Annotated in this window: 128 protein-coding genes, 1 tRNA gene and 2 pseudogenes (2 of these 131 running past the window's edge); 81 read left to right on the forward strand and 50 right to left on the reverse strand. The window is 67.7% G+C overall.

Annotation, left to right across the window (positions count from 1 at the left end):
• Positions 1-557, forward strand: partial view of a molecular chaperone DnaJ gene (gene dnaJ / locus LPA44_RS04655; protein ID WP_230888429.1) — the 3' end only. Its footprint begins 592 nt before the window's first position; only the last 557 of its 1,149 coding nucleotides appear in the window; its start codon lies off the left edge, out of view; it ends in the stop codon at positions 555-557.
• 354 nt (positions 558-911) lie between these two features.
• Here dnaJ and LPA44_RS04660 read toward each other — a convergent pair whose 3' ends face one another.
• A complete protein-coding gene (locus LPA44_RS04660) occupies positions 912-1,781 on the reverse strand; it encodes a 3-hydroxyacyl-CoA dehydrogenase family protein (protein WP_230888430.1) in 870 nt (289 codons plus the stop codon).
• A gap of 84 nt (positions 1,782-1,865) precedes the next feature.
• Between LPA44_RS04660 and LPA44_RS04665 the strand changes: the two genes are divergently transcribed.
• From LPA44_RS04665 to LPA44_RS04700, 8 genes are all read left to right on the forward strand, one after another.
• Positions 1,866-2,546: a DUF7409 domain-containing protein gene (locus LPA44_RS04665; protein WP_230888431.1), complete on the forward strand. Its 681-nt coding sequence runs from the start codon at positions 1,866-1,868 to the stop codon at positions 2,544-2,546.
• Between the two features lie 94 nt (positions 2,547-2,640).
• On the forward strand, positions 2,641-3,432 hold the full coding sequence (locus LPA44_RS04670) for a class I fructose-bisphosphate aldolase (RefSeq protein WP_230888432.1): 792 nt from the start codon (positions 2,641-2,643) through the stop codon (positions 3,430-3,432).
• On the forward strand, positions 3,432-4,277 hold the full coding sequence (locus LPA44_RS04675) for a class 1 fructose-bisphosphatase (RefSeq protein WP_230888433.1): 846 nt from the start codon (positions 3,432-3,434) through the stop codon (positions 4,275-4,277). The genes LPA44_RS04670 and LPA44_RS04675 overlap by 1 nt, the downstream gene beginning before the upstream one ends.
• A 29-nt stretch (positions 4,278-4,306) precedes the next feature.
• Positions 4,307-4,996, forward strand: a complete 690-nt coding sequence (locus LPA44_RS04680) for an SOS response-associated peptidase (RefSeq protein ID WP_230888434.1) — start codon at positions 4,307-4,309, stop codon at positions 4,994-4,996.
• 258 nt (positions 4,997-5,254) lie between these two features.
• A complete protein-coding gene (locus LPA44_RS04685; RefSeq protein WP_230888435.1) occupies positions 5,255-6,022 on the forward strand; it encodes a helix-turn-helix transcriptional regulator in 768 nt (255 codons plus the stop codon).
• A gap of 121 nt (positions 6,023-6,143) precedes the next feature.
• A complete protein-coding gene (locus LPA44_RS04690; RefSeq protein WP_230888436.1) occupies positions 6,144-6,560 on the forward strand; it encodes a DoxX family protein in 417 nt (138 codons plus the stop codon).
• Between the two features lie 62 nt (positions 6,561-6,622).
• Positions 6,623-7,600 (forward strand): aldo/keto reductase, encoded by a 978-nt coding sequence (locus tag LPA44_RS04695; protein ID WP_230888437.1) that lies wholly within the window; start codon positions 6,623-6,625, stop codon positions 7,598-7,600.
• A gap of 2 nt (positions 7,601-7,602) precedes the next feature.
• Complete coding sequence (locus tag LPA44_RS04700) at positions 7,603-8,019, forward strand: GIY-YIG nuclease family protein (protein WP_230888438.1); 417 nt, start codon at positions 7,603-7,605, stop codon at positions 8,017-8,019.
• Positions 8,020-8,023: 4 nt separating this feature from the next.
• On the opposite strand, the gene LPA44_RS04705 is transcribed toward LPA44_RS04700, so the two are convergent.
• Together LPA44_RS04705 and LPA44_RS04710 are read right to left on the reverse strand one after the other, a co-directional pair.
• The gene (locus LPA44_RS04705; RefSeq protein ID WP_230888439.1) at positions 8,024-8,680 is read right to left on the reverse strand and encodes an RAD55 family ATPase; all 657 of its coding nucleotides are present in this window, start codon (positions 8,678-8,680) and stop codon (positions 8,024-8,026) included.
• Positions 8,681-8,877: 197 nt separating this feature from the next.
• The gene (locus LPA44_RS04710; RefSeq protein ID WP_230888440.1) at positions 8,878-10,521 is read right to left on the reverse strand and encodes a potassium channel family protein; all 1,644 of its coding nucleotides are present in this window, start codon (positions 10,519-10,521) and stop codon (positions 8,878-8,880) included.
• Between the two features lie 70 nt (positions 10,522-10,591).
• Between LPA44_RS04710 and LPA44_RS04715 the strand changes: the two genes are divergently transcribed.
• The 5 genes from LPA44_RS04715 (at position 10,592) to LPA44_RS04735 (ending at position 14,782) form a co-directional block, all read left to right on the forward strand.
• Entirely contained in the window at positions 10,592-11,008 is a 417-nt protein-coding gene (locus LPA44_RS04715; protein WP_230888441.1) for a DUF4149 domain-containing protein, read from the forward strand.
• A 109-nt stretch (positions 11,009-11,117) separates the two neighbouring features.
• Positions 11,118-13,709, forward strand: coding sequence for a heavy metal translocating P-type ATPase (locus tag LPA44_RS04720; protein ID WP_230888442.1), 2,592 nt, complete (start codon positions 11,118-11,120; stop codon positions 13,707-13,709).
• 80 nt (positions 13,710-13,789) lie between these two features.
• Positions 13,790-13,993 (forward strand): heavy-metal-associated domain-containing protein, encoded by a 204-nt coding sequence (locus LPA44_RS04725; protein WP_230888443.1) that lies wholly within the window; start codon positions 13,790-13,792, stop codon positions 13,991-13,993.
• Between the two features lie 55 nt (positions 13,994-14,048).
• Positions 14,049-14,351, forward strand: coding sequence for a PadR family transcriptional regulator (locus LPA44_RS04730; protein WP_230888444.1), 303 nt, complete (start codon positions 14,049-14,051; stop codon positions 14,349-14,351).
• 149 nt (positions 14,352-14,500) lie between these two features.
• Positions 14,501-14,782, forward strand: coding sequence for a MarR family transcriptional regulator (locus tag LPA44_RS04735; protein ID WP_230888445.1), 282 nt, complete (start codon positions 14,501-14,503; stop codon positions 14,780-14,782).
• 66 nt (positions 14,783-14,848) lie between these two features.
• Here the strand turns inward: LPA44_RS04735 and LPA44_RS04740 are convergent, their stop codons facing one another.
• The 3 genes from LPA44_RS04740 to LPA44_RS04750 form a co-directional block, all read right to left on the reverse strand.
• Positions 14,849-15,220: a winged helix-turn-helix transcriptional regulator gene (locus LPA44_RS04740; protein WP_230888446.1), complete on the reverse strand. Its 372-nt coding sequence runs from the start codon at positions 15,218-15,220 to the stop codon at positions 14,849-14,851.
• Between the two features lie 90 nt (positions 15,221-15,310).
• Positions 15,311-15,580: a hypothetical protein gene (locus LPA44_RS04745; protein ID WP_230888447.1), complete on the reverse strand. Its 270-nt coding sequence runs from the start codon at positions 15,578-15,580 to the stop codon at positions 15,311-15,313.
• Between the two features lie 55 nt (positions 15,581-15,635).
• Positions 15,636-17,150 carry a cryptochrome/photolyase family protein gene (locus LPA44_RS04750; RefSeq protein WP_230888448.1) on the reverse strand — a complete coding sequence of 505 codons (1,515 nt, stop codon included), beginning with the start codon at positions 17,148-17,150 and terminating at the stop codon, positions 15,636-15,638.
• Positions 17,151-17,251: 101 nt separating this feature from the next.
• On the opposite strand from LPA44_RS04750, the gene LPA44_RS04755 reads away from it, so the two are divergent.
• From LPA44_RS04755 to LPA44_RS04780, 6 genes are read left to right on the forward strand one after another with little or no spacing between them, the layout of a single operon-like run.
• The gene (locus LPA44_RS04755; RefSeq protein ID WP_230888449.1) at positions 17,252-18,073 is read left to right on the forward strand and encodes a hypothetical protein; all 822 of its coding nucleotides are present in this window, start codon (positions 17,252-17,254) and stop codon (positions 18,071-18,073) included.
• Positions 18,074-18,098: 25 nt separating this feature from the next.
• Complete coding sequence (locus LPA44_RS04760) at positions 18,099-18,716, forward strand: uracil-DNA glycosylase family protein (RefSeq protein WP_230888450.1); 618 nt, start codon at positions 18,099-18,101, stop codon at positions 18,714-18,716.
• Positions 18,717-18,758: 42 nt separating this feature from the next.
• Positions 18,759-19,706, forward strand: coding sequence for an MBL fold metallo-hydrolase (locus LPA44_RS04765; RefSeq protein WP_230888451.1), 948 nt, complete (start codon positions 18,759-18,761; stop codon positions 19,704-19,706).
• Between the two features lie 50 nt (positions 19,707-19,756).
• Entirely contained in the window at positions 19,757-20,326 is a 570-nt protein-coding gene (locus tag LPA44_RS04770) for a thioredoxin family protein (protein WP_230888452.1), read from the forward strand.
• Positions 20,327-20,366: 40 nt separating this feature from the next.
• Positions 20,367-21,314 carry a mechanosensitive ion channel family protein gene (locus tag LPA44_RS04775; protein ID WP_230888453.1) on the forward strand — a complete coding sequence of 316 codons (948 nt, stop codon included), beginning with the start codon at positions 20,367-20,369 and terminating at the stop codon, positions 21,312-21,314.
• Between the two features lie 40 nt (positions 21,315-21,354).
• A complete protein-coding gene (locus tag LPA44_RS04780; RefSeq protein WP_230888454.1) occupies positions 21,355-22,008 on the forward strand; it encodes an O-methyltransferase in 654 nt (217 codons plus the stop codon).
• Positions 22,009-22,013: 5 nt separating this feature from the next.
• Here the strand turns inward: LPA44_RS04780 and LPA44_RS04785 are convergent, their stop codons facing one another.
• Positions 22,014-22,715 carry a hypothetical protein gene (locus LPA44_RS04785; protein WP_230888455.1) on the reverse strand — a complete coding sequence of 234 codons (702 nt, stop codon included), beginning with the start codon at positions 22,713-22,715 and terminating at the stop codon, positions 22,014-22,016.
• A 90-nt stretch (positions 22,716-22,805) separates the two neighbouring features.
• Between LPA44_RS04785 and LPA44_RS04790 the strand changes: the two genes are divergently transcribed.
• The gene (locus LPA44_RS04790; protein ID WP_230888456.1) at positions 22,806-23,168 is read left to right on the forward strand and encodes a tautomerase family protein; all 363 of its coding nucleotides are present in this window, start codon (positions 22,806-22,808) and stop codon (positions 23,166-23,168) included.
• Here the strand turns inward: LPA44_RS04790 and bcp are convergent.
• The 4 genes from bcp to LPA44_RS04810 form a co-directional block, all read right to left on the reverse strand.
• Entirely contained in the window at positions 23,165-23,620 is a 456-nt protein-coding gene (bcp, locus tag LPA44_RS04795; RefSeq protein WP_230888457.1) for a thioredoxin-dependent thiol peroxidase, read from the reverse strand. The genes LPA44_RS04790 and bcp overlap by 4 nt on opposite strands.
• A gap of 31 nt (positions 23,621-23,651) precedes the next feature.
• A complete protein-coding gene (locus LPA44_RS04800; RefSeq protein WP_230888458.1) occupies positions 23,652-23,969 on the reverse strand; it encodes an AzlD domain-containing protein in 318 nt (105 codons plus the stop codon).
• Positions 23,966-24,652 carry an AzlC family ABC transporter permease gene (locus LPA44_RS04805; RefSeq protein WP_230888459.1) on the reverse strand — a complete coding sequence of 229 codons (687 nt, stop codon included), beginning with the start codon at positions 24,650-24,652 and terminating at the stop codon, positions 23,966-23,968. The genes LPA44_RS04800 and LPA44_RS04805 overlap by 4 nt, the downstream gene beginning before the upstream one ends.
• A gap of 66 nt (positions 24,653-24,718) precedes the next feature.
• On the reverse strand, positions 24,719-26,092 hold the full coding sequence (locus tag LPA44_RS04810) for an NAD(P)/FAD-dependent oxidoreductase (RefSeq protein WP_230888460.1): 1,374 nt from the start codon (positions 26,090-26,092) through the stop codon (positions 24,719-24,721).
• A gap of 139 nt (positions 26,093-26,231) precedes the next feature.
• Between LPA44_RS04810 and LPA44_RS04815 the strand changes: the two genes are divergently transcribed.
• Positions 26,232-26,435 carry a hypothetical protein gene (locus LPA44_RS04815; RefSeq protein ID WP_230888461.1) on the forward strand — a complete coding sequence of 68 codons (204 nt, stop codon included), beginning with the start codon at positions 26,232-26,234 and terminating at the stop codon, positions 26,433-26,435.
• Between the two features lie 11 nt (positions 26,436-26,446).
• On the opposite strand, the gene LPA44_RS04820 is transcribed toward LPA44_RS04815, so the two are convergent.
• From LPA44_RS04820 to LPA44_RS04845, 7 genes are all read right to left on the reverse strand, one after another.
• Positions 26,447-27,064, reverse strand: coding sequence for a response regulator transcription factor (locus LPA44_RS04820; RefSeq protein ID WP_230888462.1), 618 nt, complete (start codon positions 27,062-27,064; stop codon positions 26,447-26,449).
• Between the two features lie 145 nt (positions 27,065-27,209).
• Positions 27,210-27,884: a helix-turn-helix domain-containing protein gene (locus LPA44_RS04825; RefSeq protein ID WP_230888463.1), complete on the reverse strand. Its 675-nt coding sequence runs from the start codon at positions 27,882-27,884 to the stop codon at positions 27,210-27,212.
• Between the two features lie 109 nt (positions 27,885-27,993).
• Positions 27,994-29,244, reverse strand: a complete 1,251-nt coding sequence (locus LPA44_RS04830; protein ID WP_230888464.1) for a Glu/Leu/Phe/Val family dehydrogenase — start codon at positions 29,242-29,244, stop codon at positions 27,994-27,996.
• A gap of 114 nt (positions 29,245-29,358) precedes the next feature.
• A complete protein-coding gene (locus LPA44_RS04835; protein WP_230888465.1) occupies positions 29,359-30,513 on the reverse strand; it encodes a helix-turn-helix transcriptional regulator in 1,155 nt (384 codons plus the stop codon).
• A gap of 137 nt (positions 30,514-30,650) precedes the next feature.
• A complete protein-coding gene (locus LPA44_RS18045) occupies positions 30,651-30,779 on the reverse strand; it encodes a hypothetical protein (RefSeq protein ID WP_269069708.1) in 129 nt (42 codons plus the stop codon).
• 47 nt (positions 30,780-30,826) lie between these two features.
• A complete protein-coding gene (locus LPA44_RS04840) occupies positions 30,827-31,240 on the reverse strand; it encodes a hypothetical protein (protein ID WP_230888466.1) in 414 nt (137 codons plus the stop codon).
• A 53-nt stretch (positions 31,241-31,293) separates the two neighbouring features.
• On the reverse strand, positions 31,294-32,589 hold the full coding sequence (locus LPA44_RS04845) for a 5'-deoxyadenosine deaminase (protein ID WP_230888467.1): 1,296 nt from the start codon (positions 32,587-32,589) through the stop codon (positions 31,294-31,296).
• 105 nt (positions 32,590-32,694) lie between these two features.
• Between LPA44_RS04845 and LPA44_RS04850 the strand changes: the two genes are divergently transcribed.
• Positions 32,695-33,066 (forward strand): hypothetical protein, encoded by a 372-nt coding sequence (locus LPA44_RS04850; RefSeq protein ID WP_230888468.1) that lies wholly within the window; start codon positions 32,695-32,697, stop codon positions 33,064-33,066.
• A 2-nt stretch (positions 33,067-33,068) separates the two neighbouring features.
• Here the strand turns inward: LPA44_RS04850 and LPA44_RS04855 are convergent, their stop codons facing one another.
• Positions 33,069-33,494: a hypothetical protein gene (locus LPA44_RS04855; RefSeq protein WP_230888469.1), complete on the reverse strand. Its 426-nt coding sequence runs from the start codon at positions 33,492-33,494 to the stop codon at positions 33,069-33,071.
• 707 nt (positions 33,495-34,201) lie between these two features.
• Here LPA44_RS04855 and LPA44_RS04860 point away from each other — a divergent pair.
• The 4 genes from LPA44_RS04860 to thiC all read left to right on the forward strand — a co-directional run bounded on the left by LPA44_RS04860 (position 34,202) and on the right by thiC (position 38,054).
• The gene (locus tag LPA44_RS04860) at positions 34,202-34,843 is read left to right on the forward strand and encodes a helix-turn-helix domain-containing protein (RefSeq protein ID WP_230888470.1); all 642 of its coding nucleotides are present in this window, start codon (positions 34,202-34,204) and stop codon (positions 34,841-34,843) included.
• Between the two features lie 432 nt (positions 34,844-35,275).
• Entirely contained in the window at positions 35,276-35,716 is a 441-nt protein-coding gene (locus tag LPA44_RS04865) for a hypothetical protein (RefSeq protein WP_230888471.1), read from the forward strand.
• A 63-nt stretch (positions 35,717-35,779) separates the two neighbouring features.
• Positions 35,780-36,526: a ribonuclease H-like domain-containing protein gene (locus LPA44_RS04870; protein WP_230888472.1), complete on the forward strand. Its 747-nt coding sequence runs from the start codon at positions 35,780-35,782 to the stop codon at positions 36,524-36,526.
• 85 nt (positions 36,527-36,611) lie between these two features.
• Complete coding sequence (gene thiC / locus LPA44_RS04875; protein ID WP_230888473.1) at positions 36,612-38,054, forward strand: phosphomethylpyrimidine synthase ThiC; 1,443 nt, start codon at positions 36,612-36,614, stop codon at positions 38,052-38,054.
• On the opposite strand, the gene LPA44_RS04880 is transcribed toward thiC, so the two are convergent.
• Genes LPA44_RS04880 through LPA44_RS04895 form a run of 4 tightly spaced genes read right to left on the reverse strand, consistent with a single transcriptional unit; the run spans position 38,051 to position 40,829 of the window.
• On the reverse strand, positions 38,051-38,551 hold the full coding sequence (locus tag LPA44_RS04880; protein ID WP_230888474.1) for a DUF7504 family protein: 501 nt from the start codon (positions 38,549-38,551) through the stop codon (positions 38,051-38,053). The two genes, thiC and LPA44_RS04880, sit on opposite strands and share 4 nt — an antisense overlap.
• 26 nt (positions 38,552-38,577) lie before the next feature.
• Positions 38,578-39,600 carry a carbohydrate kinase family protein gene (locus LPA44_RS04885; RefSeq protein WP_230888475.1) on the reverse strand — a complete coding sequence of 341 codons (1,023 nt, stop codon included), beginning with the start codon at positions 39,598-39,600 and terminating at the stop codon, positions 38,578-38,580.
• A 43-nt stretch (positions 39,601-39,643) separates the two neighbouring features.
• The gene (locus tag LPA44_RS04890) at positions 39,644-40,315 is read right to left on the reverse strand and encodes a phosphoglycolate phosphatase (protein ID WP_230888476.1); all 672 of its coding nucleotides are present in this window, start codon (positions 40,313-40,315) and stop codon (positions 39,644-39,646) included.
• Positions 40,316-40,370: 55 nt separating this feature from the next.
• Entirely contained in the window at positions 40,371-40,829 is a 459-nt protein-coding gene (locus LPA44_RS04895) for a YbhB/YbcL family Raf kinase inhibitor-like protein (RefSeq protein WP_230888477.1), read from the reverse strand.
• A gap of 165 nt (positions 40,830-40,994) precedes the next feature.
• Here LPA44_RS04895 and LPA44_RS04900 point away from each other — a divergent pair.
• A tRNA-Thr gene (locus LPA44_RS04900) sits at positions 40,995-41,067 on the forward strand.
• A gap of 7 nt (positions 41,068-41,074) precedes the next feature.
• Here LPA44_RS04900 and LPA44_RS04905 read toward each other — a convergent pair.
• Together LPA44_RS04905 and LPA44_RS04910 are read right to left on the reverse strand one after the other, a co-directional pair.
• Positions 41,075-42,511 (reverse strand): MATE family efflux transporter, encoded by a 1,437-nt coding sequence (locus LPA44_RS04905; protein ID WP_230888478.1) that lies wholly within the window; start codon positions 42,509-42,511, stop codon positions 41,075-41,077.
• Between the two features lie 92 nt (positions 42,512-42,603).
• Positions 42,604-43,710: a M24 family metallopeptidase gene (locus LPA44_RS04910; RefSeq protein WP_230888479.1), complete on the reverse strand. Its 1,107-nt coding sequence runs from the start codon at positions 43,708-43,710 to the stop codon at positions 42,604-42,606.
• A 143-nt stretch (positions 43,711-43,853) separates the two neighbouring features.
• On the opposite strand from LPA44_RS04910, the gene LPA44_RS04915 reads away from it, so the two are divergent.
• The 6 genes from LPA44_RS04915 (at position 43,854) to LPA44_RS04940 (ending at position 48,202) form a co-directional block, all read left to right on the forward strand.
• Positions 43,854-44,060 (forward strand): cold-shock protein, encoded by a 207-nt coding sequence (locus LPA44_RS04915; protein ID WP_230888480.1) that lies wholly within the window; start codon positions 43,854-43,856, stop codon positions 44,058-44,060.
• Between the two features lie 157 nt (positions 44,061-44,217).
• Positions 44,218-44,469 (forward strand): hypothetical protein, encoded by a 252-nt coding sequence (locus tag LPA44_RS04920; RefSeq protein WP_230888481.1) that lies wholly within the window; start codon positions 44,218-44,220, stop codon positions 44,467-44,469.
• A gap of 44 nt (positions 44,470-44,513) precedes the next feature.
• Positions 44,514-45,017, forward strand: coding sequence for a metal-dependent hydrolase (locus tag LPA44_RS04925; protein WP_230888482.1), 504 nt, complete (start codon positions 44,514-44,516; stop codon positions 45,015-45,017).
• A 56-nt stretch (positions 45,018-45,073) separates the two neighbouring features.
• On the forward strand, positions 45,074-46,015 hold the full coding sequence (locus LPA44_RS04930) for a winged helix-turn-helix domain-containing protein (RefSeq protein WP_230888483.1): 942 nt from the start codon (positions 45,074-45,076) through the stop codon (positions 46,013-46,015).
• A gap of 161 nt (positions 46,016-46,176) precedes the next feature.
• Complete coding sequence (locus LPA44_RS04935; RefSeq protein WP_230888484.1) at positions 46,177-46,779, forward strand: DUF6663 family protein; 603 nt, start codon at positions 46,177-46,179, stop codon at positions 46,777-46,779.
• Between the two features lie 166 nt (positions 46,780-46,945).
• Positions 46,946-48,202 (forward strand): hypothetical protein, encoded by a 1,257-nt coding sequence (locus LPA44_RS04940; protein ID WP_230888485.1) that lies wholly within the window; start codon positions 46,946-46,948, stop codon positions 48,200-48,202.
• 9 nt (positions 48,203-48,211) lie between these two features.
• Here the strand turns inward: LPA44_RS04940 and LPA44_RS04945 are convergent, their stop codons facing one another.
• Positions 48,212-49,120 carry a ketopantoate reductase family protein gene (locus LPA44_RS04945; protein ID WP_230888486.1) on the reverse strand — a complete coding sequence of 303 codons (909 nt, stop codon included), beginning with the start codon at positions 49,118-49,120 and terminating at the stop codon, positions 48,212-48,214.
• Between the two features lie 77 nt (positions 49,121-49,197).
• Between LPA44_RS04945 and LPA44_RS04950 the strand changes: the two genes are divergently transcribed.
• From LPA44_RS04950 to LPA44_RS04975, 6 genes are all read left to right on the forward strand, one after another.
• A complete protein-coding gene (locus LPA44_RS04950) occupies positions 49,198-50,076 on the forward strand; it encodes a DMT family transporter (RefSeq protein WP_230888487.1) in 879 nt (292 codons plus the stop codon).
• 44 nt (positions 50,077-50,120) lie between these two features.
• Positions 50,121-51,062 carry a DUF7261 family protein gene (locus LPA44_RS04955; RefSeq protein ID WP_230888488.1) on the forward strand — a complete coding sequence of 314 codons (942 nt, stop codon included), beginning with the start codon at positions 50,121-50,123 and terminating at the stop codon, positions 51,060-51,062.
• 81 nt (positions 51,063-51,143) lie between these two features.
• Entirely contained in the window at positions 51,144-53,825 is a 2,682-nt protein-coding gene (gene ppc / locus LPA44_RS04960) for a phosphoenolpyruvate carboxylase (RefSeq protein ID WP_230888489.1), read from the forward strand.
• 60 nt (positions 53,826-53,885) lie between these two features.
• The gene (locus tag LPA44_RS04965) at positions 53,886-54,866 is read left to right on the forward strand and encodes an ABC transporter ATP-binding protein (protein ID WP_230888490.1); all 981 of its coding nucleotides are present in this window, start codon (positions 53,886-53,888) and stop codon (positions 54,864-54,866) included.
• On the forward strand, positions 54,863-55,630 hold the full coding sequence (locus LPA44_RS04970) for an ABC transporter permease (protein WP_230888491.1): 768 nt from the start codon (positions 54,863-54,865) through the stop codon (positions 55,628-55,630). The genes LPA44_RS04965 and LPA44_RS04970 overlap by 4 nt, the downstream gene beginning before the upstream one ends.
• Positions 55,631-55,660: 30 nt before the next feature.
• Positions 55,661-56,131 carry a carotenoid biosynthesis protein gene (locus LPA44_RS04975; RefSeq protein ID WP_230888492.1) on the forward strand — a complete coding sequence of 157 codons (471 nt, stop codon included), beginning with the start codon at positions 55,661-55,663 and terminating at the stop codon, positions 56,129-56,131.
• 15 nt (positions 56,132-56,146) lie between these two features.
• On the opposite strand, the gene rtcA is transcribed toward LPA44_RS04975, so the two are convergent.
• Positions 56,147-57,166, reverse strand: a complete 1,020-nt coding sequence (rtcA, locus tag LPA44_RS04980; RefSeq protein ID WP_230888493.1) for an RNA 3'-terminal phosphate cyclase — start codon at positions 57,164-57,166, stop codon at positions 56,147-56,149.
• Between the two features lie 87 nt (positions 57,167-57,253).
• On the opposite strand from rtcA, the gene LPA44_RS04985 reads away from it, so the two are divergent.
• Positions 57,254-57,811, forward strand: a complete 558-nt coding sequence (locus LPA44_RS04985) for a DUF1684 domain-containing protein (RefSeq protein WP_230888494.1) — start codon at positions 57,254-57,256, stop codon at positions 57,809-57,811.
• 80 nt (positions 57,812-57,891) lie between these two features.
• On the opposite strand, the gene LPA44_RS04990 is transcribed toward LPA44_RS04985, so the two are convergent.
• The gene (locus tag LPA44_RS04990) at positions 57,892-58,878 is read right to left on the reverse strand and encodes a transcription initiation factor IIB (RefSeq protein WP_230888495.1); all 987 of its coding nucleotides are present in this window, start codon (positions 58,876-58,878) and stop codon (positions 57,892-57,894) included.
• Positions 58,879-59,211: 333 nt separating this feature from the next.
• Here LPA44_RS04990 and LPA44_RS04995 point away from each other — a divergent pair, with 333 nt between their 5' ends.
• From LPA44_RS04995 to LPA44_RS05010, 4 genes and pseudogenes are all read left to right on the forward strand, one after another.
• Positions 59,212-59,796, forward strand: a complete 585-nt coding sequence (locus tag LPA44_RS04995; protein WP_230888496.1) for a HalX domain-containing protein — start codon at positions 59,212-59,214, stop codon at positions 59,794-59,796.
• Between the two features lie 570 nt (positions 59,797-60,366).
• Positions 60,367-60,603: pseudogene (locus LPA44_RS05000) on the forward strand (histidine kinase dimerization/phospho-acceptor domain-containing protein); the annotation flags it as partial.
• A 227-nt stretch (positions 60,604-60,830) separates the two neighbouring features.
• Positions 60,831-61,151 (forward strand): sensor histidine kinase, encoded by a 321-nt coding sequence (locus LPA44_RS05005; protein WP_230888570.1) that lies wholly within the window; start codon positions 60,831-60,833, stop codon positions 61,149-61,151.
• Between the two features lie 45 nt (positions 61,152-61,196).
• Positions 61,197-61,724 carry a response regulator gene (locus LPA44_RS05010; protein ID WP_230888497.1) on the forward strand — a complete coding sequence of 176 codons (528 nt, stop codon included), beginning with the start codon at positions 61,197-61,199 and terminating at the stop codon, positions 61,722-61,724.
• Here the strand turns inward: LPA44_RS05010 and LPA44_RS05015 are convergent, their stop codons facing one another.
• Complete coding sequence (locus LPA44_RS05015; protein WP_230888498.1) at positions 61,725-62,156, reverse strand: DUF7112 family protein; 432 nt, start codon at positions 62,154-62,156, stop codon at positions 61,725-61,727.
• Positions 62,157-62,194: 38 nt separating this feature from the next.
• On the reverse strand, positions 62,195-62,491 hold the full coding sequence (locus LPA44_RS05020; protein WP_230888499.1) for a hypothetical protein: 297 nt from the start codon (positions 62,489-62,491) through the stop codon (positions 62,195-62,197).
• Between the two features lie 229 nt (positions 62,492-62,720).
• Here LPA44_RS05020 and LPA44_RS05025 point away from each other — a divergent pair, with 229 nt between their 5' ends.
• A complete protein-coding gene (locus LPA44_RS05025; protein WP_230888500.1) occupies positions 62,721-62,960 on the forward strand; it encodes a hypothetical protein in 240 nt (79 codons plus the stop codon).
• Here LPA44_RS05025 and LPA44_RS05030 read toward each other — a convergent pair.
• Positions 62,957-63,583, reverse strand: coding sequence for a cyclase family protein (locus LPA44_RS05030; protein ID WP_230888501.1), 627 nt, complete (start codon positions 63,581-63,583; stop codon positions 62,957-62,959). The two genes, LPA44_RS05025 and LPA44_RS05030, sit on opposite strands and share 4 nt — an antisense overlap.
• A gap of 94 nt (positions 63,584-63,677) precedes the next feature.
• Here LPA44_RS05030 and LPA44_RS05035 point away from each other — a divergent pair, with 94 nt between their 5' ends.
• Complete coding sequence (locus LPA44_RS05035; RefSeq protein WP_230888502.1) at positions 63,678-63,980, forward strand: hypothetical protein; 303 nt, start codon at positions 63,678-63,680, stop codon at positions 63,978-63,980.
• Between the two features lies 1 nt (position 63,981).
• Here the strand turns inward: LPA44_RS05035 and LPA44_RS05040 are convergent, their stop codons facing one another.
• Positions 63,982-65,202 carry a metal-dependent hydrolase family protein gene (locus LPA44_RS05040; RefSeq protein WP_230888503.1) on the reverse strand — a complete coding sequence of 407 codons (1,221 nt, stop codon included), beginning with the start codon at positions 65,200-65,202 and terminating at the stop codon, positions 63,982-63,984.
• 42 nt (positions 65,203-65,244) lie between these two features.
• Positions 65,245-65,949: a DICT sensory domain-containing protein gene (locus LPA44_RS05045; protein WP_230888504.1), complete on the reverse strand. Its 705-nt coding sequence runs from the start codon at positions 65,947-65,949 to the stop codon at positions 65,245-65,247.
• Positions 65,950-66,024: 75 nt separating this feature from the next.
• Here LPA44_RS05045 and LPA44_RS18200 point away from each other — a divergent pair, with 75 nt between their 5' ends.
• From LPA44_RS18200 to LPA44_RS05075, 7 genes and pseudogenes are all read left to right on the forward strand, one after another.
• Positions 66,025-66,306 (forward strand): universal stress protein, encoded by a 282-nt coding sequence (locus tag LPA44_RS18200; protein ID WP_330166478.1) that lies wholly within the window; start codon positions 66,025-66,027, stop codon positions 66,304-66,306.
• Between the two features lie 37 nt (positions 66,307-66,343).
• Positions 66,344-66,499: pseudogene (locus tag LPA44_RS18205) on the forward strand (universal stress protein); the annotation flags it as partial.
• Positions 66,500-66,552: 53 nt separating this feature from the next.
• Positions 66,553-66,807, forward strand: a complete 255-nt coding sequence (locus tag LPA44_RS05055) for a hypothetical protein (protein ID WP_230888505.1) — start codon at positions 66,553-66,555, stop codon at positions 66,805-66,807.
• 35 nt (positions 66,808-66,842) lie between these two features.
• Positions 66,843-67,559 carry a GAF domain-containing protein gene (locus tag LPA44_RS05060; RefSeq protein ID WP_230888506.1) on the forward strand — a complete coding sequence of 239 codons (717 nt, stop codon included), beginning with the start codon at positions 66,843-66,845 and terminating at the stop codon, positions 67,557-67,559.
• Positions 67,560-67,639: 80 nt separating this feature from the next.
• Positions 67,640-67,957 (forward strand): PadR family transcriptional regulator, encoded by a 318-nt coding sequence (locus LPA44_RS05065; RefSeq protein ID WP_230888507.1) that lies wholly within the window; start codon positions 67,640-67,642, stop codon positions 67,955-67,957.
• Positions 67,958-68,677 (forward strand): selenium cofactor biosynthesis protein YqeC, encoded by a 720-nt coding sequence (gene yqeC / locus LPA44_RS05070; RefSeq protein WP_230888508.1) that lies wholly within the window; start codon positions 67,958-67,960, stop codon positions 68,675-68,677.
• 104 nt (positions 68,678-68,781) lie between these two features.
• On the forward strand, positions 68,782-69,828 hold the full coding sequence (locus LPA44_RS05075; protein ID WP_230888509.1) for a PAS domain-containing sensor histidine kinase: 1,047 nt from the start codon (positions 68,782-68,784) through the stop codon (positions 69,826-69,828).
• 16 nt (positions 69,829-69,844) lie between these two features.
• Here LPA44_RS05075 and mobA read toward each other — a convergent pair whose 3' ends face one another.
• Positions 69,845-70,462, reverse strand: a complete 618-nt coding sequence (gene mobA / locus LPA44_RS05080; protein ID WP_230888510.1) for a molybdenum cofactor guanylyltransferase — start codon at positions 70,460-70,462, stop codon at positions 69,845-69,847.
• Positions 70,463-70,540: 78 nt separating this feature from the next.
• Between mobA and LPA44_RS05085 the strand changes: the two genes are divergently transcribed.
• The 6 genes from LPA44_RS05085 to LPA44_RS18050 all read left to right on the forward strand — a co-directional run bounded on the left by LPA44_RS05085 (position 70,541) and on the right by LPA44_RS18050 (position 73,949).
• Positions 70,541-72,271 carry an aldehyde ferredoxin oxidoreductase family protein gene (locus LPA44_RS05085; protein WP_230888511.1) on the forward strand — a complete coding sequence of 577 codons (1,731 nt, stop codon included), beginning with the start codon at positions 70,541-70,543 and terminating at the stop codon, positions 72,269-72,271.
• The gene (locus tag LPA44_RS05090; RefSeq protein WP_230888512.1) at positions 72,268-72,969 is read left to right on the forward strand and encodes a DUF7124 domain-containing protein; all 702 of its coding nucleotides are present in this window, start codon (positions 72,268-72,270) and stop codon (positions 72,967-72,969) included. Before LPA44_RS05085 ends, LPA44_RS05090 begins: the two co-directional genes overlap by 4 nt.
• 67 nt (positions 72,970-73,036) lie before the next feature.
• A complete protein-coding gene (locus LPA44_RS05095; protein WP_230888513.1) occupies positions 73,037-73,300 on the forward strand; it encodes a hypothetical protein in 264 nt (87 codons plus the stop codon).
• A complete protein-coding gene (locus LPA44_RS05100) occupies positions 73,297-73,437 on the forward strand; it encodes a hypothetical protein (protein ID WP_230888514.1) in 141 nt (46 codons plus the stop codon). The genes LPA44_RS05095 and LPA44_RS05100 overlap by 4 nt, the downstream gene beginning before the upstream one ends.
• Entirely contained in the window at positions 73,437-73,778 is a 342-nt protein-coding gene (locus tag LPA44_RS05105) for a hypothetical protein (RefSeq protein ID WP_230888515.1), read from the forward strand. The genes LPA44_RS05100 and LPA44_RS05105 overlap by 1 nt, the downstream gene beginning before the upstream one ends.
• A gap of 42 nt (positions 73,779-73,820) precedes the next feature.
• Positions 73,821-73,949: a hypothetical protein gene (locus tag LPA44_RS18050; protein WP_269069717.1), complete on the forward strand. Its 129-nt coding sequence runs from the start codon at positions 73,821-73,823 to the stop codon at positions 73,947-73,949.
• Positions 73,950-73,956: 7 nt separating this feature from the next.
• Here the strand turns inward: LPA44_RS18050 and LPA44_RS05110 are convergent, their stop codons facing one another.
• Together LPA44_RS05110 and LPA44_RS05115 are read right to left on the reverse strand one after the other, a co-directional pair.
• Positions 73,957-74,580, reverse strand: coding sequence for a TorD/DmsD family molecular chaperone (locus tag LPA44_RS05110; protein WP_230888516.1), 624 nt, complete (start codon positions 74,578-74,580; stop codon positions 73,957-73,959).
• 2 nt (positions 74,581-74,582) lie between these two features.
• A complete protein-coding gene (locus tag LPA44_RS05115; RefSeq protein WP_230888517.1) occupies positions 74,583-76,676 on the reverse strand; it encodes a hydrogenase iron-sulfur subunit in 2,094 nt (697 codons plus the stop codon).
• Between the two features lie 171 nt (positions 76,677-76,847).
• Here LPA44_RS05115 and LPA44_RS05120 point away from each other — a divergent pair, with 171 nt between their 5' ends.
• The 5 genes from LPA44_RS05120 (at position 76,848) to LPA44_RS05140 (ending at position 82,361) form a co-directional block, all read left to right on the forward strand.
• Positions 76,848-80,030: a molybdopterin oxidoreductase family protein gene (locus LPA44_RS05120; protein WP_230888518.1), complete on the forward strand. Its 3,183-nt coding sequence runs from the start codon at positions 76,848-76,850 to the stop codon at positions 80,028-80,030.
• Positions 80,031-80,033: 3 nt separating this feature from the next.
• Positions 80,034-80,708: a 4Fe-4S dicluster domain-containing protein gene (locus LPA44_RS05125; RefSeq protein ID WP_330166479.1), complete on the forward strand. Its 675-nt coding sequence runs from the start codon at positions 80,034-80,036 to the stop codon at positions 80,706-80,708.
• Entirely contained in the window at positions 80,708-81,100 is a 393-nt protein-coding gene (locus tag LPA44_RS05130) for a hypothetical protein (protein ID WP_230888520.1), read from the forward strand. Before LPA44_RS05125 ends, LPA44_RS05130 begins: the two co-directional genes overlap by 1 nt.
• A complete protein-coding gene (locus tag LPA44_RS05135) occupies positions 81,097-82,110 on the forward strand; it encodes a cytochrome b/b6 domain-containing protein (RefSeq protein WP_230888521.1) in 1,014 nt (337 codons plus the stop codon). Before LPA44_RS05130 ends, LPA44_RS05135 begins: the two co-directional genes overlap by 4 nt.
• A gap of 68 nt (positions 82,111-82,178) precedes the next feature.
• A complete protein-coding gene (locus tag LPA44_RS05140) occupies positions 82,179-82,361 on the forward strand; it encodes a hypothetical protein (RefSeq protein ID WP_230888522.1) in 183 nt (60 codons plus the stop codon).
• Positions 82,362-82,391: 30 nt separating this feature from the next.
• Here LPA44_RS05140 and LPA44_RS05145 read toward each other — a convergent pair whose 3' ends face one another.
• Positions 82,392-82,793, reverse strand: a complete 402-nt coding sequence (locus LPA44_RS05145; protein ID WP_230888523.1) for a hypothetical protein — start codon at positions 82,791-82,793, stop codon at positions 82,392-82,394.
• Positions 82,794-82,897: 104 nt separating this feature from the next.
• Here LPA44_RS05145 and LPA44_RS05150 point away from each other — a divergent pair, with 104 nt between their 5' ends.
• Positions 82,898-83,326 carry a DUF7522 family protein gene (locus LPA44_RS05150; RefSeq protein ID WP_230888524.1) on the forward strand — a complete coding sequence of 143 codons (429 nt, stop codon included), beginning with the start codon at positions 82,898-82,900 and terminating at the stop codon, positions 83,324-83,326.
• Here the strand turns inward: LPA44_RS05150 and LPA44_RS05155 are convergent.
• The 3 genes from LPA44_RS05155 to LPA44_RS05165 all read right to left on the reverse strand — a co-directional run bounded on the left by LPA44_RS05155 (position 83,323) and on the right by LPA44_RS05165 (position 85,834).
• Positions 83,323-83,961 carry an RAD55 family ATPase gene (locus LPA44_RS05155; RefSeq protein ID WP_230888525.1) on the reverse strand — a complete coding sequence of 213 codons (639 nt, stop codon included), beginning with the start codon at positions 83,959-83,961 and terminating at the stop codon, positions 83,323-83,325. The genes LPA44_RS05150 and LPA44_RS05155 overlap by 4 nt on opposite strands.
• Before the next feature lie 70 nt (positions 83,962-84,031).
• A complete protein-coding gene (locus LPA44_RS05160; protein WP_230888526.1) occupies positions 84,032-84,973 on the reverse strand; it encodes an NAD-dependent epimerase/dehydratase family protein in 942 nt (313 codons plus the stop codon).
• Between the two features lie 54 nt (positions 84,974-85,027).
• On the reverse strand, positions 85,028-85,834 hold the full coding sequence (locus tag LPA44_RS05165; protein ID WP_230888527.1) for an N-acyl homoserine lactonase family protein: 807 nt from the start codon (positions 85,832-85,834) through the stop codon (positions 85,028-85,030).
• 102 nt (positions 85,835-85,936) lie between these two features.
• On the opposite strand from LPA44_RS05165, the gene fer reads away from it, so the two are divergent.
• The 7 genes from fer to LPA44_RS05200 all read left to right on the forward strand — a co-directional run bounded on the left by fer (position 85,937) and on the right by LPA44_RS05200 (position 90,949).
• Positions 85,937-86,623, forward strand: coding sequence for a ferredoxin Fer (gene fer / locus LPA44_RS05170; RefSeq protein ID WP_230888528.1), 687 nt, complete (start codon positions 85,937-85,939; stop codon positions 86,621-86,623).
• Positions 86,624-86,670: 47 nt separating this feature from the next.
• Positions 86,671-87,219, forward strand: coding sequence for a tRNA (cytidine(56)-2'-O)-methyltransferase (locus LPA44_RS05175; protein ID WP_230888529.1), 549 nt, complete (start codon positions 86,671-86,673; stop codon positions 87,217-87,219).
• A 57-nt stretch (positions 87,220-87,276) separates the two neighbouring features.
• Positions 87,277-88,257, forward strand: a complete 981-nt coding sequence (locus LPA44_RS05180) for a bile acid:sodium symporter family protein (RefSeq protein WP_230888530.1) — start codon at positions 87,277-87,279, stop codon at positions 88,255-88,257.
• 66 nt (positions 88,258-88,323) lie between these two features.
• On the forward strand, positions 88,324-88,842 hold the full coding sequence (locus tag LPA44_RS05185; RefSeq protein ID WP_230888531.1) for a transcription factor: 519 nt from the start codon (positions 88,324-88,326) through the stop codon (positions 88,840-88,842).
• On the forward strand, positions 88,842-89,507 hold the full coding sequence (locus tag LPA44_RS05190) for a DUF2110 family protein (RefSeq protein ID WP_230888532.1): 666 nt from the start codon (positions 88,842-88,844) through the stop codon (positions 89,505-89,507). The genes LPA44_RS05185 and LPA44_RS05190 overlap by 1 nt, the downstream gene beginning before the upstream one ends.
• A complete protein-coding gene (locus tag LPA44_RS05195) occupies positions 89,504-90,226 on the forward strand; it encodes a DUF5803 family protein (RefSeq protein WP_230888533.1) in 723 nt (240 codons plus the stop codon). Before LPA44_RS05190 ends, LPA44_RS05195 begins: the two co-directional genes overlap by 4 nt.
• A 45-nt stretch (positions 90,227-90,271) precedes the next feature.
• Positions 90,272-90,949 (forward strand): competence/damage-inducible protein A, encoded by a 678-nt coding sequence (locus tag LPA44_RS05200; RefSeq protein WP_230888534.1) that lies wholly within the window; start codon positions 90,272-90,274, stop codon positions 90,947-90,949.
• Between the two features lie 153 nt (positions 90,950-91,102).
• Here the strand turns inward: LPA44_RS05200 and LPA44_RS05205 are convergent, their stop codons facing one another.
• Entirely contained in the window at positions 91,103-91,471 is a 369-nt protein-coding gene (locus LPA44_RS05205) for a DUF7522 family protein (RefSeq protein WP_230888535.1), read from the reverse strand.
• Between the two features lie 85 nt (positions 91,472-91,556).
• On the opposite strand from LPA44_RS05205, the gene LPA44_RS05210 reads away from it, so the two are divergent.
• Positions 91,557-92,624 (forward strand): ATP-NAD kinase family protein, encoded by a 1,068-nt coding sequence (locus LPA44_RS05210; RefSeq protein ID WP_230888536.1) that lies wholly within the window; start codon positions 91,557-91,559, stop codon positions 92,622-92,624.
• A 38-nt stretch (positions 92,625-92,662) separates the two neighbouring features.
• Here the strand turns inward: LPA44_RS05210 and LPA44_RS05215 are convergent, their stop codons facing one another.
• Positions 92,663-92,836 (reverse strand): DUF5786 family protein, encoded by a 174-nt coding sequence (locus LPA44_RS05215; RefSeq protein ID WP_230888537.1) that lies wholly within the window; start codon positions 92,834-92,836, stop codon positions 92,663-92,665.
• A gap of 134 nt (positions 92,837-92,970) precedes the next feature.
• On the opposite strand from LPA44_RS05215, the gene LPA44_RS05220 reads away from it, so the two are divergent.
• A complete protein-coding gene (locus LPA44_RS05220; protein WP_230888538.1) occupies positions 92,971-93,999 on the forward strand; it encodes a phosphate signaling complex PhoU family protein in 1,029 nt (342 codons plus the stop codon).
• Here LPA44_RS05220 and LPA44_RS05225 read toward each other — a convergent pair.
• Positions 93,992-94,399, reverse strand: coding sequence for a DUF7528 family protein (locus LPA44_RS05225; RefSeq protein ID WP_442903365.1), 408 nt, complete (start codon positions 94,397-94,399; stop codon positions 93,992-93,994). The two genes, LPA44_RS05220 and LPA44_RS05225, sit on opposite strands and share 8 nt — an antisense overlap.
• Before the next feature lie 118 nt (positions 94,400-94,517).
• Entirely contained in the window at positions 94,518-95,675 is a 1,158-nt protein-coding gene (locus LPA44_RS05230; RefSeq protein ID WP_230888540.1) for an LEA type 2 family protein, read from the reverse strand.
• A 95-nt stretch (positions 95,676-95,770) separates the two neighbouring features.
• Here LPA44_RS05230 and LPA44_RS05235 point away from each other — a divergent pair, with 95 nt between their 5' ends.
• Genes LPA44_RS05235 through LPA44_RS05250 form a run of 4 tightly spaced genes read left to right on the forward strand, consistent with a single transcriptional unit; the run spans position 95,771 to position 97,473 of the window.
• Positions 95,771-95,956 (forward strand): DUF7525 family protein, encoded by a 186-nt coding sequence (locus LPA44_RS05235; RefSeq protein WP_058982012.1) that lies wholly within the window; start codon positions 95,771-95,773, stop codon positions 95,954-95,956.
• A gap of 39 nt (positions 95,957-95,995) precedes the next feature.
• Entirely contained in the window at positions 95,996-96,223 is a 228-nt protein-coding gene (locus LPA44_RS05240) for a DUF7123 family protein (protein ID WP_058982011.1), read from the forward strand.
• A gap of 37 nt (positions 96,224-96,260) precedes the next feature.
• Positions 96,261-96,674, forward strand: a complete 414-nt coding sequence (locus LPA44_RS05245) for a CoxG family protein (protein ID WP_230888541.1) — start codon at positions 96,261-96,263, stop codon at positions 96,672-96,674.
• 1 nt (position 96,675) lies between these two features.
• Positions 96,676-97,473, forward strand: coding sequence for a carbon-nitrogen family hydrolase (locus LPA44_RS05250; RefSeq protein ID WP_230888542.1), 798 nt, complete (start codon positions 96,676-96,678; stop codon positions 97,471-97,473).
• A 253-nt stretch (positions 97,474-97,726) separates the two neighbouring features.
• On the opposite strand, the gene LPA44_RS05255 is transcribed toward LPA44_RS05250, so the two are convergent.
• Both LPA44_RS05255 and LPA44_RS05260 read right to left on the reverse strand, forming a co-directional pair.
• A complete protein-coding gene (locus LPA44_RS05255) occupies positions 97,727-99,241 on the reverse strand; it encodes an aldehyde dehydrogenase family protein (protein ID WP_230888543.1) in 1,515 nt (504 codons plus the stop codon).
• Between the two features lie 57 nt (positions 99,242-99,298).
• Entirely contained in the window at positions 99,299-100,150 is an 852-nt protein-coding gene (locus tag LPA44_RS05260; protein ID WP_230888544.1) for an RIO1 family regulatory kinase/ATPase domain-containing protein, read from the reverse strand.
• A gap of 223 nt (positions 100,151-100,373) precedes the next feature.
• On the opposite strand from LPA44_RS05260, the gene LPA44_RS05265 reads away from it, so the two are divergent.
• Positions 100,374-101,516: an acyl-CoA dehydrogenase family protein gene (locus tag LPA44_RS05265; RefSeq protein WP_230888545.1), complete on the forward strand. Its 1,143-nt coding sequence runs from the start codon at positions 100,374-100,376 to the stop codon at positions 101,514-101,516.
• 199 nt (positions 101,517-101,715) lie between these two features.
• On the opposite strand, the gene LPA44_RS05270 is transcribed toward LPA44_RS05265, so the two are convergent.
• The gene (locus LPA44_RS05270; protein ID WP_230888546.1) at positions 101,716-102,144 is read right to left on the reverse strand and encodes an adenylyltransferase/cytidyltransferase family protein; all 429 of its coding nucleotides are present in this window, start codon (positions 102,142-102,144) and stop codon (positions 101,716-101,718) included.
• Positions 102,141-102,623, reverse strand: a complete 483-nt coding sequence (locus LPA44_RS05275) for a Mov34/MPN/PAD-1 family protein (protein ID WP_230888547.1) — start codon at positions 102,621-102,623, stop codon at positions 102,141-102,143. The genes LPA44_RS05270 and LPA44_RS05275 overlap by 4 nt, the downstream gene beginning before the upstream one ends.
• 133 nt (positions 102,624-102,756) lie before the next feature.
• On the opposite strand from LPA44_RS05275, the gene LPA44_RS05280 reads away from it, so the two are divergent.
• Positions 102,757-104,649, forward strand: a complete 1,893-nt coding sequence (locus LPA44_RS05280) for a DHH family phosphoesterase (protein WP_230888548.1) — start codon at positions 102,757-102,759, stop codon at positions 104,647-104,649.
• Between the two features lie 222 nt (positions 104,650-104,871).
• On the opposite strand, the gene LPA44_RS05285 is transcribed toward LPA44_RS05280, so the two are convergent.
• On the reverse strand, positions 104,872-106,161 hold the full coding sequence (locus LPA44_RS05285) for a HEAT repeat domain-containing protein (RefSeq protein WP_230888549.1): 1,290 nt from the start codon (positions 106,159-106,161) through the stop codon (positions 104,872-104,874).
• A 23-nt stretch (positions 106,162-106,184) separates the two neighbouring features.
• Positions 106,185-106,630, reverse strand: the 3' portion of a protein-coding gene (locus tag LPA44_RS05290) for a protein sorting system archaetidylserine synthase (protein WP_230888550.1). 244 nt of this gene lie beyond the right edge of the window; only the last 446 of its 690 coding nucleotides appear in the window; the start codon falls outside the window, past its right edge; its stop codon occupies positions 106,185-106,187.

Below are 106,630 nucleotides of genomic sequence, written 5' to 3' on the forward strand. Positions count from 1 at the left end.
AGTGTTCGCGCTGCGGCGGCGACGGCGAACTCGCCTCCGAGACGTGTTCGACCTGCAGCGGGCAAGGACAGGTCCGTGAACAGGCGACGCTCACTGTGGACGTGCCCGCCGGCATCCGTTCCGGGCAGACGCTCCGCATGGACGGCGAAGGCGCGCCGGGCGACCGCGGCGCCCGCAACGGGGACCTGCTCGTCGAAGTCGACGTCGAAGACCACCCGGACTTCGAGCGCGACGGCAACGACCTCCACCACCGACACGCCGTCTCGTTCCCCCAGGCCGTCTTCGGCGACGAAATCGAAGTCCCCACGCTCGACGGCGGCGCGACCTTCGACCTCGACGCCGGCACCCAGAGCGGCGAAACCTTCCGCCTCAAAGGCAAGGGGATGCCCCGGCTGCGCGGCCGCGGCAGCGGCGACCTCTACGTCACTGTGCAGGTCGTCACGCCGGAGTCCCTCAACGACGAACAGCGCGAAGCCCTCGAGCAGTTCGCGGAAGCCGGCGGCGAAGAAATCGACGTCGACCAGGGCTTCTTCGAGAAACTGAAGAGTAGCTTCTAAGGCACGTTTTGCGCTGAGGGCGCGCTCCGCGCGCCCTCAACAAAACCTTCACTAAAAGCACTCCTCCTTCGGTTCGTTCGCTACGCTCACCCCCTCAGTCGTCGGCCCGAGCGCTCACTGCGTTCGCGCTCGGTGAACCGCTCGCCTCGTCCTCTTCGAGGCGCTCGGCTCGCAGATGCTTGGCTACCAGTTTCTCGGCTGGCAACGGTACCACCTCTCGCGTAGGTTCAAGTAAGAAGCCGGGACCAACCCGTGACCTAACAGCCGCCCGGTGTGCTCAGATGTGGAACGGCGGCAGCGCACACCGGAATCCGTTCGCCGTCTGCAAGCTCTTCGTGGACGATTCGGGTCCGCTTACAGCTTCTCGTCGTAGTCGTAGAACCCCTTCCCGGTCTTCTTCCCAAGGTCGCCGGCGTCGACCTTGCGCTTGAGGAGGTACGCGGGCTTGTAGCGGTCACCGAGCTCCTCGTGGAGCGTCTCGCTGGCGTCGTAACAGATATCGAGGCCGATGTGGTCGGCCAGTTCGAGGGGCCCCATCGGGACGTTCGTGCCGAGTTTCATTCCCTTGTCGATGTCCTCCTTCGTGGCGACGCCCTCGTCGAACGCGCGGATGCCCTCGTTGATCCACGGCATCAAGATTCGGTTCGTCACGAACCCGGGCTTGTCGTCGGACTCCCACGTCTCCTTGCCGAGAGCTTCGGCGAAGCCGTGGGCGAGGTCGACGACCTCCTCGCTGGTCTTCTCGCCGACAACAACCTCCACGCCGGTCATGATGGGGACTGGGTTCATGAAGTGGAGGCCGACGATGTGGTCCTCGCGTTGTGTCGCGGCTGCGATGGTCGTAATCGAGAGCGTCGACGTGTTCGTCGCCAGCGGCACGTCGTCGGGGACTTCGTCGTCCAACTCCGCGAAGATGTCCCGCTTGATGTCCATATTCTCGACGGCCGCCTCTACGACGAGGTCCGACTCCGAGAAGTCCTCAAGGTCGGTCGTCCCCACGATGCGGTCGCGGATGTCGCCGCGCTCGTCGGCGTCGACCTCGCCCCTCTCCACGAGGCGGTCCAGAGATTCCTCGATGCGGTCGAAGCCCTGCTCGACGAACTCCGTCTCGATGTCCCGCATCACGACGTCGTAGCCGGCGGTCGCGGCGACCTGCGCGATGCCGGCACCCATCGTGCCAGCGCCGACGACGCCGACCGTCTCGATGTCTTGGAGGTCTCGCATAGCCGCGACTGCGACTGGCTGACACCTAAGGATGCCGGAACGTGGAAACACTCAAGCACCTCCGGGGGCTTCGTCCCAGCAACTGTGGCAGACGAGGACACGCGGGACGCGTTGCTGTCGCTGAGCTGCGTCGGGCCAGCGACCGCGGATGTCCTCGTCGACACCGGCGTGGACGCCCGAGACCTCGAATCGAAGGCGGTCTCGCATGCCGAACTCGTCGAACTTGGCGTCAACCCCGGGGTCGCCGCACGCATCCGCCGTGAGCACTCCCTCCAGTGGTCGTTCGAGGGCGGCCAGGACCTCGACCGACGCGCCGAGCAAGTGCGAGGCCTCCACGACGAGGAGCGTGAGTGGGTCGCTGCGAGCTACGGTGAGGACGAGGCGTCCGCCGACGGCAGCGGGGACGCGACCGCCGAGGAGTCGGCGTGGCGCAAGCAGCCCGTCACTCCGAGCGGCGGTGCAGAGACCGGCGTCGACGAAACCGAGGACGAGGCTGCGTGGCGCGAGCGATCGTGGCCAAACGGCGACGACGGTGAGGCGTCGCCCGAGCGCGACGAGCGCGAGTGGCGCGAGCAGTCGACGCCGACGCCCGTGACCGCCGTCGACGGCGTCGACGGCCGCGACGCGGAGCTGTTGGCTCGCGCGGGTGTGACCTCGGTCAGGAGCCTCGCGACTGCGCACGTCGAGCACGTCGCGGACTCGCTGGGCATCTCCGAGGGCGAGGTCGCGGCGTGGAAGCGCGCCGCCGCCGATCTCGAACAGTAGTTACTCGGAGTGCAGTAAATATGCATATAACCGGCGTCTCGGCGCGGCTCGCGGACAGTTAGACACTTATACGTCCTCGCCACACGTGCAGTTGATGCGTCCCTTCGAGGACTCTCCGATTTCGCGCGACGGGAAGGTACTGATTCTCGCGTACGACCACGGGCTCGAACACGGCCCGGTGGACTTCGAGGAAGTGCCCGAGACGATGGACCCCGGCAACGTCTGGGACATCGCCACCCACGACGCGGTGTCGGCGATGGCCGTGCAGAAGGGCATCGCCGAGGCGTACTACCCCTCCTACGAGGACGACGTGAACCTGCTCGCGAAGCTCAACGGCACGTCGAACCTCTGGATGGGCGAGCCCGATTCGGCGGTGAATTGGTCGGTCGACTACGCCGCCGAACTCGGCGCGGAAGCCATCGGCTTCACGCTGTACGGCGGCTCGAACAACGAAATCGAGATGGCCGAGGAGTTCCGGCGCGCCCAGGAGGCCGCCCGGGATTACGACCTCCCGGTCGTGATGTGGTCGTATCCGCGCGGGCAGGGCCTCAAGAACGACACGTCGCCGGACACCATCGCGTACGCGGCGCGGCAGGCGCTGGAACTCGGCGCGGACGTCGCGAAGGTAAAGTACCCGGGGAGCACGGACGCGATGTCGCACGCCGTCGACATGGCGGGGCCGACGGACGTCGTGATGTCCGGCGGGTCGAAGACTAGCGACCGCGACTTCCTCGAGAGCGTCAAGGGTGCCGTCGACGCCGGCGCGAAGGGGCTGGCGGTCGGCCGGAACGTCTGGCAGCGCGAGGAACCCGAACCGTTCCTCGACGCGCTCGAAGCAGTCATCTACGAGGAGACGAGCGTCGACGAAGCACTCGGCCGAATCTGATGGTCGTCGAGGCAGTCTTCGACGTCGTCGCCGACGCCGCCCCCGAGATTCGTGACGGCCTTCCCAAGCGCCGCACGAAAGCGGCGACCGAGAACGTCTCCGGGGACGTGCAACTGGAGGCGGACCTGTGGGCCGACGACCTGCTGTTCGAGCGGTTCGCCGACATCGACGGCGTGAATTGGTACGCCAGCGAGGAGCGCGACACCCTCGAAGTCGTCGGGGACGCCGACGACGGCTACGCGGTCGCCGTCGACCCACTGGACGGCTCCTCGAACGTGAAGTCGAACAACCCCTGTGGGACCGTCGTCGGCGTCTACGACGAGCGACTGCCCGCCTCCGGCCGGAGCCTCGTCGCCGCAGGGTTCGTGCTGTACGGTCCGATTACGACGATGACGGTCGCTCGTGACGGCGAGGTCACCGAGTACCTCGTCGAGGACGACGGGCGCACGGACCTTGGCCCCGTCGAGCTTCCCGACGACCCGGTCGTCTACGGGTTCGGCGGGCGCGTGCCGGACTGGACCGCCGACTTCGAGTCGTTCGTCCGCGACGTCGAGGACGAGCTGAAACTCCGCTACGGCGGCGCGATGATTGCGGACGTGAACCAGGTGTTGACGTACGGCGGCGTCTTCGGGTATCCGGGGCTGCAGTCCCGTCCGGAAGGCAAACTCCGGGCACACTTCGAGTCGATGCCCATCGCGTTCGTCGTCGAGCAGGCCGGCGGCGCGTCCAGCGACGGCTCGCAGTCGCTGCTCGACGTCGAGCCTGAGACGCTCCACGAGCGCGTGCCGACGTTCGTCGGGAACCAGTCGGTCGTCGACGACCTCGAAGCCGCGCTACCGGACTGACTTTTACCGTCCAGTCCTTCTTCGCGGGTATGTGTGGCCGGTACGCGCTGTTCAGCGACCCGGAGGACCTCGCCGCGGAGTTCGGCTTGGACGACGCCAGCTACGAGGCGACGTACAACGCCGCGCCCTCGGAGGAGTTGTCCGTCCTCTTGGACGACGACCCGGCGGCGTTCTCGACGGCGCGCTGGGGGCTGGTGCCGTCGTGGTCCGAGGGCCCGAAGGCCGGTCCCGACCCGATCAACGCTCGCGCGGAGACGCTGACCGAGCGCCGGCTGTTTGCGGAGGCGTACCGGGAACGGCGGTGCCTGGTACCCGCGGACGGGTTCTACGAGTGGGCCGAGACCGGCGACAGCAAGCAGCCGTACTTCGTCACGCGGGCCGACGGCCGGCCGCTCCTGCTGGCGGGGCTGTGGGAGACGTGGACGCCCGAGCAGAAACAGACCGGGCTCGGCGAGTTCGGGAGTGGCGGCCCGAGTCGAGACGCCGAACCGATGCGGTCGTTCACCGTCGTCACGACTGAACCCAACGACTTCCTCGCGGATTACCACCATCGGATGGCGGTCGTGCTCGACCCCGAGGCGGGCGAGCGGTGGCTGTCCGCGGACGACCCCAGCGACCTCCTCGAACCGAGCGACGTCGAGTTACAGGCGTGGCCGGTGTCGCAGGCGGTCAACAATCCGGCGAACGACCGGCCGGAACTCGTGGAGTCGGTTGCGTAGCTGGACGGAATCGGGAGTACTAGACGGAACCGTGGCTACGAGATGTTCTGTCGGCGCTCCGGTAGCCGCCGACAAATTGCCGGCGGCGTGGAGCATGTCAGAGGCACAGCCGGTGTTCGTACACCAGCACCCAACTGTCGATACGCGGAGGCCTTCACGTTACCGCTTGCACACCCACTCGGAAACCGAAGAAGAGTGATAACCCTGCCGGTCATTTATATACTCGTAGTCAGTAGTTGACACTCGTCCGGTGACACGATGACCGAAGCCGACAACGCCGTCGCGTTGCTCGCCCAGCGCGCGGAGCTGCTGCGCCCGCTCCGGGACGGCCCACGCGCGAAGCAGGATCTCGCGGCGGCACAGTCGGTCTCGCGGTCGACCGTCGACCGCGCGGTGCGCACGCTCGAAGCACACGGGTTCGTCGCCCGCGACGACGCCGTCTCGCTCACGCTCCGCGGGCGCCTCGCGCTCGACGCCTACGACGACTTCGTGGACCTTCTCGACGCGCTCGACACCGCGGGCGACCTGCTGGACGTGCTGCCAGCGGACGCGACAATCGACGGCGCGCTGCTGCGCGGCGCGGACGTCGTGCAGTCGAACCCCGTCGCGCCACAGCGCCCGTACGTCGCGTACCAGTCGGTCGTCGAGGAGGCGACCGCGATACGGGGCTTCGCGCCGGCCGTCCTCGACGAGAACGTCTCCCAATTCCGCGACCGCATCGTGGACGGAGCGGCACCGGTCGACCTCACCGTCGCGCCCGCGGCGCTGGACGAACTCGTCTCGTCGCACGCCGACGCCGTCGAGGAGGCGCTCGGAACCGGTCGGTTGACGCTCCGAGAGGCGACCACGGTGCTCGACTACGGACTCGTGCTCGCCGAGCAGCCCGAGCGCACGGTCGTCTGCGCGCTCGTCTTCGACGACCATGGGCTCGCTGGCGTCGTCGAGAACGACGAGCGCCACGCCATTGAGTGGGCCCATAGCATCTACGAGCGGATTCGGGAAGACGCCGAGCTACTTCACGGCTAGGAGGGGTTTCGTCTCGTTTCCGGATTGCAGACCGAAAGCGGGTGACACGCGCGGCTACAACTGGTTTCAGTCGGACGGCTCTGCTCCCGGATATGTCGCACAACACAGGGGGTGAGCGTTTGTGGCGATAACCGGAAGTGCTGGGGCGTTCCTGCTGGTGGGCCGCGTGCTGTTCGGCGGCCTCATCGCGTTCCAGGGTGTCAACCACTTCATGAACGTCGACCAGCTCACGGGCTACGCGGACGCGAAGGGCGTGCCCGCGCCGCGCGTCGGCGTCGTCGCGTCGGGCGTAATGTTGATACTCGGCGGCCTCTCCATCCTCGCCGGCGCGTACGCGACCATCGGCGCGGGCATGGTCGCGGTGTTCCTCCTCGTCACGTCGCCCGCGATTCACGACTTCTGGGCGGCGTCCGAGGAGCAAGCCCAGAGCGAGATGACCGACTTCATCAAGAACGGCGAGCTGCTCGGTGCGGCGCTGACGTTCCTCGCGATTAGCGGCATGGAGTGGGGGTATGCGGTCGGCGTCGGCCTCTTCTGAGGCTCCCACTCGCGACTTCCGCCGGGCGAACGCCTTTGAGCGACGCGGCCGACACCTCGCGTATGGAGTACACGACACTCGGCGATACTGGGTTGGAGGTCTCCCGAATCTGTCTCGGTTGCATGAGTTTCGGCTCCTCGGACTGGCGGCCATGGGTGCTAGACGAGGAAGAGGCGCGCCCCGTCATCGAGCGCGCCATCGAGTTGGGCGTGAATTTCTTCGACACCGCGAACATGTACTCGATGGGAGAGAGCGAGCGCGTGCTCGGGAACGTGCTCGCGGACTACGACCGCGACGCGCAGGTCGTCGCCACGAAGGGGTACTTCCAGATGGACCCGGACGACCCGAACTCCGGCGGGCTCTCCCGGAAGGCCATCGAGCAGGAGTTAGACAACTCGCTCGACCGCCTCGGGATGGAGACGGTGGACCTCTACCAGACCCACCGCTGGGACTATGACACGCCCATCGACGAGACGCTGGCGGCGCTCACGGACGCCGTGCGGCGCGGGAAGACGCGCTACATCGGGACGTCCTCGCAGTGGGCCCACCAGTTCGCGGACGCGTTGCACACCAGCGAGCGCGAGGGCTACGAGCGGTTCGCGACGATGCAGAACCACTACAACCTCGTCTACCGGGAGGAAGAACGCGAGATGCTGCCGCTCTGCGAGAAGGAGGGCATCGGCGTGATGCCGTGGTCGCCGATGGCGCGCGGCTACCTCACGCGACCCCACGAGGACGTCAAAGCCACCCAGCGCGGCGCCAGCGAGAAGCGCCTCTACGAGCACCCCTACCGGCAGGGCGGCGGCCCGGAAGTCAACGAGCGCGTGCAGGAGCTCGCCGACGAGAAGGACGTGAAGATGGCCCAAATCGCGCTTGCGTGGCTGTTCCACAAGGACCGCGTGGACGCGCCCATCGTCGGCACGTCCAGCGTCGAACACCTAGAGGATGCCGTCGAAGCCCTCGACATCGACCTCCCGGACTCGGACATCGACTATCTTGAGGAGCCCTACGAGCCCGTGCCCGCCTCGGGCCACGAGTGAGGATGCAACCGGGCACGTACACGCTGCTCGTGGAACTCGCGGCACCGGCGACCGTCGAATTCGGCGCGCGCGGCGAGTACGACCTCGACGCGGGCTGGTACGCGTACACCGGCCGCGCGTTCGGCGCTGGCGGACTGACGCGCGTCGAACGCCACCAGCGGCTCGCACGCGGTAAGTCCGACGCCCGCCACTGGCACGTCGACTACCTGCTCGGGCACCCGGAGTCACGCATCAGGGAAGTCTACGTCACCGAGAACGAGGAAATCGAATGCGAGACCGCACGCGCGCTGAACGAGGCTGGAACGCCGCTTGCGGGCTTGGGTGCGACGGATTGCAAGTGCGCTACGCACCTCGCATACAGTCCGGAGAGGGAATTAGTCGTTGAGGTCGCTGCCGCGCGTCACGAACGCCAGTTCTAGGCCGTCACTCCACGACGGTCCACTCAGTCGGCACGTCCGTGACGCCGCGGACACGGACTTCGCGGTCGCCGTCGTCGTTCAGCCGGACGTCGACGACGCCGTCGAACAACTGACTGATGGTGTTGATGGTCTGGTCGTCGTGGCTCTCCGGGTCGACGGAGAACACGCCCAGCCAGCCCTGTGACTGTATCTGGCTCGTGAACACGTGGAGGAACCGGAAGAGCCGCTGGAGGTCGACGTACATCAACAGGGGGGACAGCGAGTCGAAGCCCACGCGGAGCCGGTCGACGCCCGCGTCGGCGGCGCTGCGCGCGACTTCCGAGAACTCGATGCCCATCCCGGTCAGGTCGCCCGGCGAGGAGACGTAGTGGGTGTTGTCGCCGTTCGTAGCGCTGCCGCTCTGCGTGCTGACGCAGTCGATGATGCGGAGGAACCGGGGCTCCGCGCCGACCGCGTCAGCGTACTCGTTGGCCACCTCCTCCGCCGGGTCGCGGGCAGTCACGATGACAGAGCCGTCGCCGTCGGCCTCGCCGCGCTCCAGCAGCGACAGGAGGAGTTCGCGCTTACCAGACATCGCCGGGCCGCTCAACAGGAGGTTCGTGCCGTCGTCGAACCCCGAAACGAGCCCGGTGGGGAGCACCCCGTCGACGTTGTACGTCATTTGTACGGGCGAAACCGACGTCACCTCGGCCTGTTCCGCTTGCTGATAGTTGCACGGAGACACATAAGTATGTGCGGGATAGCGGGCCCCACGCCGGTTTCAACGGTGGATAACGTCCTACTGCGGCAGTACGCCCACGTCCGGCGTGCGCGCTCGCTGGCGAGCTATCACTTCCGGGACGTTTCTCGAGGGCGCGGTCACGGCGGACCCGCGTGCACGCCCGCAACCTCGTTGAACCGTGCGACGTCCGCGTCCGCGCCCACCACGACGAGCGCGTCCTCCTCTCGAATCCGGAAGTCGGCGTCGGGCTGGGAGACGACGTCGCCGTTGCGCTGGACCGCGACCACCGTACAGCCGGTGCGAGCGCGGACGTCCGCCTCCGCGAGCGTCTGGCCGACGAGCGCCGGTGCCTCGGTGCGCACGACGTCGATTTGCTTGTCGAGGGCCATCACGTCCTCGTCGAGGATGGTCTGGGCGAGCATCCGGCCGGCGACGGTCGCCAGCGACAGCACGTAGTCCGCGCCCGCCGCGTACAGTTTGCGGGCGCTCTCGGTGTCGTTCGCCCGGCAGAGAATCTCTACGCGCTCGCTCTCCTCGCGGGCGACGAGCGTGGCGAACACAGTCGAGGTGTCGTCGCCGAGCGCGAGTACGAGCGCGGTTGCGTCCTCGATGCCCGCGCTGCGTAGCGTCCCGCCCTCTGTGGCGTCCCCGACGACGTCCACGCCGGGGCGGTCCTCAATGTCCACGACCGTCGTGTCGATGTCTTCCTCGTCGAGCACCTCGCGGACGGTCGACCCGACCTCGCCGTACCCCGCGACGACGACGTGCTTGTCGCCCTGTTCGTCGGTGGGCGCGAGCGTGCGCTCCTCGAAGGCTTCGAGGTCGTCCTCGCGTCCGGCGACCAGTAACACGGTGTTGCGCGTGAGTTCGCGGTCGGGGTCCGGGGAGCCGACGAACTCGCCGGCGAACCACGCGCCGACCGCGTTCACCCCGCCGGGTTCGAGCAGGTCAGTGTCGCCGAGCGTGGCGCCGTCGAGGTCACTGCCGTACTGGACGGGCATCTCCACGACCTCGAAGTCCTCGCCGATTTCGACCGCGTCCCCGAGCTGCGACGTGATGGTCGTCGTGACGTTGCGCGCGAGACTGCGCCCGAGAATCTCCCGCGGCCCGAGCACGCGGTCCGCGCCCGCGTATCGGAGGTACTCCGCCAGCGAAGGGTCCTCCACGAAACACACCGTCTGGACGTCGGGCGCGAGGTCGCCGACGGTCAACGCGATGGTGGCGTTGCGCTCATCGCTCTCGTCAAGGACGACCGTGCGGGCGTCCGCGACGTTCACGCGTTCGAGACCGCGCTCGGTCTCCGGGTCGCCGTGGACTGCCTGCCAGCCGTCCTCGTACAGCGAGAGTGCGGTGTCGCGGTCGTCGGTGAGGACGACGTACTCGACGCCCTGTGCGTCCAGTTCCGCCGCGAGCGTCTCGTCGCGCGCCCCGAACCCGCAGATGACGACGTGGTTTTCGAGGTCGACGCTGCGCGGCGGCTCGACCTCCAGGCGGTCCTCCATCCATGGCACGACGAACAGCGGCAGCGTCAGGAAAATGAGGAAGACGCCGCTGAGCTGCATCACGACGACCGTAATCAGCATCACGTTCGACGTCCACGGCGCGTACTCGCCGTACCCAGTGGTGGTGAACGTCTGCCCGACGAATTGGAGGGACTCGACGTAGGTGAGCTCGCGGCCCTCGAAGAACGCCATCCCGTGCTTGAACGCGACGGTGTACGTCGCCGCGACGGCCACGAGGAGGCCGGCGTACGCGAGCACGCGGCGCTCCTGTCTCGACATCGCTGTGAGGTACCCGTGCACTGGACTTAAAACCCGAACGTTGAGAGGGGTGGCCGCCGAGGTGGTGGACATGAGTCTCGTCTCGCTCGTCGTGCACGCCGCGCTCGGCATATGGCTCGGCAGCATCGTCTTCTTCTCGTTCGTCGCCGCGCCCGCGCTGTTCGACGAACTCGGCGAGGAGCGCGCCGGCGACGCGGTCAACGTCGTCTTCCCGCGCTACTACTCGTTCGGCATCTGGATGGGCACAGTCGTGCTTGTCGTGTGGGCGCTCGGCCCGACCGTCGCCAACGTCGCCGAGCCGCCGCTGATTGCGGACGTCGGCGTCGTGGCGGCGTTCCTCGCGAACCTCTACGCGCGCTACCAGCTGATTCCGAAGATGGAGGCCGCCGGCGCCGACGCGTTCGCGCGCTACCACAAGCAGTCCGTCGGCCTGAACCTCGTCGCGCTCGTGGGGCTCGCCGCCGCGTTCGCCGTGCTCCACCTGTAAGTCGCGCACCAGATCCGACCAGTCGCTTTGGATTCGAAGGTTCGGGCGATTTCTTAGTTTGCTTCCGAAGGGACAACTCGCTTGAACGATTAGACCGTACTAGTTCCCAATGACAGAGCGACGAGTCCACATCGACGTCTCGGGGATGACGTGCGCGAACTGCGCGTCCACCGTGTCGGACGCGGTTACGTCCCTCGACGGCGTCCACGACGCCGACGTGAATTTCGCGACGGACGGCGGCGCTGTCGAGTACGACGCCGACGAGGTGTCGCTGGCCGAAATCTACGCGGCCATCGAGAACGCCGGCTACGACCCCGTCGACGATGACCGGACGATTTCGGTGACGGACATGTCGTGCGCGAACTGCGCGACGACCATCGAGGACGCCGTCGGCGACGTACCGGGAGTAATCTCGGTGGACGCGAACTACGCCACCGACGAGGTCAGCGTCCGCTACAACCCCGCGGAGGTGGACTTCGACGACATCTACGCCGCTATCGAAGAGGCGGGCTACACGCCCGTCCGCGAGGAGAGCGGGGAGGACGGCGAGAGCACCGACGACAGACGGAGTGCCGCCGACGCAGCGCGCGAGGCCGAGACCCGCCGCCAGCGCAACCTCACGCTGTTTGGCGCGCTGCTGTCCGTGCCGCTGTTGTTCTTCGTCGTGGAGACCCACCTCCTCGGCGGCGGTATTCTCCCGGAGACCGTCTTCGGCGCGCGCTTCGGCTGGGTGGAGTTCCTGCTCGCGACGCCGGTCTACGCCGTGCTCGGCCGCGAGTTCCTGGAGAACTCCTACAAGGCGCTCGTGAAGAACCGGACCGCGAACATGGACGTGCTCATCGCGCTTGGCTCGACGACCGCATACGGCTACTCGGTCGTCGCACTGCTCGGTATCCTCCCGGAGGCGGGCCTGTACTTCGACACGGCCGCGCTCATCCTCGTGTTCATCACGCTCGGGAACTATCTCGAAGCGCGCTCGAAGAGCCAGGCCAGCGACGCCCTCCGGAAGCTGCTGGAGATGGAGGCCGACACCGCGACCGTCGTTCGCGAGGACGGCAGCGAAGAAGAGATTCCGCTCTCCGAGGTCGAGGTCGGCGACCGGATGAAGGTGCGGCCCGGCGAGAAGATTCCCACTGACGGCGTGGTTGTCAAGGGGGAGTCCGCGGTCGACGAGTCGATGGTCACTGGCGAGTCGGTGCCGGTCTCGAAGGAGCCCGGCGACGAGGTGGTCGGCTCCACGGTCAACGAGAACGGCGTGCTCGTCGTGGAGGCGACGAAGGTCGGCGAGGACACGGCCATCCAGCAAATCGTCCAGACGGTCAAGGAGGCCCAGTCGCGCCAGCCCGAGATTCAGAACGTCGCCGACCGCATCTCCGCGTACTTCGTGCCCGCGGTCATCGCCAACGCCGTCTTCTGGGCAGTCGTCTGGTACGCGTTCCCCGACGCGCTGGCAGGCGTCGTCGGCGCGCTCCCGTTGTGGGGCGTCGTGGTCGGCGGACCAGCGGCAGTGGGTGTCTTCGAGTTCAGCGTCGTCGTGTTCGCGTCAGCGGTGCTCATCGCGTGCCCCTGCGCGCTCGGGCTCGCGACGCCCGCGGCGACGATGGTCGGCACGAGCATCGGCGCACAGAACGGCGTCCTGTTCAAGGGTGGCGACGTCTTGGAGCGCGTCCGCGACGTCGACACGGTCGTCTTCGACAAGACGGGCACGCTCACCACCGGCGAGATGGAACTGACCGACGTCGTCGCCATCTCGGACGAGGAGCACGCGGCCCCGGACGGCGGCGAGCTCGCGGCGCCCGAATCCGGAGCGGCGGGCGACGAGTCGTTCATCCTCCGGTTGGCAGCAGCCGCCGAATCCGGCAGCGAGCACCCGCTCGGTCAGGCAATCGTCGATGGCGCACGCGAGCGCGGCGTCGACGTCGGCGACGCCGAGGACTTCGAGAACGTCCCCGGACAGGGCGTGAAGGCGACCGTTGACGGACGCGAAGTGCTCGTCGGCAACCGGAAACTCCTCGAGGACGCGGGCGTCGACGTCGCGCCTGCGGAAGCCGAGATGGAGCGCCTCGAACGCGAGGGGAAGACCGCGATGCTGGTCGCCGTCGATGGCCGCGTCGCGGGCGTCGTCGCGGACGCCGACACCGTCAAGGAGAGTTCCGCACGCGCTGTCTCCGAACTCCGCGAGCGCGGCGTCGACGTCCACGTCATCACGGGCGACAACGAGCGCACCGCGCGTGCCGTCGCCGAGCAGGTCGGGGTCGATCCCGATAACGTTCGCGCGGGCGTACTCCCCGACGAGAAGGCCGACGCCGTCGACGACATTCAGGCGGACGGCACGCAGGCGATGATGGTCGGGGACGGCGTCAACGACGCGCCCGCGCTCGCGACGGCGTACGTCGGGGTCGCCATCGGCTCCGGGACGGACGTCGCCATCGAGGCCGCGGACGTCACGCTGATGCGCGACGACCCCTACGACGTCGTGAAGGCCATCCGCGTCAGCGAGGGGACGCTCTCGAAAATCAAGCAGAACCTCTTCTGGGCGCTGGGCTACAACACCGCGATGATTCCGCTGGCGTCGCTGGGGCTGCTCCAACCGGTCCTGGCGGCGGTCGCGATGGCCATCTCAAGCGTCAGCGTGCTCACGAACAGTCTGCTGTTCAGGCGATACACGCCAGACGAGGACTATCGGCTGTTCGGCCGGTAGCAGACGCCGCCAAGGTTCTTCCGCCGCTCTCGCGGGAAGCCGAAAAACCCTAGCCGGCGGGTCGTGTACGTGCTGTCGACATGACGACGACACTTACCGTCGAAGGCATGGGATGTGAGGGCTGCGAGGACATCGTCGAGAACGCGCTGTCCGGCGTGGCCGGCGTCGAGGAGGCAACCGCGGACCACGAGGAAGGCGTCGCGACCGTCGAGGGCGACGCCGACGTCGAGGACCTCGTGGAGTCGGTAGAGTTCGCGGGCTACGAAGCGGCGCTCGCCGACTGACTGTAGTTAACTTCCCGGCGAAATAGTTATAATTTTACGAAGAGTGAGACCGTCTATGGGACAGCGTGACGAGACGACGGGCTTCCAGCGGGACATCCTCTGCGTGCTCTGCGGGCTCGACGACCCGAAGGGCATGGAGATTCAATCGGAACTCGAATCGTATTACGGCTCGGAGGTGTTGCACGCCCGCGTCTACCAGAACCTCGACTCGCTGGCCGAGCGCGGCCTCGTCGAGAAGGGCGAACGCGACTCCCGGACGAACTACTACCGCATCACGGACGCGGGCCGCGACGCCGTCCAGGACGTCCTCGCGTGGAAGCGCACGTACACCGAAGACGTCCACGCGGACACCGTGTAGCGGCCCGGCCATCCTCGCGCCGTACCGCATACTCGCCCGGAATAGCGTCGCGTTTCCCCGCCACGAATACGGGGCGGTTACCCAACGGTAACTGGCTCACACCTCCGTTACCGAGCGCTAAAGGGGGTGGCGTCCCCACTGTATAGTAGATGACGACGACCGACGAACTCGTTCAGGACCTACCCCCGAGTGCGAAGCTCGTGCTGAAAGTACTGGAGTACAACGGCGGACTCACACAGAAGCAAATCGTCGAGAACTCCCGGCTCTCCCAGCGCACGGTCCGGGACGCCCTCGACCGCCTCCAAGACGCGGACGTCGTAGAGAAGGACATCTACATCCCGGACGCCCGGCAGAACCTCTACCGACTCTCCATCGACGAGAGCGAGGAGGATGTCGAACAGGAAGCGGAAGCCGAAGCCGTTCTCGACTAGCGGTTCCTCCGGTCGTCGCGTTTCGATACGTTCGGAGCAACAGGTTTTTTCGCCCGTTCGCGACGCTCAGACGAGCGACGCCGCTTCTTCGTCGACCGGTTCGAGGTGTTCGTTCCCCCAGTTTTCGAGCGCGGTCACGACCGGTTCCAGCGACTCGCCGAGTTCAGTGAGCGCGTACTCGACGCGGACGGGTTTCTCGCTGACGATGGTCCGGGAGACGACCTGCTTCTCCTCGAGGTCGTCGAGGCTCTCGGAGAGCACCTTGCTGGAGATGCCGTCGACTTCCTCCTGGAGGGCGTTGAAGCCGAGCGGGCCGCGCGTGAGCAGCCGGTGGATGATGACCGGGTGCCACTTCTTCCCGACGAGGGAGGCCGTCGCGGTAATCGAACACCAGCCGTCCCCGGGACACCACGCGGGCAACTGCTCGGTATCGCTCATGTCTCCCAGTAGGGGTGACCGCCAGTTAAGGCTACCTAACGATAGCCCCTTACGTAATCGTAATCGGCTCCGCGGGGCCACGTGGCCCACTCACTCCTCGCCGCGCCCGAATGGCGAGAGCCCCTTCCATCCCGTGAGTGTGCCGATATCGTCGACGACGTCCGCGAGCGCGCCACGAGTTCGCTCCTCGCCGACAACCCACTCGCCGTCGCGCTCGATGGCCTCGAAGGCCCGCTCGTTCGTCTCGTCGAAGTAGATGGGGACGCCCGTCGCGTCGACGCCGACGAGCCGCGCGCCCTCGACGTGTTCGGGGACGTCGGTGAGCGGGTCCGTCGGCGCGTCCGGGTTGATGCCTGCCATGGTCGACGTGAGCGCCGCCCCGCCTATGAACGCGGTGGCCGAATCAGCCGAGGGCTCAGAGGTCCTCGGACTCCGCGAGCGAACGAACTTCGTCGGCACGCTCGCGAATCGCCGCGAGGTCGCCGGCGTCGCGCTTGTCGTCGATATGGCCGTACACCAGTCCCATGCGGTGGTTCGCGCGGAGGTCGTCCTCGTGCTCGGCGAGGAAGTCCCAGTAGAGGCTGTTGAATGGGCAGGCGTCGGGCCCGGTCGTGCTGTCGGGGTCGTACCGGCAGCCCGCGCAGAAGTCGCTCATGCGGTCGACGTAGTTCGCGGACGCCGCGTACGGCTTCGTCGTGAACGCCGCGGTGCCGAACGACCCCATGCCGACGACGTTCGGCGTGACGACCCAGTGGAAGGCGTCCACGAACCCGCCGTAGAACCACTCGTTGAGCGCCTGTGGGCTGGTGCCGTACAGCAGCGCGAAGTTCGACAACACCATCAGCCGCTCGATGTGGTGGGTGTAGCCGCGGTCGTGGACGCGCCCGACGGCGGACCCGACGCAGACCATTTCGGTCGCGTCCGGGTCCCAGTACAGCGGCGGCAGGTCGCGGGACTGGTCGAGTTGGTTCGCGTCCGCCAGCGCGGGCATCTCCCGGCGGTAAACGTGGCGCACGAACTCCCGCCAGCCGACAATCTGGCGGACGAACCCCTCGACGGAGTTCAGCGGGACGTCGTCGCGCTCGCGGTACTCCGAGATTGCCGCCTCCACGACTTCCTGCGGCCCGAGCAGACCGACGTTCAGCGCCGACGACAGCAGGCTGTGGTCGAGGTGCCAGTCGTCGACGAGCATCGCGTCCTCGTAGGGGCCGAACGCCGCGAGCCGACTCTCGAGGAAGTCGTCGAGCGCGCGCTCGGCCTGCTCGCGGGTCACCGGCCAGCCGAACCCCTCGGGGTCGCCCCACGTGTCGACCTCCGCGCTGACCCATTCCCGGACTTCGGGGACGTGCTCGCCGTACTCGAAGTCGGGGAGTGACGGGCTCTCGTAGTCGTCTGGCGGCGTCTCGCGGTTCTGGTCGTCGTAGTTCCACTCGCCGCCCTCGGGGTCGCCGTCGGTAATCAGGTATCCCGTCTCGCGGCGCATCGAGCGGTAGAACGCCTCGTGGCTGTAGGCGTCGCCGTCGCGGTTGTCGGCCCACTCGTCGAACGCCGCGGGCGAGCAAAGGAACTGCTCATTCTGGACGACGCGCAGGCTGCCGCCACGTGCGTCGACGAGTTGCCGAAGGCGGTCGGCGGCACCGTGGGTCACGGGCCGCTGGACGACCAACTCGTCGCCGGGGTGGGCGTCGAAGTACGCGTCGAGGCCGTCGCCGAAGGAGTCCGCGCGCTCGTAGACGACGTCCACGCCGTCCGCGCGCAGGTCGTCGGCGAGGTTGCGCATCGCGGCGAACACGAGCGTGAGCTTCTGGGGGTGGTAGCGATGCCGGCGCGCGAAGTCGCTGGCTTCCACGAAGAGGACGCGGTCGGGGTCGTCAGCGAGCGGGCCGCGCTCCCGGGAGAGTTGGTCGCCGAGCACCCAGGCGGCAGTCATGGCGGGAGCGTCGGACGGAGCCGGCAAATGTCTGTGGGCGTCTTGCTGGGGCTACCCGGAGACAGGAAAATTGTTTGTCGGGGCCGGCCGATGCCGTCGGTATGCCCGAGTCCCTCCTCGACAGTGCGGCCCGCGTCGCGGGTCGCGTGGCGCCCTACGCGGTCGTTCCCGCACTGCTGACGCTGCTCGCGTTCGACAACGTCACCACAACTGCCGCCAGCGGTGGCGGGCTCAGTTTCTCCATGAAGTTCTCACTCCCGACTGCCGTCCCGACGCTGTGGACGGTCTTCGACCCGCCGACGACCGGCGTCTCGTTCGTCACGCCAACCTCGCTGAGCGTCCTCCCCGTCTACCTGGTCGTCGACGCGGTGCTCACGGCGGGCTACCTCGGCGGCATCTACGACGCCGCCCACGACGTTGAGCCGGACTTCGCGGAGAACGTTTCGTCGTACGCGCTGCCTGTGCTCGGCGTCCGCGTCGTCGAGTTCCTGACCGTCGGCGCGTTCGGGTTCCTGCTCGTCACGGGCGGGAACATCCTGCTGGCGTTCCTGGGCTTCCCGCTTGTGCTGCTCGCGGGCTACCTGCTCTGGGGCGCGCCGTTCCTCGTGGTCGCCCGCGACCGCGGCGTCGTCGACGCGCTCGCTGAGAGCGTCTCGCTGGCGCTGGACGGCGGCCACTACCTCTACTTCTCCGTGGTGTTCGCGGTCGGCGTCGCCGTCGTCTCGCTGTTCGTCTCGGCCGTGCTCGCCGCAGGCGGCTTCGTGACCATCGTCATGATGGCCGTCGTCGTCGCGTACCCCGCGCTAATCGGGTCGGCGGCTGCGATGCTCGTCGTGGACGAGGTGGCAGACCAGCCAGCACGCGACCAGCGAGGCCGCAACGAGCCAGCGCACGGCAACGACGGCCAGTCTCGCGACGCTTAAGTCAGACAGTCGCCTACGCCGCATCGTGCAGAACGTCACGGACCGCACGAGCAACCCGTTCGGCATGCAGCCGCCCTGCGATTCGTTCGTCCCGGGCTATGGCGACGCGAACGCCGACTTCCACGTCGTCGGCGACCACCCGGGCGTCCACGGCGGCGGCGACACCGGCGTGCCGTTCACGGGGACGCCAGGTGCCGAGCGCCTCCGTCACGCGCTGACGGCCGCAGGGCTGCTCGACGACGACGGCGAGCCGGTCGAACTCTTCCTCTCGTACCTCCACTCCTGCGTCCCTGACGACGAACCAACGGAGCGCGACTACACGGAGATGGAGCCGTTCTTCGACGCGGAGCTGCGCGCCATCACCGCCCACGTGCTGTTGCCGGTCGGGGAGCGCGCGACCCGCCACGTCCTCGAAACGTACACCGCCATCGTCGCCGACGAGGTCGACCTCGCGGACGTCCACGGCGAGGAACTCCACGGCAGCGGCTGGCTGGTCGTGCCCGCGCTTGACCCCGGCGAGTGGACCGACGACGACGAGGCCGCGTACGTCGGCGCGCTCCGCAGCCTCCGGGCGACGGACTATCACCGCGAGGCGGACCTCGGGCGGTTCCTCGTCGGTCCCGAGTCCTACCGCGTCCGGTAGCCAGCAGGTACGCATTTGTCGGGGTGCCGCGTACGGGGTGGTGTGCACCACATCCAGTTGTCGAACACCGCCTTCGAGGGCCATAACAGCGTCTACCTCCTCGGGGACGGCGACGCGGACGCGCCGACGACGCTCGTCGACACGGGCGTCGCGACACCGGCGGTGGAATCCGAACTGCGGGCCGCGCTCGACGCGCGCGGCGTCGCGTTCGCCGACGTGGACCGCGTGTTGCTCACGCACTGGCACCACGACCACGCGGGGCTCGCGGGCGCGATTCAGAACGAGAGCGGCGCGACCGTCTTCGTCCACGAGGCCGACGCGGACCTCGTCTCACAACGCGGGCACGCCCGCGAGGACCTTCAAGAGGCGCAGGAAGCCGCGCTCTACGACTGGGGGCTCCCCGACGACGAACGCGAGGGGCTGCTCGCGTTCAACGCCGAGCACCGCGGCCTGCGTGGCGAGCCGGTGAACGTGACGGAAGTCGCGGACGGCAATGCTGTCGCGCTCGGCCCGTTGGAGGCCGAAGTCGTCCACCTCCCCGGGCATGCCGCCGGCCTCGTCGCGTACGTCGTCGAACGCGAAGGCCGCCGCGAGGCGTTCGTCGGGGACGCCGTGCTCCCGAAGTACACGCCGAACGTCGGCGGCGCGGACGTCCGCGTCGACCGACCGCTCGCGAAGTACCTCGACAGCCTGGAGCGCGTCGAAGCGCTCGAACTGGACCGCGCGTGGCCCGGGCACCGCGGCCCGATAATCGCGCCCAGCGAGCGCGCCCGCGACATCGCGGGCCACCACGAAGAACGCACCGCTCGCGTCGAGAAGGCCGTCGCCGACCTCGCGCCCGCGACGGCGTGGGAGGTCAGCGCCGAACTGTTCGGCTCGCTGGCCGGCATCCACGTCCTCCACGGCCCCGGCGAGGCGTACGCCCATCTCGACCACCTCGTCCGCGAGAGACTGCTCGAAGCGACTGCGGACGGCTACGTGCCGGCCTGAGCGCGTGCCGCAACCCCGGCTACTTTGCCGCTCGCGGCCGTAATTTGGGTATGGTCGAGATGGAATCCGAGACGGAACTGGATGCGGGCGACCCCGCGCCCGACTTCCAGTTGGAGGGAACGGACGGCGAAACGTACGGCCTCGACGACTTCGCCGACTACGACGCGGTCCTGCTGGTGTTCACGTGCAACCACTGTCCGTACGCGAAGGCAAAGTTCGATGTGCTCAACGACATCGCGGCGGACTATGACGACGCCGCGGTCGTCGGCGTCAACCCTAACAACGCCGAGGAGTACCCCGACGACTCCTTCGAGCGCATGCAGGAGTTAGTGGACGAGGGCACCATCCAGTACGACGCCTACCTCCGCGACGAATCCCAGGAGGTCGCTCGCGCGTACGGCGCGGTCTGCACCCCGGACCCGTTCCTCCTGCGGAACACCGACGACGGCTTCGAAGTGGCCTACCACGGCCGCCTCGACGACGCGCTCAACCCCAGCGACGAGCCCACGCGGCCCGGCGGCGACGTCCGCGACGCCATCGACAGCATCCTCGCCGGCGAGCAGATCGAAAAGGAGTGGCAGCCGTCCCGCGGTTGCTCCATCAAGTGGACCGACGAGTAGTGGACGGTAGTTCTTTGAGCGGGCGGGCCGTCCGTCCGGCGTGACTCGACGCGCGACAGTCCTCGTTCTCGCAGCGCTGGCCTGCGGCGTGCTCTCAGCAGCGACGCCCGAACTCGTCGGCTCCGCGACCGTGGCTGGCTACCCCATCGCGGTCGTCGTCTCGCGCGTGTTCGCCGTGTTCGGGACGGCGTTCGCCGTCGCCGCCGCCTACCACGCCGCGGTGTCGCTGGCGCTGTCCTCGACGATGGACAAACGTCGCCGGCACCGCGCGCAGTCCGTGCTCCGACTCGCGTTCCTCGTCGTCGCCGCCATCGCGGTGCTCGGCGTCGCGACGGACCGCTGGGTGCCCGCGCTCGTCTCGCTGGGCGTCGCTGGCGTCGCGGTGTCGCTGGCGCTCCAGCAGCCGCTGTTGAGCCTGCTCGGATGGGTGTACGTGATGACCAAGCAGCCCTACCAGGTGGGGGACCGCGTGCGCATCGACGACTCGAAGGGTGACGTCATCGACGTCGACTACCTCGTGACGACGCTGTGGGAGGTCAACGGCGAACTCGTCACGACGAACCAGCCCTCCGGCCGACACATCACGGTCCCCAACAGCGTCGTGCTGACCAGCCACATCGTGAATTTCAGCCGCGAGGAGTTCCCGTACGTCTGGAACGAACTCCCCGTGCAGGTCGCCTACGAGACCGACCTCGAGTTCGCGAAGACACTCCTCCGAGAGACCACCGAGGAGTACCTCGGCGAGACGATGGCTCGCGAGGTCGAGCGCTTCCGGCGCCAGCTCGCGGAGACGCCGGTCGAACTGGAAGTCCAGGACCGCCCGAGCGTGAACGTCAAACAAGGAGAATCCTGGGTCGAACTCCGCGTGCGCTACCTCGTCAGCCCGAAGCGCGCACAGCGCGTCCGCAATGACCTCTACGGGCGCGTGCTGAAGGCGTTCAACGAGCATCCCGAGCGCGTGAAGTTCCCCGTCAGTCGGAACCGTTGACTCCGGTACCGCTATGGGCCGCGCTCCCGACGGCGCACCCATGAACCGCGTGTTGAGCGACACCATCGACGCCTTCCTCGACGCCGCGAACCCCGAACCGGCCGAACTGCTCCAGGAGATGACCGCGTACGGCCGCGAGCAGAACTTCCCCATTGTGGGGCCGGACGTCGGCCAGTTCTTCCGCGTGGCGGCGACGCTCGCGGACGCCGAGCGCGTCTTCGAGTTCGGCTCGGGCTTCGGCTACTCGGCGGCGTGGTTCCGCACGGCGCTCCCCGAGAACGGCAAAATCGTGCTCACGGACTACGACGAGTCGAACCTCGCGACCGCCCGGGAGTTCCTCGACCGACAGGATGGCGCGACCGCCCACTACGAGGCCGGCGACGCGATGGCGACGTTTGAGCGCTACGACGGCCCCTTCGACGTCGTGCTGCTCGACCACGACAAACCACAGTACGTCGACGCATTCGAGGACGCGCGCGAGAAACTCTCCGATGGCGGCGTCGTCGTCGCGGACAACGTGATGGCGGGGCCGGTCGAACCCGAGAACGTCACGGCCGCGCTCGACGGCGCGGAGCCCGTCGACGACCACACGGCGGCAATCGCGGCGTACGTCGAACACGTCCGCGACGACCCCGGCTTCGAGACGGCGTTCGTGCCGCTCGGAGAGGGTATCTCGGTCAGCGTGAAGAGATAGGTGCGTCAGTCGCGGTACGCGAGCAGGGCGGCTCCGGCAATCGCGAGCGCGGCGACGGCGATCCCGAAGCCGGGCAAGTTGGCGTTCGAGTCGTCGGTCGTGTCGACGGCCGTCGTGCCGTCGCTGTCACCGGTCGTGGACGCTGGCGTCTGCTCGTCGCCCTCGGTGGTCGGCGTGTCGTCGCTGGTGCCGGAGCCGACGGTCAGCGTCGCGGTCGTCTCGCCGCCGCTGGACTGCGGGTTGATGTCGAGTGGCGTCACGTAGCTGCCGGCTTCCTCGGGGTGCTGGACGTCCTCGTAGACGACGACAACTTCGTCGCCCTCGTCGACGTCGTAACTGCCGCCGAGGCCGATGGTGAGGACTTCGCCGTTGCTGGATGCGCCGACGCTGTCGACGTCGTCGGAGACGTTCACGTCGATGGTGTCGCCCGAGGCGTCGTCGCCGCGGTCGATGCCGATCTTCGCGACGTCGTTCTGGTCGACGTTACTGGCGTCCGCGCCGGACTCGGAGTAGTCAACTTCGAAGCCGTTCCACGAGCCGGCGGTGTCGGCGCCGGCGGTCGCGGTCACGAGGTGCGTGGAGGTTTCACCGGGACCTTTCGGGTCGGGGACGAGCGAGCCGTCGGTCGCGGCGCTTGCGACACCGGCGGTGGCGCCGGTGACGACTGCGAGCGTGACCAGGGCGACCGCAAGGCGGTTAGCATTCATTGTTGCGTTCGGCGGATACGCAGGGGAATAAAAGTGTCTTGTGGCGCGACGAGCGACAGGAACTCGTAGCCGGCGGCCGTCGGTGGGAACGTGCCACTGCTCCAATTCGACACCGACTTCCCGGTCGCCGACGCCGAGGCCGACGCATTCGCCGACGCCGTCACCGACCTGTACGTCGAGACGATGGACGCCGACCGGTCGTACGTCGCAGTCGTCGTGCGCGACGACGGCCACCTCTCGCTCGGTCGCGCGGTCGCTGGCCGGCGGGTGTTCTGTTCGGCGGACGTGCGCGAGGGACGCGACGAGGAGACGAAGCGCGCGTTCGCGACGGCCGTGATGGCCGAGACCGCCAAGCGCTTCGGCGTCCCCGAGGAGAATCTCAAAGTCGTGTTCACGGAGCACGCCGGCGCACAGATGCACGGCGTCGACCGCGTCGGCGGCGACTGGGGTTAGTCGATTACTTCGAGGACTTCGTCGGCGTGCTCCTCGGGGTCGACGCCCTCGAACGCCGCGACGATGTCGCCGTCCGGCCCGACGACGTACGTGTTCCGGAAGACGCCCTCGACCTCGTTGCCGAAGACATTCTTCTCACCGTAGGAGTCGTAGGCACTGGAGACCGAGCCGTCCTCGTCGCTCAACAGGTCGAAGGGGAGGTCGTACTTCTCCGCGAAGTCCTTGAGGTCCTCGACGGGGTCGTCGCTGATGCCGAGCACGGGGACGTCGCGCTGCTCGTACTCGTCCCAGTTGTCGCGGAAACTGCACGCTTCCGTGGTGCAACCCGGGGTGTCGGCGCGCGGGTAGAAGTACACCACGACGTACTGGTCGTCGTAGTCGGACAGCGCGACGGGTTCGCCGTCCTGATTCGGCAACTCGAAGTCGGGTGCGGGTTCGCCTTCCGAGAGCATACCTGCGATTCGTCCTCATCCGGTGAAGCAGTTACGGTACCAGCGAGAGCGCGTACAGGACCCCCATCCCGACGGCGACAGTCGCGAGCATATCCTCGGTCCGCCACGCGACCACGGCCGCTATCGCACCCGCGAGGAGGCGGTCATTCCCGAGAGAGACGGCGAGCACGGCGTCGCTGAGCACGAGTTCCGGAAGGACGAGTGCCGCGAGCACGGCCGGCGGCACGTACGAGAGCACGCGCTCGACGCGCGGCGGCACGTCATCAAGCCGACCTAACAACGCGATGAACGACACCCGCAGAGCGTACGTGCCGGCCGCGGCCGCGAGGACGACCAACCAGAGGCTCACTGTCCCACCCCCATCTCGCTCACGAGCACGGCGGCAGTCACACCCGAGAGGCCGGCGACAATGATGCCGAGGTTCATCGGCGCGCCGACCGCCACGACGGCGACAAAACCGCCGACCGTGGCCGCGACGGCCGTCGGTTCGTCGCTAATCGACGGGACGAGCAACGCGAGGAACAGCAGCGGCACCGCGAAATCCAACTGGAGGCCGCCGGGCATGCGGTCGCCGAACACCACGCCCGCGACCGTCCCGGCGAGGTACGTCACGTAGACGGCTGCGGCAGTGCCGAGGTAGTACGCCAGCCGGTCGGTGTCCTCGTTGCGCTCGAACTCCGTGACGGAAATTGCGAACGTCGTGTCCAAGAGGAACTGCGCGCAGACGAGTCGCCAGCGCTCGGACAGACGGCGGAAGTGCGGCGCGATGGCCGCGCTGTACATCGTGTACCGGAGGTTCACGACGACCGCCGTAAGCGCGACGACGGCGAGCGGTGCGTTGCTGGCCAGAAGGTCGATGGCCGCGAGCTGCGACGCGCCGCCGAACACCGTCGCGGACATCGCGACAATCTGCACGCCGGAGAAGCCCGCCTGCACGGCCGCCGCGCCGACAACGAACCCGAACGGAATGTTGGCCGGAAGCGTCGGAAAGGTGTCCCACACGCCAGCCACGAAGTCCTCGCGTTGGCTCACTAACTCGGAGTAGGCGGCGACGCCCGCTTGAACGTTCCGACGCTGTGGCGGCCCGCAGCTACAGGGTCACAGCGAGTAGTCGCCTTCACGAATCTGGGCGTACTTGCGCTTCCGGTAGCGGAACTTCGCGCGCTTGTAGCGTGTGTACAGGCGAATGCCGCCCGCGGCCGAGCGCGCGTTCGACTTCGAGATGATCTTTCCGCTGTCGCTGGACTCGAGCATCTGCCGGGTGATGCGGATGGTCTTGTCCCAGTCGGCGGGCCCGAACTCCCCGACGACGTCGGCCATCGCGACGTTCCGCCGGATCTCGTCGCCGATGGCGTCGTGCCACGCGGCGTTGTACTCGTCGAGGTTGCCCTCGGCGGCGAGGCGGCCCGCTAGTTTCCCGGTTCGGTGGGCGACGTGGTCGCCGCCCTCGTGGAACGACGACGTCGCGCCCATCGCGCCGCCGACGACCGCGATGCCGGCGTCGGTCGGGGACTCGATGGGGCGCGTCGAGGAGATGGCGTACGTCTCCGTGCTGTTGGACTTCCCGTGGCCGTCCACGAGCGGGAAGTCCTCGTCGACGTCGTACTCGTCGCCGTACAGTTCGTCGAGGAGACGCTGGAGGTACACCTTCCCTGAGGGGATGCGCTCGTCGTCCTCCCGGAGGAGTCGCCACTCACTGGCGTCGAAGTCGTCGACGTCCAGGCCGATGGGCATCGTGAGGCCGACGCGCGCGACGCCGTCCCGGTTCGGGAACACCCACGGGTAGGCAGTCTCGCCGGGCATCCAGCCCCACCAAAACTTCAGCGTGTCCTCGTCGAACAGTTCCTCGGGGAACTGGCGGTACTCCTGGTAGGCGATGTGGTTGGCGGAGGGCGGGCTGAGCAGTTCGCTGGCACGCTTGCCGTCGGGGAGCAGCGGGTCGAGCACGCGCATCGTCACCTGGCGTTGCGGGCCGTCCGCGAGCACGAGGTACTCCGCTGTGACCTCCTCGCCATCCCCGAGCGTCAGCGTGTGCTCGTGGCCGCCCGAGAGATCCGAGTCGACGCCCTTGACGCTGGTGCCAGCGACGTAGTCGGCACCGGCGACTTCGGCGCGGTCGCGCAGCCAGTCGTCGAACTTCGCGCGGTGGAACGTGAACCCGAAGTTGTCGTAGTCAGCGTCGATACCCGTGCGATCTACGACGACCTTCTCGTCGGGGCCAATGAACGCCGCGTCTGCGAGTTCCTGCTCGACGACGTCGTCGGGAATGTCCGCGAAGTCGAGGTCCGCGATCTCCAGCCAGTAGTCCAGAAAGCCCGCAGCGTCCGTCGAGTCCGGGCCGAGGCGGTTGCGGTCGGCCCGCGGAACGCCCTTCTCGTAGACGACGGCGTCCGCGCCCCGGTCGGCGGCCGCATACGCGGCTGCCGACCCCGCCGGCCCGCCGCCCACGATGGCCACGTCTACGTCGGTCATAGTACTCTCGTCACCGCGCTGGCGTTAAAGTGCTTCGAGTTTTCATGCCGAGATTGACGGAGTCCCCGACGGAGTCGCGCGTTCCCGGCGACGCCAGTCCAATCCGAACATATAAGTCCTTCAACAGTAGTGTCGGCGTATGGACCGCGTGCGCGTCGCCTACGACGTCGTGCGAGCGTACGTGTACACGCTCCTTCTCGTGTCCGGTGCCACGGTCGTCTGGCTGCTCGCACCCCAGATTGCAGAAGCGCCGCAGGTCACGGGCCTGTGGTTCGCCGTCGGCGGGTTCGGCGTGCTCGTGCTCGTCACGTTCCTGCTCGCACAGTACGCGCGCCACGTCTGAGCACGGCCACGTCAGTCGTCCGCGACGCCGTTCGGCGATGAGAACGAGTAGAACTGCGCGTCGAAGTCCGCCGGCTCGAACTCGTCGACGAGGCCGTCTAGGTTCACCTCGACGGCCTCGATTTCCGTGCGGAGTTCGTCGTACTCCGGGTGCTCGGCGAGATCGCCGACTTCGTGCTCCAGAGCGGCGCGCTTCGAGAGCAACCGGAAGTACCGCTGCACGTAGGCGTCGTACTGCTTGCGGTCGACGAGCGACGCCACCACGCTCCGTATGTCCTCCCGGGAGGCGGGCTTCGTAACGTAGTCGTCGAACCCCATTTCGAGAACGTCGAGGCCCGGCTCGACGGCGGTTACCATCGCGACCTGGCAGTCGTCGTACTGCTCGCGAATCGCGGTCAGCACTTCCCGGCCGGAGAGGCCCGGGAGCCGCCGGTCGAGCAACACGACGTCAACCGTCACGTCCAGCAGGTCGAGGGCGTCTCGGCCCGTGTGCGCGATGCGGACGTCGTAGTCGTCACCCAGCCACGCGTCGTAGAGGCTGGCGAGCGCTCGCTCATCCTCGACGACGAGGACCGTAATCGCGTCGCTTCGTGAGTCGTCCGCGGAGCCGCCTGCATCCCGCTCAGGCATCGTCGACTCGTATCCCAGACATACGCTACCTCGGAGTGCCGATAGGAAAGGCGGTCTACCTCGATAGAGTGATATGAACCATGCCACCGACAGGCGTGGTACGTACAGCCGTGATAGCCACTGTCAGCAGTAATTTCGACGGAATCTAGCCCTCGAAGACGACGTCGAAGACCTTCCAGATGGCGGCGTGGAGGTGCTGGCTGAACGTCTTCTGGGAGATATCCATCGCGGCCGCGAGTTCCGCTTGTGAGCAGCGCCGGGGCTCGTCGAAGTAGCCCCGTTCGTAGGCGAGGTACGCCGCCTCCCACTGTCGGTCGGTGAGCGCGTCGGCAACCAGCGACCGCACGCCGCTCTCCGTGACGAACGGCGCGACGATATCGCAACTACGCTTGCCCACGAACGCGGCAGACGGGTGGGCGTCCTGCACGCGCTCAACGATACGCTGGAGATCCGCGTCTGCGGGCACGACGGCCGTGATGCGAGCCGCGTTGTCGGTGGTAGTCGCCGTCTGCGTCAGCACGCCGAGGCGCGCCAACGTCCCAACCACGGATTCAGTTGGGGAGAACTCCGCGATTACCTCGTCGCCGACGGTCTGGAGCGCGTCGATTTCTCCGTCGAGGGTGGCGGCAGTGGCTCGCTCGGCCAGTTCGCCCCCAGCGCTGTCGGCTAGACGCACGAACATAACGAGGCCGTCGTCGGTCCACAGCGAGTCCAGCAACTCCAGCTGGCAGTCCAGCGTCCGCGACACCCGGACGGCTGGGTAGGCCGTGTCCTCGACTTCGAATTCGAGTTCCGCGAACGCGGCTGGTTCGTCGGCCATCCCGTGTCCGGTAGGAAATATTGCTGGGGGTCACTTCACTTCTGGGCGAAAGTTAGGGAAAAGAACACGTCCGTTCCGCGTGGCCGCCGACTGCGTCAGGTCGCGCCGGTCACGGGAACAGGCCGCGGTACTCGTGGGCGTCCGCGGTGCGTTCGAGCGCGAGGGTGTACGCGGCGGTCCGCAGGTCCGGGATGTCCTTCTGCTCGTAGGCCGCGAGCATCTCGTCGAATGCCGTCGTCAGGCGCGCTTCGAGGTCGCGGTTGACCTCCTCGAGTTCCCAGGAGTACTGCTGGCTGTTCTGCACCCACTCCAGGTACGAGACGATGACGCCGCCCGCGTTCGCCAGGATGTCCGGCACAACGGGGACGTCGCGCTCCTTGAGGACGTTCGCGGCGTCGAACGTCGTCGGCCCGTTCGCGGCCTCCACGACGACGTCGGCCTGCAGGCGTTCGGCAACATCGACCGTGATGACGTCCTCGATGGCCGCGGGGATAAGTGCGTCCACGTTCATCGTTAGGAGGTCGTCGTTGCTGATGTGCTCGTGGGCGTCGTAGTCTTCGAGTCGGCCGTCGTTGGCGACGTGCGCGCCGACGGCCTCGACGTCGAGGCCGTCTGGGTCGTAGATGGCCCCCGTGACGTCAGACACCGCGACGACGTTCGCGTCGCGCTCGGCGAGCAGTTGGGCGGTCACGCTGCCGACGTTCCCGAACCCCTGGATGGCGATGTCGGCGTCCGCGATGTCCGTGCCGAGGTACTCGAAAGTCTCCTCGGTGACGATGGTGACGCCGCGGCCGGTCGCCTCCACGCGCCCCGCGGTCCCGCCGACCTCGGGGGGTTTCCCCGTGACGACCTCGGGGACGGCGTAGCCTTGGTAGACGGAGTACGTGTCCATAATCCACGCCATCGTGCGCGGATTCGTGTTCACGTCCGGCGCCGGGATGTCCGTGTCCGGGCCGATGATGCGCCGGATGCCCTCAGTGTAGCGGCGGGTGAGCTGCTCGATTTCGGACTGCGAGAGCTCTTTCGGGTTGCAGATGATGCCACCCTTCGCGCCACCGAACGGCAGGTCCACGAGCGCGGTCTTCCACGTCATCCACCCCGCGAGCGCGGAGACCTCCTCCTCGGAGACGTTAGGGTGGTATCGGATGCCGCCCTTGAACGGGCCGCGCGCGCCGTCGAACTGGCAGCGGTAGGCCTCGAACACTTCCACGGAGCCGTCGTCCATCTCCACGGGGAGACTCACGGACAGCGTCCGCTCGGGGTACTTCAGCCGCTCGAAGATGCCGTCGTCGATGTCCACGTACTCTCGCGCCTGCTCCATCTGCGCGAGCATGTTGTCCAGCGGACCAGTCTCTGTCATGTCTCGGCAGTATTTGCGCACTACATAAGGAGATGCCGCATCGCGGCCGCCGTGAGACACGTTCGCGGTGGACAGTGTCCGTGAACCGTGCCCTCGCCTCACTCGGGCACGCGCCTACTCCTCGCTGATGTCCGCGTCCGGGAGCTTCAGGACGTTCTCGCGGCCGATGCGGAACGACTCCAATTCGTCGCTCTCGCGCATGTCCTTGACGACCTGGCTGGTCTTGGCTTCCGTCCATCCCATCGCCTCCACGACGTCCTGCTGTTTCGCGCGGCCGCCCTGCTCGCGGAGGAACCGCTTGACGCGCTCCTCGTTGCTCAACAGCTCCTCGGGTGGCTCCGTCCCCGCCGCTGCACTCGCGGCCGCGCCCGCGCCTGCTTCCTCCGCAGACTCCTCGACGCCCGTCGCTGCTTCACCCGCACCGCCGCCCCCGCCACCTCCGCCAGCGGTTTCGGTCGGTTCGGTAGCGCCACCTGTGCCGCCGCCTTCACGACGGAAGTAGAGCCAGCCTGCGCCCGCGACAACGAGCACTGCCACGAGCGCGCCGACGAGCGCGGGAAGCACGACGTTGCTCTCGCCGCTGGACGCGGCAGTCGTCTCCGTCGGCTCGGTCGTCCCGGTCGCGTCGCTCGGCTCGATGACGAGGTGCGGCTGGTCGGTGCCGAAGTCCGCCGGGCCGCTCCACCGCACGGACGTCGCCGTCTCCTTGGCGGGCACCGGGTCGACGTCCGTGGCCGCATAGCCGTCCGGCCACGAGAACTGCAGCGACGTCTCGTTGTTCAGGTAGAACCCCTCCAGGGAGTCCCCAGCGACGATTTGTTCGCCGTCAGTCGCGGCGAAGCCGCCCCACTCGAAGGTGTAAACGACGAACCCGTAGGAGTCGGCGAACTCCGCGCTCGTCTGCTGGAACGCCCGCACGGAGACGTTCTCGACACTCATGTTGCGACCCGTGACGTTCTCCGCGGACGCCACCGTCGACTCGATGCGGGTGCGGAACCGGTCGACGTACCGCGACCGGTTCGCCTCGATGTCCGCCTGCAACTCCTCGAACGCCTGCGTCTCGTTCTCAGTCGTCAGTTCCATCCGGTACTTGAACGACCACGCGGCGCTGCCGTCCTCCTCGAGCGCCGCGGACAACGTCACGTCGTCCGGGTCGAACTCCTGTGCGACGCCGAACGGGCCGTCCGGCGCACCGGTACCCGCCGCTGGCGCGGCGACCGCCGCCACGACGAGCAACCCGACCACCCAACACGCCAGACCGCGGTCCATACGCTCACTCCGGTCGGTGCGCTTGAAAACGTTGTTATCGCTCGCCCGCGGTCGTGTCACTCTGTTTTGAGGTCCGCGTGACGAAGCCACAGTCCACGCCGAGCGACGCGAAAATGAGAGAAAATCGCGGCTGGCCGTCAGGCCGACGCCGCGCTGACGGGCTCGCCACAGGTCGGGCACGCCGACCCCGACGGCGTCTCGTCGAGGTCGCTTGCGTGCCCCGTCCAGCCGCAAATCGGACACTGAACCGGCTCGCTCCGGGACATACTTCGTCTAGGTGTGTGTGCGCCCGCCCGAAAAGCGTGGTGCCGGGTCAGCCGTCCGCGGACTGCTCGGGCGCCGCCAGCGCCGTGAATTCGACGTCGTGGTCGAGCATGTACTCGCGGAACTCCCCGACCATCGCTGGCAGCACACCGAGAATCCCGCGCTCGAAGGAGACGACGACCACCTCATTCTCGATGAATCCCGTGAACAGCACCATGTCGTCGGCGACCTTCACGAGTTGGGTGACGTTCTCGGCGCCCATCTGAGCCTCGTAGGCGGTCTTCGCGACGAGCTCCTGGAGCTCGGAGTCGGCGGCGTCGGCGTCCGCGTCGGTCCAATCGAGGTCCTCGCGCTCGTGGAGCACGTCCTGCTCGCGGGTGTCCGGATCGATGCGAACGAAAAAGCGCACCTTCTGGCCGGCGTGTGAGACGACGATGTCGCACATGTCCTCAGCGTAGCCCATACCCCGGTGTGCGAGTGGGTGCCAAATAGAACTGTGGGCGAACCGCCGAGTAATCAGTAGGCGTCGGCGAACTCGCGGGCGCACTCCCGGATGCCCGCGTCGTCCAGCCGGACGTGCTCGCCGCCCCGGTAAAGGACTTCGCCATCAACCATCGTGAACGTCACGTCGTCGCCGTGCGCCGCGAACGCTAGATGCGAGTAGGGGTCGTGAATCGGCGTCGAGCGCGCGTTGTCCGTCGTGAGCCCAACGACATCCGCCGTCCACCCCTCGCGGAGTTTGCCGACCTTCTCGAAGCCCGCGGCCTTCGCGCCGTTCCGGGTCGCCATCTCGAAGACGGTGCGCGCGGGAATCGCCGTCGGGTCCAGTTCCTCGACTTTCCCGAGGAGGCTGGCCTGGCGCATCTCCGTGAACGCGTCCAGCGTGTTGTTGCAGGGCGGGCCGTCGTTGCCCAGCGCGACGTTGATGCCGCGGTCGAGGTAGTCCCGAATCGGCGCGACGCCGGAGGCGAGTTTCATGTTCGAGGACGGGCAGTGCGTGACGTGCGTGCCCGTCTCGGCGAGCACCTCGCGCTCGGTCTCGTCGGTCCACACGCAGTGCGCCAGCACCACGTCCTCGCCCGTCAGCCCGACTTCATCAAGCCAGTGGACGTTGCGCATCCCCGTCTCGTCCTCGACGGTCTCGATTTCGCCGCGGTTCTCGCTGGCGTGCGTGTGGATGCGCACGTCGTACTCGTCGGCGAGGCTGCGACAGCCACGGAGACACGCCTCGGTGCAGGAGACGGCGAATCTGGGCGTGACGGCGTACCGGATGCGGTCGTTCCGGATGCCGTCGTACTGCTGGATGAGGTCCTCTGTCTCAGCGAGCGCGGCGTCGGTGTCCTCCAGCAGGTCGTCCGGGGAGTCCTTGTCCATTAGGACCTTCCCCATCAGCGCGCGGACGCCGGCGTCGGCCGCGGCGTCGAACGCCTCGTCGGCGTGCGCGACCGAGAGGTGGTCGATTGCCGTGGTCGTCCCCGACTCGATTAGTTCGAGGTAGCCGAGGTCCGCGGCCGCGCGCATCTCGTCGGGCCCCATCGACGCCTCCATCGGGAGCACGTGGTCGAACAGCCAATCCAGCAGCTCCTCGTCGTCGGCGATGCCGCGGCCGAGGCTCTGCACGGAGTGGATGTGCGCGCCGACGAGCCCGGGGGCGAGCAGGTCGCAGTCGACGCGCTCGTGGTCCGGGTACGCGTCCGCGAGGTCCGCGCGGTCGCCGACCGCCTCGATGCGGTCGCCAGCGACGACGACCGCGCCGTCGTCGATGCTCCGGTCGGCGTCACAGACGACAGTGTCGGCGCACAGTAGCGTCATGCCGTCACCACGTACGCCGCCTCCGCCCCTAACGCGTTGCGGTCTCGCCCCTCACCGCGCACGACTCGCCGCTACGTTGAAGCCGCCAGCACGAAATCAGGCAGTATGAGCGCTCTCTCGCGGTTCCGGTCATGGCTCGGCAGCGTCGACTTCGCGGTGACGGCCACCTCCGTCGTCGTCGCGCTCGCCGGTGTCTCATTGGTCTTCTCGCACGTGCCGGGCGAGCGGGACGCGTTCGCCCTCGTGATTCCCGCTGGCGTCGCGGTTCCGAACATCTACGCGGACTCATGGACCGAGCGCCTCGACAGCCGGCTCGCTGGCGTCGCGTGGGCGCTGGCGGCCTGTGGTGCTGTCGGCGCGTGCTACCTGCTCGTGTCGACTGGCGTGCGCGCGGTCGCCGGGGAGACGGCCGCGACCGTCACGGGGTTCGTGGTCACGTGGCTGCTCGGACTGGTGGCGTCGCGCGCCACGACGTAGACTCAGGGTCGGTGATTCGCGGCATACCCGCCGACGAGCCCGCCAGCGGCGAACGCGACGGCGACGACGAGCGCTCCGCCAGCGACGACGAGGCGCGGCACGACCGTGAGAAGGTCAACGAGCGCGGTCGTCGTCACGAGCGCGTAGTGGAAGTGGTGGAAAATGCCCACCGTGTCGCCGTAGAAGACGAGCCACCAGAACCCCGCGCCGACGCCGACACCCGCGAGGCTACCGGTCGCAGCGCCCGCGCGGAACGGCGCGTGGTCGGCAGCGACCGCCGCGACGAACCCGCCGACGGCGCCGACCGAGAGCACGCGGAACGCAATCGTCCCGACGCTCGGATGGTGGTGTGGCAACCCGGAGACGGCCGCGAGAAGCGCAGCCTGGACAAGTGAGCCGGCGACGACGGCGAGCGCGATTCGACGCACGAGGAGGCGTACGGGCCGGACGGACTGAAGCCTTCCGACGATCGTTCGCGGGACGGGCCGGCTATCTGTCTTCGAGGAGGGAATCCCGCCGTTTACGGCGTTGACGACACGCGTTGGGTCTCGTTCGCACACCAAAACGCTCCGCGTTTTGGGGACGGGCGTGAATCCGACAATTCCTCCACGAATCACGTGCTGACGCCGATACGGCTATTTACGTAGCATCAACTCGTCGCATGACGTACACCGAGGCGGTTCGCCGCCACCTAAATGCACAATATCGGGACTCCGAGGCCCAGAACGTTCGAGACACCCTCTCGAAGGGCTGTGGTGTCTCACCCAAGATAACTCCGAGTCCCCTTTCGGGAATAGGAGTAACGGCGGTGTGACCCCGCCAGTAGCCTAGTCATGCCGACTGGGCTACAAACCAGCAAATATCCCAAACCAGCGTTGCGGTGCGGACGTGGGGAGCCTCGCCGTTCGCGGCGAGGAGGAGGTCACCGAATACACTACTCGCGACCGACCGGTTTTAAATCCATTACTGGGCAGGACAGAGGTTCATCTGAGTCGCAGTGCGACGGGGTGCTGTTCGCAGTCGTCCACGCGTCTCGCTCATGGATGCGCCGCTGGAACTTCTATTCTACTGCCGACGCTCGCCATCGGAAATAACAACCGTTTGATGTATCTGTCATCGGGTTCTGAGTGAATACGTGGGGGTCATCGCTGAATTCACGTTCCGGCACCCGGGACTGCCGCTGATGCCGACGCTCGAAGAGAGCGGCGTGCAACTCGACGTCGAGCAAGCCGTCGCTGCCGACCCCGACGAGCCCGTCCTGTTCGTGTGGGCGTCCGACGGCGACCTCGACGACTTCGAAACCGCCGCCGAGCACGACCCGACGGTCGCGGACTTCACGCTCGTCGAGGACGCCGGCGACCGCCGGCTCTATCGGGTGGCCATCAACGGCGAGACGCCCGTGTCGCTGTACCCGATCGACGACCGCATGGAGGCATCGCGCCTCGATGTCTCCTCGACGGCGGACGGTGTGGAGGCGCGGCTCCGGTTCCCGGACCGGGAGAGTCTCTCGGAGTTCCAGCCGCGCGTCGAAGTGCGCGGCGTCGACGTCACCCTGCGCGGCGTCTACAGCGACACCGAGACCGCGCTCGGCGACGAGTACGGACTCTCCGCGAAACAGCGCGAGGCCCTCGTGACGGCTGCGGAACTGGGATACTACGACATCCCCCGGCAAGCGTCGCTATCCGACGTCGCCGACGAGATCGGCATCTCCTCGCAAGCGGTCAGTGAGCGCCTCCGGCGCGGCATCAAGACGTTCGTGCGGGAAGAACTGGACTGAAGTAATCCTGACCTCCTCCCACTCTTTCAGGGGTGGGATTCCTCACGCGGTGGGCAATCCCGCTTGATTGCCGCACTCGGAGGCAAATTTCCCCTCTTTTCGGGGTACTCCGGTCTGCGGGTTCCGCTTCGGCCCCTGAACGGGGGTCGTGGTGTGCCTTTCCCCTTGCCGGGGTATCCGCTCGCGGCAGAGCGCCTCGTGTTGCCACGAGAGCGTCTCTCCCCGTCGTGTTCTCTCGGGGAGCCGGCGGGCCGGGCCATCGGCCCAACCACCGCTATGGTGGTGAACAAGTGCGGGGTGGGCTTCCGCTCGCAACGTGTCATATTGCTGGTGCGCGACGCGCAGCTGTGACCCCTCGCACAATCGGACTGGTGCTCGCCGTCGTCGTCCTACTGAGCGGCTGCACCGCGCCGCCCGTGGACCGAACACCCAGTGCACGGGAGCGACGTTCGCGTGCACGTCGTCGACGATCACGCAGATGCATCGGTCGTTACAGTCAGCGCCGCGCCCGCCGGCCACAAAGGGCTCGCCGTCGAACTCGTGAACAGCACGGTACTGGAGTACCCGGACGCCCGCGACATCGAGGACATCCCGGAGACAGTCGTTCCACGAACGGTTTCCCTCCGACCAATCGGTGACGGCGTGGAGTCGCGGACGTACCGTTGGAACGGCACGCAGAACACGACCGCGCTGTTCGAGAATGTCCCGCGGAACACCATGGTCTTCTACTCGGTCGGGAAGCCGACCGGCAACGAGCCGATGCAGATGCTCGGCCGGCTCACCTGCGGGCCCGAAACCACGCTCACCGAAGTCACCATCCGCATCAACGTGGACGGCAGCATCGCCGCGGGCAACAACTGCCAGATCGACTGACGCGAACACGACCGTGACCGCGGGACCGCGACGCCTTTGTACCGCAGGCACCCACCGAGTAGTATGCGCGTCGAGAACTCCTTCATCCCCGCACCCGGCGTCGGCGAGACCACCGAGCGACGCCTCTGGCAGCACGGCGTCACGCACTGGGACGACTTCGACGCGAGCGCGCCCGGCGTCGGCGAGACCACCGCCGCGAACGTCCACGCGTTCATCGACGACGCCCGGGCGGCGCTCGACACGGGCAACACCCAGTTCTTCGCCGATGCGTTCCCGAACAACGCCCTCTGGCGGCTCTACGAGAACGTCGCCGACGACGTCGCGTTCTTCGACATCGAGACCACCGGCCTGGACAAGCGCGGCAGCGACGTGACGACGGTGAGCGTCCACCACGGAGGGAGCACGGAGACGCTCGTGCGCGGCGACGACCTCACTAGCGAGAATCTCACGGAACTGCTGGACGCCTCGCTCGTGGTGTCGTTCAACGGGAAGCGCTTCGACCAGCCGTTCGTCGAGCACAACTACGACGTCAACGTGGACGCTCCCCACCTCGACTTAATGTACCTCTGCCGGCGACTCGAATTGACCGGGGGGCTCAAGCAGGTCGAGCAGGATCTCGGCATCGACCGCGGCGGGATGGACGTCGACGGCCGCGAGGCGGTCCGGCTCTGGCACCGCTACGAGGACGGCGACGAGGCCGCCCTCGACAAGCTCGTAGAGTACAACCGCTACGACACCCAGAACCTCGAGACACTTCTCGATACGGTTACCGGCCGGCTTCACGAGGAAGTCTTCGAGCCGCACGCCTGAGGCGACGCAGTTCTCCCGACGTTTTCCTGCCTCGAGCCTCGGCCACCACCACGTTTTATTACCTAGTTTTACAACCTAGTTATTCATGCCGACGCAGCTCGAACACGCCCGCGACGGGACGGTCACGCCCGCCATGGAACGAGTCGCCGAACGGGAAAACCGCGACCCCGAGTTCGTCCGCCAGCAGGTCGCCGAAGGGCAGGCAGTCGTCCCGAACAATCACGGACACGCCTCGCTTGACCCGATGGTCGTCGGCCGCGAGTTCGCCACGAAAGTCAACGCCAACATCGGGAACAGCGAGACCACTAGCAGCCGCGAGGAGGAACTCCAGAAGCTCCACACTGCAGTCCACTACGGCGCGGACACCGTGATGGACCTATCGACGGGCGCAAACCTCGACGAAATCCGCGAGATGCAGGTTGAGCACTCGCCGGTACCTGTCGGCACGGTTCCAATCTACGAGGCCGTCACGCGCGTTGACGACGTCCCCGACATCACGCCCAGTCTCCTGCTGGACGTCATCGAGAAGCAGGCCGAGCAGGGCGTCGACTACATGACGATACACGCGGGCGTGCTCGCCGAACACCTCCCTCTGACCGACGGCCGCACTACCGGCATCGTCTCGCGCGGCGGGTCGATTCTTGCGCAGTGGATGGAGGAGAACGGCGCGCAGAATCCGCTGTTCACGCACTTCGAGGACATCTGCGAGATATTCCGCGAGCACGACGTGACGTTCTCGCTGGGCGACGGCCTCCGCCCAGGGTCGCTGGCGGACGCCAGTGACGACGCCCAGTTCGCGGAACTGGAGACGCTCGGGAACCTCACGCAGGTCGCGTGGGACCACGGCGTCCAAGTGATGGTCGAAGGGCCGGGTCACATCCCGATGGACGAGATTCAGGAGAACGTCGGGCGCCAGCAGGAGGTCTGCGACGGCGCGCCGTTCTACGTGCTCGGGCCGCTGGTGACGGACGTCGCGCCCGGCTATGACCACGTTACGAGCGCCATCGGCGCGACCGAAGCGGCGCGGGCGGGCGCTGCGATGCTGTGTTACGTCACGCCGAAAGAACATCTCGGCCTTCCGGACACTGAGGACGTCCGCGAGGGGATGGCCGCCTACCGCATCGCCGCGCACGCCGGCGACGTCGCCGCCGGCCTCCCGGGTGCTCGTGACTGGGACGACGCGCTCTCGGAGGCGCGGTACGAGTTCGACTGGTCGCGGCAGTTCGACCTCGCGCTCGACCCCGAGCGCGCCCGCGACTACCACGATCAGACGCTCCCCGGCGACAACTACGAGGACGCGCGGTTCTGCTCGATGTGTGGCGTGGAGTTCTGTTCGATGCGCATCGACCAGGACGCCCGCGACGCCGACGGCGAGATGGAGGGCATCGACAGCGAGACCGATCTCGGAGCGTCGCCCGCTGCCGACGTGAACCTCCCGCCGGTCGGCGTCCACGACACCAGTGACGTGCCCGAGAGTGCGGAGTTCAAGGAGCACGACCACGCCGACGATCTCGCGGCGGACGACTAGGAACTGGCGTCGACGACCGTCTCGAACAGTGGTTCGACGACTTCGGCGAGGTCGTCGTCGGCGTCAACGGCGAGGTGGGCGTGACAGCGGCCGTTCGCGGTGCCGACGCGGTGCGTGACGGCGAGGAGGAACTGGACGAGCTGCTGGCGGCCGGTCTCGTCCGTCGGCCGCGGCAGCCCGTCCACGCAGACGATAAGCCGGTTCGACTCCGGAACGTCGGCGTCGAGGTTCGCAATCGTGTCCGAGACGACGATGCCAGCCTCCGAGAGCGCGAGGTCGTCGTAGACGCCCGTGTTGTACAGGTGGTCCACACTCGTGCAGCACTGCCCCGACTCTGCGTCGGCGGTCGCGCGGACGCGATGCGCGTCGTCGGCACTCTGGTCGGCGAGCCGGCGACAGGCGTCGTCGTGACTAGTTTCGCCGAGAATGAGCGTCGTCCCAGCCCGGGCCTCGCCAGTGTCTGGGTCGCTAGCGGAGCGCCCTGCGTCGCCGCTCATCGATAATCCTATCTATAGGTTGACGGTTAATCGTTGTGGCTCTTGTCGCCCGCGAGCATCGCCGCCTCGTTAGTGTACTCCGCGATGGCGGCGCGGTCACCGGTCAGTCCCGTGCCGACGTAGTACGACGCACACGCGTTCGCGAGCCACAGCGACGGCTCCCACCCCCACTCGCAAGCCCGCGCGAAGCCGAGCGCCGCCGAAAAACGGTCGCCACCGCCCGTGAACCGGGAGACGTCCGCCGTCTCGAAGTTCGGCACGTCGACGACGTCCTCACGCGTGGCGGCGACCGCGCGCTCTTCGCCGTGCATCACGACCCCCGTGATGCCCGCGAATTCACGGAGATCGCGGGCTTCCTCGACGACGCTTCCCTTGACGCCGACTGCCGACGCCAGCGACTCGAGTTCCTCGTCGTTCGAGCTCACGATTACGTCGTAGCGGTCCGCGAGCGCGCCCAGCGCGTCCACGAATCCCGCGCGCTCGGCTGGCGTCCGCACCGCGACGCCGCCCGGGTCAAGCACGAGCACGCCGCCCTCGCCAGGGCGGTCGGCTGCGCGGTGGAGCGCGTCCGTTGAGTTCGCCAGCGACGACCAGTTCGTCCAGACAACCGCGTCCGCGTCCAGCGCTGCGTCCCCGCCCGCGGCGACGAGGTCGTCGTACGTCCACGTGCGGATGTCCGTCGACTCCGTGGTCAACATCATCGCGGAGTCCTCGAACTCGTAGACGTTCACGGACGCGGGCGCGCCCATCGAGTGGGCGTCCGCGTCGAGCACCCCGAACACCTCGTGGTCGAGGTGGCCGTACAGTTCGACGTCCGCGCCCAATTCGCGGCCCTGTATCGCCGCGTTCACAGCCTGTCCGCCGGGTTCGACGCCGCGGTGCTCGGTGACGAACGAGCGCTGTCCGCCCGACAACTGCTCGACGAACACGCTGCGGCTCTCGGTGGCGTGCCCGCGGTCGAGCACGCCGAACCGCCGGTCGACGCTCCCGTCCGGCAGCATCGTCATCGTCGGAGAGGGGGCGTCCGCGAGCCGCGCGGCCAAGTCCATGTCACGTGGTTCGTGTGGCGCCACTAAACGGTTCCCCGATTCGCTACTCGGCACGGATGCGTCGCGTCGCCGCGAGGAACCCGTCGGCGTACGACTCGTCGAGCACCGCATCTGCGGCGTCGCGCGCGGCGTCGTCGGCGTTCGCCACGGCGTAGGACTCACCGGCCACGTCGAACAGTTCCACGTCGTTCGCGGAGTCCCCGACAGCGGCGAAGTCCTCGGGCTCGTAGCCGAGTTCCGTGGCGACGACCTCCAGCGCCGCGCCCTTGCTCGGCTCGGTGGCCTTCACGTGGTACGCGAACCCCGTGTCCACGACGCTCAGGCCGTGCTCGTCGGCGAGGTCCGTGAGCACGTCAAGCGGGCGCTCGCGGTTCACCGCCAATTCGGTCTCCCGCCAGCGGTTCACGAGGTCTGACTCCCCCCAACCGAGGTCGAAGCCCGCATCCGCGAACGCCTCGCGGACGTCCGCGGCGGCGTCCCTGTCGCCGAAGTAGAACAGTTCGTCGTTCACGTACGCGACGCCACCATTCTCCGCAATGACGCGTTCTTCGACGCCGACGAACTGAGAGAGAGCGACCGGGTACGGCAGCGCCTTCCCCGTCGCAATCACGACCGGCGCCTCCCACTCCCGGAGCACGTCCAGCACACGGCTGTCGATGGACCGGTCCGGGCGACTCAACGTCCCGTCGATGTCGACGGCGAGCGGCGCGTCCATACCCGGAAAAAGTAGTGCTGGCGTAAATGCCGTACTCTTCGCGGGCGCTCACGCGTCAGGGAGCGTACGTACCTTCGAGGAGCGCGTCGTCGAGGACGTGACCCTCGACTGCGGCTTCGACCTCCTCCCGGCCCGCCGACTCGGGCAGGTCGAGTTCGGTGTCGAGCGCGTACAGTTTGAATTGGTATGTGTGCTCGCGGTCCGGCGGGGCCGGCCCGCCGTAGCCGCGCTCGTCGAAGTCATTCGTCCCCTCGGTCGTGCCGTCGGCGCTTGCGTCCCAGTTCTCGGGAATCTCCTCAACACTCGGCGGGACATTCCACACCGTCCAGTGGTCCCAGATTTTTCCGGCGGGCTTCCGGGCGTCCGGGTCGTCCATGACGAGTGCCAGCGATACCGCGTCGTCGGGCACCCCCGAAATCGACAGCGGCGGGTTGACGTTCGCGGCGTCGTGGCCGTACTGCTCGGGAATCCGGTCGCCGTCGTCGAACACGGGGCTGGACACGGACAGACTCACGCGCGACCACTCCGGTGCATTATCGGCTGCTCGCTCGGCACACACAAAAAGCTCGTCGCCGGCCCCGGGAGGCCACGTGTGGCCCGTCCCGAAGTCGGGCGGCGAAGCCGGCGGGTATCAAAGGGGTTATTTCGTCGTTGGCTGTACGTTGAGGTGGCGACGCGCGCCGTGGTAGCTCAGTGGCCAGAGCAGTCGATTTGTAATCGACCGGTCGGGGGTTCAACTCCCCCCCACGGCTTCCCTTCTCAGTCGTCGGTCGCGGCTTCCGGCCGATAGCCCCGGCTGATGGCCTTCCACTTCCCCGTGGCGAAGCGGTAGTAGTTGATGACCGCGGGCGCGACCGTCTCCGCGAAGAACGCGAGGTAGACGCCGAGAAGCCCCAGCGAGGTCGTCGCGCCGAGGTAGACCAGCGGAATCGCGAGCCCAAACATGCCGAAGACGCGGCTGTAGAACGGCCAGCGAGTGTCGCCCGTGGCGTCAAGCGCCCCCGCGACGGCGCTCGTGACGCCCTGTGGAACGATGGCGAGCGCGGCTGCGTACACCATCCCGACTGCGATGGGGACGCTCGCGGACGTCGGGTCCTCGACGAACAGCACGACGATGTCCCGGGCAAAGATGGCGACGAGCGCGGCGAACAGCGCGTACGTGGCGACGGAAAACACGACGATTTCACGGCCGTAGGCTTCCGCGGTGGACTCGTCGCCGCGGCCGAGTTCCTGACCGACAAGGCTGGACGCGGCGAGGCCGAACCCCCAGCCGGGCGCGTTCATGATACCCCAGATGCGCCGCGTGACGACGTACGCGGCGACAACCTCGGATCCGAGCAGGCCGACGAACGCCAGCAGGGGGAAGCGCGCGCCCGTCCAGACGGAGTTCCGGCCCACGACCGGCAGGCCAATAGTGACGACGTCGCGGCACGTTTCGCGGTCCCAGTAGCCGCCGAACGGGGAGACGGTGACGGGGAACGCGCCGACGAGCGGGAGGCGGCCGCGCGTGATGCCGACGACGAACGCCGCGACGATGACGACGTTGCTGACGACGGTGCCGAGCGCCGCGCCCTCGACGCCCCAGCCGAGCGCGAAGATGAACACGGCGTTGAGGCCGATGTTGACGACGGCGCCGCCTGCGCGCAACACCATCGCGGTCCACGCGTCGTCGGCACCGATGAGCGAGCGGCTCCCGACGAGGTTGAGGCCGGCGAACGGGACGCCGAACGCGAGCACGCGGAGGTAATCTGCGCCGTACGTGACGGCCGCGGGGTCGTCGGTCAGCAGGTCGATGAGTTCGACGGGGAAGAGGTAGAACAGCGCGGCGACCGGGAGCGTCGTCGCGAACACGAGCAGCGTGCTCGAGCGGATGGCTTGCCCGAGTTCGTCGTAGGCTTCGGCGCTGAAGCGCTGGGAGACGAGCGCGATGGTCCCCGCCGCGAGCCCGCCGCCGAGGCTGAACGCGGCGCCCCAGAACGGGCCGGCGAACCCGACGCCGGCGATGGCGGAGCTGCCGAGGACGACGCCCACCATAGCGACGTCCGCGGCGCTCTTGGACATGCGCGCGACGCCGGTGACGATGCGCGGCCACGCGAGGTCCGAGGTCCGGCGCGCGCGCTCCTCGGAGATGAGCCCGAGGCGCGCCAGTGCCAGCCCGATTTCGCGGAGGAGCCGACTGAACGGGTTCGGGACCACGACTACCTCGTGCTCGGCGTGGGCCGGACAAAAACGCAACTATTTCGGAACGAAATACAGACCGGGCCGAACGTCGTGGGTCGCTCGCCGCGCTACGCCTGCCAGCCGCGCGGCGTGTCGTTGAGGCGCTCGCAGCCGTCCGCGGTGACGACCACGAGGTCCTCGACGCGCACGCCGAACTCGCCGTCGAGGTAGACGCCGGGCTCTATCGAGAACACCATACCCTCTGCCAGCGGCCGGTCGTTGCCGCCGACGATGTACGGCTCCTCGTGGACGTCGAGTCCCACACCGTGGCCCGTGCGGTGGACGAACGCCTCGCCGTAGCCCGCCTCTTCGATGACCTCGCGCGCGGCGGCGTCCACGTCCTCCGCGGGGACGCCCGGTTCGACCGCTTCGACCGCAGCCTGCTGTGCTTCGCGGACGACGTCGTGGACGCGCTCGAATTCGGCCGGCGGGTCGCCCATGAACACGACTGTGCGCGTCTGGTCGCTGGGGTAGCCGTCGACGCGCGTCCCGAAGTCCAACACGACGGGGTCGCCGCGTTCGACTTCGCGCTCGGAGCGGTGGTGGTGTGGTTTCGCGCCGTTCGGCCCGCTCCCGACGATGGTCTTAAAGGAGGTGCCGTCGCCACCGTGCGCGACGAGACGGTCCTCAACGAACGTCGCGAGTTCCCGCTCCGTTATTCCAATCGCGTCCGTGCCGAGGTCGCGGACATCTTCCATCGCGGCGTCGGCGGCGTCCGCGGCGCGCCAGAGCGCGTCCAACTCGGCGTCGTCCTTCTGCACGCGCAGCGGCCCGAGCACCTCGTCCGCCAGCCCCCACGTCGCGTCCGGGAGCGTCGCGCGGAGGTTCTGCGTGAAGCGCGCCCACATTGTCGGATCCACGAGCAGTTCGCCGTCGGTCATCCCGAGGTCGCTAGCGGTCTCGGCGACCAACTCGGTCGGATCCTCGACGTCAGTCCACAGCCGGACATCCTCGACCCACGTCGCCTCCCGGAGCTGTTCGCCGTACAGTTCGGGTGCGACGAACGCCGGGTCGCCCGCCGCGGGCACGAACAGGAAGAGGTGGCGCTCGCCGGGCTCCTCGCGGAACCCACCGAGATAGTAGAGATTCGGGCTCGGGAACAGGACGACGCCGCTAGCGCCGCGCTCCCGGAGTCGCTGCTGGCACTCGCGGGTGCGCGCTTGGAACGCTGACATGCCGGGAACTCGCTCGTGGACGCCCTTAACAGTAGTCGAGTGGGACGCTGGCCGGCTGGAATCGGCGACGAACACCCCCGAAGGTCCGTGGTAACTCGACTCTCGGAAGCGTTATCCCCGAAGCGGCCCTACGATTGTTTGTAATGGCAGAAGGCAAGGTTGACTTCTTCAACGACACTGGCGGCTACGGTTTCATTTCGACTGACAGCGACGACGTGGACGACGACGAGGACGTGTTCTTCCACATGGAGGACATCGGCGGTCCCGACCTCGAAGAGGGTCAGGAAGTCGAGTTCGACATCGAGTCCTCCCCGAAGGGCCCGCGCGCGACGAACCTCGTCCGCAACTAAGTCCTATCCGCCGTCGCTTTCAGTGACGGCCGACGTTCCAATTTTTTGAGACGCTACACGACGTAGCGACCGCTGTGTGTACGCACGCATCCGAAGTCCGAATAGCGAGTCGCTCGACTACGGACGGTTTTTCTAGTGGCGGCGCCTCCACTCGCGTATGGGAATTACGGAGGCTCTCGGGAACGCTCTGGCGGACCGAGCGTACCAGTTAGTCGGTGTGGTGTTCGGCGTGGCAGCGATAGCGCACTTCGCGCTGTGGGCGCAGGCACCCGGCCAGACGCTGGACACCGCGGTCGCGACGGGTGACGTGAGCGCGGCGCTGCCGGAGGCGATAGCGTACGCGCAGGGCCACCCCGCGTACCTGCTGGCGTTCGTCGTCGGCGCGGTGTTGCTCGTGCGCCAGCCCTGAGTCGCTCTCGGAACCCTCTACTTGCTCGAAGCCGACGATAGGCTGTGTACCGGAGTGGCCACTACGGCGTCGCGTTGCTCGCGTACGCACCCGTCCTGTACGTACTGGGCTCGCTGGGCCGCGTCGTCGCGGCCGGGGCGGGGCTGGCGCTCGTGCTCGCGCTGACGCCGCTGCCCGACGCCGACCACGACGTCCCGCTGATTTCGCACCGCGGCGTCACGCACACGCTGCTGTTCGCTGGCGTCGTCGGCGCCCTCGTCGGTGGCGCAGCGTGGCTCCTCACTGGTCCGGCCGGGCTCGCGCTCGCACCCGACCAGGCAGTCGAGGTTACTGTGGGTGCGGGTGGGTTCGCGGCATTCGCAATTCTCGCGCACCTGCTGGCGGACGCGCTCACGCCGATGGGCGTCGCCGCGCTCTGGCCGGTGTCGAGCAAGCGCTACTCGCTGGGGCTGACCCCCGCCGACAGCACCGTCTGGAACGTCGGACTGTTCGCCCTCGGCGTGTTCGCGACGGCGGCCGCTGTTGTGTCGTCGACTCCTCTCGCGTAAGTTACATAATCGAATTTTTGCGAGGGCTTATGCCTCGTGTCCGTGTATGTCCGCGCATGAGCGGCTCCGACACGCCTCTCGACGGCGCGCCCCTCGACCCAGACGGCAGCCTCGACGACAGCCTGCCGCCCGCCGAGGCGTTCGCGTTGCTCGGGAACGAGACCCGAATCACCATCCTGCAGGAGCTGTGGCTCGCGCCCGACCACCCCGTCGCGTTCTCGGACCTCCGCAAGCGCGTCGGGATGAAAGACAGCGCGCAGTTCAACTACCACCTCTCGAAGCTCACCGACCACTTCGTGCGGCAGGTTGAGGGCGGCTACGAGTTCCAGTACGCCGGCGAGAAGGTCGTCCGCGCCATCCTCGCAGGGACGTTCACCGAGCGCGTCGAACTGGAGTTCCCGGTAACCGGCGACTGCTTCGACTGCGGTGGCTCGCTCGAAGCCGCGTACGCCGACGAGCGCCTCACCGTCCGGTGTACGGACTGCGGGAGTGTCTACGGCCGGTACGCGTTCCCGCCGGGCGGGCTCCGCGACCGCTCGACGACCGAAATCGAGGCGGCGTTTGACCAGCGCGTGCGCCACCTCCACTGCCTCGCCGCCGACGGCGTCTGCCCGGAGTGTGGCGGGCGCGTGGACACCGCCGTCGTCCCCGACGACGACGACCTGCTCGGGCTGGACGTGCGCGTCGACCACACGTGCGTGCAGTGCCAGCACACCATCTCCTCGCCGGTCGGACTGTCGCTTTTGGACAACTCCAACGTGGTGGCGTTCCACGCCGACCACGGCGTCGAACTCGACACGCGCAAGCACTGGACGCTCCCGTGGTGCGTGACCGACGCGTCGACGACGTACGACGCCGACCCGACGCGCGTGACGGTGACGATAGTGCTGGACGGCGAGGCAATGGACGTCACGCTCGACGGCGACCTCCGCGTCGTGGACACGGAGCGCCGCTGTGCGGACGCCGCCGACGACGCGGGCCGCGTCTCCGCGGACTGAGTGAATCGTTCGGCCACGAACAACAGGAAACGTATTCCGGTTCGTCGATTCTTATCTCTTCTCGACACAACGAGCCGGTGCCGGCGGTCAGGGGCACAGCCACGACGTTACTGTGCGCGGAGACGGACGGCCTTATCCCTTCTCGCGCGCAATCTCGGCGCATGGAGACTACGACGGAGAGCACGTTCCGCGTGCTCGGCGCCGCCCCCGAGCACGCCGACGACCTCCTGCTGCTCGACCGGGCCGACCACGAGCCAGTCCGCGTCGCCGCCGACGGCTACGATGACCTCGCAGTCGACGCGCTCCGACCCGGCTACCTCGTCGACGCGACGCTCTCGTGGGACGACGGCGACGCGCGCTTCGCCGAACTCGACGTCCGCAAGCGCACGCTGTTCACGTACGCCGACGCCGTCTCGGGCCTGTTCGAGGCCGCCCTCGACACGATGGAGCAAGCCCACCAGGAGGGCGCGGGCGTACAGGGCCGGCCGACGTTCAGCGCGGACGGTGAACCCAACGGCGCGGTGTACGCGTTCGCCGAACAGCCCGGCGAGCGCGACGTCTTCGAGGAGATACAGACCGGGGCGCTCCCACTTGAGCCGCTCATCGACCGCCTGAACGAGGAGGAGGACTGCGAGCACGAGGTGTTCGTCTTCCGGCCGCTCGAACACGACTTCGTCGTCGTCTACCTCGTCCTGCACAAGGACTCAATTCTCGCCGACACCGTCCGCGACACCTACGACTGTCCGCGCCCCTCGGAAGCCTAACGTCGGACGGCCGTCGCACCCACAAGAGTCTGTCGGCGGTTCTATCGGCGTTTGACCTAACCGAACTACTAATAGTCGACCATCCGACAGTCCCGACGCTGGTCCCCGCGAGCCCCTGATTGGTACCGCGACATAGCGACAGCGCTGCCGGGACTGGCAGGTACACATGAACGCGCGAACGATTACCGCCGTCGCCATCGCTGCCGCCCTCGTCGTCTCGGCAGCGGGCGCCACGGCACTCGCTCAGCCGAATAGCCCCGCCGCCGACTCGCCCGCGACCGCCGACACTGACGCGGACGCAGTCCAGCAGTCGGACGGCGAGACGAACTACACGCGACTGTACGTCGACGAACAGTATCGCAACCTCCGCCTCAAACCCGGCGAGAGCAAGACCGTCACGATAACCGTCGAGAACGGCGAAGACGAGGGTGTGACACTCTCTCCGCACCTGTTCGTGCCGCCGCGCGGCGAGCGCCCCGTCGAGGAGTCGTGGGTCTCCATCGGCACCTCCGACCTCCAGCTCGACGCCGGTGAGGAGCGCGAGTTCAACGTCACCGTCTCCGTCTCCGAGGACGCCGAACTCAACCGGTACGCCGGGGCAATCGCGCTCACGAACGAGACGATTTCCTACCCCGGTCGCCCCGCGCAGCCCGCCAACGGCATCTCCCTGAACGTCGAAGTCTGGCAGGAGCCCACCGTGCGCGTCGTCTCGGACACGTACATGCACTCGCAGGTGCAGGCCGGCGACTCGTTCACCCGCGAATTCGTCGTGGAGAACACCGGCGACCAGGCCGTCCCGGTGAGCCCCGAACTCGTCACCGAGGACCGCTACCGGCCCCACGCCGCCCGCGACACGCTCGAACGCTCGTGGGTGGAAATCGACGCGCCCAACGAGATTTCCCCGGGAGAGACGGCGACCATCGAAGTCACCGTCACGCCGCCGAGTGACGCCGACCGCGGCGACTACCGCGCCGAACTCGACCTCGGGCTGAAAGACCCGGCGCGCCCCGATCGTTCGTCGTACTGGCAGCGCGTCAGCCTCCGCTTCCAGGTGTGGACGCAGCCCGACCAGCCCTTCCAGACGTCGTTCGAAGTGAGCGACGCCACCGAGAACGTGACCCTCGACCTGTCCGCGAGCCGCTACCGGAGCGCGGACAGTGAGCCGGCGAGCTTCGACGTGACGTTCGTCTCGCCGAACGGCACGGAGGTCGCAGCCGAGCGCGTCAGCGTGACGAACCGCGGCACCGTCGACCTCGGATCGTCCCGCCGGCAGGCGACAACTGATGGAACGTACGCCGACAGCGGCGAACACCAGACATTCCGGTACCGACTCGACGACCCCGACGCGGGAGCGTGGTCGGTGAAGATCATGCCGGAGAACGCGATGCAGTTCTCCTACGAAGTCACGCGCAACGAGGAGTAGTCCGCGACCCTACTTTTCTTCGGCGAGCCGCACTAGGTCCGCCAGCGTCTCGTTGACCGACGTCTCCACGCCGTGGGTCGCGCCGCGCCGGACGAGCGCACCGTTCAGCGCCTCGATTTCGGTGCGCCGACCGCGTTCGACGTCCTGCCGCATCGAGGACGGGTTCGTCGCCGTGCGTTCGGCAACCTCGCGCGTGCGCTCGACGGCGTCCCGCGGCACCGCGATTCCCTCGGCGCGCGCGACTGCGACGCCCTCCTCAACCGCGCGCCTGAGCACGCGCTCGCCGCTCTCGGACTCGACGAGCGCGCCGTTCGGCACGCGCGCAAGCGCCGTCGCCGCGTTGATGCCCGCGTTCACGATCACCTTCGTCCACACCGCGGCCTCGGGGTCGTCGGTCACACTCGTCTCGATACCCGCCGCAGTCAAGCAGTCGGCGACGGCCTCGACGCGGGCGTCGTTCTCCACGAAGTAGCGGCCGATAGTGGTGTTGCCGCGGCCCGCGTGTCGTACGTGACCGGGCGCTTCGAGGACCGCGCCGTGCGTCGTCGTCCCCGCGAGCACGCGTTTTCGGGGGACGTGGTCAACGATTACTTCGGCGTTTCCGAGGCCGTTCTGGAGCGTGAGCACGTCCGCGTCGTCGAGGCGGGGCGCGACGTCGGCGAGCGCGTCGCCGGTGTCGTAGCTCTTCACGCAGACGACGAGCAGGTCGGCGTCCGTGGCGGCCGCGTGTTCCGTGGACACGTCCAGCGAAATCTGCTCTTCGCGGCCGTCCGGATGCGTGAATCGGAGGCCGTGCTCCCGGACGCGACGGACGTGGTCGCCGTCGCGACCGAGCAGTGTCACGTCCACGTCCGCCGTGGCGAGCGCTCCCGCGAGCAGCGACCCGAGCGACCCCGCGCCGAGGACGACCACGCGCATGGGCGGCGGTACGGGGAGTGTCGGTAAAGCCTCCCGGGGTTCGATGGGACTTAGGGGGCGGGCGTCCGCGAGCGACTATGGGACTCCGAGACGCCGCCGCGCCGCTGGCCGCCGCCGGCCTCTGGGGCGGGATGTACGTCGTCAGCAAGTGGGGGTTCGCCTCCGTGCCGCCCGTGACGCTGGCGTTCCTCCGAATCGTGGTCGGCGGCGTCGCGCTCTACGTGGCGCTGCGCGCGCTCGGAACGGAGGCGTCGTTCTCGTCGCGGGACCGCCGCGGCTTCCTCCGACTGGGCGCGTGGGTGGCGCTCACGCTGGCGACGCAGTTCGTCGGCACCGACCGCACCACCGCCAGTCAGGGGTCGCTGTTGACGATGCTGACGCCCGTGTTCACGCTGTTGCTCGGCGTCACGATGTTGAACGAACGATTGACGTGGCGCTCCACCGGCGGGATGGCGCTCGCCGGCGTCGGCACCGCGCTCGTGGTCGCGGGCCAGTACGGGCTCTCCATCGGCGGCGGGAGCGCGGTCGGCGTCGCGGTGCTGTTCGTGGCGAGCGCAGCGTGGGCCGCTTACACCGTGGACGGCGCGCGCCTCGTCCGAAAGCACGGCGCGCTCGTCGCGGCAACGTACAGTTCGCTCGCCGCGGTGCCCGTGCTCGGCGTGCTCGCCGCCGTCGAACTCGCGATGACCGGCGCGACCGTCCCCCTCACGCCGGGCGTCGTCGGTGCGGTCGCGTACCTCGGACTCGCGAGCACGGCGGCCGCGTGGTTCCTCTGGTACCGCGGCGTCGAACGCACCACTGCGACCGTAGTCGCAGCGTGCTTCTTCGCGCAGCCGCTGGTCGGGGGCGTGCTAGGCGCGCTCCTGCTCGGCGAGACGCTGGGCCCGGGATTCGCCGTCGGCGGCGTCGTGATGGGCGTCGGCGTCGCGCTCGTCAGCACCGCGCGCACCAGGTAGCCGCGCGACAATCCTTTTGTACGCCGCCCACTTCTCCCGGAGATATGAACCGGGACCGCGGCCAGCTGTTGCTCGTCGCGGGGCTCGGACTCGCGCTCGCGTTCGTGGTGCTCGCGCTGGTGTTGAACGCGGTCGTGTTCACGGAGAACCTCGCCACCCGGAACCACGGCGAGACCGACGACGTGGTCGGCTACGAGCGCGCGACCGAGGCCGGCGTCGGCGGGTTGCTCGTCCAGACGAACACGTACGACGACGCCGACTACGCGACCCTCCGAAGCGCGCTGGAGTCGGATGTCGGAACGTGGGACGCGAACGCGTCACTACTGTCCGCGAGCAGCGGCACTATCACGGCTGCGTCCGTCCGGAGCGTCGAGAACGGGACGCGCATCGTGCAGGCCGACGAGCGGAACTTCTCGGACGACAGTGGCGCGGACAATTGGACGGCGGCCGTGGACGTAAGCGAAACGCGGCGCTTCGAGGCGGTCGTCACGCCGACGAGCAGCAGCCCCGTGGCATTCACGTTCTCGGACGGAACGGCGTCGTGGCGCGTGGAAGTCTCGGAGAACACCTCGAACTCCGGCTACACCGACGTCGATGTGTGGAACGAGACCGGCGACGTGCTCGCAGAGACCTACGTCGAGTCCGACACCGCTTCCATCGACATCACCAAGGGCAGGTTGAACGGGACGCGGGTCCCGGGCTGGACGTTCGCCGAGAACGTCAGCACACCCTACAACGTCAGCGTCGTGAACGGCGGGAACGCGAACGGCAAGTACGGGTTCGTCGTGGACGTGCCGAACGCCGAGGACGACGTTCCCAGCGACACGTACACGGACCGAAGCAACGGGTCGCCGACGGCAGTCCCGGCGCTCTACAGCGCGACCGTGGCCGTCTACGTGCAGGACGCGCGCGTGACCTACGAGACGAACGTCACCGTCGCGCCCGAGTCGTCGCCGGCGGCACCGTGGAAGAGCCCGGCGGAGTAGTCTAATTCTTCACTCGTAATCGAGTGGCAATATGTCGGGTCGACCCGTGTTTTGAAAACCCCACACGACCACCTGTGTGGTATGGATTTGCACAGTAGGAGCGTCCGCGAGGACGTCCGTGAACTCGGCGCCACGCTCGGCGACGCGATGCGCGCCCACGAGTCCCCGGCGGCCTACGACGCCGTCGAGGCCGCGCGCACGGCCGCCATCGACTACCGACGCGGCGACAGCGACGACCGCGACGCGCTCCGCGAGGTCGTCGCCGAAGCCGACGTGGACGGCTACGAGGACCTCGCGCGGGCGTTCGCTGGCTACTTCGAACTCGTGAACCTCGCAGAGGAGCGCGAGCGCGTCCGCGAACTCCGCCGCAGCGAGGCCGAGGGCACGCTCGCGGACAGCGTTCGCGGAGCAGTCGACGTGCTCGCCGACGCGGGCGCCAGCGCCGACGACGTCGCCGAGATTCTCGACGACGTCCACGTCGTCCCGACGTTCACCGCGCACCCGACCGAAGCGCGGCGGAAGACCGTCAAGGCGCACCTCAAGCGCATCCGCGAACTGCTCGAAGAACTCGACGAGCGCCGGCTCACGCCCCGCGAGCGCGAGCGGACGTGGCGCCGCATCGAGGCGAACGTCGAGTCGCTGTGGACGACGCGGCGCGTGCGCGAGCGCCAGCCGACGCCGTTCGACGAGGCGCGCGACGTCCAGTTCTACCTCGCGAACGCCGTCTACGACGTCGTGCCGGAGGTGTACGCGGACCTCGACGACGCGCTCGCCGAGCGCTACGACGACCCACCCGAAATTCCGGAGGTGCTGGCGTTCCGGTCGTGGGCTGGCTCGGACCGCGACGGCAACCCCTACGTCACCACCGAGACCACCGAGCGCGTGCTCGACCGGCAGCGCCGGCTCGTCACGGAGCGCTACCTCGACGACCTCGATGACCTGCTCGGCGCGCTCTCGATGGACGGCACGCGCGTGGACAGCGAGGCGGCCGCGGACCTCCTTGACGAGGCCAGCGAGGACGTGCCCCGAGTCGTCGAGCAGGTCGCCGAGCGTTATCCGGACGAACTGTTCCGGCAGGTCGTCGCCGTCGTGCGGGAGCGCGTCGACCGCGTGACCGACGTCCAGCCGGGCGGCTACGCGGACGCCGAGAGCCTGCTCGAGGACGTTCGCGCGCTCGAAACCGGCCTGCGGGAGGGCGGGCTCGGGAAGGTCGCCGACGAGCACGTCGCGCCGTTCGTGCGGCGCGTGGAGACGTTCGGCTTCCACCTCGCAGCCCTGGACCTCCGCGACCACCGCGAGAAGCACACGCACGCGGTCGGCGAGGCGCTCGACCGCGAGGGCATCGACTACGCGGGGATGAGCGAGGACGAGCGCGTGGAGTTCCTCACGGAAGCAGTTCTGCAGGACGACCCCGTGGTGGACCTCGAAGACACGGAGAGCGTCGACGACGAGACGGCGCGCGTGCTCGGGCGCTTCGACGCGCTCGCGGACTGGCACCGCGAGTACGGCCCGGACGCAATCGACGCGTACTGCATCAGCATGACCGAGGAACCTAGTCACGTGCTGGAGGTCGTCTTCCTCGCGGACCAGGCAGGCGTGATCTCGCTGCCCGACCACGCCGGCCTCGACGTTGTCCCCCTCCTGGAGACGCGGTCTGCGCTGTCGAACGCCCGCGACATCCTGGGGACGCTGTTCGAGAACGAGGCGTACGGCGCGCTCGTGGACGCTCGCGACAGCACCCAGGAGATTATGCTGGGGTACTCCGACTCCAACAAGGAGAACGGCTTCCTCGCGGCGAACTGGCAACTCGACCGCGCGCAGCGCCGGCTCGCCGCCATCTGCGACGACCACGACGTCGACGTGCGCTTCTTCCACGGCCGGGGCGGCTCCATCTCGCGGGGCGGCGGCCCGATGAACGAGGCGCTGCTCGCGCTCCCCAAGGAGACGGTGACGGGCGACGTGAAGTTCACCCAGCAGGGCGAGTCCATCGCGGAGACGTACGGCAACCCCCGCATCGCGGAGCGCGAAGTCGAACAGATGCTGAACGCCCAAGTGCGCGCGCGCCACGCCGCCATCGCCGAGGACGACCCGGACGTCCCCGACGAGTGGGTCGACGCGATGGAGGAGATGGCCGAGACGGCCCGTGAGGCGTACCGCGACCTCCTCGACTCGGAAGGGTTCGTCTCGTACTTCGAGGCGATAACGCCCATCGACGTCGTCGAAGACCTCAACCTTGGGTCGCGGCCCGCCTCCCGGACGGGCGAGCGCGCGGTCGAGGACCTGCGGGCGATTCCGTGGGTGTTCTCGTGGACGCAGACGCGGTGTGTCATCCCCGGCTGGTACGGCCTCGGCACGGGGCTGGCGGCCTGCGAGGACGACGACCTCCTCGAAGAAATGTACGAGGAGTGGCCGTTCTTCCGAACGACGCTCGACAACGCGGCGCTCGCGATCGCGCGCAGCGAACCCGAAATCACTCACGAGTACGCCGCGCTCGCGCCCGACGACCTCCGCGAGCGCTTCCAGCCGCGCATCGACGACGAGTACGAACAGGCCCGCGACGAGGTGCTAGCGGTGACGGGCCGCGACGACCTCGTGGACCGCGCGTGGCTCCGCGAGAGCCTCGACCGCCGCAACCCCTACGTCGACCCCCTGAACTTCCTGCAAGTGGAACTCTTGGACCGCAAACACCGGAGTCCCAGCGCCGAGCGCGCGCTCCGACTCTCCGTAATGGGCGTCGCCGCGGGCATGCAGAACACGGGCTGACCCAGAACCGGCCGCCGACTTCCGTGGCCTTAACCGCGTCACGCGACTTCCGTATTTTAAATGCCGCCAGCGATACGCACCGACGACCTCGTCAAGGAGTACGGGGACGTCCGCGCGCTCAACGGCCTCTCGCTGTCCGTCCCCGAGGGTTCGTTCTTCGGGTTGCTCGGACCGAACGGCGCGGGGAAGACGACGTTCATCAACACGCTCGTCGGGCTCGCCCGCAAGACCAGTGGCACCGCCGAAGTGTTCGGCCACGACGTCGAGGACGACTACCGGGAAGCCCGGGACGCCATCGGGCTCGCGCCCCAGGAGTACAACGTCGACCGCTTCTTCCCGATTCGAGAGGTGCTGATGCACAAGGCCGGCTACCACGGCGTCTCTGACGAGGAAGCCGCCGAGCGCGCCGCCGAAGCCCTCGAAACCGTCGGATTGGGTGGGAAGGCCGAGACGCGCTTCGACTGGCTCTCCGGCGGGATGAAGCGCCGGTTCATGCTCGCGCGAGCGATGGTCACCGACCCCGACCTCCTCATCCTCGACGAACCCACCGCGGGGGTGGACGTCGAATTGCGCCACGACCTCTGGGAGGTGATCCGCGGGCTCAACGACGACGGCACCACCATCCTCCTCACCACTCACTACATCGAGGAAGCCGAGCGCCTCTGCGACGAGGTCGCCATCATCGACTCCGGGCAGAAAGTGACCGTCGCGACGCCCGACGACCTCACCGAGCGCGGCACCGACGAGGTGACGCTCACGCTCGACGCCGCGCCCGCGGCGACACCGACCATCGACGACGACCGCGTCGATAGGGTGACCGTCGACGGGAGCACGCTGACGCTGCGCGCGAGCAGCGGGAGCGAGGTCGTCCCGGTCGCCGTCCGCCAACTCGAGGCCGCAGGCCACCGCGTCCTCGACGTCGACGTCGCGCGCACCAGCCTCGAAGACGTCTTCGTGGACATCACCCGCACCGGCGGCGACGCCACGGACGGCAGCAGCGGCGACCACGAGGACAGCGAGACACAAGAGGTGGCGCCGTGAATCTCTCGACGGGACTGAAGGCGCTGACGCGCCGCGAGATTCTGCGATTCGTCCGCCGGCCGTACAACACGTTCCTGCCGCCGCTCATCACGAACGTGCTCTACTTCAGCGTGTTCGGCGTCATCCTCGGCGCGCGCATCAGCGACATCGGCGGCGTCCCCTACATCCAATTCATCCTCCCCGGGCTGGCCGTGCTGGGCGCGGTCTCGAACGCCTTCGAGAACGCTTCGTTCTCCATCTTCCACGGGCGCTGGAACGAGTACATTCACGAAGCGCTCACTAGCCCGATGGCGTACTGGGAGATGGTCGTCGCGTATGTCGTCTCCTCGGCGCTCCGTGGCGTGCTCATCGGCATCCTCATCGCCGTCATCGGCGCGCTGTTCACGCCCGTACGAACGCTCGCCCACCCGTTCTACGCGGTGGCGTTCCTCGGGGTCATCACCACGCTGTTCGCGGCGTTCGGCGTCATCGGCGGGCTCGTCGCGGAGGACTTCGACCACCTCACGGTGCTCAACCAGTTCATCCTCCGGCCGCTGGTGTTCTTCGGCGGCGTCTTCTACAGCCTCGACGCCCTCGACGGGCTCGCGCGCACCGCGAGCTACCTGAACCCGATGGTGTACATGGTCAACGGCGTGCGCTACGGCATCATCGGCGTCTCTGACATCGAACCCGACACCGCGCTCGTCGTGCTGTCGGCGCTCACCGTGGTCGTGCTCGCTATCGACGTCTGGCTGTTCCAGCGCGGCTACGGCCTCACCGACTAACTTTTTCCGACCCGCGTTCTCGCTTGCTGCATGCCGAGCAATCGCGCGTTCGCCGCCAGCGTCGCTGCCGTCGGCCTCGTCGCACTCGCGCACGCCGTGCTGACGTGGCCGCCGGTCGCCGTGCTCGCGTTCTTCGGCGGCGGCGCTGCCGTCTCGTTCGTCGCGGAAGCAGTCGTCATCAATCTGGGCTGGCTCGAACACCACGTCGGCCCGAAAGTCCTCGGCGTCCCGGTCTACGTGCTGTTCGGGTGGACGGGCGCGGTCTACGTCGCGTTCCGCGCGGCGCTCCTCGTCACCGAGGGCTGGCTGGCGGTCGCGCTCGCGGCCGTACTCGCAACTGGTTACGACGTGCTCGTCGACCACCGCGGCGTCGTGGACGGCCGCTGGACGTACACCGACGACCTCCCCGGGCCGCGCGTCCGCGGGGTGCCGTGGTGGAACTTCGCCGGCTGGCTCGCCATCAGCGCCGTGACTGCCGGTCTCGCGATACTCGTCCTGTAGAAAAGCGAATCGCGGTTACGCCGACAGCAGGACCGTGTCGCCGTCTTCCTCGACGTCGACCTCGTAGCCGAACTCCGCGAGGAGGTCGATGCAGGTCTCGACGTGCGTCGTCACTTCGGGCGCGCGGACCTCGCCGCCCGCGAGCGCGATGAACGGGAGCAGCTGGTCGGCGAGATACTCGTCGACGGCAGCGTCGCCGTCCTCGAACGCCTCGAAGCGCTCAACGGCCTTCTCGCCGACTGTCTCGGGTTCGACGCCCATCTCGCCGAGCTCCGCGAAGCCAGCGCGGGAGTGCTCGTACTCCGCCGCGAGCACGAACGCCGACCCCGAGCAGTCCGCCTCGACGTACTCGGTCTCGACGTCGGCCGCATCGGGTGCAGGTTCGGCCTGGCGCTCCGCGACGTCGTCCTCGGCCTCGGACTCCTCGGCGACGGAGTACGCGGTCAGCGACTCGCGCTCGCCGCGTTCGGTGACGTCGAGCGCGTCAAGCGTGGACGGCTCGATGGTCAGCGTCGCCTTCCCGCCGCCGCGCGGGTAGAAGCCACGGCGGTTCAGGGTGACGTCAGCGTCGAGGCCGTGCTCCTGCAGGACGGGGAGTTTGACGTGCTGGAAGTAGTCGAACGGCGGCGCCCACTTCGCGTCGGTGCCGCCCTCCAGTCGCGCGGTGAAGGATTCGTCGAGCGCGATGGCGACCGGGAGCAGCGCGTCGAACACCAGCGGGACGCTGCCCGCGGTGCCGACCTCGACAGAGACGCTGCCGCCGAGAATCCCCTGGTCCGCCGGGTCGGCGTCCTCGTCGATGTCCTCGTTCGGCTCGAACGTGAACGACTCCGACCCCACTTCGACGCCCCCCGTCTCGGCGTTGCAGACGGCCGCGACTGCTTCGATTGCCGCGCAGTGCTGGGCCTGCAAGCCCGGGTTCGCGCGAGCGCGCCGGACGTGTCGCATCCGGAACGGTTCGCCTGTGACCGCGGACAGCGCGAGCGCGGTGCGGACCAACTGGCCGCCGCCCTCGCCCCCGTCGAGAATGTTCATACCGGTACGAGACGTTCGGAGGTGAAAAGGGATTCGTCACCTCGCGGAGTCGCCACAGTTACCACGCTCCCAGCCACACCACCAGCCATGACCGACGAGCCCGCGTTCGACGAGGCGGCGTGGCGCGAGCGTGTCCGCGAGCACCGCGCCGAGAAAGACGAGTTCTTCGCGGAGCACCCACAGTCCCCGATTCCAGTCGGCGACCGCGAGGACTTCGACGGGCTGTCGTACTTCGAGCCCGACCCCGACTACCGCGTCGTCGCACGCTTCGGACGCGCGCAGACCCCCGAGCCGGTCTCGCTGGAGACCACGCAGGGCCCGCCCGCGGAGTACGACCGCGTCGGCGTGCTCGGGTTCACGCTCGACGGCGAGCACCGCACCCTCGAAGCGTTCCGCGTGGAGGGCGAGGACTCGCTGTTCGTCCCGTTCGCCGATGAGACGAACGGCGACGAGACGTACCACCGCGGCCGCTACCTCGACGTGGACGCCGCGGACGCCGAACAGGGCGACGACGTCGTCGTGGACTTCAACCTCGCGTACAACCCCTTCTGCGCGTACGCCGACCAGTTCTCGTGTGCGCTCCCGCCCGCCGAGAACCGTCTCGACGTGGCGGTTCGAGCCGGCGAGAGAGCCTACGACGCGTAATCGGCGAGCCGCCGGCTACGCGGCGTGAAGAACAGAAAAACCGTCAGCAGTGACGCCACCAGTGACCGCAGTCGGCCGCGTTAGGCCGCGACTTCCGTCGCTTCCAGGAGCTCCTGGTAGCGGTTCCGGATGGTGACCTCGCTGACGTCCGTGACCTCGCTGACCTCGCTCTGGGTCACCTTGTGGTTGGTGAGCAGGCTCGAGGCATAGATCGCGGCGGCCGCGAGGCCGACCGGCGACTTCCCGCTCGTGACGCCGTCCTCTTTGGCGTTGTCGAGCAGTTCGCGGGCGCGGCGCTCGACCTCGTCCGGAAGGTCGAGTTCGGAGGCGAACCGCGGGACGTAGCTGGCGGGGTCGGCGGGCGCGACTTCGAGGCCGAGTTCGCGGACGATGTAGCGGTACGTTCGTTTGAACTCCATCGCGTCGATGCGGCTGACGTTGGCCACTTCGTCGATGGAGCGCGGTGTCTGCATCTGCCGGGCTGCAGCGTACAGCGCGCTCGTCGCGACGCCTTCGATGGAGCGGCCGGGGAGCAGGTCTTCGCTGAGGGCGCGGCGATAGATGACCGAGGCGGTCTCTCGGACCTCCTTCGGGAGGCCGAGCGCGGAGGCCATCCGTTCGATTTCGCCGAGCGCCTGCTTGAGGTTGCGCTCCTTGCTGTTGCGGGTGCGGAAGCGCTCGTTCCACTTGCGGAGCCGCTGCATCTTCTGACGCTGGCTGCTGGACAGGGAGTTACCGTAGGCGTCTTTGTCCTGCCAGCCGATGTTCGTCGACAGCCCCTTGTCGTGCATCATGTTCGTGGTCGGGGCGCCGACGCGGCTCTTGTTGTCCTTCTCGGTGGAGTTGAACGCGCGCCACTCGGGGCCGCGGTCGATGCTGTCCTCCTCGATGACGAGGCCACAGTCCGCACAGATGGACTCGCCGTGTTCCTCGTCGTTGACGACGCGGCCGCCACACTCGGGGCAGCTGAGCCGCTCGTCGGAGGACTCTACCTCTACCTCGGACTCGGATTCGTTCTCGTTCTGCTGTCGGTCACTGGAGTACGTACGGATTGTGGTGTCACTCATGATGGTGGAAACGTCGGGTGGAGGGCGCACGAGGCTGCCCGACTCGTTGTACTCAGTAGTAGGAGCGATAAGTACTTAAACCTTTTGCAGTTTTGCACATCGTTGACACACTCTCTTTCGGCCACAGAGACGAAAAGAAGCGAGAATAGCCGACTTTTGGGGAAACCTAACGATTCGGCCACGATAACCGAAGGGTAGGGGGGATACTGAAAGGTGTTTCGGTGGTAGTCAGTACCACGACCGGTGCCGTCGGGGTATTTTGAGGGGAAAGTGCCGACTGGAGAAACCTTTAACCCGGGTGACTATCGATACAGCACAGACCGACTCCCACGCATGACAGACGAAGGGGCACGCGTACTCGTGGTCGACGACGACGAAGCGCTCACCGACGTGTACGCCGAGTGGCTCTCCGAGCGGTACGCCGTCCAGACCGCGACCACCGGCGAAGCCGCCCTGCGCGACCTCGACGACGGCGTCGACGTCGTACTCCTCGACCGTCGGATGCCGGGGCTCTCCGGCGAGGACGTCCTCGACCGCATCCGCCACGCGGAGTACAACTGCCGCGTCGCGATGGTCACGGGCGTGCGCCCGAACACCGATGTCGTCGAATTGGGCTTCGACGAGTACCTCCTCAAGCCCGTCGACCGCGACGACCTCCACGACGTCGTCGACACCCTCCTCGACCGCTCCGCGTACGACGACCGCCTCCAGGAGCTGTACGCCCTCGCCTCGAAGCGCGCGCTGCTCGAATCCGAAGCCGAGGACGGCGACCTCGAACTCGACGAGTCCTACCAGGAGCTCGTCGCTCGCATCCAGGAGCTCCGGGACCGCATCGACGACACGATGGACGGCTTCGGGTTCGACGACTTCCGCGTCGCGTTCCGCGACGTCCCCGACCGGAACACGGGCAGCGACTGACCAGATGTCGCCGGAGCGCCCTCTCGTCGGTACCGTGACGCGAGCCGTCCAGCGAGCCGACATGTCCCCGCCCTCCGAAGTGGCGTCTTCGACGCCGTCGTCGACGTCGGCCACGAGTTCGCCTGTTTCTGTGGCACCGACGGTGGCTCCGTGACTGTAAGCCAGGCCGCAGTCGAACCGCCCGACCCACAGACCGTCACGCCGACGTTTCGGGGCGCAGCGAGCGGCCCGACCCCGTCCGGGTCCGACGAGGGAGGCGGCGTGTCCGAGCCACTCGACGACGCACACGCACCGACGGCGGACGAACACACCGTGACGAGGGTCGCGTACGACGACGCGTACGCCGCCGCAGTCCCCGTCGTGGACGCCGGCGACTACTACGGGACGCTCGCGTTCGGGCCGGACAGGCGTGCCGACACCGACGCCGAGCGCGAGCGCCTCGCCACCGTCGGCAGAGTCGTCGGCCAGGGGTTCACGCGGCTGGACGCCATCTGGGAGCGTGACCGGCTGCGGGACTCCCTCCAGACCGAGCGCCGGCAGTTCGAGAAACTCCACAGCGTCGCCGCCGGGATGGTCGGCTGCGAGGACGCCACGAGCATCGACTACGAGGGCGACGTGGCGGTGCTCGCCTCGATTCGGGACATCACCGAGCGCAAGGCCCGCGAGCGCGAACTCGAACGGCAGAACGAGCGCTTGGACGAGTTCGCGAGCGTCGTCAGCCACGACCTCCGTAGCCCCATCAACGTCGCGCGCGGGAGTCTCGACCTCGCGACGGACACCGGCGACCACGACCACCTCGACCGCGCCATCAGCGCCCTCGACCGCATGGAGAGCCTCGTCGAGGACGTGCTGGAACTCGCCCGGCAGGGCCGGCTCGCGGACGAAACCGAGCGCGTCGCGCTTGCCGACGTCGCGATGGACGCGTGGGACTGCGTCGGCGCAGGAGACGCGACGCTCGCGGTCGAAACCGACGACAGCGTGGAAGCGGACGCCTCGCGGCTCCAAGAGTTGTTCGAGAACCTCTTCCGAATGCTGTGGAACACGGCTCCACGAACCCTCGTTCGCACGCTCACGAGGACTCTGTCGAGCACGCCGGGGACGGCGTCTCAGTTACAGTCACGTCGCACGCGGACGGCTTCGCCGTCACCGACGACGGCCCGGGACTGCCCGAGGACAGCCACGACGAGGTGTTCGAGCGCGGGTACACGTCCGTGGACGGCGGCACCGGGTTCGGGCTCGCAATCGTGGAACGCATCGCCGACGCCCATGGCTGGACCGTCGACGCCGTTCCGCCCGACGAGGGCGAGTCGGACCGCGGTGCTCGGTTCGAAGTCACCGGCTGTCGTGGTGAGTAGGACAACACTTACAGCACCTGACGTTGGCTGTCAGTACGACTAGCCATGAGCCGGGGGCGTGACGACGTGACTGTGCTCGCCGTCGACGACCTACAGGACTACCTCGACGTCTACGAGCACCGACTCGGCGACCGGTACGACGTGCGGACGGCCAACGGCGGCGAGGCGGCGCTCGACGCGCTCTCGTCGGACGTGGACGTCGTGCTCCTCGACAGAGACATGCCCGACGTCTCGGGCGACGACGTGCTGGCGGCGATTCGGGACGCTGACTACGACTGCCGGGTGGCGATGGTGACGGCGAACGAGCCAGACGAGGATATTGTCGGACTCGGCTACGACGCCTACCTCAGAAAACCCGTCTCGGCGGACGACCTGACCGACGTCGTCGAGCGCTTGCGCTCGTTGTCGGCGTACGTCGACGCCGTCGAAGCGTTCCACGAGGCCAGCGAGCGCCGCGCGGCCGGCGAGCACGCCGACGCCGAGCGCGTGCGCGAACTCCGCGAGCGCGCCGACGACATCGCGGACGGCTTCGACGCGCGGGACTACCGCATCGTCTTCCGCGACCTGGAGTGACTACTCGTCGAGGGAGTCGGCGATGGCCGAGAGGCTCGAATCCGGCGGCTGGGTCGCGGCGTACGTCGCGGACTCGCCGGGGACGCGGACGCCGTACTTGAAGCCGGGTTCGACGACGTCGACGTGCACAGAGCGCCCAGCCTCCAGCGGGCCGTCGTCGAGCCACTCCGCGAGGTGGTTGGTGGCGCTCCCGGGGTCGCGGGCGAGCGACGGCGTGTCGTACGCGCCGCGAATCACGGGCGTGCCGTCGTCGTGGTGGCGGAGTTGCGCGTGGTACTCGTCACCGTCGAGAACGATACGGACGACCTCGCCCGCAGGGAAGTCGTCGGCTGCGTCCGCGGGCAGGCGGAGTTCGTGGCGGCGCGTCCCTCCGGCGCGGGCGACCGTCCCGGTCACCGTCTCGACGGTCTCCTCGGAGACGTAGTCGGGCATACGCGAACGGACGGCGTTCGCGCCTAAAAGCCGGCCGGTTACTCGTAGTCGTAGCGGCGCTGCTGGATGGCCCCGAAAAGCCTGATAACGCCGCCGAGCAGCGCGCTACAGGCGGCGAAGATGATGGTGAACCAGATGGCAATCGAGAGCAGTATCTCGACGTTCGGGCCGCTGGCCACCCGCCGCGCGAGCACACCGCCAGCGAGCACGACGGCGTAGAACGCCGCGACTTTGAGCGGGAGGGCGTTCTGATCGACGAATCGCCCAACCCCCTCCGTCCCCGTGCCGGCCGCCGTACCGTGGGCTCCGCGGTTCTCGGAGTCGAAGCGAGACATCGTGTATCCGGTCGTGAGTGGCGACTCGCGGAAGAGGGTTGGGTCGAGTTGTGCGCGACCATCCCGTTACAAACTACAGCCGAACGGCCACCGAAACGAACCGTCGAGCGAACCGCCGCGTTGCGCGAGCGCGGCTACGAAGCCTGATAGGTCGCTTTGCGGGGATGCCGTCGCGGTCGGCGAACGCGCAAAGCGTGGGCTTTTGGTCACCGCTCGCGAACCACCGACTATGGACGCGCCGATACCGACGCCGACCGACGACGCCGGCGGGAGCCGGCGGTACGCGTTCCTCGCCATCCTCCCGTTCCTCCTGCTCGGCATCGCGGACGTCGTCCTCCTGCTCGTCTGGGGGTTGAACCCGCTGTGGGGGTTCGTCATCCTCCCGCCGATTCTGTTCATCAGCGTGCTCGGCTGGATCGCGTTCAAGTCCGGGTTCGTCGAGGACCGCGGCGCCGCCGACCAGGCCTAGTCGTCGGCGACCGCTCGCACGGGCGCGCCGTCCGCGTCCACGGGCAGCGGGTACGCACGAATCGTACACCGCTGTGGGAGCGCGTCGAGGTTCCGTAAATTCTCCAGAATCAGTCGCCCGTCGCCGAGCAGCGCATGGTGAGCCGGATAACCCGTCGGCTCGTCGTCCGTCGCGCGCTCGGAGGGCGACGGGTCGACGCTCGGCGCGTCGAGGCCGACGTGACAGCCGAGGTCCGCACAGCGCGCTGCCGCGCTCGTAGTGAGGTAGGGGTGGTCGAAGTAGCGCTGGTCGCCCCAGTGCTCGCTCCAGCCGGTGTGGAAGACGACGAGGTTAGCGTCGGTGTCGGGGACGCGGTCGGCGGGAATCTGTTCGCGCGAACCGAACGCCGTGCAGTCCATGATTCGCGCGTCGAACGCGAACGTCTCGACGTCGTACGCGCCGAGCGTCGCGCCGTCGGCGAGCAGGTGCGCGGGCGCGTCGACGTGCGTTCCCGAGTGCGTCGAGCACGCGACTTCGGCGACCCGGTAGCCATCCTCGTCGAAGGTCGCGTGCGGCGTCACGCCCGCCTGCGGGTCGCCGGGGTACGGCAGCCCGGATCCGATTTCGTGCGTGAGGTCCCACATGGCGACGGCTACCACCGCCGCGGGGTAAACGTTCGCGGTCGTGCGTTCGTGTAAAATCAGTAAACATTAAGCCCGCCCTCGGGCAGTACGACGTATGGGACTGGTCGCCGGCGCGATCTACGGCGCTCTCGGGGTCGTGCTCGTCGGCGCAGGACTGGTGCTGCGCCGCCAGGAGTCGATGGACGACGTCCCGCTGTACGACCCCGACGCCGCCGAGGACCCCGCCGCGCTCGCGCGCCTGCTCGGGCTGTCGCTGGCCGTCTTCGGCCTCGTCACGCTCGCGTTCGGCGTCGCAGAGACGTTCGACCGCGCGACCGGCGTCGTCGTGGGCGGCTACGCGCTCGTCGTGCTGTTCGTCGCGCTCGTGACCGCCGTGCGCTCGCGGCGCTACGAGTGACTCAGACGTCCAGCCGCCGGCCGTCCACGTAGGTCTCCTCGACGCGCCGCACCGCCGAGATGTCTGCCAGCGGGTCGTCCGCGAGGACCGCGAAGTCCGCGCGAGCACCCTCCGTCAGCGTCCCGACGTCGTTCCGCGGGAGGGTGCGCGCGGCGACCCGCGTCCCGGCCTGGATGGCGTCCATCTCCGAAAACCCGATTTCGTCCACGAGCAGCTCCATCTCCAGGACGTTCTCGCCGTGCGGGACCAACTTCGGCCCCATGAAGTCCGTGCCGGCGGCGATGGCGGCGTTCGCCTCGTACGCGCGCTCGACGGCTTCGACGTGGGGGTCGCGTGCTTTGCGAGCCTTCTCCAGCGCCCACTCGGGGACGCCGTGGTCGTCGCCGCGCTCGGTGAGGCGGTACATAATCGAGAGCGTCGGGACGAACGTCCCGCCGCACTCCTTCAGGAGGCTGACGCAGTCGTCGTCCAGGTAGAAGCCGTGCTCGATGGTCGTCGCGCCGTTCCGCAACGCGGCCCTGATGCCCGCGCTGCCCTGCGCGTGGGCGGCGACGTCGACGCCGGCGCGGTCGGCCTCCCGCGTCATCGCCGTGATTTCGTCGTCCGTGAATTGGCGGCGGTCGGGTGCGTCGCGCTCGCTCAACACGCCGCCCGTGGTCATGATCTTCAGGCAATCGACGCCGTCCCGGACTCGCTTGCGGGCTTCCCGCCGGCACTCGTCGGCGCCGTCCGCGAGCGTGGACAGCGGCGTGCCGTCGGCGACCCACTCGTGGGGGAACCCATGGATGTCACCGTGGCCGGCGGTCTGGGAGATGGCGCGGCCACTCGTGAACACGCGCGGACCCGAAACCTCACCGTCTGCGACCGCGTCGCGGAGCCCGAGGCCGACCGTGCTCCCGAGATCGCGGACGCTCGTGAACCCCGCGTCGGCCAACTTCCGCAGGTCCGCGGTGGCGCGGGCGGCCGCCAGCGAAACAGGTGTGGTCGTCCAGTCGACGACGTCCATCGAGCGCGCGCCCTGGAGGTGGACGTGGGCATCGACGAACCCGGGGACGATTGTGCGGTCCGGGAACTCAACGTGCTCGGTGTCTGGCGGCGCGTCGACGGACTCGCGGGGACCGACCGCGGCGATGGTGCCGTCGTCCTCGACGACGAGGCGGGCGTCGTCCACGGCGTCGTCGCGTTGACCGTCGACGAGTCGTGCGACGTCGAACACTCGCATGGCCGGGCGTTCGCGCGCCACCGGGAAAGCGTTACCCTCCGTTCAGGCCGACCGACGCGCCGCGCCGAGCGCGTCCAGCGCGTCGTCGACGAGGCTCGTGTCGTACGTCCAGAAGCCGTAGAAGCCGTCGCTGTGTTCCTCCGCGAGCAGCGCGCACGCCTGCCGTGGGTCGTCGCCGCCGTCGAAGACCACGAACCACGACGACGTGACGTCCGGAATCGTGCTGCCGTGGAAGGTCACGTCGTCGGGCACGTCCACGGTGTCGTCGGGGACGCCGTAGACGTGGACGTCGAGGTCGGTGCTGGCGAGCCGTTCGTAGGTCCCGCGTTCGCCCGCGAAGTTCGACAACCGCTGGAAGCCCGCGAACAGCCGCCCGTCGCCCGTGCGCCACGCGCGGTCCTCGATTTCGCGGGAGGCTTCCAGCATCTGGCGGTGGTTGTACGACGTGAACGTGGTGCGGTCGAGGTGTGAGAGGAGGCGGCTGTACGCGGCGTCCTCACCGACCGAGCGCGGACTCCCGTGGGTCAGCGAACGTAGCGCGTCGATGCCGACCGCGGTGAGGAACTCACCGTCGTCGGACAGCACCGCGTGCTCGGGATCGCTGCCGGCGTCGGCTTCCTCGATGGCGACGTTCTGGGACGCGAAGTACTCCCGGAGTTCGGGCACGACGTTCGTCCCGGGTTCCGTGTACACCGTGAGCGTCTTCTCGCGCCCCCGGACCGTCGCGACCACCTCGCGGAGGCTCATACTCCGACCGTTCCACCCCTGGTATAAATGCGTTCGGCTGGTGTGTGCCAACCCGCGAGAGGGCCCGCGAGATTTATGGTGGGACGACGGCGGCGGTGGAACACGGAACGCGTCATCGCCGTCGTGGAAGCCTCCGACTCCGCGAGAGCCCTCGTCGAAGAAGCCGGCGAACTCGCCGCGGGCGTCGACGCGGAACTCCTCTTGGTCCACGTGACGACCGACGATGAGTACGCCGAGCGCCGCGAGTCGATGATGAGCGTCCCGAGCCTCGACGTCAACTACACCGTCGACGAGGCCCGCGACGGCGCCGAGAAGTTCGCGGACGTCGGTCGGCCGCGACGTCCTCGCCGACGTTGACGTCGACTACGAGCCGGTCGGGCGGCTCGGCGAGAAGGGCGACGAGATTCTGGCACTCGCCGAGGAGCGCAACGCCGACCACATCTTCCTCGCCGGCCGCAAGCGCTCTCCTGCTGGAAAAGCCATCTTCGGGGACGTCACGCAACGCATCATTCTCGAATTCGACGGCGCTGTCACCGTCGTCACGACGTGAATTGGACCCCGTCCGACGATAGTGTTATGTGGTAGCACGACCCACGAATCGGTATGCACGAGGCAGCGCCGGGCCGACCAGCGTGGAGCCGTCCCGCGGACGTCGCCATCCTGACGTTCCTCGCGGGCCGCAGCGCCGAGTACCCCGCCATCGTCGCGAACCGCATCGGGATGCACACGCCGTACGTCGAGACTCGCTTCGAGGCGCTCGCCGAGCGCGACCTCGTCGAACCCGTCTCCGGGGAGGTCGTCTACCGCATCACCGAACGCGGGGAGCGCGCGCTCGACGCCGGCGTCTTGCCAGAGTGAACGGCCATATACGTCCCCGCGCCGAACGTCACAGTATGAACCACGAGTCCTACCTCCGGGCCGTGGACCTCCCGGAGTACACCGACCACGCGACGAACGCCGCCGAACGCGGCGCGGCGCTCGTCGCCCGCCCGCCACACGCGACCGTCGACGCCGACACCGTCGAGGACTGCTACGTCTACCCCGTTCCCGAGCTCGGACCGGACGAGGCCTGCGGCGTGGGTCTCGCGGACGACCCGTACAATCTCGCGCCCATCTGCGGGCTGGAGTACGAGCCCGAACGCCTCCGCGACCACCCCAACACTGCGCGCCTAGTCGCGCTCAACGAGACGGTGCGCCGCCTCGCCGAGGAGACCAACCCCGACTGGCTCGGCGTCTACCGTCGCGCCACCAACCCGGACGGCGAGGAAGTGCTCGTCAAGGAGGCGTACGTCGGCGAGCACTCCCGCGCGGAGTTCCCGCTCACCGAGTCGTTCGCCGAGCGCTCGAACAACTCCACCGTCGGGCTCGCCGGCGAAGCCGTACTCGTCGAGGACGTCGGCGACTACGACGGCCCCTACTACGAGTGCGACGACAGCGTCCAGAGCGAGTTCTGCTGTCCAATCCTCGCAGACGGCGACGTCGTCGGCATCATCGACGCGGAAGCCCACGAACCGGACTTCTTCACGCCCGACCGCGTGCTCGCCATCGGCGGCGCGTGCGCTGCGCTCGCCGAATCGGACCTCCTGACACCGCCGCGCGTCGAGGCCTGATTCGGCCGCTCTCGCGGGTTTTCCGAGACGGCGTGGCCACCGAACTTAATACGATACCGGACCTCGCCTGAATCAGAACCATGGACGACCTCACCGGCTTCCAACGCGACCTCCTCGTCGTGACGGCGGGCCTCGAGGACCCCAACGGGCTCGACATCAAGGACGAACTCGAACAGTACTACGAGTCGGACATCAACCACGGCCGCCTCTACCCGAACCTCGACACGCTCGTCGAGAAGGGGCTCATCGAGAAGGGGCAGCACGACGAGCGCACCAACGAGTACGGGGTCACCCCGCGAGGGGACCGCGAACTCCGCGCGCGCCGCAAGTGGGAGAATCGCTACGTACAGGACGTCGTCAAGGAACTCGACGACGACCACCTGCTACTGGCAAACTGAATGGAGCTCGCTGACGCCGTCGACGCCGAGGGAGTCGTCTGCGCGGTCGGGGCGGGTGGGAAGAAGTCGCTCTTGTACGCGCTCGCCGGACGGGTCGACCGCGCGGTCGTCACCGCGACCGTCCGCATCCCGATTTTCGACGAACACGTCTCCCGGGTCGTCGTCACGGACGACCCGGCCACCGCCGTCCACGATACGACCGAGTGGCCGCTCGGCGTGGTCCCCGAGCGCGAGCGCGAGGACCGCTACCGCGGCTACGAACCGGAGCGAATCGCGAGCATCGCCGACGCCGGCGCGAACGCAGTCCTCGTGAAAGCCGACGGCGCGCGCACCCGCCGGCTGAAAGCACCGGGCGAGCACGAGCCACAGATTCCGGACTGCGCGGATGTCGTGGTGCCGATTGCGAGCGTGCGCGCGGTCGGCGAACCGCTCTCGGAAGCCGTCGCCCACCGCCCCGAGCGCGTCGCCGCCATCACGGACCTCGCGGGCGGCGACGAGATTCGCCCCGAGGACGTCGCACGCGTGCTCGCCCACCCGGAAGGTGGGATGAAAGACGTTCCCGGGGGCGCGACCGTGATTCCGCTCGTGAACATGGCCGACGACACTGCGCTCGTCCAGACCGCCACCGAAATCGCGGAGGGCGTCCACGACCGCGTGGACGTGCCCCGCGTTGTCGTCACGTCGCTGAAAGCCGACGAGCCGGTGAAGACCGTCGTCTAGCGGCCATCCGTCCGTTCTCGTCGCTCGTCTTCCAGGATAGTCTTACGTGCTAACAGTACGAATCCTGCACAATTATTTATGTGGCTGTCCGCCGTGTTGGTCGTATGGAAGGCGAAGCGCTTGACCAGCAGGCGGACTTCCGGTCGCTGGTCGACCACCTCGACGGCGTCGCGGTCTGGGTCGCGTCCGAACGAGGCGGGTTCGACTACATCAGCGACGGCTTCGAGGACGTGTGGGGAATCCCGCCCGAGGAAATCGAGAACGACCCCGAGCGCCTCGTCGATACGATTCACCCCGACGACCGCGAGCGCGTCCGCTCGAATTTCGAACAGTCCGACCCGGACGCAATCGAGGACACCTATCAGGGACGAATCGTTCGTCCGGACGGGTCGATTCGCTGGCTGCAGAACCGCCAGATTCCGATTCGTGACGACGACGGCAACGTCGTCAGGGTCGTCGGCATCTCGACGGACATCACCGAGCAGAAGCGCCGCGAGAACGAGCTCGACGCGCTCAATCGGATTCTCCGCCACGACATCCGCAACGACGTGAACGTCGTCGCCGGGTGGGCGGAACTACTCGAGCCCCACGTCACCGAGGAGGGACGCCCACACCTCGAGCGAATCGCCGACGCCGCCGAGCACGTCCTCGAACTCACGGAGATTGCCGGCGAGTACGCGAGAACAGTGACCGACGACCACGACCTCGAGACGAAGCCTGTTTCGCTGCGCGAGACGCTCCAGCGGGAAGTCGACGTCCGCCGCGAGTCCTACCCCGACGCCGAATTCGTCGTCGACGGGGAGATTCCGGACGTGGACGTGACGGCTAACGAGATGCTGGGGTCCGTGTTCCGGAACCTCCTGAACAACGCCGTACAGCACAACGACGAGGACGACCCCGTCGTCAAGATACGCTGCGAGACGGCCGCCGACGCCGTCCACGTGCACGTCGCGGACAACGTGCTGGGTATCCCCGACCACCAGAAGCAGGTGATCTTCGAGCAAGGTGAGAAGGGAGCCGGGGGTTCTGGCACGGGGATGGGACTACACCTCGTCCAAATACTGGTCGAACAGTACAACGGCGACGTCCGAGTCGCGGACAACGACCCGACTGGCAGCGACTTCTCCGTCACGCTCCCGAGAGCGACGTAATCCGGAATCCAAGGGATTACTTCGGGGCGAACCGCTCGGCCGCTTCCGCCACGGCTTCGCGGGTGTTGAGATTCTCGAAGGATTCGAGGTCGCCAGCCGCCGCCACGTCGCTCTCCGGCACCGCAACCCAGTCAAGCGTTTCGAGCGGCGCGAGAATCTTGCGGTCGCCGCGGTCGAGCGCGTCCACGCAGGCCGCGGCCATGGCGTCGGCGCGGTAGACTGCTTGCGTCGTCTGGTACCAGCCGTCGTCCATCTCGGGAACAGCCGCGTCGTGGCCGGCGGCGCGGTCGAAGAGGAGATCGATGACGGCCGGGTCGACGAACGGCATGTCGCAGGCGACGACGAGCGCGTACTCGCCGCTGGCTTCCCGGAGGCCCGCGGCAATGCCCGCCATCGGGCCCTCGTCGGGTTCCGGGTCCTCCGCAACCTTCACGGGGTTCGGGTAGCCGTCAAGGGCGTTGCGATGAGGGCCGCGCTGGTCGTCGCGGCAATTCACGACTAGTTCTTCGGTGACGTCGGCGAGGCGGTCGGCGACCCGGCGCAGCATCGGCGTCCCAGCGAGGTCGGCAAGCGCCTTGTCGCCGTCGCCGTAGCGGGTCGAGCGACCGCCCGCGAGTACGACTGCTGAGCGCACGAGGAAACGTCGGCGCGCCAGTCGCTTGAACGCTCCGGAGCGGCAACGCTTAACCCCGCGCGACCGTTGCCTTCGGGCATGGTCGGGGACCACGTGTTGCGCGTGCGGCTCGGCGAGGAGACCGTGTCGCGCGAGGAGATTCCGCCCGAGTGGCGACAGCGCTACGTCGGCGGGAAGGGCCTCGCCGCGCGCTACCTGCTCGCGGACACCGACGCGGGCGTCGACCCGCTCGGCCCCGAGAACCTGCTCGCGTTCGCAGTCGGTCCGCTCACCGGACGTGCACCCGGCGAACCCCGATTCTCGGTCGTGACGAAGTCCCCGCTCACGGACGCCTTTCTGGATTCCTACGCCGGCGGCGACTTCGCCGCGCGGCTCGCGGGCAGCCTTGACGACTGCCTGCTCGTTCTCGTCGAGGGCGAACGTGACGAACCGGGCGTGCTCGTCGTCGAGGACGGCACCGCGCACATCGAGGACGCCCCCGAACTCGCGGGCATGGATGCCGCCGAGACCGACGCCCAGTATCCGGACGCAGCGGTCGCGTGCGTCGGCCCCGCGGGCGAGCACGGCGTTCGGTTCGCGACGGTCGCGACGGACGGTGGCGACCACCACGCTGGCCGCGGCGGCGCGGGCACCGTGATGGGCGCGAAAGGACTGAAGGCCGTCGTCGCGCGCGGCGACGCGCCGGAGACGCCGTCGGAACTGGAAGCCGCGAACGAGGAGTTCGCGGACGCGGAAGTCGGGCGCTGGCAAGCCGCCAGCGAGACCCTCGAATCCGTTGACTTCGCGGACGAAGTCGGCGCGCTCCCGACGCGGGGCTGGCAGTTGGGGACGTTCGACGGTGCCGAGGACGTCGGCATCGAGGCCGTCCGCGAAGCCAGCGTCGGGCGAGAGCGACCCGGCGAGGCCGTACCGGGCGGATTCCGCGTGCCCGACGGCGACGGCGAAACTGTCCCACGGGGCGCGGCGTCCATCACGCTGGGTGCCGGGCTCGGCATCAGCGACTTCGACGCGGTCGCGGAACTCGGCGGGCTCTGCGACCGCCTCGGCGTGGACGTCATCAGCGCCGGGAGCGCGGTCGCGTTCGCCGCCCGGGCGAGCGAGCGCGGTTCCCTCGACAGGGACGTTGATTTCGGCGACCCCGAGGGCGCGCGGCGGCTCATCCGCGAAGTCGCCACCCGGGAAACGGCCCTCGGGGACGCGCTCGCCGACGGCGTCGTCGCAGCCGCCGACCGCCTCGGGTTCGACCAGTTGATACCCGCGGTGAAGGCGATGGAACTGCCGACGTACGACCCGCGAGCGGCCCCCGCGATGGCGCTGGCGTACGCGACCAGCGACCGCGGGGCGTGCCACCGGCGCGCCCGCCCCATCGAGGAGGCCGCGGTCGCCGCCGAATCGTGGAGCGATGCGGACCGCGTGCGTGCGGTCGTCAGCGAGCAGAACGCCCGCAGTGCGCGCTGGTGTCTGGTCGCCGACGACTTCGCGGGCGAAGCGGCACCCGAGCAGGGCGCGCGCTGGCTGCGCGCGGTCGGCGTGGACGCCACGGCGGAGTCGCTGGCCGACCTCGGCGAGCGCACGTGGAACCTCACGCGGCTGTTCAACGTCCGCGAGGGCCACGACCGACAGGACGACGCGCTCCCCGAAGCGATGACCGTGCCGCTGCCGGACGGCCCTGCGGAAGGCGCGGCCGTCGACCGGGAACAGTTCGACGCGATGCTGAACGCGTACTACGACGCTCGCGGCTGGTCGGCAGCGGGCGTCCCGACTGAGGAGACGCTGGACCGACTCGACTTGACGGAGGTTACACAGTGACAGAACGAATCGACCTAGACGACGTCGAGGTGGAGACCGAGGAAGACGAGGGCAACGACGGCGACTGGCTGTGGCGTGAGGACGCGTCCGACGACATCGACGGCGACGTCGGTGGCACGGCCCCCGACAGCAGCGGCGACGGCGGGACGGGAGCGTCCGCTGACGACGCTGCTGCGGAGTCGTCCGGCGACTCGCAGGGCGACCGCATCCCGCACGTTCCCTACGAGTCCTCGAACAGTCCCGCGGGCATCCCGAAGGAGCACGGTGGCTCAGGCGGCGGCGCAGGTCCCGCAGAGGACCGCGCGGAAGCGCCCGAGGCCAGCGGCCCGCACGGTGGGGGCGTCGACGAGATGGCGACTGCGTACACGTACGAGGCCGTCCAGCGCCTCGTCGACCCGCGCATCGCGCTCGCGGAGACTAACGAGTGGTCTGACTGGGTCGGTCTGGTGGGCGACGTGCCGGCGCACGCCATCAACTCGTTCCTGCGCGAGCACCAGCTCGACATCGACTTCTTCAACGGCTCCGGGGACGGCCCCGCCGAGCGGCTCGCGGCCATCGGCAAGCACTCGATGTTCTACTCCGAGCGGATGGTCGTCGTCGGCACCGAGGGCGAGGAATGGATTGCCGAGGAAGCCGGCTGGGAATTCGTGGACCTCGCCGACGCCGCGGAGAGCGCCGGCTGGGAACTCGACGACTGACGGCGGCGTCTCAGGGTGACGTTCCGCGGGGGAATGATTTTTTACGCGAGAGCCCATGCCCACGGACATGAGTCTCAGAGAGGCAATCGACCAGACCGGGTGGCTCCCCGTCGCGGTACTGCTGGTCCTTCTGTGGACTATCGTCACTGCGCTCAACGTAGTGAACCTCACGCAGGCGTACTCGGGCGTTGTCGGCCCCTACGTCGGGCAGACGTTCGTTGGCGGTGCACTCGGGCTGCTCGTGCTGCTCGGGTTCGCCGCGGGCGTCGTCTACGTCTACGGCGAGGCCGGCGAGAGCGAACCCACTCCCGAGTCGTTCCCGCCGCAATGATGTACGAATGCTCGCAGTGCGAGAACATGACCCGCATGCCGGGCTGCGAGACGAACGCCACGACCCGTCAGTGCCCCGTCTGTGAGGAAGTGACGACGTGGCAGGTCGCCTTCGAGGGCGAGGGGTTGAGCTTCTGATGCAGTTCGAAGCCAGCGACCGCCTGCTCGCGGCCGCCGACGAGTGGGCGGACAAGCGCATGACCGACCGAGAGGACGCGCTAGAGACGAAAGTCGAGCAGGCGCTCCTGGAGGTCGAACACCTCGTTTCCGGCGAGCAGGACGTCGAGTTCGACGTCGACGAGACCACCGTCACCTACGAGCCGACTGACGAACTCGCGGCGTTCCTCGACCAGCAGGCCGAAGCAGTAGGCGTCAAGCCCGCGGACGTGCTGGCGATGCACGCCGACCTGTTCGCGACGGTGTTCCTCGACAACTACGACCAGGAGGAGCGCCCGCCGAACGCGCCGCCGACGGAGTAGGCGACCACAACGTTTTCTACGCTCCTCCCTCTACGGCATAGCATGGCACACAAAGAGTCCGGCTGGAAACCGAAGGGCCGCGCGATGCAGTACAAAGGCGAGGACGTCACGGACCACGCCGTCGCCCCCGGCGAAATCAACGACGGCGAGCAGGAAGCCGACGACGAGTAAGTTTCTTTTAGGCGACGAGGTCGCGTTCGAACTCCACGAACCCGCGGAGCACGTGGACCGCGGCGAGGTAGAACGGCTCGTCGGTGGCTTCGACGACGTCGTCGAGGTACGCGTCCAGCCACGTCGAGAGGTGTTCGTCGAGGAACACCCGCTCGAAGCCGACGGCTTCCTCCTCGCCGGCCTGCTGGCGGCGCAACAGGTTCCGGAGGAACAGCAGTTCGACGCCGACGTAGTCGGCCTCCTCACTGATCGAGTCGGGCACCTTCCAGCCGCCGGCGCTGTAGCTGGCGTCGACTTCCGCCAGCCCCGATGAGAGGAAGTCGGTGTCCTCGCGGTAGTACGTCTCGTGGGGCTGGACGGGCGGCCGCGGCCCGACGAACAGCCGCGTGAACTCCTTGGCGAGGTCGTCGACGACCTCGTCGGTGTCGCGGCCCTCGTTCTCCTCTACGAATTCGTGGAGGTACTCGAAGCCCGTGTCGAGGTCGTCATTGATGGAGTCGGCGGGCGTGTCGAGGCCGCCGTCGAGGAGTCGTTCGATGAACGCCTTCTCGGGGGTGTCGTAGAGTGCGTCGACAAGGTAGTCGACGAGTTCGAGTCGTGCGTCGTAGAGTGCCTGCTGGTCCAAGCTCATGGTTATCTGTCGTAGACGAGTTTTGCGCGGCAGTCGCTGCAGTATTCGAAGACGTCGCCGTCGGCGTCGGGTGCGATGCCCGCGACGACGTCTCCGACTTCGTCGCTAATCTTCTGGGCGGAGGCCTCGCTGGTGAACGGCTTGCCGCAGCGACGGCACTCCCGCATCTCGCCGTCCGCGACGGTCGTCCACGCGTCCCCGTCGTTGTTCTCGGGGAGCAGGCCGAGTTCGAGGCCGCCGTCCACGCGGATGGCGTCCTCCATGCAGCCTTCCTCGCAGAGTCCGCAGTTCACGCAGCGCTCGTGGTCGAACTCCAGGCCGGCGTCCTCGCGGCGGAGCGCGTCCGTCGGGCAGAGGTTCGAACACGTTGGCGTGAACGTGCAGTCCTCGTTGACTTCGACCCGGCCGAACGACTCCAGGCCGCGGATGACGTCCCGGGGGTCGGTATGCGGGACGATGGCGCGAACGCTCTCGAGCCCCCACTCGTGGGTGTTGAACTCGGGGTTCGCGGTGGTTGCGTCGGCGATGCCGGTGGCCTCGTGGCCGGTCGGCACCGGCGACGGGTCGAGGCCGAGTTCGACGAACCGGCTGATGTCCTCGACGAACGCCTCCGGCTCGCCGGGTTCGGGCGCGAAGAACGCGGTGCGCTTGCCGATCCCGAGGTCCTCGGTCGCCTGGTTCATGCGCGTCACGAGTTCGGCCTTCGGGTCCGGGCCGGAGTGCAGGCAGTCGCCACCACAGCCGACGATGGCGACGCCGTCTGCACCCGCTGCGAGCGCGTGCAGGACGTGGGCCTCGCCGACGGTGTCCGCGCACGGTACTTCGACGGGGAGCAGCGGCGGGTACTCGATGCCGTCCTGCTTGCGGGCGCGGCGCCCGAAGTCGTCGAGCGCACGGGCGGCGCGCTCGTCGCAGACGAACGCTACGACGCCGGTCTCGATGCCCTCGTCCGAGGAGAGCAGGCCGGAGTCGTCGGTCTCGACGAGCATCGACTCGACCTCGCGGGCGATGCGCTCGTTCGAGGGCTCGCGGGCGCGTACTGCGCCAGTCGGGCACGCACTCGTACACGCGCCACAGCCCTCACACGCCACTTCGTCGAACTCCACGCTGTCGATTGTGGGGCGGGAGACGGCACCGTGCGGGCAGGCGTCCGAACAGACCGTACAGCCCTGCTGGCTGGACCCACCCGCGGCGCAGACGTCCATCTCGACGTCAAGGAACTGCGGTTTCTCGATGCCGCCGACGAGGTCCTGGACGGCCGCGACCGTCGCAGCGTCGACGGAGCCGGTGTAGAAGCCCATGCGGCCGCCGCGGGTCGCCCGAGACGCGTCCGGGTAGATGACCTGGTCGGCCTCGACGGTGCGCTCCTCGGGGTGGATGGCGTCCGTGGGACAGCAGTCCACCCAGTCGCCGTTCGGCGCGCCCGGAAGCACGTCGACGGGCTTGCTCGTGACGTACTCGTCGGGCCCCTGCTCGACGCACTCCATGCAGTCGATGCAATCCTCGGTGACGCCGGCCTGCACCTGCAGCTCGAACTCGCCGTAGACGCCGTCGACGTCCGTGACGCGGCCGCGAGCGAGCGTGACGTCGCGGAGGTCGTAGTCGGCGTCCGAGAAGTCCTTGCCGTCCGCGAGTAGCGTGACGTCCGCCGAGTCCGAGAGCGCCTCGGCGGCCTCGGGGTCGCCGACGACCACGACGTCGTCGCCGGCCTCCCGGGAGACCGACCGCGGCGGTGCCTCCTCGCGGATGCCGGCGTACGCGGCGTTGACTTTCCGCGCGACGAGGTCGGTCGCGTCAGTCTCGTTGTGGACCCACGCGCCGCGCTCGCGGTGGTTAACGAACGAGATTGCCTCTGGATGGAGCCCGGCGTCGTCGAGCACCGTCCGGTATCGTTGCTTGCAACTGTCGCTTTCGGCCGTGACTATCAGGTGGTCGAGGTCGTACTCCTCTACGACGTGTCGGACTTTCGGGAGCCCCTCCGTACAGAGGTGCGACCCGCTCGCGACGACGTCGACGTCCCGAACGCCCTCCCGGACGCCTTCGAGGTCGAGGTCGACCGTACCACCGCAGCCACAGACGAACGCCCCGACGTTCATTCACTCTCCGTTACGTGCGACCACCGAAAGAGGTTGCGGCTGACTGCCGCGAAGAACCGGCAGGCCCCACTTCCTTCCGGGAATTCGGAGGACAGAATAGCGACCTAAGGCAGGAACACTAAAGTGGCTGGTCCACCATTAATCGTGTTACACGGTGACAGGCTCTAAACCATGAGTACACAACCGGTCTCTCTGGACCTCGACCGTCGCTCGTTCATGAAGGCGAGCGCCCTCGCGGGCGGCATCGCCCTCGGCGGCGGGATAACTGGCCAGACGCTCGCTCAGGACGGCGAAAGCGGTGGCGCCGACATCTCCGGCGACGATTCGACGCTCACCAAGACCATCTGTAACTTCTGCGCGGTTGGCTGTGGGTTCCGCGGAGAACGTGAAGGTGACGCTTTCGTCGGACAGGAGCCCTGGGAGGAGAACCCGATTAACAACGGGTCACTCTGCTCGAAGGGGGCTGCCATCTACGGCAGCGAACACTCCGAGCGACGTCTGAAACATCCGATGCGGAAAGAAGACGGCGAGTGGAAGAAAATTACGTGGGACGAAGCGTACTCCCACATCACCGAGGAACTCGAGCGCATCTGGGACGAGTACGGCCGCGACAGCCTGATGTTCCTCGGGAGCGCCCACCACTGCAACGAGGAGGCGTACGCGTCGCGCAAGCTCGCCTCCTTTATGGGCACGAACAACATCGATCATCAAGCCCGTATCTGCCACTCCACGACCGTCACCGGTCTCGCGAACACGTGGGGGTACGGTGCGATGACGAACACGGTCAACGACTACCGGAACTTCGACCTCAACATTATCATCGGGCAGAACCCCGCGGAAGCCCACCCCATCGCGATGCAGCACATCCTCGAGGGGCAGGCCCGCGGCGGCACGGTCGTCTCCGTCGACCCCCGGTACACGAAGACGTCCGCTCACGCGGACGACTTCTACCGGCTGCGTCCGGGGACGGACGTCGCGCTGATGATGGGGCTCATGCGGTACCTCCGCGAGCAGGGCGAGCTCGACGACGAGATGCTCGACGAGCGCGTGCAGGGGTGGCCCGACGTCGACGGCGACCTCGACGACTACGACCCCGAGACCGTCGAGGAGATCACCTGGATTAGCGCGGACCGCCTCCGGGAGCTCGGCGACCTCATCATCGAGAACAAGCCCAACGTCCAGATCGAGTGGGCGATGGGCGGTACCCAGCACAACAACGGCACGCAGAACATCCGTTCGTACGCGCTGACGAGCCTCGCCTCCGGGAGCGCCGCTCACTCGGGCGGCGGCCTGCAGGTGATGCGTGGCCACGCGAACGTGCAGGGTGCGACGGACCTCGGCGTCGCCAGCCACATTCTCCCCGGCTACTACGGCGTCTCCAGCCGTGGCTCCTGGGAGTACTGGGCGGACGTCTGGAACAAGACGCCGACCACGTCCGGCGACGTCAGCTACGACGACCTCTACCAGAAGTTCGAGACGATGCCGCCGGAGCTGTACGAGCAGCAGGGCGGCGACCCGGGCGCCTCCGCAGAGGACCGCTCGCTGATGTTCCAGAACGGGCTGACGGTCGCCCGCTGGTTCGAGGCGGCGCTCCCGCAGGAGGACCGGCTACTGGAGTCGTCCATCTACCAGGAGAACCCCGTGAAGGCGGCGTTCTTCTGGGGGCACTCCTCGAACTCCATCTCGGAGATGCCACGGATGCGCCAGGCGATGGAGGAACTGGACATGCTGGTCGTCGTCGACCTGTTCCCGTCGCTGGCATCCGTGCTGCCGGACCGCGACGACGGCGTCATCCTGCTGCCGGCGGCCAGCCAGTACGAGCACTGGCGCTCGGTCACGAACTCCCACCGCGCGGTGCAGTGGAGCGAGCCCGTGCGGCCGCCGAGCCACGAGGCGAAGCCGGACATGCAGATTATGCAGGAGCTGGCCGACCGCCTCGGCTTCGGCGAGCACTTCGACTGGGGTTCGGGCCCCGAGATGTTCAACGGGAAGTCCACCTACGAGGAGGCGCTGCGCGAAATCAACCTCGGCGTGCGGACCATCGGGTACCAGCAGAGCCCCGAGCGGCTCCAGCAACACCGGGAGTACGACTACGCCTTCTCCGAGGAGGACACGAAGGCCCACGACACGGGGACGCCGGTCAGCGGCGAGTACTGGAGTCTCCCGTGGCCGTGCTGGGGTGACGGCCACCCGGGCACGCCGATTCTGTGGACCGACGAAGTCGACCCCCGCGAGGGCGGCCAGGACTTCCGTTCCCGCTGGGGGACGGAGGCGCCGTCGCCCGAGGAATGGGCGTCGATGGACACGGACAAGGAGTACCCGCTCCAAGCAACTTACGACCAGGGCGGCGACGAAGCCCTGAACATGCTCCGGGCGTCGTTCTCCCCGGACTGGTACGACGGCGAAATCGAGGGCGTCCCCGAGTACCCGGGCTTCGCCACGGCGCTGCCGGAGGACATCACCGACACCTCGGCGCCGTCGCTCCCGTTCGAGTACGCGCTCAGCGAGGACCACTCGGCGTACGACGCCGCGGTGGCGCTCAACGAGCGCGACGAGTTCGACTTCGACCTGGACTTCTGGGAGCAGTTCGACAACGCCCAGCCGGACCCGCCGACGGGGCGCGGTCGGGCTCGTGCGGTCGCGTGGGAGTTCCTCGACACGACGCCGGTCCACCGGGAGCCCATCGAGAGCCCCGAGCCGGAGCTGACCGAGGAGTGGCCGGCGAACGGCCAGCAGCACAACGTCTACCGGCTGGACCAGAACAACGCGGAGGTCCAGACGCAGGCGATGGACCGCATCGCGAACGCCGAACCCGCCATCGACACCATCCTGACGTCCGGCCGCCAGGTCGAACACCAGGGTGGCGGCTCGGAGACCCGGTCGAACATCTTCACGGCCGACCTGCAGCCGCACATGTACGCCGAGATTCACCCGGACATGGCCGAGGACCTCGGCGTGGACGGCGGCGACTTGGTGACCGTGGAGACGACGAACCGTGGGTCCGTGCTCGTGAAGGCGCGCGTGACCAACCGGCCGAACGCGGAAGAGACGTTCCTCCCGTACCACTGGGGCGGCATCTTCCAGGGGGAGAACCTCCTGGACGAGTACCCGGACGGGATGGCCCCGTTCGCCATCGGCGACAGCGTGAACTCCATCACGTCGCCGGGGTACGACGTCGAAACCCAGATGCAGGAGACGAAGGCCGCGATGGTTCGCATCCGGAAAGCGACCCAGTCCGTGGTCGACGAACTCAACATGGACGTCGACCTGTCGACGTTCTCGTTCCCCCAGGACGAGAACGGTATCGGCCGACAGAAAGACTTCGACGTCCGGGAGAACAAACCCGTCCAGTAACCAATGTCATCGAACCAACAATCACAACGTGAGGTCTTGAGCCAAGGGGTCATCAGCACCGGCGAAGGTGCCCGCATCTTCCCCGACGTCGAGGCCTGTATCGACTGCGGTGGCTGTGTCGTCGCGTGCAAGCGCACGTGGGACATCGGCCCGGAGGAACAGCGAATCAGCATCTCCACGATGTTCGAGGGCGAGCAAGCCGACGAAGGCTACAACGCCAACAGCTCGCAGGCCCTCGACGACGGCGCGTTCCCCGGCGAGACCGCCATCCCGATGCAGTGTTACCACTGCGAGAACGCGCCCTGCGTCTCGGTCTGTCCGACCGACGCACTCCAGAAGAACGACGACGACTTCGTACAGGTCAGCGAGGACCTCTGCGTCGGCTGCCAGTACTGCCTCTCGGCGTGCCCGTTCGGCGCCCCGCAGTTCCCCGACGAGGACGACGGCGGGAACGCGGTCGTCGGCACCGGCGGCATCATGGACAAGTGTACGATGTGCGAGGAGCGCCAGAACGTCGGGAAGGGCCCGGCGTGCGCCGAAGAGTGTGCGACCGACGCCATCCTCGTCGGTCAGCCCGGCCAAATCGCCGACGAACTCGACAAGCGGGACCGCGACCCGTTCTTCAACGACGAGGCGATGGAGGTCATCTTCGGCGAGGACGCGGAGGTGTTCAACTGATGGCTCGCCGCGACGACGCACGCGGCATGTCGGAGGCGCTCGCCATCGCGGTCAGCGCCGTCGTCGGTATCGTCGTCGCAGTCGCCTCCGTCTGGTACTTCAGCGGCCCCTTCGACGCGAGCTTCGAGACGCTGTACCGCGTCAATCCGACCGTCGAAGGCGGTGGCGTCGGCGCCGACTACGTCGCCGGCAACACCGACCCGCTGCTGGACGCGCTCATCGTCGTCATCCACGCCGTCGACATCGTGGCGGGGCTGTTCATCCTCGTGCTGGTGTTCGTGCACTGGGGCGCGTTCCGGCGCCTCGGCGCGCGGATGCGCGACCCCGACGAACCCGCTGAGGTCGCCACGGACGGCGGCCGCGACGCCGACAGCGGAGGTGAGAGCGCGTGACGAACATGGACCACGGGAAGTTCACGCGCGTCACGACGTACTTCCACTCGCTGCTCGCGCTAGACGTCTTCCTGTTGTTCTTCACGGGCTACTCCGTGATGTTCAACGACGAACTCTGGTGGATGGTGGAGTTCATGGGCGGCAACGCGGGCGTGCTCGCGCTCCACCGCATCGCCGGCTTCGGCCTCATCGTGCTCACCGTCTTCTGGGTGACACTGATGCTCATCGGGCCGGGACGGCGCAAGAACTTCAAGGCGATCCTCATGACGCTGACGGACGCGAAGGCGTTCGTGCAGGACGTGAAGTTCGTCCTCGGGCGCGCCGACGAGCGCCACCCGAACGCGCGCCAGTTCGCGGGCTACTCCTCCGACGAGGTCCCGCTGCTGTCGTACGTCGGGAAGGGCGTCATCTACATCTTCACCGTCGAGCTCGTCCTCCTGATGGTTTCGGGGCTGCTCATCTGGAGCAAGGTCGGGCTCGCGCAGTTCTTCCAGACGAAGGCCGCCGCGACCGCGTTCGTCACCTTCCACGGCCTGCTCGGGGTCGTGATGGTGATGGGGATCATGTTCCACATCTACGAGCACGGGTTCCACCCCGCGTTCTACCCCGTGGAGATGAAGGCGTTCGTGCCGAAGTCGATGATGCCCCACGAGGAACACGAGGAACACGAGGGCACCGGCATCGAGCTGCTCTCGCTGCGCCCCACGTGGAAGTGGGCCGTGAACCTCGCCGGCGCCGCCGTCGTCATCGGCATCGTGAGCGTGCTCGTCGGGAGCATCTTCGACTCCGGGTATCCGGTACCCGCCGGGTTGACACCCGGCGGCGGGCCGACGAGCATCCTGCTCACCATCGGCATCAACATCGGGATGTTCGTGTTGCTGCTGGGCGTCGTGCTCTCGACGTACGGCAACGTCCTGCGCGCTCGCTACGAGCAGCAGGTTGCCGGCGACGAACACGACTCCGAGCCCGAGGCGGCCGCAGACGGCGGCCAGCCCCGCGCCGACGAGTAACTGTACCCCGTCTCCGTTTTTCGCCGTCAGCCGGTTCGCTTAAGTCACTCGTCGTGTTAGCTGCTATCATGGCTGGCGTACTCGACCTCGTTTACGTCGCGCTCGCACTGCTCGTCGCCGTCGGCGGCGTGTTCACCGTCTGGTGGATCGGCCGCGACCTTGACGACGGCATCGACCCAACCTCGGACCTGCTGCGCGCGGTCGCGGTGTCGGTGTTCCTCGTGCTGCTGGCGTGGCCGCTGGTCAGCTAGAGCGTCGGCAGAAACCAGTTTTCGCGGTCGTTACGCGGTCAGCAGCTCCGCGGACTCCTCGGAGAGCTCGACGGTGACGTCCTGGCGGGTCTGCTGGCTAATCTGGTCGATGTTCCGCGTGAGCACGTCCAGAATGTCCTCGGGTTCGGGGTAGACGAGCATGTTACCGTCGTCGTCCTCCATCACGAGCTGGGTGTCCGCGAGGTTCACCTGGTCGTGGTCGAGGTTCGCGACGATGGCTGGCAGCTCTTCGGCGCCGCCGGGATCACCCTCCTCGACCATCGTCACGTACAGCGCGTCTAGGCCGATGAGGTCCTTGTACTCGCGGACGCGGCGCGCAATCTCCACCATGTCCTTTGTGACGGCAGTCTTCTCTGGGTTGCCGTGTTCGCCCTCGTAGCAGTGTTTGCACACCCGCAGTTCGATACGCATACCCCAGCGAAGGTTCGACGGCCGTTTGAACCTTCGGCTGTGCGGGCGATTTTCCGTCTCTCGGCGACGGAAGATTAACCACCCGTGGAGCCGAACGGTAGGGTATGCCCGCCGAATCGCTCGCGAGCTATCTGCGCGAGCTCGACGCCGGCGACCTCAGGTCGGCCGTCCACTACGAGGGCGACGACTTCGAGACCGTCTACCAGCGCGAGGACCTCTCCGAGGAGTACACGGAAACGGAGTTCGAGGAAATCGCGAAGAACTTCGTGCTGAAGGGATTCGACGACCCGCTCGAACAGCCGGAGTTCGCGCGCTTCGGCCACCTCGACGCGACCGTGCGGTGGTTCCACGAGGTCGTCGTCGTCCAGATACCCCTCGACGAGTGGTCGGGCGTCATCGTCGCGTTCGACCGCGAGAGCATCGAGGACACGGGGACGCTAGTCGACGCCCTCCTGGAGTACGTCGAGGAGAACTTCGCCGAGCACGGCGACGCCGTCGAGGACCCGGACGAGCTCGCCGGGGAGTTCGACTAGTAGGACACCCACTCGGTCGGCGACTCGCCGAGGCCGACCACGCGGAGTTCGCGGCCGTCTTCTTCGCTGCGCGTCTGAATCATGCCGTCGTACAGCGGCGCGAGCGTGTCGAAGCTCTCGCGGTTGCTGGTGTCGAGGACGCCGAGCCCGAGCCAGCCCAGCCGCTCGATGTGGCCGACGAAGACGTGCAGGAACCGGTAGACGCGGCGCACGTCGGCGTACATCAGCATCGTCGAGATGGTGGAGATGTCCAGCCGGACGCGGTCGCACTCGCGTTCGAGGCGCTGGAAGAGGCCGCCCAGTCGGATGCCCATGTCCGTGATGTCGCCCGGCGAGGAGACGTACTTCACGAGGTCCTGGTCGCGGACGGACTCGCCGCGCTGGCGCGTGACGCAGTCGACGATGCCGGCGCGGCCGTTCTTCACTTGCTCCCAGACGTGGGGCGCACGCTTCCGGATGGTCTTCGTGCTGTCGTGCGTGCCGACGACGATACCGCCCTCGTTGCGCTCGCAGCCGTCGTCGACCAGCGAGAGCGCGAGTTCGCGTTTCCCCGTCAGCGGCGGCCCGCCGACGAGGAGGTTCGAACCCTCGGGGATTTCCTCGACGGGGAGGAACTCAGCGACGTCGTAGCCCATTACGTCGTACTGTTAGCCGCATCGGGATAGGGTTTGTTCCCGACGTGTAACTCGTTTGTCTCTTCGGTGGTCATTCGCGTTCCGCGCGCAGTTCCTCAACGAGGCCACGGGCGGCTTCCCGGACGGCTTCGTCGCTGGACTGGCTGGGCTCCCAGCCGAGCGCGGAGAGCTTCTCGATGGAGAGGCGCATTTTCGGGACGTCGCCGGTCCAGCCGCGGTCACCACCGGTGTACTCGTAGTCGGGGTCGACGTCCAGCTCGTCGGCGACGATGTCCGCGATACGGTTGACGGAGGTGGTGGTGCGCGTGCCGAGGTTATAGACGTTGTAGTCATTGTCGGCGTGCTCGACGACGTGGGTCATGGCGTCGACGCACTCCTCGACGTGCAGGTAGGACTTCTCCTGGCGGCCGTCCCCCAGAATTTCCAGCGTCTCCGGGTCCTCCAGGAGCTTCTCGATGAAGTCCGGGACGACGTTGCCGCGCTGGCGCGGCCCGACGATGTTCGCGAACCGATACACCCACGACTGGATGCCGTAGGAGTTGGCGTACGTCGAAATTAGCCCCTCGTCGGCGAGCTTGCTTGCGCCGTACACCGAGATTGGTTCGAGGGGCGCGTAGTCCTCGGGCGTGGGCATCGGCGCTTCGCCGTACACCGTCGACGAGGAGGTGAACGCGAGCTTGTCGACGCCGACCTCGTGCATGCGTTCGAGGACGTTGTACGTCATCTCCGTGTTCTCCTCGAATAGCTGGCGGGGTTCGCCGTAGTTGGTGTCCGTGTACGCCGCGAAGTGGAAGACGACGTCCACGTCCTCGGTGATGACGTCGGCCACGTCGTCGGGGTCGCGCACGTCGGCCTTCGCGAACTCCACGCCGTCCGGGACGCGGTCCCGCGTGCCCTTCGAGAGGTTGTCCACCGCGAGCACGTCGTTGTCGGCCGCGAGGTCCGCGGCGAGGTGGGAGCCGACGAGTCCGGCGGCGCCCGTCACGACGACGCGCTTGCCTGTGAGGTCCATACCCGACGACACCGGACCGTCGGCCAAGAGCGTTCCGATGGCTGATACAGCAGCTCAGTCGAGGTGCGCGGGCGGCTCCGGGAGCGCGTCGAGGTGGTCGCGGTCGTGAGCGAGGTAGACGTCGGCGTCCCAGCGCTGTGCGTCGTTCCGGAGGCGGCGCGCGGTCGCGATGGCGGTCTCGGTGTCCCACGCGAACGACGGCTGCCGGTCGGCCTCGTAAGCGGTTTCGAGGAACGCCACGTCGCCGCCGAGCACGACCGTCCCCTCGTTCTCGAGTTCGACCGTCACGGACTGGTGACCGGCGGTGTGGCCGGGCGTCGGAACGCACTCGATTGCACCGTCGCCGAACACGTCGTAGTGGCCCTCGACGGGCGTCACGTCGAACTCTGGGGAGCGCAGCACGCCGAAGTCGCCCTCCAGGTAGAGGTCGCGCTGGAACGGGTCCGCGGGCCACCACGCGTACTCCAACTCGGCCTGCTGGACGACGATTTCGGCGTCCGCGAACGACTTCACGTCGCCCGCGTGGTCGAGGTGGAGGTGCGTGAGCACGACCACGTCGACGTCCTTGGGGCTGTAGCCGACGTCCGTGAGGAGCGCGGACGCGCGGCGGCCGGCGTTCGTCTCGATGGCCGCGGCGTGGTCGGCGGCCTGTGGGGCGCCGTAGTTGCCGTAGTTCTCGGGGTCGGCGACCATCGCTGGGTCGACGCCGGTGTCCACGAGCACCGTCCCCTCGGGGTGGTCGACGAGGTAACACGGGCACGGCGAGGCGTACGTCTCGCCGGGCTGCTCGCCGCGGACCATCGAGCTGTACTCGTAGTCCCAGTCGGCTGTATTGAACGCGTAGAGCTCCGACGCGGGCATGCTCGTGGCTGCGCCCGGCTCCCTCCTAAGCGTGGTTGCCGAGCCCCGGCAACGAGCGCGGCCGCGGAGAGACTTTTGAACGTGTGGCCCTTCGAGTCGAACATGGATTCTCCCTTCGACGTGCTGGGGGTTGACGAGGACGCCAGCGAGGGGGAAATCGAGCACGCGTACCGCGAGCGCGTCAAGGAAGCCCACCCCGACCAGGGCGGCTCGGCGGCGGAGTTCCAGTTGGTGCGCGCGGCCTACGAGAAAGTCACCAGCGAGGACGCCGACGCCGGCACGGACATAGCGACGGAAGCTGGCTTCGGCGACGAGTCGCCCACCGACTACGGCGTCGACCCCGAACGCGACTTCCGGCCGTGGGAGGAGACCCACGTCGAGTACCTGAACTACGCCGTGCTGGACGACTACGGCTGGTCGCTGGGCGACGACGACCTCTTCGAGCGCGCCGCCGACGCCGGCCTCGACCCCGTCAACCACGGCGAGTTCGATGTCGCACCCGGCGAGTCGCTACTGGAAGCCGCCGAGGACCGCGGGTTCGCGTGGCCGTACGCCTGCCGTGGCGGCGCGTGCGCGAACTGCGCGGTCGTGGTCGTCGACGGCGACCTCTCCCAGCCGACCGACCACATTCTCTCCCCGGAGCTGGTCGACCGCGACATCCGGCTGTCCTGCAACGGCGTCCCCACCACCGAGGACCTCCGCGTCGTCTACAACGTCAAACACCTCTCGGAACTGGAGGACCTCCGGCTGCCGCCATACCCCTTCGAACTCGCGCACGCCGACGACTGACCGCGCGAGTCGAAACGCGTACCCCGGCGGGACGATTCTGCGGACGTATGCAGGGATACCCCGAGGTCACGGTGCTCCGGTACGGCCACCGGCCGGGCCGGGACGACCGGATGACCACGCACGTCGGCCTGACGGCGCGCGCGCTCGGCGCGGACCGCGTCGTCTTCCCCGGGAACGCCGGGCAGTCCGAGCAGACGGTCGCGGACATCACCGAGCGGTTCGGCGGCCCCTTCGACGTCGAACTCACGGACGAACTGGACGCGTTCATCCGCGACTGGGACGGCTTCATCGTCCACCTCACGATGTACGGCGAGCGCCTCCAGGACGTCGAGAGCGAGATTCGACGCATCCACGACGAGCAGCGACAACCCCTCCTGGTGGTCGTCGGCGGCGAGAAAGTCTCCTTCGAGGTGTACGAGGAAGCCGACTTCAACGTCGGCGTCACGAACCAGCCCCACTCCGAGGTGGCGGGGCTGGCGGTCTTCCTCGACCACCTCTTCGACGGCGCGGAACTCGACCAGGAGTACGAGAACGCCGAGCAGCGCGTGATTCCGCAGGCGCTCGGGAAGCGCGTCGAGGAAGTCGACGAGGAGTGAAGCCACAATACTGCCAGTAGGCGAAGGTTTCTCTTTCCGGGTCGTCGCCGTACGAGTATGAGTGTTAGCGGAGGGATTTCGCGGGTGGCACAGGTCGCGAGCAAGTACTTCGTCGTCTGGGTGATTGCGGCGGCGGGCCTCGCACTCACCTACCCGGACGCGTTCGTCCCCGTGCTGGACTACGTCAACCCCCTGCTGGGCATCATCATGCTCGGGATGGGGTTGACGCTCCAGCCCGCGGACTTCAAGCGTCTCGTCGAGCGCCCCGTCGACGTGGGCATCGGCGCGGTGACGCAGTGGCTCGTGATGCCGCTGGCGGCGTACGCGCTCTACCTCCTCTTCGACCTGCCGGACGCCATCGGCGTCGGCCTCATCCTCGTCGGCGCCGCCCCCGGTGGTACTGCGTCGAACGTGATGTCGTACCTCGGCCGCGGCGACGTCGCGCTGTCGGTCGCCATCACGACGGTGACGACGCTCGCCGCGCCCATCGTGATGCCCGCGTGGACGCTGTTCATCCTCGGGGAGGCCATCGACGTGACGTTCATGGAGATGTTCACGAGCATCGTCCAAATCGTCATCATCCCGGTCGTGCTCGGCTTCGGGATTCGGTACGTCCTCGACCGCTACTCGCCGAAGGCGGCGGAGGTCGGTGTCGACGTCTTCCCCGTGATTAGCGTCGTCGCCATCGTCGCCATCGTTGCGGGTGTCGTCGGCGCGAACGTCGACAACATCCTCACCGCGGGTGTGCTCGTGCTGGCGGCGGTCGTCATCCACAACGGCATCGGACTCGGCGCGGGCTACGGTGTCGGCCGGCTGTTCGGCATGTCGGAAGACCGTGTGCGAACGACCGCCTTCGAGGTCGGCCTCCAGAACAGCGGGCTCGCGGTCGCGCTCGCGGCGTCGCTGTTCGACCCGGCGGCCGCGCTCATCCCCGCGCTGTTCAGCGTCTGGCACAACGTCAGCGGCCCCGCGCTCGCGAGCTACTTCACGTGGCGCGACGACCAGACCGCGGACGCCGCTGGGGCGACCGCGGACTGACGGTCCGCGCCCGTCAGACGGGGGAGTGACAAGACTTAATGCCGGCGCGGACCCCTTTTTGACGTAATGGCTTTTGAGGAGCTACTCGACGACCCCGTGGTTCAGAAGTACCTCCACGAGTTGGTCGGGCCGAAGGGGATGCCGGTGGCGGTGTCCCCGCCGGACGGCGAGGTGACCGACGAGGAGCTCGCCGAGCGGCTCGGGCTCGAACTGAACGACGTGCGCCGGGCGCTGTTCATCCTCTACGAGAACGACCTCGCGACGTACCGTCGCGTCCGCGACGAGGACTCGGGGTGGCTCACGTATCTCTGGACGTTCGAGTACGACAACGTCCCGGAGAACCTCCGCGAGGAGATGGACCGCCTGCTGGAGGCGCTCGTCGACCGCCGCGAGTACGAACTAGCGAACGAGTTCTACCTCTGTGAGGTGTGCTCGATTCGCTTCGAATTCGGGGAGGCGATGGACCTCGGCTTCGAGTGCCCCGAGTGCGGGTCACCGGTCGAAGCGATGGAGAACACCGACCTCGTGGAGGCGATGGACGAGCGCATCGAGAATCTCCGCGCGGAACTCGGAGTGAGGGCCTAATGGTCGTCCTCGCAACCAAACTGTACGTGGAGGGCGACGCCCGCGAGCGCTCGCTGGACAGCCTCCGGTCGCAAGTAGAGAACGATGTCGGCGAACTCGACGTCGAGTACGACGTCGGCGTCCGCCACGACGACTTCCCGACGGTGACCCTCGAGGGTCCCGACGAGGTGGCCGCGCGGAACGTCCTCGCGGAGACGTGGGGCGAAATCACCGAGGGCTTCGAAGAAGGCGAGACGTACGTCGGCACGCTCGAATCCTGGGACGACGAGGGATTCGTGCTCGACTCGGGCGAGGACGTCCGTGTGCCCACCGACGAACTCGGCCTCGGGCCGGGGACGGCCACCCAGATTCGCGAGCGCTTCGGACTCGTGCAGCACGTGCCGCTGCGGTTCACGTACGGCGAGCCGGCCGAACTCGCGGAGGTCGAGCGCGACCGCCTCTACGAGTGGACGCGCGGCACCGGCCGGCTAAACGTCAACAGCGCGACCCGCGGCGAGGTCCGCGCGACGGTCAACCGCGCCGGCCACGCCCAGGACATCGTCACCGTCGAACGCCTCGGTCTGCTCGAACAGAGCATCGTCTGCCGCGAGGGCACGGACCCGCCCGGCCTGCTCGCGGCCATCGGGGAGTACCTCCCCTCGGAGCTGCTCGCGGTCGTTCCATGAGCAGGGCCAGGGTGGCGCTCGGGCTGCTCGCGCTCGTCGCACTCGCCGGCTGCGCCGGCACCGGACTCGGCGGCGCGCCCGCGCCCAGCGACGAGCAACTCGCGGAGAACGCGACCTACGACTGGGACCGCGACGCCGACGTCACGCTCAACGTCACCGGCGAACAGTACAAGACCGTCGCCGACGTGAACGGCACCGAGCGCGTGCGCCTCGCCTCGACGAGTGGGTTCGGCGGCCGGAACCCGGTGTTGATTTCGGCGGTGCAGTTCCGCTACGAGAACGGCACCGTCGTCGGCGCGGACGCCATCGACGTCTCCACGCGCGACCAGCGCACGGTGGTCGACCTGCCCGCGGCGAACGGCACGTTCGCGTACACCGGGTCGGCCGGCACGCGCTCGGTGAACGCGCCCCTCGACTTCGAGGGCTCCCACGAGGTCGTGTTGCCGCCGGGGATGCGCGTGTCGTTCCCCATCTTCGGTGACGTCTCGCCGGGCGGCTACGAGAAGTCCATCGAGGACAATCGTGTCCACCTGCGCTGGGAGTCCCTGGACAGCGCCACTGTCAGCGCCGAGTACTACCTCGACCGCGACCTCTACATCTTCGGCGGCATCGTCGGCGTGCTGGCGGTCGTCGCGGTCGGCGGCGTCGTCTACTACCGGCTGCGCATCCGCCGGCTGGAGCGCGAGCGCGAGCAGTCCGGGCTCGACTACGAGCAGTAGCCCGCGGGGACGTGACTTTTCACCCTCCACTGTCTACGAGTGGCCATGCAGGTTGCGGTGGTCACAGTCGGTGACGAACTCCTCGTCGGCGACACCGAGAACACGAACGCGTCGTGGCTAGGCGCGCGCCTCACCGAGCGGGGCGCGACCGTCGAGCGCGTCGTGGTGGTGCCCGACGAGCGCGACGCCATCGCCAGCGAGGTCGGGTCGCTGGCGGACCGCTACGACGCGGTCGTCGTCACGGGCGGTGTTGGCCCGACCCACGACGACGTGACGATGGACGGCGTCGCGGCCGCCTTCGACCGCGAGATGGTCGAGCACGCGGACGCGGTCTCGTACTTCCAGACCCACGACAGTTACCAGTTCGCCGACCTCACGGACGGCACCGCGGCGCTCCCCAAGGACGCGCGCCTCCTCGAGAACGAGGTGGGCGTCGCGCCGGGCGCGGTCGTGGAGAACGCGTACGTGTTCCCGGGCGTCCCCGCCGAGATGAAGGCGATGTTCGAGTCCGTCGCCGACGAGTTCACCGGGACGAGCAACCACGTCGAGTTCGTCCACGTGGACGCCCCGGAGAGTTCGCTGGTGACACCCCTAGAAGAGTTACAGGCGGAGTTCGGCGTCACCGTCGGGAGCTACCCCGGCGACGGCGTGCGCGTGAAGATTCAACACGAGAACGAACAGACGGTCCACGACGCAGCCGCGTGGCTGCGCGAACGCGTCTAGCGGTAGAGGTACGCAGTCCACGCGACCGCGAGGACGAGGCCGAGTATCGTCACGGCCCAGCCGACGGAGTTTATCGGGAGTGCAGTACCATCGGTCGCAGCCAGCAGGAAGCTCATGGCCAGTAGTTCCCGCCGCCCGGTCTTAATTCTTGGTTCACTCGGTCGCGTCGCGCACGACGTCGACGACGTTCCGTCCGGTGACGTCGCCGGTGGCGTCGAGCGATACGAGGTAGCCCGAGCGGTCGTCAGTCGGCACGTGCACGACGAGGCCGTCCTCGAAGAGCCGCGCGGTCGCGTGGAGGTCGCCGAGTTCGTACAGCGACTCCTGGCGGGGCGTCGAGAGCACATCCAGGACGAGGTCGTCGGCGATGTCGTCGATGGACGCGTCGCCGTAGCCCTCCCGGACGTCCTCACGCATGAATTCGATGCGCCAGTCAGTCCCCTCGTGGAAGCCGACGACGCGGAGTGCGTCGCCAATACTGTCGCGGAGGGCGTCGGCGATGTCGGCGTCGGGAGTCGGCATCGTCGTACGCACGTCACGCTGCGACCATGATACTTTCGAACGCCCCGACCGGTCGGCTTTTCGGCGCGAATACCCTAGTCAGGATATGCGAATCGTCGGCGTCGTCGTGAACCCCATCGCCGGGATGGGGGGTCGCGTCGGCCTGAAGGGGACGGACGGGAACGTCAAGGCGGCCCGCGAGCGCGGCGCCGAGCAGCGCGCGCCCGACCGAGCACGCGACGCACTCGCAGCGCTCCGCGAGCGCGCACCCGATACCGAGATTTTGGCGTACGGCGGCGAGATGGGTGCCGAGGAGGCGCGCGCGGCGGGCTTCGACCCCGAGGTTGTCGGCGAGCCCGATAGCGACGAGACGACCGCCGCGGACACGAAGGACGCGGTGCGCGCGTTCGTCGACCGCGGCGTCGACCTGATTCTATTCGTGGGTGGCGACGGCACCGCGACTGACGTCGCGACCGCTCTCGACGAGGTGGACAGCGACGTGCCTGTGCTGGGCGTACCTGCGGGCGTGAAGGTGTACTCGTCGGTGTTCGCGGTGCGGCCGGAGGCGGCGGGCCGGGTCGCCGCGACGTTCGAGGACACCGAGGCACGCGAAGTCAACGACATCGACGAAGAAGCGTACCGCGGCGGCGAAGTGCGCACGCGCCTCCGGGGCGTTGTCGAGGTGCCCGTCGCGGAGGACCTCCAGTCCGCCAAGCAGGTGCACGCGGGGAGCACGGACGCGCTCGCCGAAGCGGTCGCCGAGGAAGTCGAACCCGGCGTGACGTACGTACTCGGGCCCGGCGGGACGCTCGGCGACGTGGCGGACGCGCTCGGCGTGGACGGCTCGCCGCTGGGCGTGGACGTCTACCGGGACGGCGAGCTCGTCGTCCGCGACGGCAGCGAGGCCGAGATTCTGGACGCGCTCGGCGACGAGAGCGTGATTTTCGTCTCCCCCATCGGCGGCCAGGGGTTCGTCTTCGGCCGGGGCAACCACCAGATTTCGCCCGCGGTCGTCGAACAGAGCGAGGTGCGCGTGCTGGCGTCGCCACGGAAACTGGACGAGACGGGCGTGCTGCGCGTGGATACCGGCGACGAGGCCGTCGACGAGTCGCTGCGCGGCTGGACGAAAGTCCGGACTGGTCGCTTCGAGCGACGCATGATGAAAGTTGTGTAGCCGCGCGGCAAAAGCAGGAAGAGCCGGAGAGAGCCGCGTTAGTCGTCGTCTTTCATCGACTGGAGCTGGTCGATGAGTTCGTCGCTGTCGGCGTCGGTGTCGAAGTTGACGCTGCCGTCGTGGTCGTTCTCGTGGACGTTGACTGCGCCGTCTTCGTCGATGTCCGTATTCTGGTTCTCCTGCTCGGACTCGTCGTAGCTACCAAAACCCATGACTACTCCCAGGGGCGGGACAGCCAAAAGGGTCCCGGAATTCAGGGGGACATTTCCAGGCGTCTGCCCACACCTTAAGGCAAGTATAAGGTTAGAGGGATAAGACTAAGGTCGTTCCAGTGCGTTCCAGGCGTATGGAAACCCGGAAAGTCCAACGGCTGGGGCCGTCTACGCTGGCGATGACGCTCCCCGCGGAGTGGGCGCGCAAGCAGGACGTCGAGAAGGGCGACGAGGTCACCGTCCGCGAGAGCGGGAAGGGCTCGCTGACGGTCACGCCGGAGTCCGCGCACGGTGAGGAGACCGAGGCGACGATTCACGCCGAGAACTTCGACGCCGACGCCGTCGAGCGCGCCATCGTCGGCCAGTACGTCCTCGGCCGCCGAATCATCCACGTCGAGAGCGAGGACGCCCTCGACTCCGAACACATCAACGCCGTCTACAAGGCCGAGACCCAGCTCATGGGCCTCGGCGTCGTCGAGGAGACGCCCGAACGCATCACCATCCGGTGTTCGGTCGACCCCGAGGACTTCGACCTCGACAACCTCCTCGAACGCCTGGAGAGCACGGGCTCGACGATGCGCGAGGAGGCCGTGAAGGCGCTCGCGCACGGAAGCCCGGACATGGCTCAGCGCGCGCTCAACCGCGAGCGCCAGGCGAACAAGATTTTCGTCCTGCTGCTCCGGCTCATCTTCACCGCCTACCAGAACCCGAACCTCGCGCGCGCCGTCGGCCTCGACGACGGCTTCCCGCTCATCGGCTACCGGTCGGTCGCGAAGAACTTAGAGCTCACCGCGGACAACGCCGAGGACATCGCGGAGATCGTGCTCGAAACCGAGGGCCACACCCTCGACGTCGAGCAGTCCACGATGCGGCGCATCCGGGAATTCACCGACCAGGTCGACGAAATCACGGCCGCGGCCGTCGAAGCCGTCGTCACCCGCGACTACGACGCGACCGTCGAGGTCCGCGAACTGTTCGCGGAACTCGGCGACCGCGAGGGCGACATCCTCAACGACCTCCCGGAGATGGACAACGAGGACATCCTCGAAGTGCGGGAAGTGCTCGTGAGCCTCCAGCACACCGCCGAGTACGCGATGCGCAACGCCGAAATTGCGGCGAACCTCGCGCTCAACGAGCAGTCCAGTCACACCACCATCAGCTAGTCTCCGTTTTCTCACCCCGCAGCGGGTTGCGTGACGCCAGCGTGCACGGGAACGCCGGGTGTTCGGCGAAGTGCCGCACGAGCATGTGGCGACGCGACCCCGTGAAACCGGCCGCGGAGAGGTTCTCCGCGCCAAAGGTTTCTGGGAGCCGGTCGAACAGCCGGCGGACCGCCGCGAAACTGTCGAACACCGCGGAGTTGCCTGTCGACTCCGCGCCACGGCGTTCGACGACGTAGCTGCCGTCCTCGCGGTGCTCGGCGGCAGTGCGGAAGAATTCCTCGCGGCTCGTCAGCGCGTCACCGACGGCGTCCCGGAGTTCGGCGGCGTGCTCGCGGGAGAGTTCGATGGTTTTGCCGTCCACGGTGACGCAGATATCGCCGCCGTCTGGCTCGACGGCGATGGACTGTTCACAGTCGGAGAACGCGACCAGGAGCCTGGGTACTCCGGTTCATGTGTGCTCGAAGCGACCCGGCGCGTAAAAATCTATCCCCGGCGCGGGGCAGTTTCACGAACTCCAGTCAGGCTGGCTGCGAACCGCGCGCGAGCAAGCCGTCGTCAGTGGTCGTTCCGTCACTGCTGGTGGTCGGGTCACCGTCCGTGGTCGTCCCGTCCGTCGTCATGCTGTCGTTCGTGGTTCCGCTGGTCGTCGTCGCGGTGGTCGTGCCGTCGTCGCTCGTCGTAGTCGTCTCGTTGCTGCTCGTGTCGCCGCCGGCGTCACTGCCCGAGTCGCCCTTATTCCCGAACATGTCGGTTTCGATGGTCTGCGTGTACGTCAGTTCGTCCAATGGCACACGAATCGTCTCTGAGGAGCCCGGCAGCTCGATTTCCGCGTAGAAGTCGATGCGGAGTTCGGTCGTCTGGTTGTTCTCGACGTGGGTCACCCACCACTCGTCGAGGTTCTCGTTGTCGATGACCGTCGGCGTCTCCACCACACGAGAACTCTTGCCGGGGATGGTCTGCCCGTCCTCAGTCTCGCCCGCGCCAACCGGCACACCGTTCATCGTGATGTTGTAGCCGACGTTCGAGACGATGACCGGCGACGTCTTCGGGTTGTAGACGTCGAACTCCAGGTCGATGGGCGTCTCCGCGTCGGTGACGTTACCCCAGGAGGCGTTCGTTCGCTCGATGACGACCTCAACGAGCGGCATCTCGGCGTTCACCGGGCGGTCCTCGCTGGAGTTGAACTGGCCGAGCAAGTCCGTCTCGATGGTCTCGGCGGCCGGCTGGAACGACGCTGACTGGCCGACGAACCCGGGCTGAACAGTCGCGGACACGGTGAGGTTCGTCTGCTCGCCGCCCCGGACGTGGTTCACCCACCACGCGGGGATGCGCTCGTTGTGGAGTTGCGTCGTCAGGTTCACCGTCGAGTTCCCGGTATCGATGCCGACGCCGTGTTTGTCCCCGCTGGCCATCCGGATGTCGTTCATCGCCACCGTGTAATTCACGCTGGTGTCGCCGAGCCGGACGCCGACCGGATTCGGGTTGTGTATCACGAGGTCGGTCTCGATTTCGGTGTAGGTGTCGTTGACCTCGCCGAATTGGTTGTCCACCTGTTCGACGCTCGGTACGCCGAGGAAGCCGGCGAAGAACGCGCCGCCGGCGACCAGCCCCAGGCCGGCGACGACCGTGATAGCGACCCGTATCGTGTTCCCGAACAGCAGCGCGCGGACGTCCATGCTCGACTCGGAGTGCTTGCACAGTGAAAGCCTGTTGGCCTCCGTGCTCGCACCGAGTAGAACCAGTTAAGGGACACCCTGCGTAACGCCCTTCCATGACGACTGGGTCCACGCAGGAAACGGACATGGGCGTCGGCGTCGGCCTCGCGTTCGGCCTGCTTGCCGTCGCCGCGGCCGCGTACACGTTCGTCGCGCCCGGACAGTTCCAAACCGCACTCGGCTTCGCCGGCGCCGTCACGTTGTCGGCGCTGTGCGTCGCCGCCCTCCACGTGTGGGGGTAGCAAAAGCGATAAACCGCCTTCAACCGTAGTCCCTAGGTAATGACTGACGAATACACCGACGAGGAACGCCGGATTCTGGAGTTCCTCCACGAGAGCGTCGAGAAGGGCGAGCGGTACTTCCGCTCGAAGAACATCGCGAACCACCTCGGCCTCTCCTCAAAGCAGGTCGGTGTGCGGCTCCCCGAACTCGCGGAGAAGACCGAGGACGTCGACATCGAGAAGTGGAGTCGCTCGAAGTCGACGACGTGGCGCGTCGAACCCGCGTAATCGGCGGCTTTTTGCTGGCGGGCGGTCAACGCCGCGTATGACAGTTCGGGTCGAGCGCACGTTCGAGGTGTCGGTACCGCCCGAAGACGTGTGGGCGTTCATCGCCGACCCCGAGAAGCGCGCGAGCGCTATCAGCGTCGTGGACAGCTACGAGCGCGAAGGAGACACGACGACATGGCATGTCCGTCTCCCGATTCCGGTCGTCCGGAGCACGATTCCCGTCGAGACGCGGGACGTCGAGACGGAGCCCCCGCGGTACGTGAAGTTCGTGGGGAAGTCCCGAATTTTCGACGTTACGGGCGAGCACGAGGTCGAAGCCGCGAACGGCGGCTCCCGCGTGACCAACCGGTTCGTCGTCGACGGCAAAGTCCCGGGCGTGGAGAAATTCTTCGAGCGCAATCTGGACGACGAACTCGACGGCCTCCAGAGCGCGCTGGAGGCGGAGGCCTGAGATGCGCGTTGCACTCGCCCAGATTGACGTCGAGGGCGCTGCCGTGGGCGCGAACGTCGAGCGCGCCGTGGAAGCCATCCGAGAGGCCGCCAGCGAGGGCACGGACCTTGTCTGCCTGCCAGAGCTGTTCAACGTCGGCTTCTTCGCGTTCGACGCCTACCAGCGCGAGGCCGAACCGCTGGACGGCCCCTCCCTCTCCGCAGTCCGCGAAGCGGCCGTCGAGGAGGATGTCGCCCTGCTCGCAGGTAGCGTTGTCGAGGAGTTGAGCGAAACCGAGGGCGGCCCCGACGAGGACGGCCTCGCGAACACGAGTGTGCTCTTCAACAGCGACGGCGAGCGCCTGCTCGCGTACCGGAAACACCACCTCTTCGGCTACGAGTCCGCGGAATCCCAACTGCTGACGCCCGGCGAGCGCGTGCCGACCGCCGAAATCGGCGGGTTCACGGCTGCGGTCACGACGTGCTACGATCTCCGGTTCCCGGAACTCTACCGCGAGCTGGTCGCCGACGGCGTCGACCTCCTGCTCGTGCCGTCGGCGTGGCCGTACCCGCGCGTCGAACATTGGAAGCTGCTGCCGCAGGCGCGCGCCGTTGAGAACCTCGCGTACGTCGCCGCCGTCAACGGCAGCGGTAAATTCGACGAGGCGGAACTGCTCGGCCGCTCGACGGTGTACGACCCCTGGGGCACCCCGGTCGCGAGCACGGGCGACCAGCCCAGCATCGTCTTCGCCGACCTCAACCCCGAGCGCGTCGCGACCGTCCGCGAGGAGTTCCCCGCGCTCGACGACCGCCGGCACTGACGCGCCGATACCCGCGATACGTGAATTTAAGTGTCGTCACGCGCTACTCCGTGTTGCCGGTAGTCGACGCTTTTCTCGTCGAACCGGCAAGAACCTCGCGTCCACGTCCGCTCCGCGTCCGCCGACGCGGCCGTGTCCCGGCCCACGGCCGTAGTCCGCGGGAAGTCAACCGCCACCCCTTCCGCCTTCCTCTCTCACGTACCCCTGAGCCGTAGCTGTCGAAGTTGTGTAAATAAAAGTCGCAAGTGGCCGGTCAGCCGTCTTCGGTCTTGATGTCCGCGCTCAGTCCCTGTGCCATCTCGATATCCTTGCTGTTGTTGAGCGTCCACGCGGTGCGCTCGGTGACGGCTTCGATGACCTCACGGGCGCTGGGGTAGCCGTTGCCGGATTTCTTGACGCCGCCGAACGGCAGTTGGACTTCCGCGCCGATGCACGGAAGATTACCGTACGCCAGCCCGACTTCGGCGTGGTCGCGGTAGTAGTTGATCTGCCGGTAGTCCTCGCTAATGACCGCGCCAGCGAGCCCGTAGGGCGTGTCGTTGTGGATGTCGACCGCGCGCTCGATGTCTCCAGAGTACTCCAGTAAGGCGACGTGCGGGCCGAATACTTCCTCCTGGGTACAGCGGAGGTTGGCGTCGGGGTCAGCCTCGTAAACGAATGGACCAACCCAGTGGCCGTCTTCGTGGCCTTCCGGAATCTCTTCGTCGTCGAGTTCCGTGCGGTCGACGAGCACGTTGACGCCCTCCTCCCGGGCGAGGTCGTTGTACTTCCGTATCTTCTCGATGTGCTCGGCCTCGATCGCGGGCCCCATGAACGTCGAGTCGTCCAGCGGGTCGCCGACAGCGACCTTCTCGGCGACCTCGACGAAACGCTCCTTGAACTCGTCGTAGACGTCTTCGTGGACGATGAGCCGCTCGCTGGAGACGCAGCGTTGGCCAGTCGTCTTGAACGACGACATCACCGCGGAGTGGACGGCGATGTCGAGGTCTGCTTGTTCGGTGATGACGATGCCGTTCTTCCCACCCATCTCGCAGGCTGCGAGCTTCCCCGGGTCGCTGGCGACCTCGCTGGCGATTTCGTGGCCGACCTCCGCGGAGCCGGTGAACAGCACCGTGTCCACGTGGTCGTCGTCAACGATGGCCGCGCCCGCGTCGCCGAACCCCTGCACCATGTTGAAGACGCCGTCCGGAATTCCGGACTCCTCGAACATCTCCGCGATAATCTGGCCGCACCAGGGTGTCTGCTCGGCGGGCTTCCAGACGGCCGTGTTCCCTTCGACGAGCGAGACCGCCATGTGCCAGAACGGAATGGCGACCGGGAAGTTCCACGGCGTGATACAGCCCACGACGCCGCGGGGCTTCCGGCGCATGTAGGCGTCCTTGCTCGGAATCTCGGACGGCACAACGTCGCCTTTCGGGTGCCGAGCGTCGCCGGCCGCCCACTCGACCATGTGCCACGCCTCGGTGACGTCGGCTTTCCCCTCGCTAATCTCCTTGCCGCACTCCTTGGTGACGACCTCGCCGAGCTCTCGGTGGCGTTCCTTGAGCTCGTGGTAGATGTCCCAGAGGTACTCCGCGCGGTCGATGTGGGAGAGGTCACGCCACGCCTCAAAGGCCTCGTCGGCGGCCGCAGTGGCCTCGCGGACGTCGGCCTCGGTGCCGCGGTGGAACTCGCCGAGCGACTCGCCGGTTGCGGGGTTCTCGCTCTCGAAGGTCTCGGTCCCGTGGCCGTCGACCCACTCGCCGTGGATGTAATGTTGGTACGTCATTGGCAAAAACTGCGACCGGCGCGGTGAAAAAGGTACACCTTGTGCGTCCGGTTCGGGTCACCGCGTCGCGTCGCCGCGCGAACTCGCGGCCTTCTCGATTTCGCCGGCCAGCGCCGCCGCGTCGAAGGCGTGGTCGGGTCGAATCTGGACGAAACTCAGGAAGTCCTGGGCGTCCAGCAGCGCCGCGGCGTTGTCCGCGCGCGTTCGCGAGCCGTCGCCGGTGTCGTAGGCGTCCAGCGCCACCTCGACGACAGTCTGCGCGCCGACGAGCGGTTCGAGCGCGGCCAGCGCACACGCGAGGTCGTACGCGCGAGCGCCCTCCAGCCCGTCGCCAGCGACGTTTGTCGCGTCGATGAAGTAGAGGTCGTCCTCGTAGACGAGGACGTTCTCGCCGCGCAGGTCGCCGTGTGCGACGCCGTTCTCGTGCATCGTCGCGAGCGCGCCGAACAACTCGGGCGCGTGGCGTTCGACGGCGTCGGCGGGGAGGTCGTCCAGTGGGCGGAACTCCGGGAGGTATTCGAGGACGAGTACGCCGAGCCCGTCCACCTCGAAAGCCTCCACGGGTTCGGGCGCGTTCACACCGATGTCGCGGAGTTTCTGCGTGGCTTCGAGTTCGTGTTCAGCCATCTCCACGGGTCCGTCGAACGGCTCGAAGAACCCCTCGCGGCCGCTGGAGAACGCGCCGAGGTTCCGTGCGCCCGTGAACAGCGCGTGCACGAGCGCGTTCTGCCCGGAGACCACCTTCACGAACCAGCGGTCGTTGACGACGCAGGGCGTCGACAGCCAGTTGTCCGTCTCCAGGAACGTCACCCGGACCGTCTCCTGGTCGTAGCGATCGGCGACCTCGCGGGCGACGGCTTCCAAGGAGTCCCACGGGACGGTCCCACGGACGAACTGGCGGATGCTCACACAGACGAGAGGTGCCGCGCGAATAAAATTCCGGCGGGAGCGTGGACGAGCGAAGCGAGCCCACGTTAGAGCGAGCGGCGATCGCCGGGAGCCGCGAGCAGCGTGTTCGACCAGCTCAACCCACGAGCCTCCTTCCCTCCGGAGAGCGTCCGAGCACCAACGAGATGGGGATCGTTCACGGTCGTTCCGGTGTGTTTATGCTGGCGGTGGCAAAGTTTGCAGTATGGACTTCGACCTTCCCGACGAACACCGGATGATTCGGGACACCGTCAGGGAGTTCGCGGAGGCGGAAATCGAGCCCATCGCGTGGAATATCGAGGAGGAACACCGCTTCCCGGCGGAGGTGTTCAAGGACCTCGCGGACCTCGACATGATGGGAGTACCCGTCAGCGAGGAGTACGGCGGGCTCGGCGGCGACCAACTGATGTACGCGCTCGTCGCGGAGGAACTCGGCCGGGTCTCGGGCTCTATCGGACTGTCGTACGCCGCGCACGTCTCGCTGGCGTCGAAGCCGATCGAACTGTTCGGCACAGAGGAGCAGAAGGAGCGCTGGCTGCGCCCGCTCGCGGAGGGCGAGTATCTCGGGTCGTGGGCGCTCACCGAACCCGACAGCGGCAGCGACGCCAGCGACATGGACACGACCGCCGAACGCGAGGGCGACGACTACGTCCTCAACGGCACGAAGCAGTTCATCACGAACGCCTCCGTCGCGGGAAGCGTGCTCGTGAAGGCCGTCACGGACCCGGACGCGGGCTACGGCGGCATCTCCACGTTCATCGTCGATCCGGAGGAAGACGACGGTTTCGAGGTTACGACCGAGTGGGATAAGATGGGGTTGAACGCCTCGCCTACCTGCGAAATTCAGTTCGACGATTGCCGAATTCCCGCCGAGCGCCTGCTCGGCGAGGAGGGCGAGGGCTGGGAGCAGACGAAGAAGACCCTCGACGGCGGCCGCATCTCCATCGCCGCGCTCTCCACGGGCCTCGCACAGGGCGCCTACGAAGCCGCGAAGGAGTACGCCGTCGAGCGTGAGCAGTTCGGCCAGCCCATCTCTGAATTCGACGCCATCCGGAACAAACTCGTCTCCATGCACCGGAAGACCGAGCGCGCTCGCCTCCTCACGCACAAGGCTGCCACGCGCTACGACAACGGTGAATCCGTCACGCAGGAGTCTGCCCTCGCGAAACTCGACGCCAGCGAGGCCGCCCGCGAGGTCGCCGAGGACGCCGTCCAGACGCTCGGCGGCTACGGGTACACGACGGACTTCGCCCCGCAGCGGTTCTTCCGCGACGCCAAACTCATGGAGATTGGCGAGGGGACGAGTGAGATTCAGCACCTCGTCATCGGCCGCGAACTGGGACTGTAGTCACGGTTTCTACGCATTCGGAGAATACGACGATACTTCTCCGAAAGCCCCTGCGCGCTCGCGTTCACGTGGTCGTCTCGCCATCCGCTATCGCCTCCCGTTGGTAGGCGATAGCGGATGGCGAGCCACCGCGAGCGAGCGGGCGCTTTCGAGGAGATGTCGTCGGTAGAGTCGAGCGGACAAACTTCCGAAAGCAGTCCTAGCAGCGCTGTTCCAGAATCCGGTCGATGATGTTGCCCGTGGAGAGGAGTTCGTCGTCGTAGCGCTTCTCGCGGCCCGACGCGCGGCGGACTTCGCAATCGACGCCGCGGTCGGCGAGTTCGGCTTCGATGGCGTCGGCGTCGTGGTGTTGGTCGTAGCCGAGCGCGATGACCTCCGGATTGATATCCTCGATGGGAGTGAAGATGTCGGACTCGTGGCCGACGCGGGCGTGGTCGACGGCGTCGAGGGCGGCGACGACGTCGCGGCGCTGGCGGTTCGGGAGCACCGGCGGTTCCTTGTGGGTGACGTTCTCGCGGCGCGCGACGATGACGTGCAGTTCGTCACCCATCGCGGCTGCGTCCTCCAGATAGTGAATGTGGCCGGGGTGAATCAGGTCAAAAGTCCCCTGCGCGACGACTCGTCTCACAGTTCCTCGTCGATGTCTTCCTGCGTGAAGTCGAAAAACGATTCGGGTTCGGGGAGCGGGACGTCGTAGACGTCGAGGGTGCGGGGCTCGCCCTCATGGTCGAACGCGCGCCACGAGTTCGGGTCGTAGGGTGCGCCGAGGATGATGTGGACGTCGCCGCGGCCGAACGTCGCGCGGTCGGCGTCGGAGGGCGCGAGCACGCCGTTGGGGTGGGAGTGGACGCTCCCGACGTTGCGCAAGTCGTTGGGGACTTGGCTGGAGTTGAACGTCGCGCTTACGGGGTTGGTCTCCGTGCCTGGGACCATCAGCACGTCCGTGACGACGTAGCCGTCGTCGGGGCCGACGTCGAACTCCTTGGCGGGCGTTCCGCGCAGCAGGCCGAGGTACTCGTTGGGGTGGCTGTCCTCGGCGGCTTCCATCGCGAAGTCCAGGGCTTCCCGTGCGATGCCGACGACGTCGGGACGCCCACCGAACAGCATACCTGATAGTCGGCGGCGGTGACTGTTGAGGCTTCCGGAACATCGCGGGACACAGGCCCGCCAGTTTCGCGCGTTCGCACGCGAAACGGCCTTGAAAAGGGTTAAAAACGCCGACGCCGAATCTAGGCACAAGATGACTGACGCTTCCTCCGACGACGAGGCCGACCGGCCGGTCGTCGTCGACCTCCACTCCTCGTGTACCGCGCAGGAGGTCGAATCCGGCGAGTACTACCACGCGACCGTGAATGGCGTCGTCGACTACGGCGTCTTCGTCGACCTCTCCGAGCACGTCTCCGGGCTCGTCCACGAGTCCACGTTCGACGGCGAGCAGGACCTCGACGTCGGCGACGACGTCGTCGTGAAGCTCACGGAAGTCCGCGAGAATGGCGACCTGAGCTTCGAACTCGTGTCCCTTGACGACCACGAGACCGTCGAGCGCGAGCACAGCTACGACCGCATCGACGCAGATACCGTTGGCGACCACGTCGGCGAGACCGTCCACGTCGAGGGCGAGGTCGTCCAAATCAAGCAGACCGGCGGCCCGACCATCTTCCGCGTGCGCGACGAGACCAGCGCCGTTCCGTGTACGGCCTTCGAGGCCGCTGGCGTCCGCGCGCACCCCGTCGTGGAAGTCGGCGACCTCGTGCACGTGAAAGGCGACGTCGAGGAGCGCGAAGGGACCTACCAGGTCGAGGTCACGGAAATCGACGTGCTCGAAGCCGAGGAGGCCGCCGACGTCGCGGGCCGCCTCGACGCCGCGCTCACCGAGCGCGCCGAGCCCATCGACATCGACCCGCTCGTCGACTGGCCGGCCCTCGAAGGAATGTTGCCGGAACTGCGCTCGGTCGCGCGCACGCTCCGCCGCGCGGTCCTCGAAGGCCGACCAATTCGGATGCGCCACCACGCCGACGGCGACGGCATGGCCGCCAGCGTCCCCGTGCAGTACGCGCTCACGCAGTTCATCGAGGACGCCCACCAGGACACCGATGCCGCGCGCCACCTCCTCAAGCGCCTCCCCAGCAAGGCCCCGTACTACGAGATGGAGGATGCCACCCGCGACCTCAACTTCGCGCTCGAAGACCGCGCGCGCCATGGCCAGAAGCTCCCGCTGCTCCTCATGCTGGACAACGGCAGCACCGAGGAGGACACGCCCGCGTACAAGGCGCTGGACAACTACGACATCCCCATCGTCGTCGTCGACCACCACCACCCCGACCCCGACGCCGTGAATCCGCTCGTCGAGGAACACGTCAATCCCTACCTCCACGGCGAGGACTACCGTATCACCACGGGGATGCTCTGCGTCGAACTTGCGCGCATGATCTACCCCGGGCTCACCGAGGAACTCGAACACGTCCCCGCAGTCGCGGGTCTCTCGGACCGCTCGAAGGCCGACGAGATGACCGACTACCTCGAACTCGCCCGCGAAGCCGGCTACGACGACCAGTTTCTCCAGAACATCAGCGAGGCGCTGGACTACGAAGCCTACATGCTACGCTACGACCCCGGCACGCAGCTCATCAACGACATCCTCAACGTGAACGGCGACGACGACCGGCACCGCGAACTCGTGCCGTTCCTCGCGAACCGCGCCGACGAGGATGTCGCCGAACAGCTCGAGGCGGCGACCCCGCACGTCGAACACGAGCGCGTCGCGAACGGCGCGAACCTCTACCGCATCGACGTCGAGAACCACGCCCACCGGTTTACGTACCCCGCGCCGGGGAAGACCACCGGCGAAATCCACGACCGCAAAGTTGAGGAGACCGGCGAACCCGTCATCACCATCGGCTACGGCCCGGACTTCTCCGTGCTTCGTAGCGACGGCGTGCGTCTCGACATCCCGACGATGGTTGAGGAACTCAATGAGGAACTGCCGGGCGCGGGCGTCTCCGGCGGCGGCCACCTCGTCGTCGGCTCCATCCGCTTCGTCCCCGGAATGCGCGAGGAAGTGCTGGACGCCCTCATCGAGAAGATGGCGGAAGCCGAACTCGACGAGGAACTCCACACCGCCCCCAAGCGATAGTCACCCTCCCCGTTCTCCTGCCAGAAGCCGTCGCGGCCGACGTCACTGCTGGCGCCGAATTCGATTTTCCGAGCGCAGCCTGCAGTAGCGACTGCAGCGACGTCCACAGCGAGGTCGACCATCTCGTCGCCGTTCGCGAGCAGGGCGGCGACCGCGAGGAGCGCGAGCACGCCCCAGGTTCATCCCGGCTTCGTACGGCAAGGTCGGGGAACGCGAGAAGGGTTACGCGGCGGCTTCGGCGGTGTCAGCGTCGAGTTCGTCGGCGGCCTTCTGGGCCTCCTGTTCAACGATGTACGCGCGGTCGTCGGCGTACTCGGCGGCGGCTTCGAGCGCGCGCTCGGTGCCGATTTGGACGAGTGCCCACGCCGCGGACGCGCGCACCGTGTCGCTGTCGTCGTCGGCCAGCACGTCCGTCAGCGGCTCGATGGCTCGCGTGTCACCGATGAGGCCCAGCGAGCGCGCCGCGCGGCTGCGCACACTGTCGTTGTCGGCAACCAGTTGGTTGGCGACGTCCTGGGTGGTATCTTCGCTGCCGATTTCGCCGAGCGACTTCAGCGCGGTCATTCGAAGGTCGGGGTTGCCCTCGGCGTCCACGAAGTCGATGACGTGCTCGATGCCGTCCTCGCTGCCGATGCGGCCGACGATTTCGACGGCGAGCGTGTTCCGACGCGCGGCGCGCTGGCCGACCTCGTCGAGCGCTTCCGTGCTAGCGACGCGCTTGAGCGCCTCCAGACAGTGACGCTCCATGAAGTCGGAGTCGCCCATGTGTTCGAGGCAGAGCAGAATCATCTCGACGTTCTCGCGCTGCTCCCACTGCTTGAGCGCCGTCCACTCCGGCGGGAAGTCCTTGCGCTTCTGGCCCATGACCTCGTAGTAGCCCTCCGCGCGGAGCTTCTGGCGGACCGAGAGGTCGTCCCACTCCTGAGCGTCCTCGACGCCCGTGGTGAGCGCGTCGGTCGCCTCCGTGAGCGCTTCGATGGTCGCGGCGTCTTCGTCGGGGTCGAGGTCCGCTGCTTCGACCGCGTTGACGACCTCGTCGAGTTCCTCTGCGAGCGCCTCCGGTTCGGCGACTTCACCGCCGACGAACGTCTCGTCGAGCGCCTCGCCGGCGTCATCGAGGTAGGTGCTCACGGCCGCCTGAAGTGCTTGTTCGCCCTGTTTAGTCCAGCGCGTCGACTCCAGCGTGGATTGGGCGTCCTCGATTGCCGTGACGACGTCCTCGGCGTACGGCCCGCGCTGGGCTTCGAGGTTCTCGCGGAGTTCGGACAACCGGGACTCAAGTGCCTCGGCAGGGGCCTCCTCGTCTTCCTCCTCGGGTTCCGGGAGGTCCGCCGCTTCGAGGTCAGACTCGACGGCGTCGAGAATTGCTTCGACGTCGTCGAGGTCGGCCTCCGTCTCGGCGCTTTCGAGGGCGTCGACGGCGTCGTCGAGACGCTCCTGAAGCGTTTCTACGTCCACGTCCGGGGCCGGCGCGTCGGCCGACTCCTCGGGTTCCTCGTCCCCGTCGCTCATACCAATTCGTTCCGCCAGCGCGCCTATGAGCGTTTCCCTTCGCCCCGCCAGTAGAATCGCGGCGCGAGCACGAGGTACGCGCACGCCCACGCCAGCAGGGCGCGGGGGAATAGCCGCGGGCCGAGCGTCGGCGCGAGCACGGCAGCAGCCTGCACCGCGCCCATCGCGAGCGCGTCCCGCGAGTAGAGGTCGGGGTACGTAATCGTCGACACCATCAACACGGTGAGAATACTGATTGCGGCGACGACGATTCGCGGGTCACCAACCCCGGCGAGCACGCCCGCAGCCAGCAGGGTCGCGGCGAGCGTCGTCGGCACGCCCTCCGTGTGGTCGTTGCCCGTGTCGTAAGCCGTGTAGAGGCCGAGGCGGACGACGCCCGCGGCGACGAACAGCGCGCACGCGGCGAGCGCGACGAGGCCCCACGTGCTCTCGAAGCTCCACGCGTTCCGCGCGACGACCGCGACGAGGA

The sequence above is a fragment of the Halobacterium sp. KA-4 genome (assembly GCF_021028995.1).
GTDB lineage: Archaea > Halobacteriota > Halobacteria > Halobacteriales > Halobacteriaceae > Halobacterium.

Excerpts from the sequence above, each read along its gene's own strand:
- LPA44_RS05015 (WP_230888498.1), bottom strand. The coding sequence starts at position 62,156 with ATGCCCGACTACGTCTCCGAGGAGACCGTCGAGACGGTGACCGGGACG.
- LPA44_RS05150 (WP_230888524.1), top strand. The coding sequence starts at position 82,898 with ATGCCCGCCGAATCGCTCGCGAGCTATCTGCGCGAGCTCGACGCCGGC.
- LPA44_RS04825 (WP_230888463.1), bottom strand. The coding sequence starts at position 27,884 with ATGGCCGACGAACCAGCCGCGTTCGCGGAACTCGAATTCGAAGTCGAG.
- LPA44_RS04920 (WP_230888481.1), top strand. The coding sequence starts at position 44,218 with ATGGGAATTACGGAGGCTCTCGGGAACGCTCTGGCGGACCGAGCGTAC.
- ppc (WP_230888489.1), top strand. The coding sequence starts at position 51,144 with ATGGATTTGCACAGTAGGAGCGTCCGCGAGGACGTCCGTGAACTCGGC.
- LPA44_RS04830 (WP_230888464.1), bottom strand. The coding sequence starts at position 29,244 with ATGACAGAGACTGGTCCGCTGGACAACATGCTCGCGCAGATGGAGCAG.
- LPA44_RS04975 (WP_230888492.1), top strand. The coding sequence starts at position 55,661 with ATGCCGAGCAATCGCGCGTTCGCCGCCAGCGTCGCTGCCGTCGGCCTC.
- LPA44_RS04815 (WP_230888461.1), top strand. The coding sequence starts at position 26,232 with ATGGACCGCGTGCGCGTCGCCTACGACGTCGTGCGAGCGTACGTGTAC.
- LPA44_RS04730 (WP_230888444.1), top strand. The coding sequence starts at position 14,049 with ATGGGACAGCGTGACGAGACGACGGGCTTCCAGCGGGACATCCTCTGC.
- LPA44_RS04930 (WP_230888483.1), top strand. The coding sequence starts at position 45,074 with ATGAGCGGCTCCGACACGCCTCTCGACGGCGCGCCCCTCGACCCAGAC.
- LPA44_RS04850 (WP_230888468.1), top strand. The coding sequence starts at position 32,695 with ATGAGCGCTCTCTCGCGGTTCCGGTCATGGCTCGGCAGCGTCGACTTC.
- LPA44_RS05075 (WP_230888509.1), top strand. The coding sequence starts at position 68,782 with ATGGAAGGCGAAGCGCTTGACCAGCAGGCGGACTTCCGGTCGCTGGTC.
- LPA44_RS04750 (WP_230888448.1), bottom strand. The coding sequence starts at position 17,150 with ATGACTGCCGCCTGGGTGCTCGGCGACCAACTCTCCCGGGAGCGCGGC.
- LPA44_RS04955 (WP_230888488.1), top strand. The coding sequence starts at position 50,121 with ATGAACCGGGACCGCGGCCAGCTGTTGCTCGTCGCGGGGCTCGGACTC.
- LPA44_RS05185 (WP_230888531.1), top strand. The coding sequence starts at position 88,324 with ATGGCTTTTGAGGAGCTACTCGACGACCCCGTGGTTCAGAAGTACCTC.
- LPA44_RS04995 (WP_230888496.1), top strand. The coding sequence starts at position 59,212 with ATGACAGACGAAGGGGCACGCGTACTCGTGGTCGACGACGACGAAGCG.
- LPA44_RS05200 (WP_230888534.1), top strand. The coding sequence starts at position 90,272 with ATGCAGGTTGCGGTGGTCACAGTCGGTGACGAACTCCTCGTCGGCGAC.
- LPA44_RS04680 (WP_230888434.1), top strand. The coding sequence starts at position 4,307 with ATGTGTGGCCGGTACGCGCTGTTCAGCGACCCGGAGGACCTCGCCGCG.
- LPA44_RS04705 (WP_230888439.1), bottom strand. The coding sequence starts at position 8,680 with ATGACGTACAACGTCGACGGGGTGCTCCCCACCGGGCTCGTTTCGGGG.
- LPA44_RS04910 (WP_230888479.1), bottom strand. The coding sequence starts at position 43,710 with ATGTCAGCGTTCCAAGCGCGCACCCGCGAGTGCCAGCAGCGACTCCGG.
- LPA44_RS05190 (WP_230888532.1), top strand. The coding sequence starts at position 88,842 with ATGGTCGTCCTCGCAACCAAACTGTACGTGGAGGGCGACGCCCGCGAG.
- LPA44_RS05145 (WP_230888523.1), bottom strand. The coding sequence starts at position 82,793 with ATGCGTATCGAACTGCGGGTGTGCAAACACTGCTACGAGGGCGAACAC.
- LPA44_RS05060 (WP_230888506.1), top strand. The coding sequence starts at position 66,843 with ATGAACCACGAGTCCTACCTCCGGGCCGTGGACCTCCCGGAGTACACC.
- LPA44_RS05165 (WP_230888527.1), bottom strand. The coding sequence starts at position 85,834 with ATGCCCGCGTCGGAGCTCTACGCGTTCAATACAGCCGACTGGGACTAC.
- LPA44_RS05220 (WP_230888538.1), top strand. The coding sequence starts at position 92,971 with ATGGAAACCCGGAAAGTCCAACGGCTGGGGCCGTCTACGCTGGCGATG.
- LPA44_RS04945 (WP_230888486.1), bottom strand. The coding sequence starts at position 49,120 with ATGCGCGTGGTCGTCCTCGGCGCGGGGTCGCTCGGGTCGCTGCTCGCG.
- LPA44_RS05055 (WP_230888505.1), top strand. The coding sequence starts at position 66,553 with ATGCACGAGGCAGCGCCGGGCCGACCAGCGTGGAGCCGTCCCGCGGAC.
- LPA44_RS05095 (WP_230888513.1), top strand. The coding sequence starts at position 73,037 with ATGAGTCTCAGAGAGGCAATCGACCAGACCGGGTGGCTCCCCGTCGCG.
- bcp (WP_230888457.1), bottom strand. The coding sequence starts at position 23,620 with ATGCTCTCGGAAGGCGAACCCGCACCCGACTTCGAGTTGCCGAATCAG.
- LPA44_RS05035 (WP_230888502.1), top strand. The coding sequence starts at position 63,678 with ATGGGACTGGTCGCCGGCGCGATCTACGGCGCTCTCGGGGTCGTGCTC.
- LPA44_RS04700 (WP_230888438.1), top strand. The coding sequence starts at position 7,603 with ATGCAACCGGGCACGTACACGCTGCTCGTGGAACTCGCGGCACCGGCG.
- LPA44_RS04675 (WP_230888433.1), top strand. The coding sequence starts at position 3,432 with ATGGTCGTCGAGGCAGTCTTCGACGTCGTCGCCGACGCCGCCCCCGAG.
- LPA44_RS05125 (WP_330166479.1), top strand. The coding sequence starts at position 80,034 with ATGTCATCGAACCAACAATCACAACGTGAGGTCTTGAGCCAAGGGGTC.
- LPA44_RS04780 (WP_230888454.1), top strand. The coding sequence starts at position 21,355 with ATGAACCGCGTGTTGAGCGACACCATCGACGCCTTCCTCGACGCCGCG.
- LPA44_RS05120 (WP_230888518.1), top strand. The coding sequence starts at position 76,848 with ATGAGTACACAACCGGTCTCTCTGGACCTCGACCGTCGCTCGTTCATG.
- LPA44_RS04785 (WP_230888455.1), bottom strand. The coding sequence starts at position 22,715 with ATGAATGCTAACCGCCTTGCGGTCGCCCTGGTCACGCTCGCAGTCGTC.
- LPA44_RS05130 (WP_230888520.1), top strand. The coding sequence starts at position 80,708 with ATGGCTCGCCGCGACGACGCACGCGGCATGTCGGAGGCGCTCGCCATC.
- LPA44_RS05030 (WP_230888501.1), bottom strand. The coding sequence starts at position 63,583 with ATGTGGGACCTCACGCACGAAATCGGATCCGGGCTGCCGTACCCCGGC.
- LPA44_RS05025 (WP_230888500.1), top strand. The coding sequence starts at position 62,721 with ATGGACGCGCCGATACCGACGCCGACCGACGACGCCGGCGGGAGCCGG.
- LPA44_RS05115 (WP_230888517.1), bottom strand. The coding sequence starts at position 76,676 with ATGAACGTCGGGGCGTTCGTCTGTGGCTGCGGTGGTACGGTCGACCTC.
- LPA44_RS04695 (WP_230888437.1), top strand. The coding sequence starts at position 6,623 with ATGGAGTACACGACACTCGGCGATACTGGGTTGGAGGTCTCCCGAATC.
- LPA44_RS05175 (WP_230888529.1), top strand. The coding sequence starts at position 86,671 with ATGCAGGGATACCCCGAGGTCACGGTGCTCCGGTACGGCCACCGGCCG.
- LPA44_RS04870 (WP_230888472.1), top strand. The coding sequence starts at position 35,780 with ATGCGCGTCGAGAACTCCTTCATCCCCGCACCCGGCGTCGGCGAGACC.
- LPA44_RS05275 (WP_230888547.1), bottom strand. The coding sequence starts at position 102,623 with ATGCTGTTCGGTGGGCGTCCCGACGTCGTCGGCATCGCACGGGAAGCC.
- LPA44_RS04720 (WP_230888442.1), top strand. The coding sequence starts at position 11,118 with ATGACAGAGCGACGAGTCCACATCGACGTCTCGGGGATGACGTGCGCG.
- rtcA (WP_230888493.1), bottom strand. The coding sequence starts at position 57,166 with ATGAACATTCTCGACGGGGGCGAGGGCGGCGGCCAGTTGGTCCGCACC.
- LPA44_RS04880 (WP_230888474.1), bottom strand. The coding sequence starts at position 38,551 with ATGAGCGGCGACGCAGGGCGCTCCGCTAGCGACCCAGACACTGGCGAG.
- LPA44_RS05180 (WP_230888530.1), top strand. The coding sequence starts at position 87,277 with ATGAGTGTTAGCGGAGGGATTTCGCGGGTGGCACAGGTCGCGAGCAAG.
- LPA44_RS05040 (WP_230888503.1), bottom strand. The coding sequence starts at position 65,202 with ATGCGAGTGTTCGACGTCGCACGACTCGTCGACGGTCAACGCGACGAC.
- LPA44_RS05230 (WP_230888540.1), bottom strand. The coding sequence starts at position 95,675 with ATGGACGTCCGCGCGCTGCTGTTCGGGAACACGATACGGGTCGCTATC.
- LPA44_RS04740 (WP_230888446.1), bottom strand. The coding sequence starts at position 15,220 with ATGAGCGATACCGAGCAGTTGCCCGCGTGGTGTCCCGGGGACGGCTGG.
- LPA44_RS04990 (WP_230888495.1), bottom strand. The coding sequence starts at position 58,878 with ATGAGTGACACCACAATCCGTACGTACTCCAGTGACCGACAGCAGAAC.
- LPA44_RS05245 (WP_230888541.1), top strand. The coding sequence starts at position 96,261 with ATGACAGTTCGGGTCGAGCGCACGTTCGAGGTGTCGGTACCGCCCGAA.
- LPA44_RS05085 (WP_230888511.1), top strand. The coding sequence starts at position 70,541 with ATGGTCGGGGACCACGTGTTGCGCGTGCGGCTCGGCGAGGAGACCGTG.
- LPA44_RS05235 (WP_058982012.1), top strand. The coding sequence starts at position 95,771 with ATGACGACTGGGTCCACGCAGGAAACGGACATGGGCGTCGGCGTCGGC.
- LPA44_RS04885 (WP_230888475.1), bottom strand. The coding sequence starts at position 39,600 with ATGGACTTGGCCGCGCGGCTCGCGGACGCCCCCTCTCCGACGATGACG.
- LPA44_RS05250 (WP_230888542.1), top strand. The coding sequence starts at position 96,676 with ATGCGCGTTGCACTCGCCCAGATTGACGTCGAGGGCGCTGCCGTGGGC.
- yqeC (WP_230888508.1), top strand. The coding sequence starts at position 67,958 with ATGGAGCTCGCTGACGCCGTCGACGCCGAGGGAGTCGTCTGCGCGGTC.
- LPA44_RS04745 (WP_230888447.1), bottom strand. The coding sequence starts at position 15,580 with ATGGCAGGCATCAACCCGGACGCGCCGACGGACCCGCTCACCGACGTC.
- LPA44_RS04660 (WP_230888430.1), bottom strand. The coding sequence starts at position 1,781 with ATGCGAGACCTCCAAGACATCGAGACGGTCGGCGTCGTCGGCGCTGGC.
- LPA44_RS04735 (WP_230888445.1), top strand. The coding sequence starts at position 14,501 with ATGACGACGACCGACGAACTCGTTCAGGACCTACCCCCGAGTGCGAAG.
- LPA44_RS05195 (WP_230888533.1), top strand. The coding sequence starts at position 89,504 with ATGAGCAGGGCCAGGGTGGCGCTCGGGCTGCTCGCGCTCGTCGCACTC.
- LPA44_RS04715 (WP_230888441.1), top strand. The coding sequence starts at position 10,592 with ATGAGTCTCGTCTCGCTCGTCGTGCACGCCGCGCTCGGCATATGGCTC.
- LPA44_RS04835 (WP_230888465.1), bottom strand. The coding sequence starts at position 30,513 with ATGGACCGCGGTCTGGCGTGTTGGGTGGTCGGGTTGCTCGTCGTGGCG.
- LPA44_RS05010 (WP_230888497.1), top strand. The coding sequence starts at position 61,197 with ATGAGCCGGGGGCGTGACGACGTGACTGTGCTCGCCGTCGACGACCTA.
- LPA44_RS05045 (WP_230888504.1), bottom strand. The coding sequence starts at position 65,949 with ATGAGCCTCCGCGAGGTGGTCGCGACGGTCCGGGGGCGCGAGAAGACG.
- LPA44_RS04770 (WP_230888452.1), top strand. The coding sequence starts at position 19,757 with ATGGTCGAGATGGAATCCGAGACGGAACTGGATGCGGGCGACCCCGCG.
- LPA44_RS04940 (WP_230888485.1), top strand. The coding sequence starts at position 46,946 with ATGAACGCGCGAACGATTACCGCCGTCGCCATCGCTGCCGCCCTCGTC.
- LPA44_RS05105 (WP_230888515.1), top strand. The coding sequence starts at position 73,437 with ATGCAGTTCGAAGCCAGCGACCGCCTGCTCGCGGCCGCCGACGAGTGG.
- LPA44_RS05265 (WP_230888545.1), top strand. The coding sequence starts at position 100,374 with ATGGACTTCGACCTTCCCGACGAACACCGGATGATTCGGGACACCGTC.
- LPA44_RS05020 (WP_230888499.1), bottom strand. The coding sequence starts at position 62,491 with ATGTCTCGCTTCGACTCCGAGAACCGCGGAGCCCACGGTACGGCGGCC.
- LPA44_RS04845 (WP_230888467.1), bottom strand. The coding sequence starts at position 32,589 with ATGACGCTACTGTGCGCCGACACTGTCGTCTGTGACGCCGACCGGAGC.
- LPA44_RS05280 (WP_230888548.1), top strand. The coding sequence starts at position 102,757 with ATGACTGACGCTTCCTCCGACGACGAGGCCGACCGGCCGGTCGTCGTC.
- LPA44_RS18200 (WP_330166478.1), top strand. The coding sequence starts at position 66,025 with ATGGTGGGACGACGGCGGCGGTGGAACACGGAACGCGTCATCGCCGTC.
- LPA44_RS05215 (WP_230888537.1), bottom strand. The coding sequence starts at position 92,836 with ATGGGTTTTGGTAGCTACGACGAGTCCGAGCAGGAGAACCAGAATACG.
- LPA44_RS04820 (WP_230888462.1), bottom strand. The coding sequence starts at position 27,064 with ATGCCTGAGCGGGATGCAGGCGGCTCCGCGGACGACTCACGAAGCGAC.
- LPA44_RS04755 (WP_230888449.1), top strand. The coding sequence starts at position 17,252 with ATGCCCGAGTCCCTCCTCGACAGTGCGGCCCGCGTCGCGGGTCGCGTG.
- LPA44_RS04670 (WP_230888432.1), top strand. The coding sequence starts at position 2,641 with ATGCGTCCCTTCGAGGACTCTCCGATTTCGCGCGACGGGAAGGTACTG.
- LPA44_RS05240 (WP_058982011.1), top strand. The coding sequence starts at position 95,996 with ATGACTGACGAATACACCGACGAGGAACGCCGGATTCTGGAGTTCCTC.
- LPA44_RS05155 (WP_230888525.1), bottom strand. The coding sequence starts at position 83,961 with ATGGGCTACGACGTCGCTGAGTTCCTCCCCGTCGAGGAAATCCCCGAG.
- LPA44_RS04985 (WP_230888494.1), top strand. The coding sequence starts at position 57,254 with ATGACCGACGAGCCCGCGTTCGACGAGGCGGCGTGGCGCGAGCGTGTC.
- LPA44_RS05255 (WP_230888543.1), bottom strand. The coding sequence starts at position 99,241 with ATGACGTACCAACATTACATCCACGGCGAGTGGGTCGACGGCCACGGG.
- fer (WP_230888528.1), top strand. The coding sequence starts at position 85,937 with ATGGATTCTCCCTTCGACGTGCTGGGGGTTGACGAGGACGCCAGCGAG.
- LPA44_RS05110 (WP_230888516.1), bottom strand. The coding sequence starts at position 74,580 with ATGAGCTTGGACCAGCAGGCACTCTACGACGCACGACTCGAACTCGTC.
- LPA44_RS04725 (WP_230888443.1), top strand. The coding sequence starts at position 13,790 with ATGACGACGACACTTACCGTCGAAGGCATGGGATGTGAGGGCTGCGAG.
- LPA44_RS04915 (WP_230888480.1), top strand. The coding sequence starts at position 43,854 with ATGGCAGAAGGCAAGGTTGACTTCTTCAACGACACTGGCGGCTACGGT.
- LPA44_RS04710 (WP_230888440.1), bottom strand. The coding sequence starts at position 10,521 with ATGTCGAGACAGGAGCGCCGCGTGCTCGCGTACGCCGGCCTCCTCGTG.
- LPA44_RS05100 (WP_230888514.1), top strand. The coding sequence starts at position 73,297 with ATGATGTACGAATGCTCGCAGTGCGAGAACATGACCCGCATGCCGGGC.
- LPA44_RS04840 (WP_230888466.1), bottom strand. The coding sequence starts at position 31,240 with ATGGGCTACGCTGAGGACATGTGCGACATCGTCGTCTCACACGCCGGC.
- LPA44_RS04950 (WP_230888487.1), top strand. The coding sequence starts at position 49,198 with ATGGGACTCCGAGACGCCGCCGCGCCGCTGGCCGCCGCCGGCCTCTGG.
- LPA44_RS04935 (WP_230888484.1), top strand. The coding sequence starts at position 46,177 with ATGGAGACTACGACGGAGAGCACGTTCCGCGTGCTCGGCGCCGCCCCC.
- LPA44_RS05285 (WP_230888549.1), bottom strand. The coding sequence starts at position 106,161 with ATGAGCGACGGGGACGAGGAACCCGAGGAGTCGGCCGACGCGCCGGCC.
- LPA44_RS18050 (WP_269069717.1), top strand. The coding sequence starts at position 73,821 with ATGGCACACAAAGAGTCCGGCTGGAAACCGAAGGGCCGCGCGATGCAG.
- LPA44_RS04965 (WP_230888490.1), top strand. The coding sequence starts at position 53,886 with ATGCCGCCAGCGATACGCACCGACGACCTCGTCAAGGAGTACGGGGAC.
- LPA44_RS05140 (WP_230888522.1), top strand. The coding sequence starts at position 82,179 with ATGGCTGGCGTACTCGACCTCGTTTACGTCGCGCTCGCACTGCTCGTC.
- LPA44_RS05065 (WP_230888507.1), top strand. The coding sequence starts at position 67,640 with ATGGACGACCTCACCGGCTTCCAACGCGACCTCCTCGTCGTGACGGCG.
- LPA44_RS04890 (WP_230888476.1), bottom strand. The coding sequence starts at position 40,315 with ATGGACGCGCCGCTCGCCGTCGACATCGACGGGACGTTGAGTCGCCCG.
- LPA44_RS05205 (WP_230888535.1), bottom strand. The coding sequence starts at position 91,471 with ATGCCGACTCCCGACGCCGACATCGCCGACGCCCTCCGCGACAGTATT.
- LPA44_RS04685 (WP_230888435.1), top strand. The coding sequence starts at position 5,255 with ATGACCGAAGCCGACAACGCCGTCGCGTTGCTCGCCCAGCGCGCGGAG.
- LPA44_RS05210 (WP_230888536.1), top strand. The coding sequence starts at position 91,557 with ATGCGAATCGTCGGCGTCGTCGTGAACCCCATCGCCGGGATGGGGGGT.
- thiC (WP_230888473.1), top strand. The coding sequence starts at position 36,612 with ATGCCGACGCAGCTCGAACACGCCCGCGACGGGACGGTCACGCCCGCC.
- LPA44_RS05160 (WP_230888526.1), bottom strand. The coding sequence starts at position 84,973 with ATGGACCTCACAGGCAAGCGCGTCGTCGTGACGGGCGCCGCCGGACTC.
- LPA44_RS18045 (WP_269069708.1), bottom strand. The coding sequence starts at position 30,779 with ATGTCCCGGAGCGAGCCGGTTCAGTGTCCGATTTGCGGCTGGACGGGG.
- LPA44_RS04810 (WP_230888460.1), bottom strand. The coding sequence starts at position 26,092 with ATGACCGACGTAGACGTGGCCATCGTGGGCGGCGGGCCGGCGGGGTCG.